Genomic DNA, 114,356 nt, shown 5'->3' with positions numbered 1-114,356 from the left:
GTTCCATCTTCAGATAACGGTGGATCTGCGGCCACTGGGCGGCGACGACCGCCGCCAGCCCGCAGAGCAGGATTAGACTCACCATGCGGCACTTTCGCATCTCACATCACCTCATCACGGGCGGTCTGGCCACGATTTTCCGCAATCATGTCCATGACCAGGGACTTCACGAGGTTCACTGCCTCGTCCACCATCGCGTTCACCGGTTCGCTCAGCTCGAACAGCGCCTCCTCGACCCGGGCCGGCTCGCAGCACACGACCCGCACCCGCTCGGGGATGCGGCCGAGCCGCCTGGCCAGCCCCAGCACCCGGACCGGGTCCATGCCGTGCGTCTCCAGCCCAGGCCCTTCGTCGCCGGGCAGGTCGGGTTCGAGCACGGTGAGGGTGCCGGGCGACTGGCCGCGCGGCCCCGCGTCCACGAAGATCACGGCCGCGTAGTCGTGCTGCAGGGCGTAGGCCAGGTCCATGCCGCGGATGCCGAAGTCGACGACGTCCACGCCGGGGATGCCCGGCTGCTCCGCCAGGCGGCGGACCACCTCGACGCCGAAGCCGTCGTCGCCGAGGAAGACGTTGCCGATGCCGGCGACCAGGAGCCGGTCGGCGACCGGGCGTTCCACGTGCTCTCCGAGCGGCTCGATCTCCTCGGCGGAGTAGAAGAAGCGGTGGCCGGGCAGCCGGGCCTGGCCCAGGTCGCGTCCCGGGTCGTCGTCGAGCGTGACCGCGACGTGCAGCGCGCCCTCGTCGTCCTGCTCGACGCTCTCCACGATCGCCAGGCGGCCGTCGAGGACGAGGTCGAAGACGTCGGACTGACTCCTGGGCCGCAGCCGCACCCGGCTGCCGGGGCCGACCGCGACGCCGTCCACGATCACCTCGCCGGGGCCGTTCTCGGCCATCCGCACCCAGAACCCGTCGCGCGCGTTCACGGCTGCGTCTTTCGCATGATGCCGTGCAGCCGCATCAGCTCGTCGGGCGTCAGGGCCGCGCAGCGGTCGAGGATCTCGCGGGCGCGCGGGTCGCCGTCGCGGATCTCCTGCTGCTCCTGGTCGCTGAGCGCGAGAACGCTGAGCGTGAGCAACTGGTCGATCTCGGTCGCGTCGAACAGGTCGCCGGGGCTCTCGGGCGCGATCCTCGGGTGGTCGTAGAGGATGATCGGCGAGGCGAGCATGGTACGCCGGTCGCCGTCAGGGCCCGCGAGCACCGGCCAGCACCCGACGTTGCGGCACCGCGCCGCGTGCTCCTGGAACTCCGCCGGCGGGTCGGTGAGCGAGACGAAGGCGGCCTCCGGCGCGTGCAGCACGACGTGCGCGGAGACCAGCGTGCGCTGGAGCGCGTCGGTGCGGGCGCCTCCCGGCCACGGCGTGGTGTTGACGACCTCGGCGGTGACCATGAACAGGTCGGGCCGCAGCCGCACCGCGCTCGTCTCGACGCGGCCGTTCAGCGCCTGCCAGCTTCGCAGCACCGCCCCCGACTGCCCGTCCGCCCCGGTGAGCGGCTTGCGCTCGGTGCCGGCGGGCACGTCGATCTCCGTGACGACGGGTCGCTCCAGCAGGTCCTCGACGACCAGCCCGACCAGGGCCAGCTCGCGCTCGCGCGCCTCCTCGCCCGGCAGGTGGCGGGAGCCGTCGATGACCAGTTCGGGGACCCGCTCCAACCGGCCGTCGTCGAAGCGGGCCACCTGGCGGGCGACGGTGTGCAGGAAGCGCACGCACACGTCCACGGTGTCGCGGGGCCCGGCTTGGAGCAGGCATTGCGTCCGCAGCCGCGCCGTGCCGGCGTCGTAGGTCTCGGGGTGGATGCCGCCGATCGTCCAGCGGTGCCGGTTCTTCAGCGACGACTCGCGGTAGGGCCACAGCAGGTAGCCCTCGTAGAGGACGGCCTGCGCGATCTGCCTGACAGGGTCCATGGACGCTCAGCCTCCGCTTGTCCGCAGCAGTGACCGCACCGCGTCGTCCCAGCCGAGCAGCGTGTGCCGGACCTTGTGTGCGTACAGGCGGTCGAAGGTGTCGCGTTCCAGCCTGATCCAGGCGGTACGCGGGAAGTGGCGATCCATGAGCTCCTTCCACACGGTCACCGGCATGCGGAAGGCGGCCTCGGTGTCCCAGGGCAGGCAGGCCGCCTGCAGGCGGTCGCCGTCCTGGTAGAAGACCGTGCCGGTGAACAGGAAGCTCAGCGGGACCTCGCCGTCGGGCAGGCCGTGCAGGTACTTGGTGGCGGCCACGTCGAAGTCGTAGGTGCACGGGACGGTGACGGGCGTGCGCGTGGCGCCGGTGAAGGCGGGCACGTGGGTGACCGTCTGCGTCCACAGCAGGCTCGACAGGTTGCGGTCCCAGCTTTCCGGCGGGCCGAAGAGCTCTTTGAGGCGCTCGCGGGCCTGCTCGTCGTAGCCGCGCCCGGTGGCGTCGATGCGGAGCTGCGTGGCGAGCGTGAGCGCGCGGATGGGCGCGTCCGCGTCGGCGTGCCGCGCGCGCAGGTCCAGGTCGAAGCGGAGTGCGGGTGCGGCGGCGGGCTCGGCGGGCTCGACGCCGCGAACCTCGATCCGCACGGTCGGCGGTGTGGGTGGCATGGCGGATCAGGCGGGCGACAGGTTGGGCATGTCGGGGTCGATCGGGTCGTGCTCGCCGGCGTTGACGCCGGTCGAGCGCTTGGCCGTGGAGCGGCCGTCGGGCAGGTGGCCCTCCTGCTTGAAGTAGTTGCCCGTGGCGTTGCCCTCGTTGACGCCTTTGACGTGGGATGGGGCGTCGGGGCGCACGTCGGGGCGGCCCGTCTTGATGGGGTCTTTCCTGTTCATCCTGGGCTCCTGTCGGTGGCCGGCACGGTGGTCGACCGGTCGGCGAGGTCGGTGAAGAAGCGGGTGATGTGCTCGCGGACGTCCTGGCCGCCCGTCAGGCCCCGCCAGCGGGCGCGGACGCCGCCGACCAGGGCGTAGCAGTCGTCGATCGGGACGATCCAGGCGCCGTGGTCGCGGTCGGCCAGCAGCGCCTCGACGTCCGGCAGGAGGCCGTCGAGCACCGGGTTGTCCAGGCGGAGCCGATCCCAGGCGGCCTGGTCGCCGGGCGCCCGCACGGCTCCGGCCGGGCTCGGGTAGTACGGGCTGGTCTCGCCTGTCGCGGAGTCGTGCACCAGGAACGTCGTGCGCACAGGAGGGCGCAGTCTGGCCCAGCTCGGCGCGTCCATGGTGAAGCCGGCCAGCCGCCGGCGGCGCTGCGGAACCAGCCGGTAGTGGCCGCCGGCCACCGCGGCGTGGTCGAAGAGCACCTGGCAGGCGCGGCACGCGCAGCGCAGCTCGCGGGCCGGCAGCTCCAGCAGGTGCCGGTGGGCGGCGGGCAGGGCCTCGGCACACAGCTCGCACTGCCCGGCCGCCGATTCCGGGGCCGCGCTCCGGTCCCCGGCGGGACCGGCCTCGCGCCCCGCGGGCGGCCGCTTTCCGGCCTGGGCGGCGAGCTGGCGGAGCCGGCCGCTCATGAACCCTCCTTCGTCGGGCCCATGTTTCCCTGCTGACTGATGACCTCGACAAGCTCGCTCATGAACCCTCCTTCGTCGGGCCCATGTTTCCCTGCTTACTGATGACCTCGACAAGCTCGCTCATGGGGCCTCGCTGCCGCGCCGGACGACCAGGCTCTCGACCGGGATCACGGGTGTCTGGTCGATCTCGACCCGGGCGATCTCCGGCGCCGCGTCGAGCACGGCCTCCCGCAGCGCCGTCGTGGCCGCGGCGGCGGAGGAGGCGCAGCCGGTGGGCGGCACGCGCAGGCGTACCAGGTCGTCCTCGATCGCCACCACGGCGGCCGAGGTGCCGGCCAGGGCCGACCGGACGCGGGCGCGGGTGTCCAGCGGGTGCAGGTCGTGCAGCAGGAGCAGCGAGGAGACCAGCTCGTCGGCGGCCAGCCCGGTGGCCTCCGCCTCCCCCACCGTCGCCATGATCCGCCCCAGGCCCTCCCCGTACAGGGCGAGCAGCTCCTGGACGAGTTCGACCGCGGCCGGATCGGCCTCGGCGAGCAGGGCCTCGATCCTGTCGATGCGCGCGTTCACCGCCGCCTAGCCCGCGGCGCCGAACGTGGGCGAGTGGACCTGCTGCAGCACCTTGCCGCCTCCGAGGTACATGTGCACGCCGCACGGCAGGCACGGGTCGAAGCTGCGCACCGTGCGCATGATGTCGATGCCCTTGAACGACTCGGGCCCGTTCTCCTCGAAGATCGGCAGGTCCTGGACCGCGTCCTCGTACGGCCCCGGCGTCCCGTGGACGTCGCGCGGGCTGGCGTTCCATGGCGTCGGCGGGTACGGGTGGTAGTTCGCGATCTTGCCGTCCCTGATCACCATGTGGTGGGACAGCACCCCGCGCACCGCCTCGTGGAAGCCGCAGCCGATCGCCTCTTCCGGCACGTCGAAGTCGCTGAACACCTGCGTGCGGCCGGCCCGCACCTCGCCCATCGCCTGCTCGACGAAGTACACGGCCATCGCCGCCGCGTAGGCCACGAAGTAGGCGCGGGCCCTGTTGCGCTCGATGGTGTTGGCCCAGCGCGGCACCTTCCACTTCAGCCGCGTCTCGGGCAGGGCCGCGCTCTTGGGCAGGTTGATCTCCACGCCGTCGCCGGTGGCGCGCACCGTGCCGGTGTCGACGAGGCCGGCCAGGGCCGTGGACCACAGCCGGGCCAGCGGCCCGCCGCCGGTGTCGAGGGCCAGGTGGTCGCCGGTGCGGGCGTCGTGCCAGCGGGGGCTCATGACCCAGCTGTAGTTGCCGCCCTCCAGGTCGCGCTTCTGCGGGTGCGGCAGCGTGGTCTGGTTCCACGGGTGGCGCTTGTCGACCGGATTGCCGAGCGGGTCGTGGGTGACGAAGGTGCGCTCGTCCTGCCAGTCGTCGTAGTAGGAGCTGCCGAGCAGGATCCTGATACCGAGGTTGATGTCGACCAGGTTCGTCGTCAGCAACTCGCCGTCCAGGACGATGCCGGGCGTGACGAACATCTTCCTGCCCCACTCGTTCATGTGCCGGTAGTCGTAGTCGACCACCGCCGGGTCCTGGAAGGCTCCCCAGCAGCCGAGCATCACGCGCCTGCGGCCGACCTCCTCGTAGCCGGGCAGTGCCTCGTAGAAGAAGTCGAACAGGTCGTCGTTCATCGGGACGGCCTTCTTGACGAAGTCGAGCACCTTCAGCAGCCGCACCAGGTAGTCGGTGAACACCTGCGGGGTCGCCACGGTGCCCACGCCGCCCGGGTAGAGCGTCGAGGGGTGCACGTGGCGGCCCTCCATCAGGCAGCACATCTCCCTGGTGACCCTGCTGACCTGCAGCGCCTCCCGGTAGACCTCCCCGGTGAACGGGTTGAACGCGCGCATGATGTCGGCGATCGTCCGAAAGCCGTGGACCGCGGAGTTGGGCGCCAGGGTGGTCTCCGCCTGGCGCAGCAGGCTGGGGTTGGTCTCCTTGACCATCTGCTCGCAGTAGTCGACGAAGACCAGGTTGTCCTGGAAGAGCGTGTGGTCGAACATGTACTCGGCCGCCTCGCCCAGGTTGATGATCCACTCGGCGAGAGGCGGCGGCTTGACGCCGTAGGCCATGTTCTGGGCGTAGATCGAGCAGACCGCGTGGTTGTCACCGCAGATGCCGCAGATCCGGCTGGTGATGAAGTGCGCGTCGCGCGGATCCTTGCCCTTCATGAACACGCTGTAGCCGCGGAACAGCGACGAGGTGCTCTTGCACTCGGCGACCCTGCGGTTCTTGAAGTCGATCTTGGTGTAGATGCCCAGGTTGCCGATGATCCTGGTGATCGGGTCCCAGGACATCTCGACCAGTTGGCTGGCCTGCTCTGTCCGCTTTCCCTTTGCGGCCGTGCGAGTCGTCATGTCAACCGTTTCCCCAGCGCGGGTCGTACCCGCTGGTCAGCTTGGCGCGGTTGTGGCGCCACTTCGGCTCCCGATTGGCCGCTTTGTTGGTGATCTGGCGAAGTTTGCGGATCAGCGCGCCGTACGAACCGCTGAGCCCCACCGACACCGCCGCACCGGGCGGTTCGTCCATGAACGGCATGAACTTGTCGGGGAAGCCGGGCATCGTGCAGGCGATGCAGACGCCGCCCACGTTGGGGCAGCCGCCGACGCCGTCCATCCAGCCGCGCTTGGTGACGTTGCAGTTGACGACCGGGCCCCAGCAGCCGACCCGCACCAGGCACTTGGGCGAGTTGTAGTCGTGGGCGAAGTCGCCCTGCTCGTAGTAGCCGGCCCGGTCGCAGCCCTCGTGCACGGTCTTGCCGAACAGCCAGGTCGGCCGGAACATCTCGTCGAGCGGGATGGTCGGGGCCGTGCCGGCCGCCTGGTAGAGCAGCCAGGTCAGCGTCTCCATGAAGTTGTCGGGCTGCACGGGGCAGCCGGGCACGTTCACGATGGGCAGGCCGCCGGCCGAGCGGAAGTCGCGGCCCAGGTAGTCCGTCAGGCCCATGCAGCCGGTCGCGTTGCCGGCCATGGCGTGGATGCCGCCGTAGGCCGCGCAGGTGCCGATCGCGACGACGGCCCACGCCTTGTGCGCGAGCCGGTCGATCCACTCGTTGACGGTGATGGGCTCGCCGGTCGCCGGGTCGTTGCCCATCGACGTCCAGTAGCCCTCGCCGTTGATCTGCTCGTTCGGGATCGAACCCTCGACCACCAGGATGAACGGGCCCAGCTCGTCGCGGGCGGCCTGGTGGAAGGCGGCCATGAAGGCGTCGCCGACCTCGGCCGCCAGGACCTTGTTGTGCAGATGCACCTTGGGCAGCCCGGGCACCAGACCGAGCAGGACGTCCTCAAGGCTCGGCAGTGTGGCCGCGGTGATCGAGACGGTGTCGCCGTCGCAACTCATGCCCTCTGAGGTCCACAGAATGTGCACCTCGTCCAGAGCCGTCGCAGTGGTCATCGGCCCAAGCCCCCCTTCTTGGCCCACGTAGAGGATGAGCGCCCCGTATCCAGCTCGTACCTCTACGTAGCGGACATACCGCTCGCACGGCGGTCGCAAACCCTCGCATTGATGAGTCGATTGACTTAAATAGGTGCATCAACTTAACTGTGGGCGTCCGCAACTCGGGAGGCGACATGAGCGTCGAGCAGATTCCGGATTATCCCTTCTCCAACCCCAGCGCCCTGGAGCCGCCGCAGCAGTGGGCGTCGATGCGCGACGGGTGTCCCGTGGCGCCGATCCGGCTGGCCAGCGGCGACCAGGCACTGCTCCTGACCCGGTACGCCGATGTCAAGCAGGTGCTGTCCGACCCCCGCTTCACCCGCAGGCTCGACGCCGACGACGCCGCCAAGGTGACCGCCAACGAGTCCGGGGGCGTCTTCTCCACCTCCAGCCCGAACATGAGCGGCGACAACCACCGGGCCTGGCGGCAGCTCATCGGCAAGTCGTTCACCGCCAAGCGCGTCTCGGCGATGCAGCCGCGGATCGAGGCCATGACCGAACACCTGGTGGAGGAGATGGTCGAGCGGGGCGCGCCCGCCAACCTGGTGAGCAGCGTGGGCTTCCCGCTGCCGGTGTGGGTGATCTGCGATCTGCTCGGCGTGCCCGACTCCGACCGCGACAGGTTCGCCTACTGGTCCGACACCATGCTCAGCATGACCAAGTACACCCAGCGGGAGATCGACGCCGCCCAGGAGGAGTTCGCCGAGTACCTGCGCGGCCACGTCGCGGCCAAACGCGCCGAGCCGGGCGACGACATGATCAGCGAACTGATCGAGATCGTCGGCTCGCTCGACGGGCGGCTGACCGAGGAGATGTTGCTGCTGACGTCCAAGGGCCTGCTGGTCGCCGGTCACGAGACGACCTCCAACATGATCGGCAAGATGGTCGCCATGCTGCTGGCCGACCGCACCCGCTGGGAGCGCCTGCTCGCCGACCGATCCCTCATCCGGCCCGCGGTCGAGGAGTCGCTGCGTTACGACGCCAACCCCGGCTTCGGCATGCCCCGCTACCTGAGCGAAGAGGTCGAGGTCGCCGACACCAAACTGCCCGCGGGCACGACCGTGGTGTGCAGCATGGCCTCGGCCAACCGCGACGAACGCGCCTTCGACCACGCCGCCGACATGGACCTGACCCGCTCCCCCAACACCCACCTGGCCTTCGGCGTCGGCCCCCACTCCTGCATCGGCCAGTCACTGGCCCGCACCGAACTGCAGACCGTGCTCAAGGTCCTGCTCGACCGGCTGCCCACGCTGGAGCTGGCCGTGCCCGCCGGCGAGCTCAAGCAGCGCGAAGGGCTCATCGTCGGCGGCCTCCAGCAGGTCCCCGTAAGGTGGTGACCATGCCCAGCAAGGCCGAACAGGCGCGCGAGACGCGCCAGGCGATCCTCGACGCGGCCGAGCGCCTGTTCGCCGAGCACGGGGTCGGAGAGGTCTCCAACCGGCAGATCAGCGAGGCGGCCGGGCAGGGCAACCACTTCGCCGTCGGCTACCACTTCGGCACCAAGGCCGACCTCGTCCGCGCGATCGTGCGCCGGCACGCCTCCGAGACGGAGCAGCGGCGCACCGAGATGCTGGCGGAGATCGTCGGCTCCCCCGACCTGCGCGAATGGGTGTCGTGCCTGGTGCGCCCCGCCACCGACCGCCTCGCCGCCCAGGGCGGGCCCACCTGGCACGCCCGCTTCCTCGCCCAGGTCAACACCGAACCCGCGCTGCGGCAGACGGTCATCGAAGAGGTCGTGGCGACGCCGTCCATGCGGGCCAACCTCGACGGGATGTTCCGCCTGGTGCCCAGCCTGCCCGAGGAGGTGCGCAAGGAGCGGGGCGCCATGAGCCGCCTGCTCATCGTGCACGTGCTGGCCGAACGCGAGCGAGCCCTGCACGAGGGCGGCGCCACGGCCCGGCCGACCTGGGAGGCCACGGCGGTCGGACTGATCGACGCGATCGTCGGGATCTGGCTCGCCCCGGTCAGCATCGCCCGCTGACCGAAAGAAACGGCCCGTCGTCCCGCTGGAACGGCCCATCGTCCGGCTGGTCGGAACCCGACGGGCTTCGGGGAACGGCTTCGTTTGGGCCGGTTTACGATGGCGGCCGGAGGTGGTCGTGGCGGAGGAGCATCCGGGCCCGCTGTCCGGGATGCGGGTGATCGAGCTGTCGAGTTTCGTCGCCGCGCCCCTCGGCGGGATGACGCTGGCCCAGCTCGGCGCCGACGTCGTCCGCGTGGATCCGGTCGGCGGCGGCCCCGACGCGCGCCGCTGGCCGCTCGCCCCCTCCGGCCGCAGCCTCTACTGGGCCGGCCTGAACAAGGGCAAGCGCTCGGTCACCGTGAACCTGCGCTCCGACCGGGGCCGCGACCTGGTCGCCGCCCTCGTCACGGCGGCGGGCACCGTCGTCACCAACGCGCCACCGCGCCCGGGGCTGACGTACGAGGAGCTGCGGGAGCGGCGAGCCGATCTCGTCTACGCGCGGCTCCTCGGCCACCACGACGGGCGCACCGCCGTCGACTACACGGTCAACGCCGAAGTGGGCTTCCCGCTCGTGACCGGCCCCGCCCATCACGACGGCCCCATCAACCATGTGGTGCCGACATGGGACGTGGCCTGCGGGCTCTACCTGGCGATCGGCCTGCTCGCGGCCGACCGGCAGCGGACCGCGACGGGGCGGGGACGCCGGATGGAGGTGGCGCTGCACGACGTGGCCCTGGCCACCGCGGGCAACCTCGGCTTCCTCGCCGAAGCCCAGCTCAGCACCACAGGACGCCCGCGCATCGGCAACGACCTGTACGGCGATTTCGGCCGCGATTTCGGCACCGCCGACGGCCGGCGCGTCATGGTCGTGGTCCTCGGTGAGCGGCACTGGCGCGACCTGGTGGCGGCGACCGGGCTGGCGCGGGTGGTGTCCGCGCTGGAACAGGCGCTGCCCGCCGACTTCCGCCGCGAGTCCGACCGGTTCGCCCACAGGGAGGCGCTGGGCGGGCTGCTCGTACCGTGGTTCGCCGGGCGGACACTCTCCGACCTGGAGGAGACGTTCGCGGGCACGTCGGTGTTGTGGTCGCCGTACCGCGCCTTCGAGGAACTGGCGGCGGACGGGGCGGCACTCCTGCGGGCCCAGCCCCTGATGGCCGAGCTCAGCCAGCCCGGCGTCGGGCCGCACCTGGCGCCGGGTTCCCCACTGGTGCTCGACGACCTGCGGGTCCCACCCGCGCCCGCGCCCGAACTCGGCGAACACAACGCGGAGGTGCTGGCCGAGCTCCTGTCACTGACGCCCGGCGAGGTCGCCGCCCTGCGAGCGGACGGCGTGGTGGGATGACGACCGAGATCGAGGTGATGTGATGTCGCTGGCCGACCACGTACGCGACTGGCGGCCCGCGCCGGAGGTCCGCGTGGACGACATGGGACCCGCGCCGGTGCGGGCCCTGGCTCGCACGCTGGATCGGCCGGAGGTCGTCGCCGAGCCCGGGGCCGCGCTTGCGCCGCTGTGGCACTGGCTGTACTTCCTGGACTGGCCCGCGCAGTCGGAGCTGGCCGAGGACGGGCACCCGGCGGAGGGCGACTTCCTGCCGCCGGTGCCGGGGCGGCGCAGGATGTTCGCCGGTGGGCGGCTGCGGGTCCACGCCCCGCTGCTTCTCGGACGCCCTGCGGTCAGGACCGCCTCGCTGGCCGGGGCCACGGCCAAGAAGGGCAGGAGCGGCGAGTTGCTGTTCGTCACGGTACGCACCGAGTACCGGCAGGACGACGAGTTGCGCCTGGTGGAGGAGCAGGACCTGGTCTACCGCTCACACCTGACCACCCCGGCCCCCGTCTCCCCGGACGGCCCAGGACAGGCGTCCATCCAAGGCGGCGCCGGTGAATGGCGGATCGACGTGACCGCCGACACGCGGCTGCTGTTCCGCTTCAGCGCCCTGACCGCCAACACCCACCGCATCCACTACGACCAGGACTACGTCAGGGACGTCGAGGGACACCCCGGCCTGATCGTGCACGGCCCGCTGCTCGCCGTCCTGATGGCCGAGCTCCCCCGCCGCCACGCCCCCGGCCGTCCCGTCGTCTCGATGACGTACCGGTTCCGCCGCCCGGTCTTCGCGGGCGAGCCCGTGCTGGTCACCGGCGACCCGCGTACCGGAAGGCTGTCCGTCCAGGACCTCGCGGGCGCGATCCGGGCCGAGGCCGAGGTGGCCCTGCTCACCCAGACCGACTCGGCCTGCTGAGCGCTCACCATTCGGCGAACGAGCCGTCGGCGTGCCGCCAGAGCGGGCTGCGCCACCGGTGGCCGCGTCGCGCCGCCCGCTCCACCTCGGCCTCGTCGATCTCGATGCCGAGCCCCGGACGGGTGGTGCGCGCGGCGTGGCCGCCGGTGAACGTCAGCGGTCCTGGGTCGACGAGGTAGTCGAGCAGGTCGTCCCCCTGGTTGTAGTGGAGGCCGACGCTCTGCTCCTGGATGAGGAAGTTCGGGATCGCGAAGGCCAGTTGCAGGCTGGCGGCCAGGGAGATGGGGCCGAGCGGGCAGTGCGGCGCCATCGTCACGTCGTAGGTCTCGGCCAGCGCGGCGATCCGGCGGACCTCCGAGATCCCGCCGGCGTGGCTGACGTCGGGCTGGGCGACGGCGATGCCGTGCCCGACGACGTCGCGGAAGTCCCAGCGCGAGTACAGGCGTTCGCCGGTGGCCAGGGGGATCGAGGTGGCGGCGGCGAGCGCGGCCAGGTTCGGTGAGTGCTCGGGCAGCACCGCCTCCTCCACGAACAGCGGCAGGTACGGCTCCAGCAGCGGCAGCAGGCGTCTGGCCATGGCCGTGGACATGCGTCCGTGGAAGTCGACCACCAGGTCGTTGTCCTGGCCGACGGCCGCGCGCACGGCTTCGACGCGGTCCACGACCGCCCTGGTCTGGGCCGGGGTGTCGATGGGGGTCAGCTCGGCGGAGCCGTTCATCTTGACGGCCGTGAACCCGGCCTCGATCTGGGCCGTGGCCAGTTCGGCCACCTCGGTGGGCCGGTCGCCGCCGATCCAGGCGTACATGCGCACCCGCTCACGTACCGGACCGCCGAGCATGGCGTGCACGGGCAGCCCCGCGGACTTGCCCGCGATGTCCCACAGCGCCTGGTCGATCCCGGCGACGGCGCTGGACAGCACCGGCCCGCCCCGGTAGAAGCCACCCTTGGTGAGGACCTGCCAGTGGTCCTCGATGCGCAACGGATCGGCGCCGATCAGGTGGTCGCTCAGCTCGGCCACGGCCGCCCTGACGGTCTCCGCCCGCCCTTCGACGACCGGCTCGCCCCAGCCGGTGACGCCCTCGTCGGTGCGCACGCGCAGGAACAGCCAGCGCGGAGGGACGAGAAAGGTGTCCATGGACACGATCTTCATGCGGTTCGCTTCCCTAGGAGGAGGTGGTGGAGACGCTCCAGCCGCCGTCGACGTTCAGGCAGGCCCCGGTGATGAACGAGGCCTCGGGCGCGGCGAGGAAGGCGACGGCGGCGGCCACCTCGTCGGGGGTGCCGAAGCGGCCCGCCGGGGTCTCCCTGACGGTCGCCGCGCGGCCCTCCTGGTCGACGCCGTCCCAGGCGGGGCTCATGATCGGGCCGGGGACGACGGCGTTGACCCGCACCTTCGGGGCGTACTCGACGGCGAGCTGCCTGGTCAGCGACTGCAGTCCGCCCTTGGCGGCGGCGTACGGCGCGCAGCCGGGGATGCCGGTCCGGGCGTGCACCGACGAGGTGATCACCATCGCGCCCGACGTTTCGGCCAGGAGCGGGCAGAACGTGCGCGCGGCCAGGTAGGCCGCCTTGAGGGAGACGTCGACCTGCAGGTCCCAGTCGGCCTCCGGCATCTCGTGCACGGGACGGGCGGGCACGACCCGGCCGGGGCCGTTGGCGTGCAACACGTCGAGGCGGCCGAAGCGCGAGCGGACCTCCTCCTCGACCGCCGCCCAGTCCTCGGCCGAGGCCACGTCGCAGTGCGCGTAGTGGCCGCCGATCGCGCGGGCGGTCTGCAGGCCCCGTTCGTCGGCCACGTCGGCGAGCAGGACGCGGGCGCCCTCGCCGGCCAGCCGCCTGGCGGTGGCCGCGCCGATGCCGGAGGCGGCCCCGGTGACCAGGGCCGTCATGCCGTCGAAGCGTCCCATCAACGCCCCTCGGTGAACAGCGTGTTGGCCCGGCGCTGCAGGTCGAGGTCGGCCCACATCGGGTGTTGCGGGGCGGCGTTCGAGCACACGACCGTGCCCCAGGCGGCCACCCGGCGCGCGTGGCCGACGGCCTCCAGGCAGATCTCCGCGCCGACGGGGCCCTCCTCGAACATGCCGTGCAGCGGCGTGTAGCCGACCCAGCCCTCGCCGAGCACCAGCGGCAGGCCCCGCTCCGCGGCCCAGTCGGCGGCGGTCTCGATCCACAGGCGCAACTTCTCGGCCATGCCGTAGCGGTAGGTGGCGTAGCGGTCGTAGAGCCAGCGGTCGAAGCGGGCCGGATCACACCAGTCGTGGACGTACACCTCGCGCCGCGACACGATCGTGGCCGCCAGCCGCCACTCCTGCTCGGGCGCCCAGTCCTCCAGGTCGGGCGCGTCGGGGCGCAGCAGTTCCAGCCGGGCGCGTTCCTGGGGGAACGGCACGGACGCGTCGCGCAGCGCGAAGCTGTCGACCAGTTCGTCCAGCACCCCGTACACGTAGGGGTGGAACACCGCGACGTCCACGTTGCCGGGGACGCCCCGAAGTTCGCCGACGGGGACACCGGCGTAGTTCGCGGTGACGGGCACGCCGGGGTGGCGCGCCTTGAACGCGGCGATCGCCTCCTCCAGGTACGGGCGCAACCCCAGCACGGGCGACTCGCACGGGGAGAGCATCTCGGTGAGCGCGGTCGTCTGGACCTCGTTGTGCAGTTCGACGAAGGCGATCCGCTCGGCCAGCCCGTGCACGGCCAGGAAGCCGACCAGCTCGGCCAGCGCGTCGGCCAGCGCCATGGCGCGCCGCTGCGCGGGCACCGCGCGCAGCGCCTCGTGCCAGGACGGGTCGGCCAGGAAGGCGGGGCTCTGCTGGTACTCCCAGGAGGAGACGATGACCCGGCAGCCATGCGCCCGGGCGGCCTCGAAGAGCGCGAGCAGATGGGCCCGGCCGTCGATGACGGCCGTCTCGCGCACGTCGTGCCAGCGGGTGCGCAGGCCGTACCCCCGGCCGAACGGGGCGAAGGTGAGCGCGGAGGTGTCCAGGCCCGAGCCGAACAGCAGGTAGGGCATCGCGCAGATCCGCACGGTGTCGTAGCCGCGCTCCACGGCCTCGGCGAAGGCCCGGTCGAGGTCCTCGAACGGCTCCCCGGGACCGGTCCTGGTGTACCAGGAGAAGTCCCACAGCGAAATGGTCAACGTCGTCATGTGATGTCTCCTTTAGGACTTGACGGCCCCTGCCGTCAGGCCGTCGAGCAACTGTTTGCGCAGCAACATGAACATGATCAGGCTTGGCACGGCGGCGAGCACGGACCCGGCCAGCACCAGATCCACCTGGCGGCTCTCGGCGCCGTAGAGCGCCTGGATGCCGAGCGGCAGCGTGTACTGCTCCGGGTCGGAGACCACGATGAGCGGCCAGAAGAAGCTGTTGTAGCTGTTGAGGAAGCTCCACACGGCCAGCGCGCCCAGTGCCGGGCGCAGCAGCGGCAGCACCACGCGCGTGAACAGGCCGAACTCCGAGGCGCCGTCCAGCCTGGCCGCCTCCAGCACCGAGTCGGGCACGGCCTGCTCGGCGTATTGGCGCATCATGAAGATGCCGAACGCGGGCGCCACCCACGGCACGATGAGACTGACGTACACGTTCGTGACCCCCGCTTTGACGAGCATCACGAACAGCGGCACCACGATGACCGCGAACGGCACCGCGAGCGAGCTGAACATGACGTCGAAGAGCAGCTTCTTGCCGCGGAAGCGGTACTTGGCGAAGGCGAAGCCGGCCAGCGCGCACACGAACACCGACGCCGCCGTGGCCACCACGGCCACGACCGTGCTGGTCATGAACCAGCTCAAGAACGGCTGCGTCTCCAGCAGCCGCGCGTAGTTCTCCAGCGTGAACGGCGACGGCAGCGGCTGCGGCGGGTAGGCGAAGATGTCGCCCCTGCGCTTGAAGGAGGAGCTGAGCGCCCACAGCAGCGGCAGCACGAACAGGACGACGAGCGCGCCGAGCAGCGTGTAGAGCAGGCCGCGCCCGGCTCCGCCCGTGGAGGCCCGCGTGGTCATCGTTCCCTCCCCACCCCGAAGACGGCGTTGGCGGTGCGGCCGATCGCGAAGACGATGACGAACATGACGACGCCCGCGGCCGCCGCGTAGCCGAGCTGCTGGCGGGTGAAGGCCTCGCGGTAGATGAACATCGCCACCGACAGGGTGGCCTCCGACGGCCCGCCGCGGGTCAGCAACATCGGCTCCTCGAGGATCTGCGCCGTGCCGACCATGACGGTGACGGCGACGAACGCGGTGACCGGCCGCAACATCGGCACCGTGACGTTGGAGAAGGTACGCAGCCGGCCCGCGCCGTCGATGGCGGCGGCCTCGTAGAACTCGCGCGGGATGTTCTTCAGCCCGGCCAGGAAGAAGATCGTCAGGTAGCCGGTCCAGCGCCAGAGCACCAGGAACATCACGCTGACCTTGGCCCAGCTCGGCTCGCCCAGCCAGTCGATGCCGCCCCAGCCGAACAGGCCGCGCAGGGCCGCGTTCAGCAGCCCGAACTCCCTGTCGTAGATCAGCGTGAACACCAGCGCGATGACGATCGGCGACAGCACGACCGGCACGAAGAACGTTAGGCGGAACAGGTCGCGCCCGCGCAGCCCCCGGGCGTTCAGCGCGGTGGCGATCAGCAGCGCGGCCGGGACGACGACGCAGACCGCGAACAGCACGTAGAGCACGGTGTTGACGACCGCGCGCAGGAAGCTCTCGTCGCCGAAGAGCTTGGCGTAGTTGTCCAGTCCGACCCAGAGCGGGGTGCCGAGCCCGGCCCACTCGGTGAGGCTGAGGTAGCCGCCGATGCCGATCGGCACCACGAGGAACAGCGCGTACAGCAGGTAGAAGGGGGAGATGAACAGGTACGGCGCGTACCGTTGCGAGGTGGCGGCCGCCATGGTCACGCGGCCTTCTGGTACGCGGCCACCGCGGCCTTGATCGCGTCGGCCGCCGTGCGCTTGCCCTGCATGGCCTCCAGCGCGGGGCCGCCGAGTGCCTCGATGAGCACGTTGAGCTTGGCGTTCTGGTAGAAGGTCGGGCTGTCCTTCGAGGCCGGGCCGTACACGTCGAACAGCCGCTGGCCGCCCAGGTAGGCGTCCTCGGTGTCCAGGAACTCCTTGTCGGCGTAGAGCGAGCGCAGCGTCGGCAGGAAGCCGCCCTTCTGGAAGCGCAGGAGCTGGCCCTCCCTGGTCAGGTACGTCTGCTTGAGCAGCTCGGTCGCGGCCTTGGTGCCGGGTTTGTCCTTCAGCACGGCGAAGCCGGTGCCGCCGAGGCTGGAGCTGATGTGGCCGCCCGCGGCGAAGCGGGGCAGGTTACGGATGCGCCAGCTGCCCTTCTGCTCGGGCACGTTGGTCTGCAGGCCGTAGACGTTGTACCAGTTGGGCATGACGGTGGAGATGAGCTTGCCGCTCTTGAGCGCGGCGGTGTTGGGCGCGCCGTAGGGGTCGGGCAGCGCGAGCAGGAAGCCGCTCGCGACGCCCTTGGCCATGAAGTCGAGCACCTCGACGGCCTCGGGCGAGTCGAGGACGAGGGCGCCCTTGTCGTCGAAGAAGGCGCCGCCGCGCTGCAGCAGCAGTTGCAGGAACTGGTCGGTGATGGCGACGTTGTCGCCGGTGCCGACCATGCCGAGCGACTTGCCCGTCTTGTCGTGCAGCTTGGCGCCGAGCCGCGCGAGTTCCTCCCAGGTGTCGACGTCGTCGGGGATGCCGTGCTTGTTGTACTCGTCCTCGCGGTAGTACTGCACGCTGAGGCAGGTGTCGGACTCCAGGGCGTACACCTTGCCGTCGATCGTGTACGGCGCGGTGCGCAGCAGGTCCTGCTTGACCGGCGCCACGATGTCGTCGAGCTCCTGGAGCAGCTGCTTGCCGATGCCGCCGGTCATGACGCGGGGGAAGAAGCTGACGATGATGCCGATCAGGTCGGGCGTGCCCTTGCCCGCCGCGCCCGCGGAGATCATGCGGGTGATGACGGCCTCTCCGTCGGCCTGGGTGACCTTCAGCGTGTAGTCGAACGTCCCGGAGCCGGCGGTCAGCCGGCGGGCCGACTCGGTGAAGGTCTTGACGTACCCGGGGTCGTGCGTCCAGAAGTCGAGCTGGACCTTGCCCGAGGTGACCGCCTGGCCGCCGCCGCTGCCGCCGCACGCGGTGGCCAGGGAGGAGGCGAGCAGGCCGCCTCCGAGCATGACGGTCCGGTTCAGGAAAGCGCGCCGCGATACGCCGGTCATCAGGGACTCCTTTAGATATGTCCGGTTCGAGACCTGACGTGCAGCATGCCGACCGTGGCGGCCCTGTGTCAACGATTAAGTACTATTACTTTTTACATTAGTATGCTTTGCGACAATCTGGAGTGGCTATGGCGGGCGTGCGCGCGTGGGATGATTCCGGCATGGCGGAGAACGGTAGATCCGGCGCCCATGAGCGGGTGGTGGTCAGCCTCGGGGCGGCGATCGTGGGCGGCGAGCTCCTGCCCGACGCCGATCTTGACGTCGCCGAGCTGCAGAACCGCTTCGCGGTCAGCCGGACGGCCGTGCGCGAGGCGCTGCGGGTGCTGTCCGCCAAGGGGCTGGTCGGGGCCCGGCCCAAACGCGGCACGTTCGTCACGCCCCGCGAGGAGTGGTCGCTGCTGGACGCCGACGTGCTGCGCTGGCGCTTCGAGAGCCAGAACGACGAGACGTTCCTCGACGAGCTGGGCGAGGTGCGGCAGACCGTGGAGCCCGCGGTGGCCCGGCTGGCCGCCCTGCGCCGCACCGACCGCGACCTGGCCGACCTGGAGGACGCGCTGGCCGCCATGCGGGCGGCGGCGGGCCACGAAGCCTCCGACCAGGTCGCGGCCGATCTCGCCTTCCACCGGGCCATGCTCAAGGCCGCCCACAACGAGCTCATGGCCCAGATGGCGATCGTGATCGAGATCGGGCTGCGCCTGCGCGACCAGTTCGTGCACGCGAGGCTGACCAGCGAGTCCGCCGACCAGCACGCCGAGGTGCTGCTCGCGGTACGCAGGCAACGACCGAAGGCGGCGGAGAGCGCGATGCGGGCGCTGATCGAGCGCTCGATCGATGACGTGGGCATCGCCAAGGAGCTGCGCGCCCGCTGACGCGCTTACCGCAGGATGGTGCGGGTGACGCGGACGAACCGGGCCGAGCGCAGCTCCAGCGTGCCCTTCGCGGCCCGCACCTCCGGCGAGAGGTGCACCGGGGCGTCCTCGGCCATGGGCAGCAGGCGCAGCTCGATGACGCCGTGCTCCAGCAGCTCGGCGCGGAAGCGGCGCAGGCCGATCTCCCACGGCGGGCCGTACCAGAACTGGTCGGCTACCAGGCGCCCGCCGATGGAGGCGCGGCCCACGTCGCCGGACCAGTCGAGGCGCAGCAGGACCTCGTCGTCTCCGGCCAGGAGCTCGGGCGGCACGGTGACGCGGTGGACGGCGGCGTCGGCGAAGTCGGCGTCCACGGGCGCGGAGGCCCGTCCCGAGGCCGCGTCGACGACCGGGCGCCTGGGCGGGCCCGCCTTGGCCGTCTGCTCCACGACGGCCGGGGCAACGCTCTCCCCCGGCAGCTCCACCTCTTCCTCCAGCGGTGGGAAGGTGCGCAGGCGGCCGGGGGCGCCGCCGTACAGGACGAGCCGGTCGCCGTCCACGACCGCGGGCCAGGGGCTGAGGATCAGCCGGTCGGCGCCGCGCACCCGGCCGCGGGTCGCGGTGAGCGCGCTCTCGGCGTCCAGCACCAGCACCCGCGCCGCGGACCCGTCGGCGGCCGTGACGGTCAGCAGGCAGTCGGGCCCGGGGGTCAGGCCGGTGACCACCACGTCGTCGGCGTCGCGCGTCACGGCGCACGGCCCCTCGACCGTCGCGCCCCCGTCGAAGACCAGCTCGACCGGGATGCCGGGGACCTGGGCGAGCACCACGACCGGCCCGTCGAGCGTGCACACGGGCTGCGCCGTCGCGGTCAGCAAGGTACTCGCGCCGACCGGACGGGCCAGCGGCCAGACGAAGAACGCGCCGGACGGCACCGTGACCGGCGTCCTGGGAACCGTCAGCTCCCGGCCACCGACGGCGACGGAGAAGCGGACGCCGTCGTGCGCCGGCAGCGTCTCGACGGGCTGGTGGTTGTTGACGAACAGGAATCCCGAGCGGCCGTCGGAACGCACCGACCAGCGCAGGGACGTGCGGTCGGCGGTGTCGCGGGGCGCGTCGTCCGGCATGGTCAGCGTCATCGGGGCCAGGTCGGCGCCGTCGGAGTCCAGCCAGAGATGCAGCAGCCGCAGCCGCGCGTAGGACTCGCGGAACTGCCCGAACTCGCCAAGCGGCGCCTGGAAGTCGTAGTTGATCATCGGGCAGTCGTTCGGGTAGCCGGTGGCGTGCGACTCCTGCAGCGTGGTCAGCTCGCCGATCTTCTGCGAGGCGCCGTGGTACATGTAGTAGCCCTGCCACACCGACCCGCTGCCCAGCTTCACCAGCGACAGCGCGGCCACGTCGGCGGCCGTGACGATCGGGCGCCGGTGGTAGGAGGTGTACATGCCGCCGCCCAGCTCGCAGGTGGCGAACGGGTAGCGCGCCAGATGGCTCTCGTCGGCCCCCGCGACCTCGGTGGTGCGCAGATCGGCGCCGATCGAGTCGTCGTCCCTGCCGGGGCCGAAGAAGTAGTGGGCCCGGCTCTGGCTCGGCCAGCCGTCGTGCGCGGTGTCCCAGGCGGCTTCGGCGTACCCGCCGAACAGCGGGATCACCTCATCGGGCGGCAACTGGGCGTGGCCCCAGCCGGTGGCGGTCCACAGCGGGGCGTCGATGCCGGCCTCCTTGGCCATGCGCTTGAGCGTGACGAGGTGGCCGGGCTGGTCATACAGCTCGTTCTCCACCTGGACGGCCACGATCGGGCCGCCGTCGCGCCTGGTCAGCCCGGCGAGCTGGGCGCCGATCCGCTCGAAGTACGGCAGGACGAGGGCCAGGTAGCGGGGGTCGTCGGTGCGCGGCACGCAGTCCTCGGCCAGGAGCCAGTCGGGGAACCCGCCGTTGCGCGACTCGCCGTGCCCCCACGGGCCGATGCGCACCACCGCGTCCAGCCCGGTTTCCGCGCAGGTCATCACGAAGCGGCGCAGGTCGCGGTCGCCGCTCCAGTCGTAGCTGCCGCGGCGCTCTTCGTGCAGGTTCCAGAAGACGTACGTGGCGACGACCGTCACGCCGCCCGCCCGCATCTTCAGCAACTCCTCGCGCCACTCCCGCGCCGGGTAGCGCCCGTAGTGGAACTCGCCCATGACGGGGAACCACGGGCGGCCGCCGCGCCACAGGTTGCGCGAGTCCGCGGCGATGGCGTCGGGGGCCTCCGGAGGCTCGCCGGTGTCGAGGTGTCCGGTCAGGGGCGGCTCGGGCGTTCCAGGTACGACGACTCTCAGCACGGGAGGAGATGATACTACAACTTTTCTAAAAAATACTACTTATTCTAAGGCGATTGCCTTAATTAAGGCAGCCGACTTAGAGTCAGGAGTACTGGTCGGCGACTCGAGGGGACGGCATGACCGAGACCATTCCTGACTACCCGTTTGACCGCGACACGGCGCTTGAACCGCCGAAGGAGTGGGCCGAGCTGCAGGCCCGCTGCCCGGTGGCGCACGTGCGGCTGCCCAGCGGCGACACGGCCCAGCTCGTGACCCGCTACGACGACGTGCGCACCATGCTCACCGACGCACGCTTCCGCAGGGGCGGGCAGGACGCCGCCCGGCTGTCCACGACGGACGACGGCGGCCTGTTCGCGCGCAACGGCGACAACACCACGATGGAGGGCGAGGGCCACCTGCGCTGGCGGCGGCTGCTCACCCGCTCCTTCACCATGCGCAAGATGGAGCTGTGGCGGCCCCGGGTGCAGCAGATGGCCGACGAACTCGTCGACGACCTGGTCAAGTCCGGCCCTCCGGGGAACCTGTCGGCCAAGCTGGGCCTGCCGCTGCCCGTGCGGGTGATCTGCGCGCTGGTCGGCGCCCCTGCCGAGGACCAGGACAAGTTCGCGTACTGGTCGCAGGTCATGCTCACGCTCACCCGCTACACCCAGGAGGAGGTGGAGCGGGCCTACGTGGAGTTCAACGCCTACGTCTCCGACCTGGTCGAGCAGAAGCGGGCCCACCCCGGGGACGACCTGCTCAGCGAGCTGACCCAGATCTCCGACACCCAGGACGGGCGGCTCAGCCACGAAGAGCTGATCACCACCGTACGGTCGCTGCTGCTGGCCGGGCACGAGACCACGTCCAACATGATCGCGATCATGACGGCGATGCTGCTGGCCGACCGCGAGCGCTACGAGGCGGTGATCGACGACCCCGACCTGATCCCCGGCAGCGTCGAGGAGGTGCTGCGGCTCGACACCACGCTCAGCGTGATCGGCTTCCCCCGGGTGGCCACCGAGGACGTGGAGGTATCCGGGACCGTCGTGCCCGCGGGCAGCACGGTCATCCCGGCGCGGCCGGCGGCCAACCGCGACCCGCGCAAGTTCGCCGACCCCGAACGCTTCGACCCGCGCCGCGAGAACGCGGCCCAGCACCTGTCGTTCGGCGTGGGCGCCCACTACTGCCTCGGCCAGCCGCTGGCCCGCCTGGAGCTGCAGGTCGTGCTCGGCACGCTGACCCGCCGCCTGCCGCAACTACGGCTGCGCGACGACGCCGACGACCTGCGCCTGCGTACCGGGCTGCTGTCCGGCGGGCTCCAGGACGTATGGGTCACCTGGTAAGGAGCGGTTGCAGGCGGGCTTCGCCGACGTGTCGATCCGGCAGATCGGCGAAGCCGCCGGGCCTGTTCAGGACGACTGGCCGAGGATGACGGGGAGGCGGTGCACCCCGTAGATCGCCATGTCGGTCCGCAGCCGGATCTCCTCGTCCGGCACCGCGAGCGCCAGCCCGGGAAAGCGGCGGAACAGCGCAGGGTAGGCGATCCGCATCTCGATGCGGGCGAGCTGCTGACCGATGCACTGGTGGACGCCGTGCCCGAACGCCAGATGCCCACCCGCCTCCTTGCCCAGGTCGAGCGTGTCCGGATCGTCGAAGCGGTCGGGGTCGCGGTTGACCATCGGGATCGAGATGGTCACCGTCTGCCCCTTCTTGATCGTGACCCCCTCGATCTCGACGTCCTCCAGGGCCGCCCGCTGGGCCCCGAACTGAATGATCGCGATGTGCCTGAGCAGCTCTTCGACCGCCCCGTCGACCAGGCCGGGATCGGCCTTGAGCGCGGCGAGCTGCTCGGGGTGCCGCAGCAGGGCCCAGGTGCCGATGGCGAGCATGTTGGCGGTCGTCTCGTGGCCGGCGATCAGCAGGAGGAGCCCGATGGAGAACAGCTCCGTGTCGTCCAGCTCGCCGTCGGCGATCAGCCCGCTGAGCAGGTCGTCGCCCGGCTCGGCCCGCTTGGCGGCGATCAGGCCGGTGAAGAACGAGGTCAGGCCGTCCCGCGCCGCGTTCTTGTCCTCCTTGTCCCCGTCCAGCTTCAGCAGTTCGGCGGTGTTGCGCTGGAACTCCTCCCGGTTCTCATACGGGACGCCGAGCAGCTCGCAGATCACCAGGGACGGGATCGGCAGCGCGAAGTGCTCGACCAGGTCGACCGGCGAGCCGGCCTTCTCCATCGCGTCCAGGTGGTCCTCGGTGATGCGCTGGATCCTGGGGATCAGCCGGTTGATCTTGCGTACGGTGAACTGGCCGGTCAGCAGGCGGCGGTAGCGGGTGTGGTCCGGCGGGTCGTGGCGGAGGAACCATCCGGGCGGGGCGGGCCGGCGCAGCAGGTCGGCGCTGACGTGCTCGACCGGCATGTGCCGCAGCTCCTGGCGGGCGCTGAAACGCGGGTCGGCCAGCACGGCACGCGCCACCGCGTGCCCCGTGACCAGCCATCCGAGGTGGCCGCTCGGGTAGGCCATGGGGTGCAACGGCCCTGTGGCGGCCAGTTCCCGCAGTTCGCGGGGCGGGTCGAAGGGGGTGTCGCGCTCTGTCGGAAGCGAGACCGGACGGCTGCCGGATTCCTGGGTCATCACCTGCGCTCCTTTTCCTGGGGGACGGGAGTCAGTAGACACTCTCTCTAAGTAGAGACTCTATACTATTAGTGGCTGCCTACTATGATGCGGCCATGGGAGAACCGACCGGGCTGCGGGAGCGCAAGAAGCAGCGCACGCGGCGCACGCTCATAGAGACGGGGCTACGCCTCTTCGACGAGGCCGGATACGAGGCCACGACAGTCGCCGACATCTGCGCGGCGGCCGAGCTGTCACCCGCGACGTTCTACAAGCACTTCCCCGCCAAGGAGGACCTCGTCTTCCACGAGCAGCTCGAACGGCTGGAGGCGGTCCGCGACCTCATCACCGGCCGCCACCCGGGAGAGTCGCTGGAGTCCCTGCTCCGGCGCTGCATCGCGATGGCCCAGGACCCCGACCGGTGGATCCTCGGCCCCCACGCAGGAGGGCTCATCCAGATCCGCTCGCGCCTCATCACGACAGTGCCGTCGCTGCGCGCCATCACGCTGCGATGGCTGTTCGACACGCAGCACGAGTGGGCGCAGGCCCTGGAACGGGCCTTTCCCGAGGAACTTGACGACATCACCGCACACGCCATCATCGGGGCACTGACGGGCGCCGTCGTCAGCGCCTCACTGGCCAACCTCGCCAAGGGCCCGGACGCCGCCCCCATACGCGACGTCATCGAACGCGCCGCCCAAACAGCCCTGGCGGGCCTCCCCACCCCGGCCAAAACATCCCACCGCTATCAGGAGTGACCTTGCCCGACCAGGAGACGACAGCCGCCATCGACGCGTTCACCTGTTGTCGTCGTCCCACCAGCCGCGCCGGGCCGCGAGCAGGCCCGCCTGGAAGCGGGTGCGTGCCCCGAGCCGATCCATCAGCTCGCTGACCCGCCGATGCACCGTCCGCAGGCTCACGCCGAGCTGGCGGGCCACGGCCTCGTCCTTGAGCCCGGCGGCGAGCAGCGTGAACAGCGCCGGGTCCGGCAGGCTCTCGGCGGCGGACGGCGAGAAGGACTTGGCCGGCAGCGGCAGCGACGATCGCCACAGGACCTCGAAGAGGGTGACGAGGGCGTCGAGCAGTGTCGAGGAGTGCACGATGACCGCGCTGTCGGCGTGGGCGGAAGCGTCGGTGCTCAGCGGCAGGATCGCGCTCTTCCTGTCGGCGATGGCCAGCTTCATCGGTACTTCCGGGCTGATCCTGGCCTGCTCGCCGGCCGTCACCGACTCCTGCGCCAGACGCAGCTTGCCGGGGATCTCCAAGGCCGCGACGTCGTAGATGCCGCGTACGACGAGGCCGTGCGCGAGGCGTTCCATCTCGGCGACGTTCTGCTGTGTGGGGTCCTGGGCGTACGGGGGCCGGTCGAGCACCAGGAGCTCCTGCGTCGCGGTCTGCTGGAGCTGGGTGAACCGCTGCACCACGGCCGCCTGTCCCTGCACCACCTCGACCAGTTCCTCCGGGGCCAGGTTCTCGGTACGGGGCGTCTCGGCCAGCATCGCCAGCGCCGCCAACCGGGCCTGGGCCAGCCCCTCCTCGCGCCGGGAGATGAGGGCGGCCACGGCGACGTCCGGCCTGGTCGGCACGTACCGAACCGGGCGTCCCGCCATGCGGCTCACCAACCCCAGCGCTTCGAGCCTGGAGAAGACGCGGCGCAGCCCCACGGCGGTGCGCCCGGTGTGGGCGGCGAGCTCGGGGAGGGTGGCGCGCGGGCGGCGCAACAGGTCCCGGTAGATCCGTTCGTCCTCGGCGTCGACTCCGACGGCGGAGAGCGCGTTCTCATCCATGGCGGTCACGATCCGCAAGCATGTCAGATTCACGCAATGTCATAAAGCTGCCAAGCCATTGGCTAGCCCGGACGATCCGCTTCCCGATAAGACGGGACACGGGACCTTCCGACGTCCCACCTGGCACAGCCTTTCGGGGAGGCAGTTTTGAAGAAGGTGTTCACCATCGGACTCGTGGCCGTGGTCACGGCCCTGTCCGCCGCACCCGCCGTCGCGGACGGCGTCCCGGCCGCGGCACCCACCGTGAACGACGCCCCATCCGACGCTCCGGCCGACGCGGCCGACGCGCCATCCGACGCACCCGCCGACGCACCCGCCGACGCGCCCGCCGCAGAGGATGGTCCCGCCTCCGCAGAGGGCTTCGGGTGGCAGCCGTCCTGCCGGACGGTGAACGGCGACGGGTCGGTGACGTTCACGCGCAACGAGGGCAAAACGATCATGCCTACCAGCACGTCGCTGCAGCCGGTCGCCTACACCACCGGGCTGGTGGCCCTCGACCGTCCCAACCAGTTGTTGTCGCTGTCGAACAACCTGCTGTCGAAGTCGAACGACTCCGGCTGCACGTGGACGCCGGTGAGCAAGGTGACCGGCTCGCACGTCGAACTGGTCGCCGCCCGCGGCAACCGGGCCTACGCCTGGGACCGCGAGGGCACGCTCGCCCTCGCCACCCCCGAAGGCGTCACCCCCCTCACCTCACCGGCCGACGAGATGGTCGGGCTCGGCACCGACCGGTTCCGCGGCGACCACCTGCGCGTGGCCGACGGGGACGGGCAGCTGTACGACTCCAAGGACGGCGGCCGCACCTGGCGGCGCACCGGGGCGCCCGCCTGGCCGCAGAGCGACCTGCTGATGGTCTACACCGCCGCCTTCGACCCGTACGACATCAACCACGTGATCCTGGGCGGTTCGAACACCGGCGCCCGCGTCACCCACGACGGCGGACGCACGTGGACCGCGCCCAAGGGGCTGAGCGACCGGGTCAACGTGTTCAGCGCCAAGATCTCCCCCGCCGCGCCGAACGTCGTGTACGCGATGGGTCTGAACCTGAAGGAGACCGGCACGGGCGTGCCCTCCGACGGGCGGCACATCTACCGGTCGACCGACGGGGGCCGCCGCTTCACCCCGGTCGTGGTCCAGGGCGACGGGATCACGCTCGCCAACGGCCCGCTCCTCGCTCCCCACCCGACGGATCCCGGGGTGCTCTACTTCGTGTTCGGCACGGGGTGGTCGGGGCTCGGGACGGACATCTACCGATACGACGCCCGCAGGAACCGCGTCACCTCCCAGCACAACTCCTACGACCGGGTCACCTCCATCACGTTCAACGTCATGAACCCGCAGGTGATGTACCTGGGCGTGGCCGAGGAGGTGTAAACCCGCCGCCTGACCCATGCCTCCCACTCCGCCGGGGGGCATGGGCCGGCAGGCGGTGAGCCTTCTGCGGCCAGGAGGTGAGGAGCAGAGGCTTCGCGGCCGCCGAAGTGCGCGGGAGGACCGCGCATCGCCCTTTCGTATGAGCACTGCCCGGACAAACGAACCCCGTGAGGACGGCCGCGCGGCGTGGCAAGCCGTGCGATGATGTTGAGTGTGCCTCATGAAGTGCCCCGATACAGTGGCTGAAACCCGCCATTCGGCAAGGCCTGTTCAGCGGTGCCATGATCCGCTAAGGTGACCCGCATTCACGGGCGGGAGGGAGAGCGCGTTCCCGGGGCGAGGGGTGGGGGCAGGCGTGGTTGACGATGTGCTCCGGGCGATGGCCGAGAAGATCGCGGCGGGTGCGCCGGAGGGGTGGCGGCGGGCCGAGTTGCACGCGTTCGCGGGCGACGACGGCTGGTCTGGGTACCGCGGCGTCACCTTCGAGTCCGACGGGCGATCCAGGCGTCGCTCGTCCGTGTCCGGTGAAGGCTCCAGGCGCCGCTCGCCGAGGTCCGTGCAGCAGGATCCCGAGTCCGCGGGCGACGGACAGGCGTCGGAACACGCTCTCTCGGATGCATCCGACGACGGCATCAACATGCATCAGGAGCTGCGCGAACTGCACGAACTCGTCGGCGCGACGAGCGACCACCTGACGATCGAGCTGGTCGTCGAGGCCAAGGGCCGGTACGAGGCGGTGCTCAGCGAGGCGTTGGAGCGTGACGACGACGGATACGGGTTCCTGTACGTGCTCAGCCCCGACACGCTCCCGGCCGAGCCGGGCACGTTCCAGCGCGAACCAGGAGATCTCCGGCCGACCGGCGACCCCAGGGAAGCGGTCGAGCTGATCGGGGCGTACCTGCGCGAACGCGACCGGGTCCTCGGCAGGGACACCTACGCGCCGCCGCCCGCGCTGCCCTCGGCGCAGCGCTCCTGGCTGGAGGGGCGGTTGCCGTGCCGGCTTCCCGACGACCTGCGTGCCCTGTACGCGCTCGTGGACGGCGACGGCGGCCAGGGCCTGCTCGACCAGCACCCCTGGTTCGGCCTCGAAACGCTGGAGAACCACTCCCGTCCGGAGAACCGGTGGTGGTCGGCCGGCCGCCGCTGGCGTCACCACCTGATGAGCCCGCTCATCACCAGCGTGGGCCCGCCGCAGGCCGTCCGCAGGTTGTCGGACCATCCGCGGTGGATCCCGTTCGCCACCACCACCCTCGGCGACTTCCTCGCCGTGGACATGGCACCGGGCCCCGGCGGGCGGCCCGGCCAGGTCATCCGCATGGGCCTGCACTACGACGACGGCCCGGTCTACGTCGCCGACTCGGTGACCGCCCTGCTGCGGCGGCACGTCGCCGCCCTGCGGGCGGGGGCCTTCCGGGTGGAAGAGGGCGAGCTCCTGATCGACCTCGGCGAGCAGCCGTACGAGGAGTCGCGCTCGCTGAGGGTCGCCGGCGCGGACGCCCGGTCCTTACGGGGCCTGCACCCGGGCATCGAACGACTGTCGGTGACCAACGCCCCCTGGGTGGATTTCGCATCCGCCCGCGGCGCGCCCGCGCTGTTACAGGTGACCGTGGACAACTGCCCGGGGGCCGACCTGGCGCCACTGCGCGACACCCCGCTTGAGCTGCTCGACCTGGCCATGGACGGCATCGATCTGGGCCCCCTCGCGGGCCACACCACGCTGCGGATGTTACGGCTGCGTACCGAGCGTTCCGTGGACCTGACGCCGCTGACGTCGTGCCAGCGCCTGTACGGGCTGGACCTCTCCCAGGCCGCCATCGCCGACATCAGCGTGCTCGGCGAGCTCAAGAACCTGCTCTACCTGCGGCTGCGGCGCGTGCAGTGGGAGGAGCTCTGGGAGCGGGCCGGTCACCCGGCGGGGCTGGCGGCGGCCGGGCTGGCCGACGAGCCACGCCGGGAGAGGGCCTGGTGGTGGTCGGCCGATCGGGCCTACCACGCCCGCGAGCCGTCGTTGCGGACGGCGGCCAAATGGGCGAACGACCTGGCCGGGCAGACCGCGGACGTGCGATTCCACACGGGCAGGTTCACCCGGCCACGGCGCTGATCACATCACCGTCCGGCGCGTCCGGGCCGCCTCGGTTCCGAAGATCGCGGCCGGGACCCCTGGTTTCGACGTTCGCGTCCTGCGGTTCCGCGGTGATCAACCTCGTGTCGAGATGAGGTCCAGGGCGCGCTGGTGCTGTTCCGCGGACGGCCCCCTGGTCCAGGTGATGCCGGGCAGGCCGTCGGCGAGCATGCGCGCCATGACCGCCGACATGACGTCCGACGGCTCGGCGTAGGCCATGTGCGGGCGCATGGCGCGGTATCCGGCCAGGACGCGGCCGTAGTCGTACATCAGGGTGTTGGTGAAGCGGCTGCGTTCGGCGTCGGCGCGCTCCAGGCCCGCCACGAACTCGGGCTCCGGCTCCTCGATCACGGCTTTGTAGACGTCGAGCCGGTTGCGGATCTCGCCGGGCGCGGCGTGGCTGTGGGCCTCGTCGTACATCGCGCGTACGTGCTGCGGCTCCTCGGTGAGGATGGTGAGCATGCCGTAGCCGCCGTCCTCGTCACCGTAGCCGCCGACGTCGCCGTCGACGCCTTGGGCGCGGGCCGCGTTCATCATCGCGCCGGTGAAGCCGTACTTGTCCATGCCGTCGACCGGCTCGTCCATCCACTCGTCGTCGAGGTGCAGCACTCCCCCGGTCTCCGCCGCCGCGGCCCGGTCGATGAGGTGGCGTACGGCGCCCGCCGGGTCCTCGGCCGCCCCCGGCCCCAGCGCGGCGAACTGTTCGGCCAGCAGGAACAGCGAGATGACCATGGACGGGTTGTAGACCCGCAGCACCCCGGCCTCCCGGTGCGGGCAGACGGTGCTCTCGTCGTCGTAGGCCTCGAGCCCGGCCATGAAGGCCTGCTCCTGCTCGTCGGTGAGAATGAGCTCCCAGGCCCACTTGCGTTCGACGTGGAACTTGTAGAAGTCCTCACCCGCGAGCGGGTCCCGGAACTTCCACCACAGGGCGACGCCGACAACAAGGACGACGATGACGCCTAAGGCAATCCACATACGTATCCGACTCCTTTCCTTTTCTAGGAGAAAAGGTGGATCGTAGCGGTGAAGATCCGTTCGCCTCTCGGAAACGGGAGAAACGGTCAGGGTGACCCCCCGGAAGGGCGGCCGGCGTGCCCATGGCATGATCGTCTGAATCCGTCGCATCGGAAGGAGCGGGACGTTGCCCGACGACCAGGAGCGCCGCATGCCCGGTAGTGACAAACCGCTGGAAGCGGTCACGCTGGGCACCTCCGGGCTCGGCGACGAAGCGCTCGCGCGGGCGCTCGTGACCGGCCGCTTCCGCCAGCTCGACACCTCCAACATGTACGCGGAGGGCCGCAGCGAGACGGTGATCGGCCAGGCTCTGAAGCAGGCCGGCGGCGAGGTGACGATCTTCTCGAAGGCGGACCGGGACCTCGCCACGGGGGTGTTCGACGGTGACCGCGTCATGCGCTCCTGGGAGGAGACGACGTCCAGGCTCGGCGTCGAGACGCTGCCGATCTACCACCTGCACGACCCGTTCACGATCACGGTGCGCGAGGCGATGGCGCCCGGCGGGGCGGTGCCCGCGCTGGTGTCGCTGCGCGAGCAGGGGCTGGTCGGCGCGATCGGCATCGCCGTCGGCGGCGGCACGATGGTGCAGGACTACATCCGTACGGACGCCTTCGACGCGGTGCTGACCCACAACCGCTACACGCTGGTGGACCGGCGCGCCGAGGACATCCTGGACCTGGCCGCGGAGCGGAACATGATCGTGTTCAACGCCGCGCCCTTCGGCGGCGGCATCCTGTCCGGCTCGCCCCGGCACGCCGCCACCTACGGCTATCGGCCGGTCTCGCCGGAGTTCGCCGCGCACGTGGAGCGGATGCGGGAGCTGTGCGCGCGCTGGGGGATCGGCCTGGCGGCGGCCGCCCTGCACTTCTCGCTGGCCGAGCCGCGTATCCACAGCACGGTCGTCGGGATCTCCTCGAAGGAGCGGCTCGCCGCGCTGGACGCCCTCGTGGACACCGTGATCCCCGACGGCTTCTGGACGGATTCGGCCTCCCTCGGCACCCCACCGCCGTCCCCGATCGACTGACGCTCCCCGCCGCCGGGCGAGCGGCCGATGAAGGCGAACTGGGTGGTGTCGGTCGGCGGCCTGGACACCGCCGCGGCGAACAACTACCGCAACTGGGTCAGGCTCGGCTACTACGTCTTCGCCGGCGACGGCAGCGTGGTGACGAACTACTGGACCTGGAACCTCGCCGACCAGCCGGAACGCATCGACACCGTGACCGCGGACTGCACCGGCGACGTCCCCGACTGCGCGGTCAAGACCGTCGAGGGCTTCCCCGGCGACACCATGGGCGGCTTCCAGGGCACCTACGGCTACACCTCCGACGGCCGCCTGCGCATCACCTGGACCAAGGACGCCACGGGCGCGGCCCGCGACCCGCTCACCGAATACTGGAACCTGACCACCGGCCTGGCCGGCGACACGGTTGCCCGGATGACCAGCCCCACCTACTACAGCTCGCCGGTGCAGATCCCGCCGCAGGGCGTCTTCTCGGACTATTCAGCCAGCTTCGGCATCGGTTTCGGCAGCAACGCGGGCCTGGGCAGGGAGACCCGCGCGACGATGAGCCGGCTCGTCCGCGACGCCCGCTACAACGCCCGCACCTACACCGGCACGTTCGTGGTGGCGAACCGGGGCGCGGTGACCCGGCAGAGCACCGGCGGGAGCTGGTGGTTCGGCTCAGGCACCCAGACGCCCGGCGACGCCAACTACGGCAACCCCTGGCAGGTCTGCGCCAACCAGCAGTGCATCGGCTGGAACCAGCACAACTCCTCGTGCGACTGCGGCTCGGCGTTCCCGACCAAGAACCGCATCCGCTACATCGCCGAGGTCGGCGGCGGCCGGCGCAACACGGAGTGGTACTGGTGCCAGTGCCTGGCCCAGGGCCGTCCGTGTTACCGGGCGAACTCGCACCCGCGCCCGCTGCTGCAGGTCGTCGGCGACGACGGCGTCTTCCAGGGCTGGGTGGGCGTGGAGGCGTTCACGCACGTGAACGCCTCCACCCTGCGGCCGGACGGGGACCTGGCAAGCGGCTACTTCGGTGTGTTCGACATGGTCCAGCCGAGCCTGCGGCCGTAGCCGGACGCGTTGGGCCGACGCTTCGCAAAACAATGAAGCGTGACGGTACGGCTACCGACACGGACTAACGTGCACCTTCATGACGTACGGCCCGCAACAGCCCTCATACAACACCCCATATCCCCCACAGCAGCCCGCCTCCTACGCGCCACCGCAAGCGCCTGCCGTGGTGATCGACGTCGGCGGCGATGCCAAGGTGAAGGCGCTGATCGGCGGCTCCGTCTCGGGCGTGATCGGGATCTTCGTGATCTTCTCCGCCCTCACCGGCCAGACGACCGGCGGCCTGGGCACCGCGGTCGTGGTCATCGTGCTCGGTCTGATCTTCCTGGGCATCGGCCTGCTGCCGCTCATCGCGTGGAAGAAGGTCGGCAGGCCGCGCCGGCTCGTCTTCGACGCCTCCGGCGTGCGCTGGGACGACCCCGAGGGCAAGCCGTGGTTCGCCCAGTGGACCGAGCTGGCCGGGGTGGGCATCTCGCGGACGAAGCAACGCCGCGTCAAGCCGGCCGACTACCTGTTCCGCAAGACGATGGTCCGCCTCGACCTCTTCCCCGCCGACCAGGGCTTCCGCTCGCGCCACCAGGACATGGAGCACCTGTGGGAGTTCCACACGGTCAAGAACGGCTACCGGCTGCCGCTCGGCTCCAACCCCAAGTACATCCCGGTCATCGAGCGCGCGATGCGGCAGTTCCGCCCCGCGGCCTACCTGGGGGTCAAGGACGAAGGCTTCATGGTCGGCCTGGTCTGAGCCGGTCAGCGCGTGTGGGTGGAGGAACTGCGGTAGTCGGTGTAGGTGTACGGGTTGTCGAGGAGCTTCGCATCAGGGATGTCCGGGTTCATACCGCTCACCCAGGCTTCCTCCCCCATCGCGGCCCGCAGGTACTCCACCGTGCCCTCCACCTGCCGCCGCGCCACCGCGAGATCGACCCCGAGCAGCCGGTGCTCGTGCTTGACGACCCGCCCGTTGACCAGCACGGTGTGCACGTCGCCGCGCTGAGCCTGGAACGCCACGTGCCCGAACGGGTTGAGCAACGGGAACGAGACGGGCGACAGATCATTCTTGATCAGCACGAGGTCGGCCTTCTTGCCGGGCTCGACGACGCCCAGGTCGTCGCGGCCGAGCGCGCGGGCCCCGCCCCGGGTGGCCCACTCGACGACGTGCTCGGCCCGCAGCCCGGCGTGCGTGATCGTGGCGCCCTTGGCGTGCGCCTCCAGGTGCTCGCGGGAACGGTCGGCGCCGAGGGTGGCGCGCATGGCCGAGAACAGGTCGCCGCTCCACCAGACGCTGGTGTCCATGGACATCGACACCGGGATGCCGTGGGCGCGGACGGCCCACGTGGGCGGGTAGCCCTGGCCCGCGCTCTGCTCGCTCTCCGTCGAGACCGAGATCGAGCCGCCGGTGGCCGCGATGCGGTGGTAGGAGTCGGCCGACAGCGAGGCCGCGTGCACGTAGATCGTCTCCGGCGTCATGAAGCCGTGGTCGTACATGAGCCGGATGCCGTCGTCGCCGGTGGCGCCCCACACCCCGGCGTGGGTGGTGACGGCGGCACCGAGTTCCCGCGCCACCTCGAAGGCGGGCCTCTCCGGGAAGGCCGGGTCGCCCAGCACGTCGAAGGCGATCTGGAAGCCGAACAGGTCATCGCCGGTGACGCGCCTGCGGACGAAGTCTCGGAACTCGGGCGCGGCCGTCCATTCGGCGGGCGGCTGCTGGATGTTGCCGTAGGCGAGCACGTACCGCCCGGGGACGGCCTGGAGCGCGTCGGCGGCGGCGTCGGCGTGGTCGACCGTGCGCAGCCCGTGTGACCAGTCGACGACCGTGGTGACGCCGGCGTCGAGGGCCTCGATGGCGGCCAGCGTGTTGCCCGCGTGCACGTCCTCGGGCCGGAACAGCTTGCCGTGCTCCAGGTAGAACCAGACGAAGTACTGGGTGAGCGTCCAGTCGGCGCCGTAGCCGCGCAGCGCCGTCTGCCACATGTGGCGGTGGGTGTCGATCATGCCCGGCATGACGATGCCGTCGGTCGCGTCGATCTCGACGGCGTCCTGCGGCACCGCCAGCTCCGGCCCGACGGCCGCGATCGTGTCCCCCGTGACGAGCACGTCCGTGCGGGGCAACACCCGCCTGCCGTCCATCGGCAGCACCGTGCCGCCGCGTAGCACCACGGGCCGTCCGGTCGCGAACTCGCTCATCGCTGAACTCCGATCTCCCCGAACGACCGTCCGCCCACCGGTCGTCCTCTTCACGTTCCACGCAGACCTGTCAACCGTAGCGCCGAATGTGCCAGAATCGCGAACACGGACACTCGTCCGTACAGCGAACGCAGGGCGCGGAAGGGGAGAGCGTGAACGCAGGTCCGCTGTCCGGGGTGCTGGTGGCCGACTTCTCCAGGGTCCTGGCCGGACCGTACGCCACGATGTTGCTGGCGGACCTCGGCGCCGACGTCGTCAAGGTCGAAGCCCCCAAAGGGGACGACACGCGCGCCTGGACGCCGCCCGTCCGCGGCGAGGCGTCCACCTATTACCTCGGCGTCAACCGTGGCAAACGGTCGATCGTGCTCGACCTGCGCGACGACGGCGACGCCGAGGCGGCCAGGGAACTGGCCCGCCGCGCCGACGTCCTGATCGAGAACTTCCGTGCCGGCGGCCTGACCAGGTACGGGCTCGACTACGCCTCCGCGCGCGCCGGCAACCCCGGCCTCGTATACGCCTCCATCAGCGGTTTCGGCTCGGGGGCAGGGGCGCGGGTGCCCGGATACGACCTGATGGTGCAGGCCATGTCCGGGCTGATGAGCCTCACCGGCGACCCGGACGGGCCCGCGTACCGGGCGGGGATCTCGGTGTTCGACGTGATGGCCGGCAACCACGCCGTCATCGGCATCCTGGCCGCGCTGCGCCACCGCGAGGCCACAGGGCAGGGCCAGCACGTCGAGGTGAACCTGCTGTCGTCGGCGCTGACCGGGCTGGTCAACCACAGCTCCGCCTACGTGGCCGGCGGCGTCGTGCCCTACCGGATGGGCAACGCGCACCCGAGCGTGTTCCCGTACGAGCCGCTGCCGACCGCCGACGACGACCTCATCGTCACCGCCGCCAACGACGGCCAGTTCCGCAAGCTCTGCGAGGTGCTCGGCATCCCCGAGGTCGCCGACGACCCGCGCTTCGCCCGCAACGCCGACCGCACCGCCAACCGCGAGGAACTGCGCCCGATCCTGGTCGCGCGGCTGGCCGCGCGGGGCGCGGTGGAGTGGTTCGAGCTGCTGGTCGAGGCCGGGGTGCCGAGCGGGCCGATCAACACGATCGACGGCGGGTTCGCCATGGCCGAGCGGTTCGGGCTCGACCCCGTCGTGGAGGTCGGCGAGGGCGAGCGGGCCGTGCCGACGACGCGGCACCCGATCCGGTTCTCCGAGACGCCCGCCGGCTACGCGCTGCCGCCACCTGAGCTGGACGAACACGGCGCGGAACTGCGCGCGTGGCTGGCCGGGCCCGCCGAAGGAGAGCGTCCGTGAGCGACGAGCGGGACTATCCGACGGCGCTCGGCGCGTCCTCGCGGGAGTCGATCACGCTGCTCGGGCAGGACCTGGCGCGCGAGGTGATGGGCGAGGTGGGGTTCGGGGAGCTGGCGTTCTGGCTGGCCACGCAGCGCCGTCCCGAGCCGGGCGAGGTACGCGTGTTCGAGGCGGTACTGGCCGCCCTGGCCGACCACGGGTTCACGCCGACCGCGATCGTGACGCGGCTGACGTACCTGTCAGCGCCCGACTCCGTCCAGGGGGCCCTGGCCGCCGGGCTGCTCGGCGGCGGCTCGCGCTTCCTCGGCGTCACCGAGGACTGCGGGCGTTTCCTGCACGACGTGCTCGCCGCGTGCGGCCCGCTCCCGTCCGACGACGCCGGCTGGGACGCCCTCGCGCTGGATGCCGTACGGGAGCGGCGCGCGGCGGGCGGACGGATCCCCGGCCTGGGCCATCACGTGCACAAGGACGTCGACCCGCGCACGCCGCGGCTGTTCGCGATCGCCGCCGAGGAGGGCCTGTACGGGCCGCACCTGTCGCTGTTCGCCGCCATCGGCCGCGTGCACCCGAAGGTACTGGGCAGGACGCTGCCGCTCAACGGCGCCGGCGTCTGCGGGGCGGCCCTGGCCGACCTGGGGCTGCCGCTGGAGCTGCTGCGCGCGTTCGCGCTGCTGGCCAGGACGGCCGGGCTCATCGGCCAACTCGCCGAGGAGCTGCGCAACCCGGTCGCCCACGACATCTTCCTGTCCGTCGACCTGAACAACCGCTCCATCCCGCCCGAGCCCCTCGCCGACGGAGGCACGCATGGCTGAACTCGTCGCGGTCATCGCATCCACCCACCACCCCTTCTACTACCGGGCCAGCACCTCCGCCGGCGAGGACCGGCCGCCGTTCGCCGACGAGTGGGTGCGCAAGGTCGAGTCCTTCCGCGAGACGCTGACCAGGGCCAGGCCCGATGTGCTGGTGATGGTCGGGTCCGACCACTTCCACCAGCTCTGGCTGGACAACATGCCGCAGTTCCTCATCGGCAAGGCGCCCTTCTACGACGCCAACTGGTACAACGAGGAGCGCGAGTTCGGCCTGCCCAGGATGTTGTTCACCGGACAGGAGGACCTGTCGGCCCACATCCTGCGCGAGGGCCTGGACGCCGGGTTCGACCTGGCCTTCTCCAACGAGCTGCGCATCGACCACTCGATCACCTGCCCGATCGTCACCCTGCGCCCGCAGAACGACCTGCCGATCGTGCCCGTCTACACCAACATCTTCGCCCCTCCGCTGCCACGGCCGAAACGGTTCGTGCAACTCGGCAGGACCATCAGGGAGTTGGTGGAGTCGTGGCCGTCGAACCTGCGGGTGGCGGTCATCGGCACCGGGCACCTGTCGCTGGAGCTCGGCGGGCCGCGCCAGTTCGGGCCGCACGGGCCCGACCCGGAGTTCGACCGCAGGGCCGTCGAGTGGATCTCCTCGGGCGACATCGAGGGCTGCCTGGCGGAGGTCACCCTGGACAGCCTGTGGGAGCCGGGCAACGCGACCCACGGCTTCATGGACTTCATGCTCATGATGGGCGTGGCGGGAGAGGGCAGGAAGGCCGACTACGTCGACACCTACGACCTGTTCCACACCATGGAGGCGTACTTCACCTGGTACCCGAACGGAGGCGGACGGGCGTGAGCAAGTATCTGCTGAACAAGTTCCTCTTCACCGTCGACCGCGATCCTGACCTGGTCGAGCGCTACCGCGAGCAGCCGCAGGCCACGGTCGAGTGGTGGGAGGCCGAGATGGCGGGCGCGCTGCTCAACTGCCACAGCGGCGAGGCCACCACCTGGCTCCGCTTCGACGACGACGAACGCGCGGCGCTGACCGGCCACGACTACGTGCGGCTGTTCGAGCTGGGCGCGCACCCGTTCCTGACGCTCACGCTGTTCATCGCCATGTTCGAGCGCGACCACGCCGAGCCGCTGACCTTCCAGAAGGAGTACGCGCGCAAGCTGGGACACTTCGCGCTGCCCTACCCGGACATCGCCACGTGAGCAGGACTCAACACAGACTCAACATCTGGCCGTCTACCTTCCTGCTGGCGCGATGGCCAAGTGGCGGGGCTCCAGCGCGAACTGCAAGAAGTTCACCTTCACCCCCTACTGGCGGGACAAGGTCTCCTCGTTCTGGGCGCGCGGTAGTCGCCGGCCCCGGTCAGGACACCGTGACGTGGGGCACGGCCTCGCGCATCGCCCAGTCGGCGCTGATCGCGCTCGCCGTCTGCAGCAGCAGCGGCAGGTGCTCGCCGGTGAGGCGCTCCACCGAGGTCTCGGCGGCGTGCGCGTTGACGTTGATCGCCGCGATCACGTTGCCGAGGCCGTCTCGCAGCGGCGCGGCCACGCTGCGGATGCCCAGGGCGAGCTCCTCGTCGGTCAGCGCCCACCCCTTGGCCCTGACCTCGCGCAGGGCCGCCTCGCGCGCGGCGCGGTCGGGCCGCCGGCGCGGCTCGACGCCCGAGCGGCTGGGCTCGGCCAGGACCCGGTCGACGTCGGCGGGCGGCAGGGCGGCGAGCAGCACCTTGCCCAGGGAGGTCTGCATGGCGGGAAAACGGGTCCCGATCTGCACCGACAGGGTGACGATCTTGGGTACGGCCACGCGGGCGACGTACACGATGTCGGACCCGTCGAGCTGGGCGATGGACGACGACTCGTGGGTCTGGGCCACCAGCCGCTCCATGTGCGGTCTGGCCATCTCCCACAGCCCCATCGAGCGCACGTACGTCACGCCCAGCTCCAGCACCCTCGGCGTGAGCGCATAGCCGCCCTGCTCGCTCCTGGCGTAGCCGAGCTCCTGGAGCGTGAGCAGGATGCGGCGGGCCGTGGGCCGGGCCAGCCCGGCCGCGGTCGCCACCTCCGTCAGGGTCATAACGGGACGGCCCGGCCGGAACACCTTGATCACGTCGAGGCCGCGCGCCAGCGCCTCGATGAAATCGGGCCCGGTGTCGGCACGTGCCATGGAACGCCTCCCCGCTCGGTCCTCCGCCGATCTGACTTTAGACCGTCGCCGAGATTCGTCCGCACAGCGGCCGGCGGGCCGCCCGGTTGCGGGCGTTTCGAGGCGCAGCGGGAAGCGTTCCGATCGCCAAGCGGACTGATGTCCGTCAGCGCTTGTACTCGGAGACCGGGCCGCAGTAGCTGAGCCCGATCGGGGTGTTGCTGAAGCGGCACACCTGGACGACCACGCGGTCGATGGCGGCGACCCCGGTCGCGTCGGACAGGGACAGGGCCACCGGGACGGTGCCGTCGTCGGCCTTGACCGTCTCGGTGTCGACGAGGGTCGTGCCGTTGTAGGCGCTGAAGGACGCCCTGGAGTACATGTCGTCGATGGCGCACGGCGAGTTGACGCCGCCGTCGGTCAGGTCGCCGGCGACCCGCACAGCAGGCCTGACGACCGGGCCCTCCACCCACTCCAGCGTCCCCTCGGTCACGCCGCGCTGACACTGGTCGCCGGAGTCGGCGTGGAACTTCACCGGCGCCTGCGCCGTCGCGGGCTGGGCCGCCAGCAGGCAGGCCGCGACCACGGCGGGTAACACCGCCCAAGCACGTGAACGCATGACATCGACCTTCCTCGTGAGGGGATGGATCCGGCTCACCATCGTGAACCACGGATGTGAGATGTGCCAGCCCTCACAGGTCGGTGGCGATGATCTTTTCGATGTTCCGTTCGGCGAGCGCGGTGATGGTGACGAACGGGTTGACGGAGGTGTTGCCGGGGATGAGCGCGCCGTCGATGACGTACAGGCCGGGGTAGGCGGTCAGGCGGCCGTAGTTGTCGGTGGCCTTGTTCAGCACGGCGCCGCCGAGCGGGTGGTAGGTGAGGTGGTCGCCCCAGACCTTGTAGACGCCGAACAGGTCCGTCCGGTAGATCGTCCCCTCCTTGGAGTTGATCTTGTCGAAGATGGACTTGGCCATGTCGATCGACGGCTGTTTCCAGGCCGTCTGCCAGCTCAGCTCCGCCTTGCCCGCGGCGGCGTTCCAGGTGAACTGCGCCCTGTTCGGGTTGTTGGTGATCGACAGGTAGAACGAGGCGAACGTCTCGATGCCCGTGGGCAGGGGCGCGACCTCGGCGAACGCGCCTCCGGCCGCCCAGTTGTCGATGCCGCAGCAGGGGATGGCCGACTGGAGGCTGCCCGTGGGGTCCCACAGGTGGTTGGCGCGGCCGCACATGACGTTGCCGTTGTCGCCCCAGCCCTTGCCGATCTCACCGTTCAGGTTGGGCAGCGCGCCGGTCGCCTTCAGCTTGACCAGCAGCTTGCTGGTGCCGACGCTGCCGGCCGCGAAGAAGACCCGGTCCGCCGTCACTGACTTGGTGGCCGTGACGGCGCCGGTGGTGTCGAGTTGTTCGATGACGACGCGGTAGCCGCCTCCCGAGGCGGGTGCGACCGTGGTGACGCGGTGCAGCGGCGAGACGGCGACCCGGCCGGTGGCCTTGGCCCTGGCCAGGTAGGTCTTCTGGAGGGACTTCTTGCCGTGGTTGTTGCCGTAGAGGATCTCGCCGGCCAGCGCCGACTTGGTCACGGTGCCGGCCGCCTCCTGCTCCATGTAGTCCCAGTCGTACACGTCCGGGACGAAGACGAACGGGAACCCCGAGCGCTGGGCGTGTTTGCGGCCGACGCGGGCGTACTGGTAGCAGTCGGTGCCCTCGAACCAGGCCGGGTCGATGGTGCCGACGCCGAGGCCCGCGTTGGCGCGCGGATAGTAGACGTCGTACATCTCGCCGGCGTTCACCGAGGGGAGGATGGCCGGGAAGTTCTCGCGCCGGGGCGTGACGGCCATGCCGCCGTTCACCAGCGAGCCGCCGCCGACGCCGCGGCCCTGGTAGACCGTGATCCCGGCGAACTCCTCCGCGTCGAGCACGCCGGTGTGGCGGGGGATGTCCCGGTCGATCGGGAAGCCGAGGAAGTAGTTGAGCGGGGCCTTGGTCCTGGTGCGCAGCCAGTAGGAGCGGTAGTCGGGCTCGCGGGTATTGCAGAAGATCTTGCCGTCGGAGCCGGGCGTGTCCCAGGCCATGCCCATCTCGACCAGGTGCACGTCCACGCCCGCCTGGGCCAGTCGCAGCGCGGCCACGCTGCCGCCGTACCCGCTGCCGACGATGAGGACGGGCACGCGGGCGCCGTCCGGGATCGGGGCCGTCGGGGCCGCCGTGGCGGGGCCCGCGAGGGCGTGCTGGCCGGCCACGGCCCCGATGACGGAACCGGCTCCGGCGATGAAACCACGGCGCGAGATGTCGTGACCCATGAGCTGCTCCTACGGACGGGCCCGCGCGGCGGCGGGCGATGAGCCGCTGGGCAACCGGCACACGGTGTCCAGGCCCAGCACGTGGTTGAGCCGGCCGAACGCCAGCCAGGAGCCGATGCTCATGCTCAGCTCCACGATCTCGTGCTGACTGTAGACGGCCGTCATCCTGGACCAGAACTCCTCGTCGAGGCCGTGGTGGTCCAGGGCGTAGCGCTCGGCGTACTCGGCGGCCAGGCGGGTGCGCTCGTCGAAGGCGCCGGTGGTGCGCCATTCGGCCACCGCGTCGGCGAAGCCGTCCTCGACCTGCTGCCCGTCGCGTTCCGTGCGCCAGTCGAGGCAGAAGGCGCAGCCGTTGATCTGCGCGATCCGCAGCCGGGCGGCTTCGAACTCGCGCAGCCCGAGCGTCGTGTGGGCGTAGACGGCCATCGAGTACTTCGAGGCGGCGACCCCGATGCCGGGGATCATCTCGCCCCAGACGTACTCGATGGCGTCCTTGCCCTCAGGGATGTCGATGATCATGCGGGTTTCCTTCCGAGCCGGCCGGTCGCGGGGCGCAGGGGGACGTCGAGCGCGTCGTAGAGGCCAGGTTCCGCGTCGGCGAGCCAGTCGATGGCGTTGACGAGGCGTCCCGCCGCGGTGGCGTTCCCGCCGGCGGCGCGGTTGCCGCCCTCGTCGGTGGCCTCGACCGTCACCTCGATGCGCGGGCTGCCCTCGATGATCACCCGGTGGGCTCCGTCGCCGCTGAGCGGGCTGGGCCAGTCCGGCGCGCAGGACGGGTGGATGCGGGTGACGTGCTCGACGACGATGCGGGGCACGCCCTCGACGACACCCAGCACCTCGAACCGCACCGCGCCCTGGGTGCCCGCCGCGAACTCGCCCATGGCCTCGGTGTTCACGGCCGCCTCGAGCGGGCGCCGCTCCACGCTCTCGCGCAACTCGTCGAGGACGACGCCCAGGGCCCTGGCCATCAGGCGCACCTGACCGCCCCAGACCATGGACGGGACCGTCGGGGCGAGCATCGGCGGCTGGTAGTCCATCGGCTGGCCCATGCCGACCAGGTACCGGACGGAGTCGGGCTGGTCGTAGGCCGAGTAGTCGAAGATCTCCTGGCAGCGGACGGCGTCGATGCTCGTGCCGAGGCCGCTGATCAGCAGCGGCAGCACGTCGTTGCCCCAGCCGGGGTCGACGCCGGAGACGAACAGCGACCCGCCGCCGTCCCCGACGGCTTTCAGCACCTGCTCCCGCTGCTCCTGCGGGGCACCGCCCTGGTCGTAGAACGCGTACAGCGAGGGGGTGACGACCACGGCTCCGGCCCTGATCGCCCTGACGACGTCGGCGAGGGCGGCGTCGGGGCGGATGTCGCCGGAGGCGGCGTACACGACGGCGCGGGGGCCGGCCGCGAGGACGGCTTCGACGTCACAGGTGGCCGTGACGCCCAGGTCGCCTCCGAGTCCGGCCAGGTCGCCCGCGTCGCGGCCGGCCTTGGCGGGGTCGTGGACGAGCACGGCCGTGAGCTTGAGCGCCGGATGGGCTTCGACGGCGCGGATGGCGGCACGCCCGACGTTGCCCGTGCCCCAGACGACCGTGGACATCATGGCCGGAGCGTAGCAAGCGCTTGGTTTGGTGTATAGGCCCTATCCCGGACGGCGGGTGAGCGCGTCGGGCGCCCAGCCGAGCGCGGGCGCGACCTCGGTCGCCAGCAGCTCGATCGAACGAAGGACGAGCGGGTGCGGCGGATCCACCGAGTGCACCTGGAAGACCAGATCGGTGACCCGTTCGAGGGTGGGGTCGGCCCGCAGGCTGTCGATGACGTCCTGCGGGGTGCCCACGTGCACGTCGAAGGCGGCGATGCGGGTGTCGAGGTCGCCGTCGGGCAGCTCGAACGGCAACCGCCCTCGTCCGAGGCCCTGTTCGGCGCAGCGCAGCGCCTCGGCCCTGCTGTCGGCCACGAACGCGGTCCGCGAGGCGACGATGCGCGGCGTCGCCCCCGAAGGGAGGTTCGCGTAGTAGGCGTCCACGATCGGGCGCTGGATGTCGGCCAGCGTCGCCTGCGGGTCGTCGGCGGGCCTGGGCTGGGTGCGCGACAACATCAGCCCGTGACCCGCCCGGCCCGCACGTGCGCCGCCCGCCTCCGAGAACGTCGCCTGCCAGATCGCCTCGAGCAGCCGGGGCGCGGGCGGATAGAGCCGGTTCCCGCCGCCGAGGTCCTCCCCCGACCAGGCGCGCACCAGCGTCTCCAGATGGGCGGCGTAGATCGCCGCGCGGTCGGCGCTGTCGTGCCCGAACGGCGCGAACGACGACGGCGTCCCGCCGCTGCCCACGCCGACCTCCAGCCGCCCGCCGGTCAGCAGGTCCAGGACGGCGGCATCCTCGGCCACCCGCACCGGCTGTTCGAGCGGCAGGGTGATGATGCCGGTGCCGAGCCGGATGCGGCTGGTCCTGGCCGCCACATGGGCCAGGAACACCAGCGGCGCCGGCAGACCGCCCTCGGCGCCGTCGAAGTGGTGCTGCGCCACCCACGCCGTGTCGAACCCGTACGCCTCCGCGTGCTCGATCTGCTCGGCGGCCAGCCGGTAACGCTCGCCCGCGGGCACCTCGTCGAGCAGCCTGGTGAAGAAACCGAGCCTCATCGCACCGGCCCCGGATGAGGGTATTGGTGCCGAGGATCGGTGAAGACTCGGCTGGTCGTTCCTGATTCCACGATGAGTCCTTCACTCGTGACGGAGACGGTGCGCAAGCTCCGGCGGGCAGCACGCGGGCGATCACCATCCGCTGCCCGCCGGACGGCTCACGCGGCCTGCGCGCGAGCACATCCTTGCGCAACGCGACCCTATCGAGCAGGTCAGCGCCCCAGTCACGCCGGGCCCCGCAGGCGCCGAGCCCAAAGCCATGCACGATGTCGGCGACCGACCGTGCTGCCGTTGAGTGAGGCACCCTCCCGACGGCCGTTGGGGTCCGTTATGAGCCGGTGGTGGTGACCGGTCCGTTCAGGGTGATGGGGCCGTTGAGGTCCTCCGTGGCGGCGGGGCCCTCCAGGTCGTCGAAGTCGACGACCTGCCGAGCCGGAGGCGCCACGACCTTCACCTTCGTCCCCCACCCCGAATAACGGGTGTCGGTCACCGAGTGCACGGACTCCTTGACCTTCTTGCCGTCCAGGTCGACCCCGACGGTCGTGTACTTGTACTCGGTGACCAGCCGCACGGGCAACTGGTCGCGGTTGAGGAAGAGCCGGTAGGAGATCGTGCGCACCTCGGTGGGGGCGAGCGGGTCAGCGTACAGGTCGCGGGCGGTGAGCGTGCCCCGGTATTCGCCCGCCTTACGGGTGGCGGCCTTCGCGATGGCGGCCTTCAGAACGCGCGGGTCGAGAACGTCCACGAGCTGGCCTCCGCGCTGCCCGTGGCTGCCCCACAACGAGTCGCCCTGGAAGCGCACCCAGCTCTTCCCCTCGGGCATCGTCCCCCATTCGAAGCCGCGCACATAGGTGCGGGGCCCGACCTTGACGGCCCGGAGCGGCTTGATCAGCCTCGCCTCGTCCTTCTTGTCGAGGGTTCCCTTGAGTTCGGGAGAGAGTTTCACCCTGGAGGTGAGATCGTAGTCCGCGGCACTGGACGCGCCGAATCCGATCACACCGGTGGTACGGGTCGGGTAAGCGCCCTTGTACCCCGAGACGACGGTCCGGTTCTCCTCCGAAACCCGCACTCCGAGCCCGGCGGCGAACTGCTTGCGCAGGCTCTTGACCGGGTCAGCAGGGGCCGCCGCGTATGCCGGGCCGCCGCCCGCGAGGACGGCGGCGGTTAACACAGGGACGACGGCGGCTGCGAGATTTTTCATATTCGTTCCTCCGGGTGGTCGTATTTCCCGGGGGAATCATGGCGGCAGGCCGTCACGGATTCATCTCGAACGACTCTCAAGCGCCTTGATCGACCGGCCGTCGCACCCCGGTCTACACCTCTGACCTGCTGATTCAATTGTCCAACGTCCGTTGGAAAATGCTCGGACATTAACCGCTTGGCAGTGACGGCGACGGCGGGCAATGGTGGTCGCAGAACGACCGGCCAAGCCGAACCAGAAACGGGGACAGTTTCATGCGCGTCCGTGCCGAGACAACATCGCTTCCGTGGCCGCCACGATGTTGGTCCGCTCGGCGCTCGCGCCCGCACCTCACGCGGTCACGAATCGCAGCGTCACCGTTACTCCCGGGGGAGCGGTGACCACGGCAGCAAGAAGTTCACGGGGCTTCCACCCCACCCTCCAGTCCATCGACGAAGTGACCCGCTGCGGCTGATCGCAAAAGTCACTCCACGCACCCAGGACCCTGGTAGAGCTGATTTCGCGGTGGCATCCGCTCTGCCTGGGTCCTGACCTCTGCCTGCCCTTTTTGGTAATCTCTATTGAATGGCGGAGACGTCCGGATCGCAGGATGAGGGCACGGGATCGCGACGGGGGCGCAGGCCCATCCGGCCGGCTCCCGAGTCCGGCCCTGTCGCGCTCTTAGCGCATCGTCTCTGGCAACTCAAGGAAGAGGCGGGCGACCCGTCGTTCGCCGACATGGCCTCGCGCCTCGGCGCGGCGGCGTCGAAGTCGTCTCTGGCGGCGGCCGCTCGGGGGAGCACGCTGCCGAGCTGGGAGACGACCTGGGAGTTCGTCCGGGTTCTGGCCGTCGACCAGTTGGGGCAGGACCCAGAAGAGGTCAGGCGGGAGTGGCGGGCGCATTGGCAGCGGGCGGCGAACGCCTCCGACTCCGAGAACGAGACCTCCATGGAGCCCCACCCCCCGGCCGGCTCACAGGCCCGGCCCCCGTCCAACGAGCCCGCGCCCGGTCAGCCTGCTTCCGCCGAGCCCACCTCGGGTCAGCCCACCTCCGTCCAACCATCCTCCGGTCAGGCCGCGTCGGCCGAGTCCGGCGTCCGGCTCACGTCCGTGCGGCGGCTGACCCTGCTCGCGACCGTGTCGGGCGTGGTCGGCGTCGGCGCCGCTCTGCTGGCTTGGCTCGTTCCCATCAGGGGTGAGAGCGAGCCGTCGGCCTCCCCCACGCCGTCCACAACGCTGCACACCACTCCGCACGACAACTCGGTCTTCGAGCGCGACGTGACCTATCCAGACGGCACGCTGGTGGACCGTGGCTCGTCCTTCGACAAGACCTGGCGCATCCGCAACGCTGGCACGGTCCCATGGGAGGGGCGCTACCTCACGCGGATGAACGACACTCCGTGCCAGGCGCCGAAGCGGGTCGAGATCCGGCCGGTGCGGCCGGGTGAGTCGGTCGACATCACGGTACGCGTCCGCGCCGCCGACGACCCGGGCCAATGCAAGATCTTCTGGAAGATGACGGACGCCGACGGCACCCCGTTGCTCGCCGGCAAGAAGCCGATCTTTCTCGACGTCACCGTGAACTGACCTCGCGGTTAACGTCTCTCCAATTTTGACCGGCCCGGCGGGGTCGTCATGACGACCAATGTCAGGAGTCGCTCAACACCCCGGTGACAGCTCGGCAAACCTGGCCATATATGGACCAAAGGGACACTGTCACCGTCGAGGTGCCCGCCTTCCTCGTACCCTGACCGGCCCCCTTCGCCTGTCCGAGGACGGCGGCAGAAGGGCCTATCCCCCATGCACCGCGACCGCGCGATCCCCGCCGCCCTCGGCCTCGTCTGCGCGACAGCCCTCACCCTGGTCGCCACCTCCCAGCCCGCCGCCGCGACCCCGCCCAACATCCCCTCCGCCTCCACCGCGGCCTCCCGGCTCAACTCCCTCACCGTCGCCGCCGAGTCCCACGGCAGCACCTACGACCGCGACCTGTTCCCGCACTGGATCACCGTCAGCGGCTCCTGCAACACCCGCGAGGAGGTGCTCAAGCGGGACGGCACCAACGTGGTGACCGACTCCTCCTGCGCGGCCACCTCCGGCTCCTGGTACAGCCCGTACGACGGCGCCACCTGGACCGCCGCCTCCGACGTCGACATCGACCACATGGTCCCCCTCGCCGAGGCGTGGGCGTCGGGCGCCTGGTCCTGGACCACCTCCCGCCGCCAGCAGTTCGCCAACGACCTGGGCGGGCCGCAGCTCTGGGCGGTGACCGACAACGTCAACCAGTCCAAGTCGGACAAGGACCCGGCCGAGTGGCAGCCGCCGCGCACCGCCGAGCGCTGCCGCTACGCCCGCGCCTGGGTCCAGGTGAAGTGGTACTGGGGCCTGAGCGTGGACAGCGCCGAGAAGAGCTCGCTGAGCAGCATGCTCTCCTCGTGCTGACGACGGCACACAGCTGACGACCCGGCACGGCCGTGCAGCGCCGCACAGCCGCACGGCCGGACGACAGCGTCCGGCTGATGACCGGGCACGGATGACGACCGCGTCGGCTCAGCGGCAGAACGGCGCGGCGCCGAGCACCGACTTGATCCCGCCCAGCAGGTGCCGGATGAAGTACTGGTCGCCCTCCAGCGGCTCGTCGGTCCACGACTTGACGTCGTGTCCGAGGGTCGTCAGCCACGCCTTGCCGCCGTCGTAGTACTGACACCAGCTCACCGGATGGTGATCACCGTGGCCGGGGTGGCCGAGGCTCCCGCGTACCCCATTGGGGAGGGTGCCCTCGTCCACCTCGGCCAGCACGCGGACGCGCGTGGGGTACGGGATGAGGTTGTACCACTCGTCCGTGAACGCCCAGCGGGGCGGCAGGCCCTGTGTGGAGGCGTCGCGCCGGTTGACGGTGACGACGGTGCCGGGCTGGTTGGGGCCGTGGTCGTAGAAGTTGGCGTTACCGAGCAGCCCTTCGTACCAGGGCCAGTTGTACTCCGTGCCGAACGCGTTGTGCACGCCGATGAAGCCGCCTCCCGCGCGGACGTACTGCCGCAGCGAGGTCTGCGCCGCGTCGTCGAGGGCGTCGCGCGTGCTGCTGAGGAACATCACGGCGTTGTACGACAACAGTTTCCCCGCCGTCGCCAACTGGGTGACGTCCTCGGTGTAGTCGACCGCGAAACCGTTCTCCTTGCCCAGCTCGAGCACAGCCTTGATGGCGACGTTGTCGTCCTTGAGCGGCGGGTTCATGCCGGGGCCGAGCGGGGCCCCGAGGTGCGGGTGGCGGAACCCGGCGGTGCGGCTGTAGACGAGCAGGCGCAAACCCTTGGCGGGGTCGAAGTTGCCCCAGTCGTGGTAGCAGCGCGGGTCGGTGCCCCTGCAGACACCGTAGTCGGGGTCGCCGAGGTACTGCGCGCCTTCGCGCGAGGTCGCGGAGCTGGGCGATATGGCGGTGAGCAGGAGTGCCGTCATGCCGGCGACGGACAGGAGCGAACGGTTGACGCGCATGGGCACCTCACGTGGGTCCGCTGCGATGGACCTGATGATCCACTTTTGTGCGAGGGTAACCCGCCCCGCGGCTCTTGCCCACACAACGCCCCCAGACGAAGGACGACGAACGCAAGCGGGACACCCCGACCCAGCGACGGGGGGCCCAAGAGTCGAGGACGGGGCGGCGTGGCGGCCCGCACCACGCCGCCCCGAACGAACCTCCGTTACCGGTAGGCGGTGGCCTGCAGGGTGTACAGCTCGGCGTACAGGCCGTCCAGGGCCATCAGGGTGTCGTGGTCGCCCTGTTCGGTGACCTTGCCGTGGTTGAGGACGTAGATGCGGTCGGCGTAGCGGACGCTGGCCAGGCGGTGGGTGATGAGCAGGACGGTGCGGCCGTCGGCGTGGCCGCGGATGCGTTCGAAGAGGGCGTGTTCCGCGCGGGCGTCGAGGGCGGCGGTGGGTTCGTCGCAGATGAGCAGGTCGGCGTCGCGGTGGAAGCCGCGGGCGACGGCGATGCGCTGCCATTGGCCGCCGGACAGTTCGTGGCCGTCCTTGAAGCGGCGGTCGAGCAGGGTGCGGTAGCCGTGGGGCAGGTCGGCGACGACCTCGTCGGCGCCGGCGACGGCGGCGGCCGACTCCAGGGCCTGCTGTCCTTTGTCGGTGCCCATGGTGATGTTGTAGCGGGCGGTCAGCGGCCAGCGGGTGTGGTCCTGGGCGATGACGGCGGTGCGCAGGCGCAGCTCTTCCGGGCTGACCTGGCGCAGGTCGGTGTCGTCCCAGCGGACGGCGCCGGTGTCGGGCTCGTACAGGCCGGACAGAATCTTGGCCAGGGTGGTCTTGCCGGAGCCGTTCTCGCCGACGAACGCGATGATCTCACCGCGCTTGATCTCGATCGACACCTCACGCAGGGCGGGCTCCTCGGCGCCGGGGTAACTGAACGAGATGGACTCGGCGGTGATGCGCTCGAAGTTCTCTGGAGCGGGGGCGGGACGGGAGCCGACCAGGCGGCGTTCTGCGTCGGCGCAGAACTCCAGGAAGTCGGTGAAGTACAGACCCTGCTCATAGAGGCGGTTGGTGGCGTACATGAGGTTGCTGAGCGACTGCTGGCCCGACCTGATCGCCAGGACCGCGGTGCCCGCGATCGCCAGCGGGATGGCGGCCAGCGCGAGCAGCGCGCCGAGCGCCACGTAGACCAGGCCCGTGCCGATGCCGCCCAGCGCCTCGCCGACCAGCCGGGCCGTCATCTGGCGTTTGGCCAGGCCGAGCATGACGTCCTGCTCGGCCTTGGCCACGGCGTCGTACATGCGCAGCAGGAAGCCCCGCATCGTGAACGAGCGGACCTCGGCCGCGGCCTCGCGCTCGGCCAGCAGGGCAGAGATGATCCACTTGCGGCGGCGGGCCGGGATCAGGCTGTACATCGTCGAGTAGCGCATGCGCGCGCTGCGCACCGCGGCCCACGCGTCGGGCAGGACAGCGAGCAGCAGGAGCGGGAGCAGCACGGGGTGGAGCACCCCCAGGACGCCGGCCGCGGCCGCGATGCCGACGGCGGCGGTCACGACGTCGACGGCCGAGGTGACGACCGACTCCGCCACGACCACCCCCCTGCCGCTGGCACGTTCCAAAGAGTCGTGGAACTCCGGGTCGTCGAAGGCCACGAGCTCCACCCGGCTGGTCAGGCCGTACAGGCGCTCCTCGGTCAGCCGGTCGATCTGCGGGGACAGGCGCGACTGCGCCCAGCCCGCGCCGGCCTGGGTCGCGGTGCGGATGACCGCCGCCGCCCCGACCAGGGCGAGGCTGGGCAGGGCGGCCATCACGCGGTCGGGGGTGGGGCCCTCGCTGAACAGCGCCGTCAGCACGCCGGTCGTGGCCAGCAGGCCGAAGGCGGTGAACACCCCGCCGACGAGGCTGAGCGTGATCGTGGCCAGGGTGTCGCGGGGGCTCGCCTCCCAGGCCATGCGCATCGCCTGGCGCACGAGCGAGGGCAGGCGTCTGGCGATGGTCAGGAAGCCGACCTCCGCCATCCTGTCGTTGTGGACGTTCCACCGGGGGAAGGAGATCTCGCCGAGTTCGAGCGGCTCGTTCTGCATGCTCTGAGTGTGCACGCAGGCACTGACAGTTTCCGCTCGCGACGAAGCGACCTTTGACCCGCGCGCCTCACATGTAAGTTTCACGCGTTGTTGACGCCCGATTTGAACGTTGTAATACTCCCCCCGAATCAGCCACCGGCCCTCCTGCATAACAGCAGTTCAGGCGTTTGAAGGTGAGTGAATCGATTCATCGAAAGGTGGAGGCGGTGGCGCCCCCCACCATCAGGAGCGGAGTATGCGAAGCAGCGGCAACAAGCGTCGGATCGGCCTGACGGCCGCCCTCATCGCGCTGGCGCTCACGGCGTCCGCGCTCTCCGCGCCGGCCTCGGCGCGCAGCCACACCGAGAGCACCGCGAGCGCTCTGGCCTGCGGCGACGGCTCCTTCAACGCGGAGGCGACGCTCAGCGGCAGCACCTGGACCGCCCGCAACGGCAGCAGGACCGTCTACACCGGCACCAGCATGCTCTCGGCCATGCAGGCGGCGGTGGGCAGCCTCACCGCCGGCCGCACCGGCAAACAGCGGGTCGTCGTGCGCGGCTCGGGCTCGATGAGCGCGGGTTCGCGGCTGTCCCTGCCGAGCTACACCACGCTGGACGTCTGCGGCACCGTCAACGTGACCGGCTCCGGCTCGGGCGACCAGGCCGTCGTGTACGCCAGGGGCGTGACGGACGTCGAGGTCCAGCACCTGAACGTCACCGGCGCCCCGCTGTACGGCATCTTCGTGCGCAACGGCGTCAACATCACGCTCGGCCAGATCGACATGCGCCTGTCCGGCGGCCTGGGCATCCGGATCGACAACCACGGCGACCGCAGCGTCCGCACCAGGAACGTCCGCATCGACAACGTCTACGTCTCCGGCACCAGCACGCACGGCGTCGAGACGTACGGACTCGACGGCCTGACGATCGGCACCGTCGTGGCCCGCAACACCGGCGACTCGGGCCTGCTGCTGAACGACACGATCAACGCGACGGTGACCACGGTGGACGCCCAGGGCGCCGGCACCGGCACCGGTTACGCGGCCTTCCGCATGGCCAACAGGAACGGCCGGATCGGCAGCTCGTATCCCACGAACATCCGCGTCGGCCAGGTCATCGCGCGCGGCGGCGGACGGGGCGTCTTCTGTGTCTCCGAGAGCGGCGGCGCGGTCATCGACCGGGTGGACATCGCCCAGACCGGCAACAACGCCATCCTCATCGAGAACTGCTACAACGTGACCATCGCCGCCCAGAGCGGCACGGTGACGGGCCCTGGCGACATCCGGATCGCGGCCCGCTCGGAGTTCCCCAACACCTCCGACATCGTCATCCAGAACCTGAGGGTGACGAACTCCGCCATCACGGAGAACCCGTGCGGCGTCAACACCACGTTCAGAAACAACACGCTCGTCAACAGCAAGCAGACCATCTGCTGATCAACCCGGCCATATCACCGTAGTAGGGGCAATCTGACACGTATCCGGGCGCGGGGGTGCGAATACCGTGACAGCACCCCCCTAACCCTCGGAGGACGCCCCGTGTCAAGACCGCTTCGCCTCGTGCTCTCCCTCGTGCTCAGCCTCGCCTTCCTGCTCGTCACCGCGCCGGCCCAGGCCACCTCCCTGGTCACGGTGCTCAGGTACGACCCCAGCCGGGCGGCGGAGTTCGTGAGCGTGGTGAACCAGGCCGCCCAGGTCTGGAACTCCAGCGTCACGAACGTCCGGCTCGTCCAGGGCACGCCCGCCAACTTCGTCGTGTACGCCGACAACGGCTGGCCCCGGGCCCTGCCCACCGGCCTCGGCCGCGGCACCATCTGGATCGGCAGGGAGGCCACCAGCCAGGGCTACAACCACCTGCGGATCGCCACGCACGAGATCGGCCACATCCTGGGCCTGCCCGACCGGCGCACCGGACTCTGCAGCGACCTCATGTCGGGCTCCAGCGCCCCGGTGAGCTGCGCCAACGCGAACCCCAGCAGCGCGGAACGGGCCGAGGTGAACCGTAACTTCGCCGGTGGCACGCCGGCGGTGGAGTTCGGCCGGCTGCACGTGAACCGCTGACCCCACGGAGCCGGTGGTGCCGCCATCCCCCAGCCGGCGGCTGCCACCGGCTCCGTGGCCGCCCGCCGGGAACCAGGCTGCCTGGTTCCCGGCGGGATGAGCTCAGGCGCCGGTCGGCGGGATGCGGATGACGCGGTCGTCGGCGGTCACCGGGGAGCCCCGTCCGTCGCGGTTGCTCGTCGTCAGCCACAACCAGCCGTCAGGGCCGACCGCCGCCGCGCGCAGCCGTCCGTACGTCCCCCGCAGTTCGGCGACCGGCGTGCCCGCCCCGCCCGCGGACGTCACGGGCACCGTCCACAGCCGTGTGCCGCGCAGCGCGGCGGCGAAGAGGGTGTTGTTGGCGTAGGCCAGTCCGCTCGGCGACGCCTCGGACGTCGCCCACGTCGTGATGGGGTCGCGGAAGGACGGGTTGCCGCAGACGCCCTCGCAGGTGGGCCAGCCGTAGTTGCCGCCCGCCACGATCCGGTTGATCTCGTCGCGGGTGTTCTGCCCGAACTCGCCGGCGAACATCCTGCCCTGCCCGTCCCAGGCCAGCCCCTGCACGTTGCGGTGCCCGTAGCTGTAGACCCGGGAGTTGCCGAACGGGTTGCCCGAGGGAATGCCGCCGTCGGGCGTCACGCGCAGGATCTTGCCCGCGGGGGTGTTCAGGTTCTGGGCGTTGGCGGTGTTGCCGGCGTCGCCGGTGGCCACGTACAGCATGCCGTCAGGGCCGAAGGCGATGCGCCCGCCGTTGTGGATCGAGGACCTGGGCACGCCCGATAACAACACGTTCTGGGTTTGGGGCGCGCTCAGCCGCAGGCGTACGAGCCGGTTGTCGCCGCTGGAGCTGAAGTAGGCGTAGACCCACTGGTCCTGGGCGTACGTCGGCGAGACCGCGATGCCGAGCAGCCCGCCCTCGCCGGACGCGGAGACCCCGTTGACGGTGGCCACGGTCGTGGGCGTCTGGCCGGGGCTCATCCGCAGGATCCTGCCGCCGCGCTCGGAGACCAGCGCGCTGCCGTCGGGCAGGAACGCCAGCCCCCACGGCACCTGCAGGCCGGTGGCGGCGACCTGCGCCCGGGAGTAGTCGAAGCCGCCGATCGCCTGGGCCGGTGCGGGGGCGGCGATGACCAGCCCCACGGCGGCGGCGAGGATCATGATCAGGGACGGTTTGGCGCGCACGCTCATAGCGAGCTCCTTGACCGACTGTCGAGATCATTGTCAATGGGAAGCCTATGCACTTTCCCGCCCGCCAACAACGGCCCCCTTCGGGCACAGACATATCCCTGGCAACCCGACTGCGCGCAAGCGCCGCGCGGCACCGTGGGAAGGGCAACAGCAGCCCTCTCCTGATCATCCATGCCTTTAGCCACCTCGGGGATTACAAGAACGCCAATCCGGAGAAATCGACCCCGTCATCCCAAGTCAGCCAAGGAGTCCACATGCCGTACGCATCCCTTGTCGGCTACGGCGGCGGCGTCGCGGTAGCCGCCCTGGTCGTCGGTCACCTGTGGGTGGCCGTTCTGTGTGCCGTACTCGTGCTCACCACCGCCCTGCTGATCCGCCGCGGATTCCGCCGCGGCCGGGACCCAAAGTGCCGCTAGTCACGGCACGCTACGCGGGCCACAAAGCGTTGGTCCTGTTCGCCGCCCTGCCGCTCGGCGGGTACGCGGCCTGGGGCGTCGCGGATCTGGCGGCCAGGACGGGCAGTCCCTACGCCGTGCCGATCGCCTGGCTGGTGTCGTTCCTGCTGGTGTGGTGGATGCCGCTGGCCTGGCTGGAGCAGCCGATCAGGGCGCCGCTCGCGCGCCGCGCGGAGTTGACCGCCCTGCGGGTGACCGTCCAGGTCCCCGTCTACAACGAGGACCCGGCGGCGCTGCGGGCGTGCCTGCGTTCGGTGCTGGCCCAGAGCCGCCGGGTGGACCGGGTGCGGGTGGTCGACGACGGCTCCGCCGACCGGGTCACCGGGGAGCCCGTCACCTACGACGACGTACGCCGCGAGTTCGAGACCGAGGCGGCCCTGCGGGGCGTGGAGACGACCTGGGATCGCACCGAGAACCGCGGCAAGCGCTTCGCCCAGATGCACGTGCTGGCCGGCGACGACGCTGACGTCTTCGTCACCCTGGACAGCGACTCGGTGCTGGACCGGCACGCCGTCAGGGAGGGCTTGCAGCCGTTCGCCGACCTCCGGGTGCAGTCGGTGGCCGGGAACGTGCTGGTGCTGAACCGCACCGCCAGCCTGCTCACCCGGATGACGTGCGTGCTGTATCTGCCGTTCACACGCGGCCTGCGCAGCGCCCAGTCGGTGCTGCGCCGGGTGACGATCAACTCGGGCACGCTGGCCTTCTACCGGGCGGAGGTGGTGCGGCGCTGCGCGGGCGCCTACGAGAACGAGCGTTTTCGCGGCCGTCCCATGCAGATGAACGACGACTCGATGCTCACCTTCTACGCGCTGCTCGCGGGCGACACCGTCCACCAGCCCTCGTCGATGGTGTTCACGCTGGTGCCCGAGCGGTTGCGCCACTACGCCAACCAGCAGTTGCGCTGGATGCGCGGCACGACCGTGCGCCATCTGTGGTGGTTGCGGTACATGCCGCTGACCGGCGTGGTGTTCTGGGCGACAGTGGCGGAGTACCTGCATCTGCTGCTCGCGCCGGCCATCGGGATCGTGCTGGTCGCCGATCCGGTGTCGCGGGCGCACCTGGGCGAGTTCGCACTGTCCGTCCTGCGGATCGGCGTGGCCATGAACTACCTGATGGCGCTGCGGCTGTTCACCGTGGAGCGCGGGGACGAGCCGATGCGGGCGCGTCTGCTGACGTTCGCGCTGGCGCCGCTGGCCTCGCTGTGGCGGCTGCTCGTTCTGCTCCCGCTGTACCTCTACGCGCTGCTGACCTGCTGGCGCGTCAGCCGCTGGGGCACCCGCGGCCGGGTCGAGGTCGCGGTGTAGATCACCCTCTGGCGCGGCAAGATCCCGCCATGTAGTGTCGATCGAAAGAAAGTTTCACCCATGGAGGAATGGTGGGCAAGAAGCTTCACATGCTGGCGTTCCCTCTCGCCGCCGCGGCCCTGGCCGCCCTGGCGACCCCCGCCCAGGCCGCGGAGGGATACGACCGCTGCCAGGAGGGCTACTACTGCCTGTTCTCCGGCTTCGACGGCACGGGAGACATCGTGCAACTCCAGGGCAACACGCCCAACCTGGCCGCCCTGGGCATGGGCGACCGGGCCAAGTCCGACTGGAACCGCACCGACACGCTCATCTACCTGTTCTCAGAAGCGAACTACGACGGCTGCGCGGCGGTGACCAGCCCGCGCGGCAAGGGCAACTTCTTCATCACCTACCGCGACTTCTTCGACTCGGTCCAATTCGGCGGCCCTGGCGGCATGTCCTGCGGCATCACCGTCAAGAGCGGGACGACCGGCTCGCACGGCTGATCGTCCTCCAGAGACGAGCGACCCCCGACCGGAGGTGACCGGCCGGGGGTTTCTCAGCGGAAGGAGATCAGCTGGTGAAGCCGACCGCCGACCAGTCGTAGTACTTGTAGCCGCGGGCGCCGTAGTTGGCGAGCGTGCTCTTGACGGGCCTGATGTCGGGACGCTGGTACAGCGGGATGGTGTGGACCATGTCCCAGATCAGCTTGTCGGCCTCGTTGGCGAGCTGGATGGCCTTGGCCGGGTCCATCTCGTCCACGGCGGCCTGGATGGCGGCGTCGACGGCCGGGTCGCTGGCCTTGGGGAAGTTGCTCTCGGAGCCGGTCTTGTAGATCTGCGGCATCGAGCCGAGCGGCAGCGGCGTACCGATCCAGGCGAACGGCACCAGGTCGAAGTCGCCCTTGATGATGAAGTCGGTGAAGAACTTGTCATCGGGGACCGGGCGGATCGTGACCTTGATCCCGGCCTCCTTCAGCATGGCCTGGGTGAGCTCACCAATCGTCTTCGACATCGGCGTGGACGCGGGGATGACGAAGTCCAGCGCGAACTCCTTGCCGTCCTTCTTGCGGTACTCGCCCTCCTGCTTCCAGCCGGCCGCGTCGAGCAGCTGCTTGGCCTTGTCCAGGTTGTACTTGCCGAGGTCGCCGGAGTTGTCGACGTAGCCCTTGTGGTTGTTCATGAAGACGTGGTTGCCGAGCGTCTGCTGCGGCCACTCCATGTCCTTCAGGCCGGCCTGGGTGATCACGTCACGGTTGATCGCGTACGCGACGGCGTGACGGACCGACTTGTCCTTCAGGAACTCGCTCTGGTTGTTGACCGTGATGTGGGCCCAGTTCGGGCTGAGCGACTTGCGGATCGCCGCGCCCGGCACCTCCTTGGCCCGCTTGAGGTCGGCCGGGTTGCCCGCCAGGACCTCCATGGAGTCGATCTCGCCGTTGGCGAAGGCGTTCATCTCGGCGGCGGGGTCGGCGATGGCGCGGAAGATGACCTTGTCGAGCTTGGCCTTCTTGCCCCACCACTTGTCGTCACGCACGAGCGTGAGCGTCTTGGTGCCCTCGTCGATCTTCTCGACCTTGAAGGGCCCGGCCGTGGCCGGGATCTTCTGCTTGTAGTCGTTGTCGTACGCCTCGGGCGTCTTCAAGTGCTTGGCCGGGAAGAGGTGGGAGGTCCCCCGGTTGAACATGCCCTGCCACTCGGAGTAAGGCTTGGCGAACGTGATGATCGCGACCTTGTCCGAGTCGCCCTTCTTGACCGACTCGATCTTGTCCCAGCCGTCGGTGGAGGCCGGCTTGAACTTCTTGTCCTTGCCGCTCTGGGCCTTGGCCGTGGCCTCGATGTCCTCCCACGTCATCGGCGTGCCATCGGACCAGACGGCCTTGTCGTTGAACGTGTAGGTGACGACCTGCTTGCCGTCGACCATCTCGTTCTTGACGTCGGTGACGTAGTCCGCGTTCGGCGTGAACTCGGCCTTCTCATCGGACATCATGAGCTGAGGCATGAAGACGTCGAGCATGACGGCCGTGTCGGCCTGGTTGCCGTCGACGTGGTTGCCGTTCCACTGGGTAGGCCACTGCCCGATCGCGAGAGTGAGCGTGCCGCCGTCCTTGACCTGCTCGTAGGGGACGGGGTTGATGTCGATGGCCGGGGTCTCCGCCATCTGCTGCTGGGCCTGCTGCGACTGCTCGGCGTTCGGCTTCTTGCTCTCGCTGCCGCCCCCGCCGCCACAGGCCGCGACGGCCATGGCCAGGACCGCCAGTCCCGCCGTCGCACGGTATCGAACCTTCACTCTTCCTCCTGATTTTCCGAGGCCGTGATGACCTCGATCTCCTCCGCGTAGTGGCAGGCGGCGCCGTGGTCTACGGCGTTCGCGAGCCGGGCAACCGAGGGCTCCTCATCCACACACCGCCGCTGTTCGGCCTCGCCGAGCGTGGCGAACTTGGGGCAGCGGGTGCGGAACCTGCATCCAGACGGCGGGTCGGCCGGGCTGGGCAGGTCGCCTTCGAGCAGGATCCGCTTGCGGGTGCGTTCCATCTCGGGGTCGGGCAGCGGGATCGCCGACAGCAGCGCCTGCGTGTACGGGTGCGCGGGACTGTCGTAGACGTCCTTGACCGTCCCGATCTCGGCGATTCTGCCCAGGTACATGACGGCCACCCGATCGGCCAGGTGCCTGACCACGGCCAGATCGTGGGCCACGAACAGGTACGACAGCCCGAGCCTGTTCTTCAGCTCCTCCAGCAGGTTGATCACGCCCGCCTGGATGGAGACGTCGAGCGCCGAGACCGGCTCGTCCAGCACCAGCAGCTTCGGCTCCAGCGCGAGCGCGCGGGCGATGCCGATGCGCTGCCGCTGGCCGCCGGAGAACTGCTGCGGGTAGCGCTCGGCGTGCTCGGGCGCGAGCCCGACGAGCTGCAGCAGCTCGGTGACCTTGGCCGCCACGTCCTTCTTGCCGTGCGCGCGCAGCGGCTCGGCGATGATGTCGCCGACCGGCATGCGCGGGTCGAGCGCGGCCATCGGGTCCTGGAAGACGATCTGCAGGTCGCCGCGGAGCGCCTTGCGGGCCGCCTTGTCCAGTTTGGCGCTGTCCTTGCCGAGCACCACGACGCGACCGCCCTGCGGCGGCTGGAGCTGCAGGATCTGCTGCAACGTGGTGGTCTTGCCGCAGCCGGACTCGCCGACCAGGGCCAGCGTCTCGCCTTGGGCGACGTCGAAGCTGATGCCGTCGACCGCGTACACGGTGCCGACGCGGCGCTTGAAGACCGCGCCCTTCATCAGCGGGTAGTGCCGGATCATCTGGTCGAGCTCCAGCACCGTCTCGCGCTCGGCGCGCGGCACGCGTACCACGTCGCTCGGCGGGATGACCGGCACGGGGAACACGTCGGCGCCGGTCAGGCCCTTGTGCTCGATCTCGTGCGAGCGGATGCAAGCCACGTGGCGCCCGCTGCCGAAGGGGGTCAGCGGCGGCTCCTCGTCGTCGCACATGTCCACCTTCATCGGGCAGCGCGGCGCGAACGGGCAGCCGGGCGGCAGCGCCGCCGGCGAGGGCGGGTTGCCGTCGATGGGGACGAGGGCCCCCTCCTCGCCGTCGATCCTGGGGATCGAGGCGAGCAGCCCCATCGTGTACGGCATCCGCGGCCGGTAGTAGATGTCGTCCACGGGCCCCTGCTCGACCGGCCGGCCCGCGTACATGACGAGCACCCGGTCGGCCATGCCGGCGATGACGCCGAGGTCGTGGGTGATCATCACGATTCCGGCGCCGGTCTCCTGCTGGGCGGTCTTGAGCACCTCCAGCACCTGCGCCTGGATGGTCACGTCGAGCGCGGTGGTCGGCTCGTCGCAGATCAGCAGGTCGGGGTCGTTGGCGATGGCCATGGCGATCATCGCGCGCTGCCGCATGCCGCCGGAGAACTCGTGCGGGAACGCCTTGGCCCGCAGGCCGGGGTTCGGGATGCCGACCAGGTCGAGCAGTTCGACCGCGCGCTTGCCCGCCTTGTCCTTGCCCATCTTCTGGTGGATGCGCACGGCCTCGGCGATCTGGTCGCCGATGGTGTAGACGGGGGTGAAGGCCGACAGCGGATCCTGGAAGATCATGCTGATGGCCTTGCCACGGATCTTGACCTGCTCGTCCTCCTTCATGCCGAGCAGTTCGCGGCCGTGCAGCTTGACCGAGCCGCCGACCACGGCGTTGCGCGGGAGCAGGCCCATGACGGCCAGCGAGGTGACGGACTTGCCCGAGCCCGACTCGCCGACGATGCCGAGCACCTCGTTGCGCTCGACCTCGTAGCTGACGCCGCGCACGGCCTCGATACCGCCGGGGAAGGTGACGGTGAGGTCCTTGACCTCCAAGATGCTCACGAGTTGCTCCCCGGGTCGAGTGCGTCACGCAGGCCGTCGCCGATGAGGTTGACGGCGAGGACGAGGGCCACCAGCAGGCCGGCGGGGAAGGCGAACAGCCACGGGTAACCGGTGGCGTCGCGCGAGCCCTCCGCAATGAGGGTGCCGAGCGAGACGTCGGGCGGCTGGATGCCGAAGCCGAAGAAGGACAGCGCGGCCTCGCCGATGATCGCGCCGCTGACGTTGAGGGTGGCGTCGATGATCAGCAGTGAGGACAGGTTCGGCACGATGTGCCGAAGGATGATCTTCCAGCGCGGGATGCCCATGTAGACGGCGGCCAGGACGTACTCGCGCTCGCGCAGCGAGAGCGTCATGCTGCGGACCACCCTGGAGGTGATCATCCAGGAGAACAGGGCGAGCAGCACCACGAGCCAGAGCCAGGAGCCGCCGCGCAGCCGCGGCGAGATGATCGCGATGATGAGGAAGCTGGGCAGGACCAGCAGCAGGTCCACGCCCCACATGAGCGCCTTGTCCAGCCAGCCGCCGAAATATCCGGCGAAGGCGCCGACGATCGCGGCCAGGCCGGTGGAGATCAGCGCCACCAGGATGCCGATGATGATCGACTTCTGCATGCCGCGGAGCGTGACCGCGTACACGTCCTGGCCGGTCTTCGTGGTGCCCCACCAGTGGTCGGCGTCGGGCGCGGACATGAAGGCCATGAAGTCCCTCTCTGTCCAGTCGTAGGCGCCGAAGAGCGGGCCCAGGTAGGCCAGGCCCACCAGCAGGATCAGGGCGAGGAAACCGTAGCGGGCCTGGTTGTTGCGCAGCAGGCGCCTGAGGACGACCTTCGATCGCATGTCAGCTCACCCGCACCCGGGGGTCGAGGGCCGCGACCAGCACGTCCGACAGGAAGGCCGCGAACAGGACGCAGACGGCGGTGAAGAAGGTTATCGCGGCGACGGAGTTGACGTCGTTCTGGTTGATCGAGTCGACCAGCCAGGCTCCCATGCCGTGCCAGGCGAAGATCTTCTCGGTGAAGATGGCTCCGGTGAACATCGTTCCGAACGCGAAGGCGAAGTAGGTGGCGGAGGGGATCAGCGCGGTGCGCAGCGCGTGCTTGGTGAGCGCGGTCCTGCGGCGCAGGCCCTTGGCCCTGGCCGTGCGGACGAAGTCCTGGCCGAGCACGTCGAGCATCATGTTGCGCTGGATGCGGCTGTAAAAGACGATCGAGCCGAGGCTGAGGGAGATGGTCGGCAGGATCAGGTGATTCAGCCGGTTGAGGAACTGGTCCCAGCCCGTCAGCCGGGGGTTGTACTCACCGGTGTACTCGATCAGCGTGAACCCCAGCCCCCTGTTCAGGCTGTACGTGGCGATCGCCAGCAGGGTCGCCAGCAAGAACACCGGGATCGCCATGATCACGAATGATCCGACGCCGATCAACCGGTCGCTGATCTTGTACTGCCTCACCGCGGAGAGCGCGCCCAGTGCCACCCCGACGGCGAAGCCCAGAAGGGTGCCGATGAGCAGCAGGCGGAGGCTGACCATGACCCGGCGGCCGACCTCGTCGTTGACGGAGCCGCCGTTCCAGGTCTTGCCGAAGTCTCCGGTGACGACGCCCCCGGCCCACGTCGCGTAACGCTGCAGCACGGGGGTTTTGTCGTTCATGTTCAGGCCGTCGAGTGTGGCGTCGATGACCGACTCGGCGACCGGGGGCTGGCGGCCTTCATAGGCCGCTCGCGGGTTCATCGTGGTGGCCGCGAGCATGTATGCGAGGCTGGCCGCGATAGCGACCAAGATCACATTTGTTACCAACCTGCGAAGCAGGTACTTGCCCATTACTCTCCGTTCGCGCTGACCGGGAGCGCGAACTTCCGACCGGAGAGGCGCTCCCGCAACGAAACCCCACCTCGCACAGACAAAGAAACACTTGACGGCGTGATGGCGATCAACGCGCAGAATATAAGGAAAAATGTAACAGTCAGAAACCGTTCGACATAACGGTCAGGTCACTCGCGGGAGATCGACATGACCTATGTGATACCCCTGTTTATACGGCTCTAGCTGGGCAAACGGGGCGGCGATCAAGGCCGGTGATCATGCTCTTTCAAGGAGTTATGTCACAGAATCCGGACATAAATTACCAGTTACAGAAAGTGATCCTCTTCACTTCGCGCTCGACGTCATGTTAGCCGCGAAAGCACCTCGGCCACGGCGTCATAGGACTCCTCGACGCGGTCGGCCTGACCGTGACGGTGGCGCTCCAGGCGGACGGCGCCGAGGTGGCGGATCTCGTAAACGAGCGAGCGCCAGACGGCCGACGGGCGCAGATCGCGCTCCCCGTACGCCTCCCAGAACGCCACCCGCTCGTCCTGCCTGGACGCCGCCATCCGGATGGGCCAGTCGGCCGCCGGATCGCCCCACGAGGTGCGGTCCAGGTCGAGCACCCCGGTGATCGTCGGCTCGGGGGCGCCCGGGGCGATCATGACGTTCACCGTCCAGAGGTCGCCGGTGAGCAGGCGCGGCTCGGTGATCTCGTCGAGCACGGCGTGGTGCTCTGCGGCCAGGGCGGCCGCCTTACGCAGGTCGGCGGAGTCCAGGCCGGCGTCGTCGAGGTCGGAGGCGATGTCGTGCAGCGACTCGGTCACCGCCCGGCTCCACGTGGCGTGCCTGGGCGCGGCCACGGTGCCGAACCCCGGCCCGCGCACGTCGTGGATGATCCTGGTGATCTCGCCGAGCCGCCGGAAGAAACCCATCCAGGTCGGACGCGGATAGTCACTCAGGCCCTCGGGGGCCGGGACGCCGTCGAGCAGGGTCTGCACCAGGTAGTCGCGGCCGACCAACTCGTGCGACCAGTCGGCCGCGATGATCCGCGGCATCAGCGGGGCGATCGGCGCCAGGTACGGCACGGTGGCGTACTCGTTGCGCATGAACTCCCGCTCCGAGACGCACTGGCGGGCCGGCGCAGGAGCGAACCGCACGACCACCGGCCGGTCGCGCCCCTCGACGGTGACCTTGAACGTGTTGTTGTACATGCCGAGCCCCAGCTCGACGGCGGACGACACCCGGGCGTCCGCGCCGAAGACGCGCTGGCAGACGGCCTGGATCTGGCCCGCGGTCACGGGCTGCTGGAAGGCGTGCGGGGGACGGTCGATCGGCTCGAAACGCATCCGCCCATTCTCCCGGTGGCTGCCCGCAGGAAGTAGGCGTCGTCGCCGACCTGGCCGCCCTTCAGCGCGATCTCAAGCCCGTCGCACGCCGGATCGTCCGAGGCCAGTACGCACACCGGGCCGCCCACCGCCAGGGTGGCGACCACGTCCAGCGAACGCGCGCCGAGCGCCGCCACGACCTGGCCCGAGGTGTCCCCGCCCGCCACCACCAACCGCCCCACGAGCCCAGCCTGGACGGCGGCCGAGGCGACCTGGCCGAGCAGCACACCGATGGCGTCCGGGTCACGGGCCGGGCCGCGCGTCGACTGGACGATCGTGTGACGCCCCTCGCCCAGGCTCTCCAAAACCTCGGGGGGCCTTCCTCCCTCGGGGAGGTCCACCACCCGCCAACCGGCGCGTTCGGCCGTGTCGATCTGGCGGGCGGTGATCGGGGACCGGCTGCCGGACACGACCAGCACCGGCTCGGCAGACCCCAACGGGGCGGCAGGTGTGGCGTCGTGCGGTGGTCCGATGTGCGCTGAGGCCAGGGCGTGGCTGAGGCCGCCGGAGCCGACGCAGTACAGCGGGCCCGTGCGGCTCGCGGCGTCGGCGAGCAGGAGGGCGCCGAGGGCGCGGAGGTGGGCCTCGGTGGTCGCGTCGGCGATGAAGGCCGCGTCCCCGGCGAGTGCCCGGTACGCCTCCTGCGACGGGTCGGCGGGCAACCAGCCGACCCGTCCCGCGCCCTGCTCGGTCAGGCGGACCCGGAGGTCGGCCTCGGTCGCGGGGGTGACCGGGTGGTCGCGCATCGGCGGGTAACGGTCGAGGCGGAGGACGTCGTCCCCAGCCCGTACGAAGTGGTTGGCGAACCACGTGTAACGGCCGAACTCGGGCTGCGCGGCCAGGACCGGCACCGGGCCGCCCCTGGTCAGACCGGATCGGTGGAGGGCGGCGATCACCGCGCCGATGCTCCCGAGGTCCGGCGCGGAGTCGAAGGTCGAGCAGACCTTGTACTGGATGACCAGCGGCTTCAGCTCGGCCATGGCCATGAACGCCGGGAGCACCACCTCGGCCGGGTCCGCCGCCGCCCTGGCCGTGGTGGCCAGGCCGATGACGTCGTCCCCGTCGTGGAGGTGGGCCACGTCCGTGACCAGGGAACCGGTCAGGCCGCAGCGCCTGAACTGCCAGAGCGCGTCCGTGGCGCCGGTGAAGTCGTCGGCGATGAAGGCGAAACGCGTCACGACACCCCCACACCCAAACCGCCCGGCCTCATTTCCGCACCACTCCGCTGAAGTGCTCCAAGGCCCGGGTCAGTTCGGGCGCGTTCACCTCGTGCAGCGGGACTCCTGCCACCGCCGCCTCCCACGCCTGCCGGATGCTGGTGATCCCGGCGGCGGGTCCATCCGGGTGGCCGAGTACCCCGCCCCCGGCCAGCACCAGCAGGTCGGTGGTTCCGGTGCGTTCCAGGGTGAGCGGGGCGGTCCCTGCCCACTGCGCCGAGGAGAGCACGGGCAGGCAGGGGAAGCCGCCGAGCAGCGGTTCGCGCACGGCCGTCACCATGCGCGCGACCTCGTCGTCCGTCACGTAGAACTTGCTGTGGAACCCGCCGCAGTGCAGGTGGTCGATTCCGGTCAGGCGGGCCAGCTTCTGGTAGGCGACGTGCCCGATCCCGAGCCCGGGATGGCGGGCCAGCGCCCCGATGCCGGTGACGTGCGCGTGGATGGGCACTCTGGCGTGCCGTCGCAGCATGGCGACCGCGGGGAAGCCGACGACGTTCAGGTTGACCATGACGCAGGTGCCCCCGGCGGCCACCACCAGATCGTGGTTGCGCAGCATGCGGTCGGGCTCGTCGCTGATGTTGAAGGCGTACATGGGGCGGCGGCCGGTGCGCCGTTCGACCTCGTCGAGGGCCGTCGTCACGGCGCGTACGCGCTGCGGGAGGGGCGCGGGCGGGCAGTCGCCGTTGACCTCGTCGTCCTTGATGAAGTCGGCGCCGGCGAGCCCGAGTTCGCGCACCAGGTCCACGTAGTCGGCGGGGCGCAGCCCGACGTTCGGCTTGACGATGGTGCCGATGAGCACGCCTTCCTGACGTCCGGTCAGCCGCCGGGTGCCTTCGACGGCGAAGCGGGCGGGCAGGTACGCCTGTCCGAACTCCTCGGGCAGTTCCAGGTCCACCAGCTTGAGCCCGGCGAGTTCGCGTAGTTCGTAGAGGTTGCCTGCGACCACGGGGAAGAGGTTCGTGAGCGAGGGGCCGGTGTTCTCCAGCGGGAAGCCGATCCTGACGATCCCGGCGCGGAGCGGCCCGTCACCCGAGGCGCCGGGCAGGGGGCCGGTGTCGGAGACCGAGGTCTCGGTGAGGTCGAGCACCACCGCGCTGTGCCGGGCGCGCAGTTCGTCGGTCTCCCCGCGCACGCTGACGAACGTGCCGGTGCTCTGCTCGCCCGCGATCGCGTGCACGGCCTGCTCCAGGGGGAGCCGGGTGAGGATCCGGTACGTGGCGACGGTCAGCGCACGATCGCTCACTGGTGCACCGCCCGCTCGGAACGCAGCTCCCCGGCCAGGTACTTCATCGCGAGCGGCGGGCTGGCCAGCACGGGCGCCTTCGTCTCGACCGTGCCGGCGACCCGGGCCATCGACGCCTGGGCCAGCACGATCACGTCCACGTCGAGCTCTCGCAGGGCGGCGGCCACGAGCGCGTCGTGGGTCGCGGCGTCGCCGCCCATCAGGGCCTCGAAAGCGCCTTCGCACACCCGCGCGGTCAGCGAGATCTCCTTGCCCGCGGCGGCGGCGCTGCGGCGTACCAGGTCGGCGGTGGGGTCGAGGGTGGTGGTCAGGGTGGCGAGCACGCCGATCCGCGTGCCCAGCGCGACGGCCTCGTCGGCCATGGGGCGGTCGACGCGGGTGACGGGCACGCCGGTGAACGGGGCGGCGGCCTCGACGGCGGCGCCGATCGAGGAGCAGGTCACCAGGATGTGATCGGCTCCTGCGGCCTCGGCGGAGCCGATGTGATCGCCGACCCGCCGCGCGGTCCGCGGCGTCAGGTGGCCGGCGGCGACGGTGTTCTTGATCAGGCTGTCGTCGACGATGTTGAAGGTGTCGACTCCCGGCAGGTGCTCGGCGCACAGCTTGGCGAACACCTCCACGAGGGTCGCCGAGGTGTGGATCAGTCCGAGCGTCTTCGTCATGGCCTCTCCATGCGGGATTCGGTGAACACCTGGAAGTGGTCGTCGCCGACGCGCGGAACAGCACGCCGGTCATGGGCGTCGGCGAAGGAGGTCAGGGCGGCGTTGCCTGCGGCGTGCGGCAGCACCTGGTGGAAGGCGAAGTCGGCGCGGTCGATGTCCTGGCCGGTGGCGGCCCCATGTCGGCTGGTCGTACCACTTCTCGGGAAGCTACTACCAAATGTGCGCATTGTTAAGGGGGTATCACTTCATCGGATGAAATTCTCACTTCATCCGATGAAGGGCTATGAAAAGCCGAACTCGGACGCTAGCGTGCAAGCCGTGGCAACTGATCCTCAGAGGGAACGGCACGTCCACGTCGTGCACGCCCTCGGCGCCCGTATCGTCGGCGGCGACCTGCCCCCGGGCACGTCCATCCCGATCGAGGAAGATCTCGTCGGCGAGCTGGGCGTGGGCCGCTCCGCCGTACGGGAGGGCGTGAAGGTCCTGGCGGGCAAGGGCCTGCTGGAGACCAGGCGGAGCGCGGGCACGATCGTGCGCCCGCGCGAGTCGTGGAACCTGCTCGACGCCGACGTATTGGCCTGGCGTTTCGTGCCCGAGCCCCGGCCCGAGGACATCCGGGGGCTGGCCGACCTGCGGGTCGCGCTGGAGCCCGGGGCGGCCAGGGTCGCGGCCGAGCGCGCGGACGCCGCCGCCGTCCAGCGCATCGACGAGGCGCTGGCCGCGCTCTATGCCACGGCGGACGACCCCGAACCCTTCATCGAGGCCGACCTGGCCTTCCACAAGGCGGTGTTCGCCGCGGCGGACAACGACCTGCTGCTCTACATCTACGACATGATCAGCATCGCCCTGCGGTCGGTGCGCCAGGTGCACACCCGTTCGGTGGCCCACAACAAGGAGACGCTGCCCGGCCACGAGCGGGTGGCGCTGGCGATCAGGCGCCACCACCACCGCAAGGCCGAGGAGGCCATGCGCGAGGTGGTCGAGGTCGCCCGCGCCGACGCCGAGCAACACGTTCGACTCTGCTGCTAGAAATGAGCCCATCTGTGGACGTCCTCCTCGACGTTGACGGCCCCGTGGCCGTCGTCACCCTCAACAGACCCGCCAAGCTCAACGCCATCACCCCCGACATGGCCGCCGCGCTGCGTGCCTGCCTGAGCAGGGTGGACTCCGACCCGGCGATCCGGGTGGCCGTGCTCACCGGCGCGGGCGAGCGCTCGTTCTGCGTCGGCAGCGACATCAGGGAGCTGGACGAGTACGCCACGCCGTGGGAGTTCCGCAACCGCGGCGACTACGGCGACGCGGTCCGCGCCCTGCGCAAGCCGATCATCGCGGCCGTCAACGGCTACGCCTACGGCGGCGGCCTGGAGCTGGCCATGGCCTGCGACATCCGGCTGGCCGCCGAGAACGCCACGTTCGCCGCCCCGGAGATCAAGCTCGGCTGGATCGGCGGCAGCGGCCAGTCCGCGCTGCTGGCCCACGCGGTCGGTCCTGGCAACGCGGCCGTCATGCTGCTGACCGGCGACCCCATCGACGCCGACCGCGCGCGGGCGTGGGGGCTCGTCACCGAGGTGTACCCGCCGGGCGAGCTGGCGAAGGCGGCCAAAGACCTGGCCGCCACGATCGCCAGGCGGCCGCCGATCGCCGCGCAGACGGCCAAGGCCAACCTGAAGGCCGCCTACTCGATGCCGCTCGACCAGGCCATCCAGTACGAACGCGACCTGCAGACCGTCTGCTTCGCCACCGCCGACGCCGCCGAGGGCAGGGCCGCTTTCGCCGAGCGCCGCGAGCCCGTCTTCGAGGGGCGCTGATGGGCGTACTCGACGGCTACCGCGTGGTCGACCTGTCCATCGCGATGGCGGGCCCGCTGGCCGCCATGCGGCTGGGCGACCTGGGCGCGGACGTGGTCAAGGTGGAGCCGGTGGCCGGCGAGTGGCAGCGGCACGCCCCGGCGGGCGGGGCGACGGGCAACCGGGTCAACGCCTCGTTCCTGTCGCTCAACCGCAACAAGCGCAGCCTCGCGGTGAACCTCAAGTCGGACGCGGGCCGCGAGATCGTGCACAGGCTGGCCGCGACGGCGGACGTGTTCCTGCAGAACTACCGTCCCGGCGTGGCCGAGCGGCTCGGCATGGACTACGACACGATCAGCGCGCTCAACCCGGCCATCGTGTACGTCTCCATGTCCGGGTACGGCGAGAGCGGCCCCTACCTGTCGCGTCCCGGCCAGGACCTGCTGTTACAGGCCATGAGCGGCGCCATGCTGAGCACCGGCAGGGACGGCGACCCGCCCGCGCCCGCCGGCACGTACGCGATCGACGCCATCACCGCCTACAGCGCCTTCGAGGGCGCGCTGGCCGCGCTGCTGCACCGCGAGCGCACCGGCGAGGGCCAGCGTGTGAGCGTGAACATGCTGGACGCGGCCATCGCCGTGCAGATGCAGGAGCTGTCGGTCTTCACAGTCGGCAAGGTGCCGCAGCGACGCGGCACCGAGCCGCACGGCCACACCTACATCCGCGCCCCGTACGGCGTGTTCGCCACCAAGGACGGCTACCTGGCGCTCGGCATGCCCAGGCTCGACGGGCTGGCGGTCGCGCTGGACCTGCCGGAGCTGGCCGCCATGGACGGCGACGCCGACGGCCACACCAGGCGCGACGAGATCACCGCCCTGGTGGCCCGCCGCCTGCCGGAGCGCACCACCGCGGAATGGCTGGAGATCTGCGCCCGCCACGACCTGTGGGCGGGCCCGGTGTACGGCTACGCCGACCTGGTGGCCGATCCGCAGGTCAAGCACAACGGCTCGTTCGTCACCTACGACCACCCCACCGAGGGCACGGTCACCACACCCGGCTTCCCCTACGGCCTCAGCGCCAGCCCTCCGGGGGTGCGCATGGGCGCGCCGCTGGTCGGCGAGCACACGCGCGAGTTGCTCGACGAGCTCGGCTACCCGGCCGAGCGCACGGCGGAGCTGGTGGCGGAGGGTGTGCTGGCATGCGAGGGCTGACCTGGGACCATCCCCGGGGGTACGCGCCGCTGGACGAGCTGACGCGGCTCGACCTGGCGGGCGCGAACCCGTACGGACAGGTGCCCGAGCCGATCGAGTGGGACCGCCAGCCGCTCGAAGGGTTCGAGTCGGAGCCGATCGCGAAGTTGTGCCAGACCTACGACGTGCTGGTGATCGACCATCCGGGGCTGGGCGCGGCCGTGGACGCGCTGGTGCCGATGGAGGAGTTGTTCGAGCCGGACGAACTGGAGCGCTTGCGGACCGGGACGGTCGGCCGCACCTGGGACAGCTACCACCTGGACGGACGCCAGTGGGCGCTGCCGCTCGACGCGGCCACCCAGGTGGCGGCAGCCCGGCCCGGCGTGGCGGTCCCCAGGACGTGGCCGAAGGCGGTGGAGCTCGCCCGAAGCACATCGATGGCGCTCTGCCTGGGCGGGCCGCACGCGTTCCTCATGTTCTACGCGCTGTGCTCGGGCGACCTCCTCGTGCCCGAGACCCGCGAGGACGGCTTCCTCGACGAGGGGGCCGGGCTGCGGGCACTGGAGCTGATGGCCGAACTGCTCGCCCTGGCCGACCCCGAGGTGTCGCGGCTCAACCCGATCGGTGTGCTGGACGCCATCGCGGCGGGCGGCCCGCAGTGGTGCCCGCTCCTGTACGGCTACGTGACCTACCCGCTGACCTTCTCCGACGCGCCCGCCTGGCCGGGCCGCGCGCCGGGCAGCGTGCTCGGCGGCACGGGCCTGGCGCTCTCGCGCAGGCGGATCGGCGAGATCCGGGACGCCGTCCGCGCCCACCTGCTCCGGCTGACGTCCGAGCCGGTGCAGACCGGGCTGTTCCCGGCCGTCGGCGGGCAACCGGCCGCCCGCTCCGCCTGGGATGACAAGGGCTTCTACCGCGACACCCGGGCCACGATGGAGGCCGCCTGGATCCGGCCGCGCTTCCCCGGCTACATCGCCCTGCAGGACAGGTCGTCCGCGCTGATCCGCGACGGGCTGCTTGCCGGCACCCCCGCCCGCACCCTGCTCGACGACCTGCACAGCGGTCCGCTCGCGAACCTGCCCGGCGGCCCGCACCAGGAATGGAGGAACACATGACCACGGCGCTCGTCACCGGCGCCGCCGGAGCGCTCGGCAGGGCGATCGTCCGCCGCCTGACGGCCGACGGCCACCAGGTCGCGGCGCTCGACGTCGACGCGGGCTCGCTCGAAGGCGCGCTCAATCTGAAGACCGACCTGCGCGACCCGGCCGCCATCGAGGAGGCGTTCTCCGAGACGGCCGCGCGGCTCGGTCCCGTCGGCATCCTCGTCAACAACGCGGCGATCTACCCCGCCCGGCCGTTCCTTGAGGTGCCGCTGACGGAGTACGACGACGTCCACGCGGTCAACCAGCGCGCCTACTGGCTGGCGGCCCAGCACGCCGCCCGGCAGATGGGCGAGGGCGGAGGCGCGATCGTCAACATCGCCTCGATCACCATGCACGGCGGCTGGTCCGACCTGGCCGCCTACGTCGCGACCAAGGGCGCCGCCGCCGCGCTTACCAGGGCGCTGGCCCGCGAGCTCGGGCCGCGCGAGATCCGCGTCAACTGCGTCTCGCCGGGCGCGTTCCCGACGGCGGCCGAGGAGATCCATCCGGATCCCGAGGCCTACAACCGGCACGTCCTGGAGCGGCAGGCGCTCCAGCGGCGCGGCACGCCCGAGGAACTGGCCGCCGTGGTGTCGTTCCTCACCGGCTCGGACGCCTCGTTCGTCACGGGCCAGACCATCGAAGTCAACGGAGGGTGGGTGATGGCGTGATTCCCGACCGCAGGCGGCTGGCCGAGCTGACGGGCGACCTGAGCGCGGCCGGCGGGGTCAGGCTGGTGACGCTGGGCGACGGCGTCGAGCGCGGCATCAGGACGCTGGAGTTCCGCACCGGCTCGGGGCTGGCCTTCGACGTGCTGGTCGACCGGTGCATGGACATCGGGCACGCCGAGCACGCCGGGCGCTCGTTCGGCTGGCGCTCCCCCACCGGTTTCCGCCATCCGGGGCTGCACGAGCACGCCGACGAGGACGGGCTGTCGTGGCTGCGCTCGTTCTCCGGGCTCATCGTCACGGCGGGCCTTGACCACACGCTGTTCGGCGGCGACGTGCCCGCCGACGCCTACCGGTATCCGCCGCGCCAGTCCGTCCGCCACGGGCTGCACGGCCGGGTCGGCAACCTGCCCGCCCGGCTGACCGGCTACGGCGAGCAGTGGGACGGCGAGCGGTGCGTGCTCTGGGCCGAGGGCGAGGTGCGCCAGAGCGCGGTGTTCGCCGAGAACCTGCGGCTGAACCGGCGCATCGAGGCCGACCTGGGCGGCGACGAGATCAGGCTGATCGACAAGGTGACGAACGCCGGGTTCGAGCCGACGCCGCACATGTACCTCTACCACATCAACCTGGGCTGGCCGCTGCTCGACGAGGGCGCCAGGTTCGAGGCCGACATCCGGGAGACGCTGTGGCAGAGCGACAGCGTGGCCGAGCAGAAGGCCGACCACATCACCTTCCCCGGGCCCGTGCCGGGGTTCGTGGAGCAGGTGTACGAGCACGCGCTCAACCCCGGCCAGGACGGGCTGCACCGGGTCGCGGTGGTCAACGACCGGCTCGGGATGACGGTGAGCGTGGAGTGGCGGGCCGAGGAGTTCCCGTACTTCTTCGAGTGGCTGAACCTGCGTTCGGGCAACTACGCGGTCGGGCTGGAGCCGTCCACCCACCACGTGTCGGGCGACGCGGCGGCCAGGCAGGACGGCAGCATGATCTGGCTCGGTCCGCAGGAGTCGCGGACCTACCACACGACCTTCCGTGTCACGCCCGGCTGAGCTTGTAGGCGCGGCGGGCGGTGCCGGCGAAGACGTCGGCCCGCTCGCCGGCCGACAGGCCCGCGCACAGCTCGTCCGCGGCGGCGCAGACCTGCTCGTACTCGGCCGCGAGCAGGCAGACCGGCCAGTCGGAGCCGAACATCACCCGTTCGGGGCCGAACGTCTCCAGGATGAGCTCGGCGTACGGCCGCAGGTCGGACACCTGCCAGGACGCCCAGTCCGCCTCGGTCACCATCCCGGACAGTTTGCAGTACACGTTCGGGTGCGTGGCCAGCTCGCGGATCCTGGCGCGCCACGGCTCCAGCTCGCCCGTGGCGATCGGCGGCTTGGACAGGTGGTCCAGCACGAACGTCAGCTCCGGCAGGGCGGCCACCGTGTCGATGGCGGCGGGGAGCTGGTGGGGCAGCGTGAGCAGGTCGTAGGCCAGCCCGGCGGCGGCCACGGCGGCCAGCCCTCTGCGCGCGTCGGGGCGGTTCAGCCAGGCCGGGTCGGGCTCGGACTGCACGCCGTGGCGCACGCCCACCAGTCCGGCCGGCAGCTCCGCGAGGGTGTCGGCGGCGTCGGGCGCGGTCAGGTCGATCCAGCCCACGACGCCCGCGACCAGCTCGGAGCCGGCGGCCAGCGCCAGGAACTCGCGGGTCTCGCCGAGGTCGGGCAGCACCTGGACGAGGACGGTGCGGGTCACGTTCGCGGCGGCGGCGTGGGGCGCGAGGTCGTCGAGGGTGAACGTGCGGCGGACGGGCGCCATGGCGTCGGAGTCGAGCCAGGCGTGCGGGCGGGAGGACAGGTCCCAAACGTGGTGGTGCGCGTCGATACGGGTCATGGCTTCCAGACTCTCCGACAGGAGATCATTTGCAGATCGCAACCTAGCAGACATCCCATGTCCAGACCAGCATCTCCCGAGCTCTAGACATAATCGTTCCGCTTTGCGTAGATATACATCCTACGTTTTTAGGCAACCCCTCCCCCGCAGCCGAGCGGGCTAATCGCGATCATCCTTCATCGCTCCCTTTGCTTGCCCTGTGTACAGGAACAGGAGTAACGATGACCAACGACGGCTACACCCGACGCGGCGTGCTCGCCACCGGATTAGGCGCGGCGGCCGGATCCCTGCTGGCGGGCGGCGCGGCCCCCGCGTCCGCCACGGCCGAGGGCGGCAACCCGCTGACCCTCTGGTACACCCGTCCCGCCTCGGTCTGGCTGGAGGCGCTGCCGGTCGGCTGCGGACGCCTCGGCGCCATGGTCTTCGGCGGCGTGGCCACGGAACGGCTGCAGCTCAACGAGGACAGCGTCTGGGCCGGCGGGCCGCACGTCTACGACAACCCCGAGGCGCTGGACGCGCTCCCCGAGATCAGGCGGCTGGTCTGGGAGGACAAGTGGCAGGCCGCCCAGAACCTGGCCGACCAGAAGTTCCTCGGCAAGCCGAGCGAGCAGGCGCCGTACCAGGTGCTCGGCGATCTGACGCTGACCTATCCCGGCCCCGAGGAGTTCACCGAGTACCGCCGCGAACTGGACCTGACGCGGGCGCTCACCACCGTGACGTTCGTCCGGGACGGCGTGCGGCACACCCGCGAGGTCTTCGCCAGCAACCCCGACCAGGTCATCGTGGTCCGGCACACGGCCGACAAAGCAGGAGCGGTGACGTTCCGTGCAGCCTTCTCCAGCCCGCAGACGTCCGCGTCGTCGGGCGCCGGGCGGGCCACGATCGCGCTCGACGGGGTCAGCTCCGACACCCAGGGCCTCAAGGGCGAGGTGCGCTTCCGCGCGCTGGCCAAGGCCGAGGCGAAGGGCGGCACGGTCCGCACCGACGGCGGCACGCTGGTCGTCGAGGGCGCGGACGAGGTCACCCTGCTGATCTCCATGGGCACCGGCTACCGCAGTTACAAGGACGTCGGCGGCGACCCGGCCGAGGTGGCGGTCAAACACCTGAAGCGGGCGAGCGGGCAGCCGTACGAGGTGCTGCGGCGGGGGCACGTACGGGACTACCAGCGGCTCTTCGGCCGCGTCGAGATCGACCTGGGCACCTCCGAGGCGGTCGCGCTGCCCACCGACGAGCGCATCGCCCGCAAACAGCTCGACACCGACCCGCAGCTCGCCGCCCTGTACTTCCAGTTCGGCCGCTACCTGCTGATCTCCTGCTCCCGCGCCCCCGGCCACGCCGCCAACCTGCAGGGCGTCTGGAACGACTCGCTCACGCCCGCGTGGGAGTCGAAGTACACCATCAACATCAACTGCCAGATGAACTACTGGCCGGCCGCGCCCGGCAACCTCATCGAGTGCATGGACCCGCTCTTCGACCTCATCAAGGACCTGTCGGAGACCGGGGCGCTCACGGCCAAGAACCAGTACGGCGCGCGCGGCTGGGTCGCCCACCACAACACCGACGGCTGGCGCGGAACCGCGCCCGTGGACTGGGCCTTCTACGGCGTGTGGCCCAGCGGCGGGGCGTGGTTGTGCCTGACGCTGTGGGAGCACTACCTCTACACCGGGGACGAGCGGCGGCTGCGCGAACACTTCCCGCTGATCAAGGGGTCGGTGGAGTTCTTCCTCGACACCATGCAGACCGACCCCAGGACCGGCTACCTGGTGACCAACCCGTCGCACTCCCCCGAGGTCGGGCACCACGAGGACGGCGACGAGAACGTCAGCATCTGCGCGGGGCCCACCATGGACATGCAGATCCTGCGCGACCTGTTCGCGGCCTTCGCGGAGGCGTCGGAAGCGCTCGGGGTGGAGGAGGACCTGCGGGCCAAGGTGCGTGAGGCGCGCTCGCGGCTCGTGCCGAACCAGGTGGGGCACCTGGGGCAGATCCAGGAGTGGCAGGAGGACTACCGGGGCGACGCGGCGCTGTCGCGCAGCCGGCACATCTCGCACCTGTGGGGGCTCTTCCCCGGTCACCAGATCGACCCGCGCCTCACCCCCGACCTGGCCGCCGCCGCCCGGCGAACCCTGGAACTGCGCGGGGAGGCGGGGGCGGGGTGGTCGCTCGCCTGGAAGATCAACTTCTGGGCGCGGCTGCTGGACGCCCCGGAAGCCTACAAGCGGCTGGGGAACCTGCTGGTTCCCGCGCGGACGGCGCCGAACATGTTCGACCTGCATCCGCCGTTCCAGATCGACGGCAACTTCGGCGGGACCTCGGGGATCACCGAGATGCTGCTGCAGAGCCACGCGGACCAGGTGCACCTGCTGCCCGCCCTGCCCGCCGCCTGGCCCGCCGGGTCCTTCCGCGGGCTGCTGGCCAGGGGCGGGTTCGAGGTGGACCTGGAGTGGGGCGGCGGAGCGCTGGCACGCGGACGGGTCCGCTCCTCCCTGGGGCGCCGGCTCACGCTGCGGACCCGGACGGAGGTGACCGTCACCGAACGCGGACGCCCGGTCAAGGGCGAACGCCCCGAACCGGGCGTCATCACCTTCGACACCCGCCGAGGCGCCACCTACGACATCGCCCCGGCCTGACCCATGAACGGCGAGGGCTACCTCGTCGCGTCGGGAGCCCCGAGCGGTGCGGGATCCGCACCGTCCGGGCGGCGGCGGGGGCGGGTGCGGGAGGCTTCGCCGCGGGCGTGGGCGGCGAAAAGGCGGGCCGCCTCGTCCGGGTCGCCCGACGCCAGCGCCGCCACCAGGTCGTCATGATGCCCCGCCATAGCCGTCCAGTCCCCGTCGTAGAGCGGGTTGCCCACCACGTGCAGGCTCCAGAGGTTGGACTCGATGGTGCGCCACAACCGCAGCAGGAAGGAGTTGCCGCAGGCGGCGCAGACCCGCCGGTGGAAGGCGAGGTCGGCGTCGCGGAAGGCGCCGATGTCACCGTCGCGGGCCGCCCGGCGCATGGCCAGGACGTCGGCGGAGAGCTGCCGCAGCGTCTCGGGCTGGATGCGGATGGCCGCGCCCCGTGCGGCATACTCCTCCAGCAGCACCCTGATGTCGCGGACCTCGCGGGCCTGCTCGTCCGAGATCTCGGCGACGTAGCTTCCCCGGTTGGGATAGGAGATGACCAGCCCCTCGTGCGCCAACCGCTTGATCGCCTCTCTGGCCGGGGCCTGGCTCGTGCCGACCCGCCGGGCGATCTCCGCCTCCACCAGCCGCTGGCCCGCCACCAGTTCCCCCGACACGATCCAGCCGCGCAGCAGCGCGTAGACGCGGTCGGACAGCAGTTCCCTGGGCAGCAGCGGGGAGGCGGGCGGCGCGACCTGCTGCTCCTGCCAGATGCGCGCCACCGTCGACTGCGACAGCCCGAGCCGGCGCGCCATCGTCCGGGTGGAGGGCACGGCGGCGCCTCCCGCGCCGGCCGCGATGACCCGTTCCGCCTCCTGTCGTTCCTGGCTGCGCGGCCGCCCGGGTCTGGGCGCGTCCGACAGCCCGTCGAGTCCTCGTTCCACGAACCGGGCCCGCCACTTGGCCACGGTCGCCGGGCTCACCGCCAGCCGGTCGGCGATCTCCTTGCGGGACAGCCCGTCGGCGCAGGCCAGCACGATGCGGCTGCGTAGCGCCGGCGCTCCGCCCGGCTGCTCCGCCCATGTCCGCAGCGCGGCGATCTCCTCCGCGCCCAATACCAGCCGCTTGTCGTCATCGCGTCCAGCCACACGCCCACCTTAACGTATTTATGACTCAGTCACCCACTCGAAACATATTTGTCGCGGCACGTAGGCCCTTGACGGGCCCATATGACCAACGTATTAAATAATCGCTAATCGAGTATCGACCCATTAAAAGGCGTCGCAGATCTCGCCCCCTTGGAGGTGCGATGCGTTCCCCCCATCCATTCCTCGCCCCCACGGCCATCGGCTGCCTGCTCCTGCTCACCGGCTGCGGCGGGGGCGGCTTCGCCGGCGACACCCAGGCACAGCAGGGTGAGGGTGGCCAGGTCACGGTCCGGATGCTGGTCAACATCACCCCGAACCTCACGCAGGCGTACTGGGATGGCCTGGTCAAGCCGTTCGAGCAGGCCAACCCCGGCATCGACGTCAAGGTCGAGGCTCCGACCGGCAAGGGCGTGGCCGACACGCTGCCGCAGCAGCTCGCGGCGGGCAACGCTCCCGACGTGGTCGAGACGCTGACGGCGGACGAGACGCTCTCCAAGCAGATGCTCGACCTGACCGACCAGCCGTGGGTGAAGGACACGCCGCTGGCCAAGGAGGCGAGCCTGGGCGGCAGGATCTACACGGTCGGCGTCGGCGTGCAGGCGCAGTCGCTGGTCTTCTACAACAAGAGCGCCTTCGACAAGGCCGGCATCGACAAGCCGCCGGCGACGTTCGAGGAGTTCGACGCGGCCATGGGCAAGCTGAAGGCGTCCGGGTTGCTGCCGTTGCAGACCGGCGGCGAGTTCCTGACCGGGCTGCAGTTGCTGCAGTTCTCCAGCCCGTCACGCGCCCAGCTGCACCCGGCCTGGCAGCAGGACATCAAGGCGGGCAAGATCAAGGCCGGCGAGTCGATGCTGCCCGTCCTGGAGCGCTACCGCACCTGGATCGACAAGGGGTACGTCGACAAGAACGCCCTGGGCATGAAGTACGCCGACGCCGAGACCGCCTTCCTGTCGGGCAAGTCGGCCATGTACGTCATGGGAAGCTGGTTCACCGCCGCCGAGGCCAAGGCCCAGAAGGACTTCGAGGTCGGCGTCTTCCCCGCCCCCGTCGACAAGGGCCAGCAGTACCCCGGCCCGCAGGGCGCCACGATGGCGGCCCCGTACATGGTCCTGAAGTCCACCCCGAACAAGGACGCGGCGCTCAAGCTGGTCCAGTGGCTGGTCACCGACCCCGAGGCGGTCAAGAGCCAGCTCAAGCAGGACGGCAACTACCGCACCGGCGTGGATCGCGAGTTCACCCCGCTGGAGAAGCAGGTGCAGCAGATCCTCGACACCGCCCCGTCGGGGACCCCGCAGGGCGAGGGCTACGGTGACGCGACCCTGCCCAAGGGCTTCAACGCCGCGTGGAACACCGAGGTCCAGGGCCTGTATGTGGGCAAGTCGCCCAAGGAAGTGGCCGAGGGCGTGGACCGCTGGCTGGCCGGACGCTCATGACCGAGCTTGTCGAGGTCATCAATAAACAAGGAAACATGAGCCCGACGAAGGAGGGCTCATGACGCTGACCCAGGAGGCGGCACCCGTCGCCACCGCGCGGGCCGTCCCCCGGAAGGCACGCGGACGCGACGGGCTGGCCACCACGATCATGGTGGCCCCGGCCACGATCCTCTACGTCGTGATGCTGATCGTCCCGGTCGGCCTGGCGCTCTACCTGAGCCTGACCGACTGGGACGGCTTCAGCGCCAACCCCGCCTTCGTCGGCGCGGCCAACTACGCCCGCCTGTTCGAGGACCCCGAGCTGCGCCGCGCCGCCCTGGTGACGCTGCTGGTCGCCGCGGCGGGCACGGCCGGGCTCAACCTGCTCGGCCTCGGCTTCGCCCTGCTGGTGAACGGCGCGTCGAAGGCGAACACGTTCTTCCGGATCGTGCTGTTCTACCCGCACGTGCTCAGCGCCCTGGTGGTCGGCTTCCTCTGGTCGGCCATCCTCGGCACCACCGGCGCGGTCAACAACCTCCTCACCAAGTGGGGCGGGCAGGTGATCCCGTTCCTGTCCGACCCGGCGTGGGCCACGGTCACGATGATCGCGGTGCTGGTGTGGGCCGGGTTCGGCGTCAACGTGGTGCTCTACCTGGCCGGGCTGCAGGCGGTGCCGCACTCGCTGATCGAGGCGGCGCGCATCGACGGGGCGACGCGCTGGCAGGTGTTCAGGAACGTGACGCTCCCCGCGCTGGGCCCGTCCGTGACGGTCAACATCGTGTTGTCGCTGGTGACGCTGCTCAAGACCTACGACCTGGTCGTGTCGCTGACCGCGGGCGGCCCGGCCGGTCAGACGCAGACCGTCGCCTACCTCATCCTGTGGAACTCCTTCCACGACGCCCGCCTCGGCTTCGGCTCGGCCCAGTCGGTGATCCTCATGCTGGTGACCGCGGCGCTGGCGTTCGTGGTGACCAGGCTGCGCAGGCGCGGCGAACTGGCGGTGCACCAATGACGAAGAAGACGTTCCTGTGGGCGACCGTCGCCTTCATGCTCATCCCCCTGTACGTGCTGACCGTCAACGCGTTCAAGGGCCAGCAGGACATCCTGTCCAACCCGTTCGGCCTGGGCGGCCTGACCCTCGAACCGCTGGGCAGGGCGCTGACGAACCCGCAGTTCAACGTGGTCAAGGGTTACGCGGTGACGCTGCTGTTCGTGGTGGCGGTCAACGTGTTGTCGGTGGGGCTGGCGGCGCCCGCCGCGTACGTGATCGCCCGCAGCTCCAAGCGCAGGTTCCGGGTGCTGATGCTGTTCTTCCTGGCCGGGACGTTCATCCCGGGCCAAGTGCTGGTCATCCCGGTCGTGTACGTGCTCAAGACCCTCGGCCTGATGGGCACGATCCGCGGGTTCGTGCTGTTCGAGACCACGCTCACGCTGCCCTTCTCGATCTTCCTGTACGCCGGCTACATCGCCACCGTCCCCGCCGTCCTGGACCAGGCGGCGGCCGTGGACGGGGCGGGCAGGCTGCGCACGTTCTGGCAGATCGTCTTCCCGCTGATGCGGCCCGCGGTCGCCACGATGGTCATCCTCAACACCTTCTCGGTGTGGAACGACTTCGTGAACCCGCAGATCATCCTGGGCCCCGGCAGCGGCCTGTACACCGTCACCACCGGCGTCTACGCGGCGGTCAGCCAGTACTCCACCGACTACACGGTGGTCTTCCCCACGCTCCTGCTGGCCATCGCCCCGTTGCTGGTCTTCTTCGTCTTCATGCAACGGCACATCATCAGCGGTCTGACCGCCGGAGCAACGAAAGGTTGAAGATGCGGGCGCAATCCTCGGGACCCGCAAGCGGTCCCCATGTCATCGCGACCGTCCCGCTCGGCGTGCCGCCGATGTGGGCGGTGCTGGAGCGCAGACTGTTCGACGCCCTGGACGAGGCCTGGCGGGCCTTCGCGGCCCGCTACTGCGGCCCCGACGGACGGCTCATCTACCACGGCCCGGCCGCCGACAGGGACGGCGCCGACGACTTCTACGAGGCGTTCTTCAACTGGCCGACGCTCTACCAGCTCGGCGGCGCCGACGACCTGCTCGACCAGGCCAAGCTCCACTGGGAGGGCGTGACCGCGCAGCTCACGGAGCTGGGCTACCTGGTGGAGGAGTTCGAGCGCGGCTACGACTGGTTCCACCAGGGCGAGTCCATGCTGCTGTTCTACGGCATCTGCGCCGCCGACCCGCGCGACGAGCGCTTCCGCGAGCGCGCCCGCCGCTTCGCCGACCTCTACCTGCCCGGCTCCGCCAACTACGACGAAGCGCACGACATCATCCGCGCCCCGCACAACGGCGCCGGCGGCCCCCGCTACGGCCTGCAGTGGGAGTGGGCCTCCTACCACACCGACCTGACCAGCATGCGGCCGTTCGGCCTGCCGCTGCGTGACCTGCCGGGCATCTCGCAGTGGGCGGACCTGGGCGATCCGAACAACGCCGCCCGCATGGGCGCGGCCATGAGCGAGCGCATCGGCCGCGGCGACGTGGCCGTCAACCTGGCCGCGACCAGCTTGGCCGTCAACGCCTGGCTGTACGACGGCGACGACCGCTACCGCGACTGGGCCCTGCGTTACATCGAGGCCTGGCGGCGGCGGGCAGAGGCGAACGACGGCGTCATACCGGACAATGTGGGCCCGTCGGGCCAGGTCGGCGAGTTGCACGGCGGCCGCTGGTACGGCGGCAACTACGGCTGGCAGTGGCCGCACGGCCTCTACAGCGTGGGCGCCGCCGCCGCGATCGCCGCCGTCAACGCCCACCTGCTGACCGGCGACGACGACGCGCTCGCCATCGGCCGCGACCCGCTGGAGGCCGTGTACCGCCAGGCGATCCAGGCCGCCGTGACCGAGACGGACATGAGCATCAGCGACCGCTGGCTGGCCGAGCTGGGCGACGAGGCCGGCAAGCCCACGATGCTGGTGCCCAACCGGTACGACGACGCGGGCTGGTTCGACTTCCAGCCGCCGCAGCTCGGCCTGCCGGTCTGGCTCTGGCACACCTCGTTCGGCCACGAGGACGCCGAGCGGCTCGACCGGCTGCACAAGGCCTCGGGCTACGACTGGGAGACGGTCCGGCCGTTCCGCAACAAGGAGGAGGCCGGGCACGAGGCGCCCTGGCTGGCGTACCTGCGCGGCGTCAACCCCGGCTTCCCCGAGGCCATGTTGTCGACCGCGCTCGGCCAGGTGCAGCGGCGGATGGCGCTCATCGACGCCGACCGCGCCGACCTGGCCACCATTCACGTCCACCACTGGCAGCGGCTCAACCCGGTGCTCACCGAGGCGCTGCTGCAGCTCGTCACCGGCACGCCGCAGGTGCTCTACAACGGCGGGCTGCTGCCGACCAGGCTGGCCTACTTCGACGCCGACCGTCACCGGCCGGGGCTGCCGCAGGACGTGGCCGCGCTGGTCGACTCGGTACGCCCGGACGGCACCTGCGTCGAGCTGGTGAACCTGAGTCTCAGCCGCACCCGCACGGTCGTGGTGCAGGCGGGAGCGTTCGGCGAGCACCGCATCGACCGCGCGACGCTCACCACGTCCGGCGAGGGATATCCGGGCGACCCGCGCGGCTACACCTCTCCCCCGATCAGCGAGTCCGAGCAGGAGGTGACGGTCGGCGGGCCGCGTCTGCTCGTGGAGCTGCCTCCCGGCCGCCGCATCCGGCTCGACCTGCACACGACCGCACGCGTCCGCGCGCCGTCACACCAGCACTACTGAGGAGTTACATGGACGACGCCATCTGGGATCTCCCTGTTCGCGGGGCGCTGCCCGCCGGACCCGATCCCACCCTCGTGGAGGGGCTGGCGCGGATCAGTTCGGCCACCGCCTGCGCCAAGCTGCACGCCCAGGGCATCCGGCGGACCTTCATCGAGGGACCGCGTCCCATAGCGCCGGGGCAGAAGATCGCCGGCCGGGTCCGCACGCTGCAGTTCATGCCGCAGCGTGAGGACATCGCCTCCGGTCTCGGTCAGGAGTACGTCGAGCGGCACACGGCGCTGTGGCACGTGCTGGAGGCGGTCGAGCCCGGCGACGTGCTCGTGGTGCAGGCCTACGGCAGCGCGTACACCGGCTGCTTCGGCGACATGCTGGTGCGCTACTTCAAGCGCAAGGGCGGCGCGGCCATCGTGGTGGACGGCCGGATCAGGGACCTGCCCAGGGTGAGCGGCCTCGGCGTGCCGATCTGGTGCACGGGCGCGACCCCGCACTACGCCTCGCAGGCCGAGCTGTTCCCGTGGGCCTACGACGTGCCGGTGGCCGTCGGCGGGGCGCTCGCGCTGCCCGGCGACCTGTGCGTGGCCGACGACGACGGCGCCGTGGTCGTGCCGCGCCGACGCGCCGCCTCGGTGCTGGAGGCCGCCGCCGACCACGAGCAGTGGGAGCTCTACAGCCGCGCCCGCATCGAAGAGGGCGGGGCGCTTTCCGACTACTACCCCCTCACCCCCGAGACCCGCGCCGAGTACGAGCGGTGGCGGAAAGTGAAGGAGAACCAGTGATCCTCAGGTCCCTGGGCGCGATCGTCTTACTCCTGGGCGGAGTGACGGCCCCGACGCCGACGGCGGCACGACCCTCGTGTGACTACTACGTCTCCACCACCGGCAACGATCGGGGCGACGGCACCGCCCAGCGCCCGTGGAAGTCCATCGAGCAGGCCCGCGACCAGCTTCGGGCCAAGAAGCGGCAGCAGAAGTGCGACATCGTGGTCAACGTCAAGGCCGGTGACTACGTCGTCGACAAGACCATCGAGTTCACCGAGGCCGACTCCGGCGAGAACGGCCACAAGATCACCTACCGCAGCGCCGACGGCCCCGGCAAGGCCCGCCTGCTCGGCGCCAGGCCGCTGACCGGCTGGCAGAAGTACAACGACAACATCTACAAGACCAAGGTCGACAGGAACTTCTACACGCTGTTCGAGGACGGCAAGCGCGCCACCACCGCCCGCTACCCGAACAGGAAGAGCGACGACCTGTGGTCGCCGTACCTGTTCTCGGTGCTCGGCGAGCCGGAGAAGGAGGCGGTGCGCCAATGGCTGTACTTCAAGCCGGAGGACGTGCCCCAGGAGTGGGACGCCGACTTCGACAAGAACGCCCAGGTCGTGGTCTGGTCGGGCGGTTCGTGGAGCTGGTTCACCGACACGGTGCCGCTGGGCGGCGCCGACTTCCGCAAGAACTTCTTCACGCTCAACCACTGGGCCCGCTACGCCTTCGTCAACAGCCGCAGCGGCTCGCGTTACTTCCTGCAGAACACGCTGCGTTTCCTGGACCAGCCGGGCGAGTACTACTTCGACTTCGCCAACAGCGAGGTCTACTACTGGCCGAAGGGCTCGATCGACAAGGTCGTGGCCCCGACGGTCAAGACGATCCTGTCGCTCAAGGGCAGCAGCCCCGACCGGCGCGTGCAGAACCTCGGCTTCGACGGGCTGGCCCTGCAGTACAGCGACTTCGTCGACTGGTACAGGGCCGGGTGGATCAGCGAGGGTGACTCGGGTTACGAGCACAAGTACCCCGTCTACGACCGGCAGATCGAGATGCCGCGCAACCGGTTCGGCATGATCACGGTGACCAACTCCCGCGACATCGACCTGACCAGGCTGAAGCTGTCCGACACCGGATTCATGGGCATCTACATGCTGTTCGACAACGAGCGGGTCAAGGTGGCCGACAGCCTGCTGGAGAACATCGGCGCCGACGGCATCAAGGTCGAGGGCGGTTACCCCGGCGAAGGCGATATTTCCGGACATCACACGATAAGCAATAACTACATCTACCACGTCGGCGAGCTGGTGCCCGGCGACGCGGCCGGCATCGAGCTGATGAGCACGGGCAACAACACCGTCAGCAACATCGTCGTCAAGCACAGCGCCCGCTACGGCATCAGCCTCGAAGTGCGTCCCGAGGTCAAGAACGAGGACAACTACGCCCGCAACAACTCCTTCTCCTACATCCGCCTGGAAGAGACCGGCCTGGACAGCGGCGACATGGGCGCCTTCTACACCTACGGCGTCAGCAACACCGAACCGCACCTGAAGGACAACCAGGTCAAGCAGATGGTGATCGGCGACGTCATCAACGACCCCGGCGGCGCCATGCCGGACAGCGGGACGCGCGGCGTGCACATGGACGCCGGCGGCTGCGGCTTCACCTTCGAGAACATCGAGGTCGGCAAGGTCAGCGACGACAAGTACCAGAGCTACAAGTGCAACGACGTCACGAACGCCAACTGGGCCGACGGCTTCGACGCCTCGAAGATGGAGTACGACAAGATCGGCGTCACGAGCGCGTTCCCGTACCCGATCCCCGAATAACCCACTGACGGGGGGCGCCGGGACCGCACACCCGGCGCCCCATCGGGCCAACCTCGGGCGCGCCCGCCCGCCCAACCTCGGGCGCGCCTGCCGGACCGACAACGGCGGGCGCCCGTGGGACCCACCTCAGGCGGCCCGCCCAGCTTTGCGCGCCCCCGCACGACCAGCATCCGGCGACCCCCTGGAGCGCATCGTGACCGACCTGACGCGCCGTGGCTTCCTCGCCCTCGGCGCCACCGCCACGCTCGCCACCGCCGCCTCCCCTGCCTCCGCCTCCTCCACGCCCATATCCGCTTCCCTCACTTCCGTTTCCGCCTCCGGCCGTCGTCCCGGGGCCGAGTGGTTCGCCAGGCCGAGGCGTGCCGTGCGGCCGATGGTGCGCTGGTGGTGGCCCGACGCCCATGTCGACCCCGCCGAGATCAGGCGCGAGATCGACCAGCTCGCCGACGCCGGCTTCGGCGGCGCGGAGATCGCGGCCGTGCACCACAGCATCCGCGACAAGTCCGTGCTCGACCCGGCCGGGCACGGCTGGGGAGGCCGGGCGTGGAACGCCGCCGTCGAGGCCGCGCTCGATCAGGCGGCCAAGCGCGGGCTCACCATCGACCTGACCATCGGCCCTTCCTGGCCGGCCGCGGTCCCCACGATCACGCCGGAGAGCGAGGCGGCCGTCAAGGAGCTGGCCCACGGGGCGGTGACGGTGGCCGCGGGCGCCACGTACGCGGGCGAGGTGCCGCCGCCCGCCGTGGAAGGCCGTCCCGAGCGCCGGCTGCTGCTCGTCCAGGCCGCCAGGATCGATCCCGCGCACTCCACCAGGGACGAGACCGGCCTGGATCCCGGCTCCGTACGCGACGTGACCGCCCAGGTGAACGACGGGCGCATCACCTGGACCGCGCCCGCCGAGGGCGAGTGGGTGCTGATCTCCTACTGGGAGCGCGGCTCGGGCCAGAAGCCCGAGTCGGGGCCGCACACGACGCCCGAGGCGTACGTGGTGGACCACTTCAGCAGGGCGGGAACCCGGGCGGTGATCGACTACTGGGAGTCCGCGCTGCTCACCCCCGCCATCAGGCGGCTGCTGAAACGGGCGGGCGGGGCGCTGTTCGAGGACTCCATCGAGATCGAGTCGGACGCGCTGCCGTGGACGCCAGGGTTGCTCGCCGAGTTCGAGCGGCGACGCGGCTACTCCCTGGCGCCGTTCCTGCCGGTGATCGTGCTGGCGGAGGAGGACCAGGTCTACGCGTACGAGGCCGTGCTGACCAGGCATGCGCGCAAGGACTACTGGGACACGATCTCCGAGCTGTTCAACGAGCACCACTTCACCGTGCTGCGCGACTGGGCGCACTCGCTGGGGCTGGAGTTGCGGGCGCAGCCGTACGGGCTGCGTACGGACGCCATCGCCAGCGCGGCCATCCTGGACGTGGCCGAGGGCGAGTCGCTCGGCTTCAAGAACCTCGACGACTACCGCTGCCTGGCCGGCGGCCGGGATCTGGCCGGACGGGAGGTGTTGTCGTGCGAGGCCGGGGCCTACCAGGGCGGGGCGTACACGACGACCTGGGACAAACTCCTGCGCACGATGGGCGGGGCGTACGCGGCCGGGCTCAACCAGACCGTCCTGCACGGTTTCTCCTACGCCAGTGCACCCGGCGCGGCCTGGCCCGGCTTCGCGGCCTTCACGCCGTACGACGGAAAGGCCGGGTACGCGGAATCGTGGGGCCCGCGCCAGCCGACCTGGCACCACATCACCGATATTTCTGGATATTTCGCCCGCGTCCACCAGGTCCTCCGCGAAGGCGCGCCCCGCGCCGACGTGGCCGTGCTGCGCCAGACCGGCTACACCAAGACCGGGATCGGCGCCGGCTGGTTCACCGCCTCCGGGGTGCCCATCGGCTGGACCCACCAGTTCGTCACCGAGCCGCTGCTCGACCTGCCGGCCGCCAGGGTCGCTCGCGGACGGCTGGCGCCGGACGGGCCCGCGTACAAGGCGCTGTTCGTGGAGGGCGACAAGTTCTCCTCCGGGGAGTGCACGATGACGGTCGCGGTGGCGCGGCGGCTGCTGGAGTACGCCGGGGCGGGGCTGCCCATCGTGCTGCTCGGCGACTGGAGCGCCGCCTCGGTGCCGGGCGTCGGGGACAACACGCGGCTGCGGGCCCTGGTGGCCGAACTGCTGTCACGTCCGACCGTACGGGCGGTCGCGGCGGCGGCCGACGTCCCCGCCGCGCTGGACGCCCTCGGCGTACGCCCCGACGTGCGCTACGCCACCGCCTCCACGCTGCTCACGGCGCGGCGGGTGGCCGGGGACGTCGACTACTACTACCTGTGCAACGGCAAGCACGTCGAGAACCCCAAGCCGCCCATCGCGTCCATCGACCACGAGGTCACGCTGGCGCGCACGTCAGGGGACGGGGTGCCGTACCTGCTCGACCCGTGGACGGGACGCGTCGAGCGGGCGGCGCGCTACACGGTGGACGACGGCGGGATCCGGCTTCGGGTGACGCTGCGGCCCGGCGAGTCGGCGATCGTGGCGATCGGGCCGCCCGGCCTGTTCGGAACGAGGGCCGGGCGACTGCCGCACGTCACCGCGACGGACGCCGACGTCGTCCGCTACGACGGAAGATCGCTGGTGGTCCGCGCCTCACGCGCGGGAACGTACACGACCACGCTCTCCGACGGCCGGACCATCACCTCCGTGATCGGGGACGTGCCGCAGCCGTCGGAGTTGTCGTCATGGCGGCTGCGCGTGGAGGACTGGCGGCCGGGAACCATCCCCGGGGAGACCGCCAAGACGATCCACGAGCTGCTCCTGGACCGCCTCGCCCCCTGGTCGGACATCCCGGACTTAGCTGACGTATCAGGCGTCGGAACATACACCTGCGAGATCACGCTGAACTCCCCTGCCATCCTGGACCTCGGCGAGATCACCGACACCTGCCGGGTACGCGTCAACGGGCGGCGGCTCGACCCCGTCGATCCACTCAACCCGGTCGTGGAGCTCGGACGCGGCGACAACGTCATCGAGGTCGAGGTGGCGACCCCGCTCGGCAACCGGCTCAGGATTTCGGACCCTGCGGTCTACGGCGGACTGGCGCGCCAGCCGTACGGACTCATCGGCCCCGCGCGGCTACTGCCATACCTGGAGACACCACTCCGCCCATAACCATCACGAGCCTTCCCGTACCCTGCCCCCAAATCCAACGGGAATCCTCCGCACCAGGGCGAAGCACCAGCGTACGGGGGCGCTTCGAGGCCCCGCCCACGCGTCCGGCCTCAACGTGTCAGGCGGTCCCGGCCATCTCCGCGAGGCGGCGGGCGAGCAGGGCGGCGGCCTCGCGCAGCTCCGCAGGCTCCAGCACCTCCGCCTCGAAGCCCAGCCTGGCCACGTGCATCGCGAGCCAGTCCAGGTTCTCCCCGCCGGCGACGAGCACGCACCACCCGTCGCGATCGTCCTCGACCCGCCCCACCTGGGGCGGCACCAGCTCCCGCACCTGGTCGGGCCGGGCGTGCACCCGCACCCGGGCGAGATACCGGTACGGCGCCTCGGTCACCGAGCGCTGCACGTAGGCGACCGGGTCCGGATGTTCCCTCGGCCGGAAGCGCCAGGTCGTCGCCGCCGCCTCGCGCATCCGGTCCAGCCGGAAGGTACGCCAGTCGTCGCGGTCGACGTCCCAGGCCATCAGGTACCAGCGGCGGCCGGTGGCGACCATCCGCACCGGCTCGACCGTGCGCTCACTCTCCCCGCCTTCACGGGCGGCGTACCGGAAGCGCACCCGCACGGCGTCGCGGCAGGCCCGCGCGAGCGTCACCAGCAGCTCCTGGTCGATCTCCACCCCGGGGCCGACCAGGGTATCGGTGGCGCCGTGCACCGCCCGAACCTCGGAGCGCAGGCGGGGCGGCATCACCTGGTCGAGCTTCGCCAGCGCCCGCAGCGCAGCCTCGCCCGCCCCGGCGACCGTGCCTCCCGACGCCAGCCGCAACGACACCGCCGTCGCGATCGCCTCCTCGTCGTCGAAGAGCAGCGGCGGCAGCCGGGTGCCGGCGCCGAGCTGGTAGCCGCCGCCGACGCCCGCCATCGCGTGCACGGGGTAGCCGAGCGTGCGCAGCCGCTCCACGTCGCGGCGCACCGAACGATCGGTGACCCCAAGCTCGGCGGCGAGCTCGGCAGCGGTCCAGGACGGCCGGTGCTGCAGCAGCGCCAGCAGCCGCAGCACGCGTTCGGTCGTGGCCTCGACGGTCATACGCTCATCGTTTCACAGATCTAGGAACGAATCTGTCCGCTATCTGCGGGAAGGTGACCTGCATGACGGACCAAACCTGGAACCCTTTGCTCCGTGACCAGCTCACCTGGCACTGGACCCATCAATTGCGCGAACGCCTCGACGGACTCACCGACGAGGAGTACTTCTGGGAACCCGCGCCCGACTGCTGGAGCGTGCGCCCGCGCGGCACCGGTACCGTACCGGCGCAGTTCGGGTCCGGGGCGATGACCATCGACTACGCGGTGCCGGTAACCGACCCGCAGCCGTTCACGACGATCGCCTGGCGACTCGGGCACGTCATCGTCGGGGTGCTCGCGCTGCGCAACGCCTCCCACTTCGGCCGCGCGCCCGCCGACTACGACTCGTTCGAGTACGCCGCGACCGCGACCGAGGCCCTGGCCCAACTCGACGCGGAGTACGCCACGTGGCTGGCCGGAGTCGAGTCCCTCGGCGAAACCGGCCTCGCCCGCCCATGCGGCGAGGCGGAGGGAACCTTCGCCGAGTATCCGCTGGCAGCACTGGTGCTGCACATCCACCGCGAACTGATCCACCACCTGGCCGAGGTATGCCTGCTCCGCGACCTCTACCTGCACACCCACCGGGAGGCGAGCTGACATGGCCCGCGACGTTCAGATCACCTTCGACTGCGCCGACCCTGCCGCCCTGGCGGCATTCTGGGCCGAAACCCTCGGCTACCGACTGCAGGCCCCACCTGCGGGCTTCGAGTCGTGGGAGCAAGCCCTGGAGACGATGGGCGTACCGCCCGAGCGCCGCAACGACGCCTCGGCGGTCATCGACCCCGACGGCTCAGGACCTCGGCTGTTCTTCCAGCGGGTACCGGAACACAAGCAGGCCAAGAACCGCGTCCACCTCGACGTGCGGGCCGCCCCCGGACTCGACGGCGACGCACGGATGGCCGCCCTGGAGGCGGAGGCCGAACGCCTCATCTCCCACGGCGCCGTCCGACTCCAGCGCCACGAGCCCGCTCCCCCACTCGACGCCGGCCACATCCTGATGGCCGACCCGGAGGGCAACGAGTTCTGCCTCGACTGACCAGCCGTGCGGCGGGCCGGGCGACGTGACCAGTCGGGGGCTGGTCCGCGCCGGTTCTTGAACCCCAGCGAAGAGAACAACCGCCAACCCGCCCACACGGTGCACTTGGACGTGAAGAACGAAGGACGCTAACGGTCCTGTCCGCCCGGTTCGCTGAACAGGTCTTGGATGGTCTCGGCAGTGAGCGCGCAGGCGCCCCAGGCGTGGAGCTGGGCGAGGTCGGTACAGGCGGTGATGCGGGCGAGGACGTCAGCTGTGACATCGAGGCCGCGGGCGACCAGCACGAGCAGCAGAACTTCGACCGCGTTCTCTATCCTGCCTACGGCGTTGTCCTCTTCGTAGCCGCACGCAAAGAGGTGTTCACCGGCATGATGGTCCAGGTCGGAGGCTCCTTCCATGCGATGAGAGCGTACGTGGGGGCAGGCGGTTGCCCAATAGGGATGAACAGGTCGATCTGGAGGTCGCCGACCTTGCGGGGGAAACCGGGGCCGCTCACCTGCCGAACCGGTTCAGTGGCGAGCCGCCGCACACGCATGACGGCATTGTAGATTTCCGGTGCCAAGTGAGGCTGCTCGGTGAGAACCTCGATGACCGGGGCTTTCAGGGGGGTTAGCATGACACTTATTGTCACACATTGAAGACGGAGAGTGATTGCGATTCGCTCGAACAGATTCGAAAGGATCTGGTGCTCGACGCTCAGACTCTCACTGCTGGCCGACAACCATGCCTGGAGTGCAGATCCCGGTCAGCTCACCAGGATGCGCATGGCCACCGGCGCTACCACGCGCCGCCTTCAAGCAGGACGTTCCACAGCCGCTTCGCTTCCGCATCTCGCAGCCAAGGGCTCTCGCTGACCCGATTGCCCTTGGCCGTCCGCTCCGTCCTGCGGATATGACCCAGACCGCCCGCCACGCACAGCTCGTACACCGTCGGCGAGCAGTCGCACGTATGGGTTCGGACTCGGATGGCGCAGGTTCTGGCCACCGACGCGGACCAGTCGATCGCGGCGCATCCCTCCTTCGGGGGCTTGGGGTGCGGGCCGTGATATTCCTCAGCGAGGCCGCCGTCGTACAGATCCGTCATCTGCTCTCCCCTTCACCTTGAGGGACCGACGCAAGCACGCGGCTCGCCGATGTCGCAGCAACCATAGCGAAGCCTATCCCAACCTGTACATGCCTAGTCAGGGATCGTCTTGAACTACTTGGTCTATGTATGGAAGTTAGTGACGGTTTAAGGTCCGCCCTGTGATACTGCCTGACACACCTTGGACCGCCGACGACTGGAATCCGGAGTTCTACCGGTACGAGCAGATCGCCGACTGGATCGGAGAACGGATCGAAGCCGGTGACTACCCACCGCGCACCGTGTTGTCCGAGGTGGGACTCCAGAACTACTTCAGCGTCGGCCGCGCGACCATTCGCAAGGCGTTCGAGATTCTCCGCGAACGCAGGCTGATCATCACCAAGCCGGGAAGAGGATCCGTCGTCCTCCGTCGTGAGAGCGACGACGGATCATAAGAGGTGAGGCGATAGCAACATCTGTCAGGCGATCCGCAGCACCGCCCGCCGGGCCGTCTCCGCGTCGAAACGCGCGGGGTCGAAGTCGGCGGCGCTCGGCAAGCCCGCCCAGCGGACGAGATGCTCGTGCTCTTCATGACCGGGATCGGCCAGCGCCTTCCTGAACTCGCGGTAGCCCCACGTCCCGCCGCAGTCCTCCGGCGGGCACGCGCCCTCCCCCGCCACGACCACCGGGTACGCGACGCCGTCCTCGGCCTCCATCGTCCGCTCGACGACGAGCTCATGCTCCCAGCTGTCGCCGAAGTCGTACTCCCAGCCGATCCGCGCCCCCGCAACCTCGGCCAGCGTGACCGCCGTCTCGTCCAGCAGGCCGTCGTCCCATTCCCGTGAGGGCTGGCCATAACGTTGCCCGCCTGCGGTGAAGACGTGCAGGTGGTAATCGGCCCACCCCATGGTCGCGGCCAGAATGCGGTGCAGCCGGGACAGCGGGACCCCGGCCGACACGCGCAGCCTCCGCCAGACCACCGGGTCGTCGGTGTCCAGCAACGTGACCTTCAGCTCGTACACCGGCTCTCCCGGGCCCGCCTCGCCGAGGCCACACCGTACCGCCTCATGTCCGGGTGGGGTCAGGACGACCTCCTCGCCGGTGAGCTCGATGGCGCCGAGTTGCCGCAGCACGTCCAGCATCCGTTCGGTGTCCCGGTCATTGGCTCTTCGCACGAACTCCGGTCTGGCGATGACGTACGGTGCCGACGCGCGTTCCCAGGACAGCTCGTACAACTCCGTCAGCGGCGCCGGGCCGCCGTACAACCGGGTCAGCAGCGCACGTGACACCGGCGCGAACTCCCAATAGAGCATCGACTCGCTCGCCGGGCAGACGGCCTCCACCAGCTGTGAGAACGTCTCGAATGCCGCCTGCCACAACGCATCCGAGCGAGCGAGCAGCGGCGCGGCCTTCTTCACCGGAACCAGCCGCCCCTTCACCACCCGCACCAGGCCGATGGCCTTGGCCCAGAGAAAGACCTGCAGCACCCCAGACAGTTCGGCGCTGGACCTGGTCTTGAACACCCGCCCCCCGATGTCGGGGTCGACCACGTCGCCTGTCTCCAGCAGGGTCACCAGGGCCCGGGCGTCGGCCAGCGTGATCTGGCCGGTGGCGGTCAGTTTCCGCCCCGCACCGACCCACTCGGTGAACGCCCGCAACCGCCGCAGCGCAGGAGGCCCCTCTGTCTCACGCATGCGCCCAGTCAACTACACCCCGCTCGGCAACCGGCTCAGGGTCCCGGATCCGGCGGGGCGTTCGCGGCAGCCGTACGGGTTCGCCGGATCGGTGCGGAGGCCGTTCGCGGCAGGCGTGCGAGCTTGCCGGATTCGTACGGGCTGATGCCTTGCCGGGAGGGCCCGGATCGGCTGGGCCGTAAGCTGGGTGCGTGGCTGCCGGGGTGAGACGCGCGTGGTGACGCGCAACGACGTGGCGAAGCTGGCGGGCACCTCGCCGGCCGTCGTCAGCTACGTCATCAACAACGGGCCCAGGCCCGTCTCCGAGTCGGCCAGGCAGCGCGTCCTGGCCGCGGTCGCGGAGCTCGGCTACCGCCCCAACGCCGTAGCCAGGTCGCTGCGCGCCCGGCGGTCCTGGACCATCGGCGTGATCGCCTCTGACAGCGCGGGCGGCACGAGCCCGTTCTTCGGCCAGTTCACCCGCGCGTGCGAGGAGGTGGCCTGGCAGCGGGGCTACTCCGTGCTGCTCGGCAACTCCGCCGAGGACCCGGCGCGCGCCGAGAGCTACCTCAGGAGCTTCCTGGAACGGCAGGTCGACGGGCTGGTGCTGATGCGGGTGCCGGTCGCGGCCGAGCGGGCCGAGGAGATGCGGCGCGTCCCCGTGGTCACCATCGACCACCAGGCCCCGCCGTTCTTCTCCCGGCTCGCGGTGGACGACGAGGAGGGCGGCTACCAGGCCACCCGCCACCTGCTCGAACACGGCCACCGCCGCATCGGCTACGTGGCGGGGCCGCTGGACGTCACGCCCGTCGAGCTGCGGGCGGCCGGCTGGCGCAGGGCGTTGCGCGAGGCGGGGGCGGAGCCGGGTCCCCTCGCGGAGGGCGCGTTGAGCTTGGAGGGCGGCTATGACGTCGCCTACCGGCTGCTGTCGTCCGGCCCGCGCCCGACGGCGCTGTTCGCCTCCATCGACGACCAGGCCATCGGCGCCATGCGCGCCGCCGCCGACCTCGGACTGCGGGTGCCGCAGGACGTGGCGGTGGCCGGGTTCGACGGAGCCAGGGAGGCCGCCTACACCGTCCCGGGGCTGACCACGATCAGCCAGCCGATCGAGGCGATAGCCAGGCACGCGACCGAGACCCTGGTGGGCGCCATCGAGTCCGACGCCGGCGACCCGCTCACCAAGATCTTCTCCGCCACCCTGGTGACCCGCGGCTCCTGCGGCTGCCCCGAGCCCCGCCTGCGCCAGGGCTGAAACTCCCGCTTGCTCTGAGCTGAGGACGTCGCCCCGCCCTCAGGGCCGGCAGCCGGGCTCGCGATGGCCCCCGCGATGAATGTAGAACTAGACTTATTATAAGTACACTTCTACATTGTTCCCTGTGGACATCGTGAAGCCCTCAGAGATCTTCGACCGTGAGGCGGAGTGGGCCGAACTGCTCGACTTCATCGGCGATGAGTCTCCGTTCCCGACGCTCGGCGTGGTGTCGGGCAGACGACGCCGGGGAAAGACGCTGCTGCTCGGCTCCATCTGCGACGCGGCAGGGGGCATCTACATCGAAGGCACCGAGGCGGTTCCCGCAGAGCACTTTCACGTGATCGGCGAGCAACTGGCCGCCCGGCTCGGCAGTCCCGCCCCGCTCCACTTCACCTCCTGGCGCGCGGTCATCGATGCCATTCTCGACATGGAGACGTCATCACCGCTTCCCGTGGTGATCGACGAGTTCCCCTACCTGGTCAAGGTCTCCCCCGAGCTGCCATCCGTCCTTCAGGCGGCCCTGGACCTGCGGCGACGCAAGGGGGGAGCGCCGATCCGGCTGATCCTCTGCGGCTCCGCTCTCACGTTCATGGGCGGACTGCTGGCCGGGAACGCGCCGCTTCGGGGCAGAGCGGGGCTGGAGCTCGTCGTTCCCACGCTGGACTACCAGCTGGCCGCAGAGTTCTGGCAGATCAGCGATCCCCGGCTCGCCCTGCTGACGCATGCCGTCGTGGGCGGCACACCCGCCTACCGACGCGAATACGTGCGCGACGACGCCCCGCGATCGCTCGCCGACTTCGACGCCTGGGTCAAGCGCGCGGTGCTGAATCCCGCCCGGCCGCTCTTCCGGGAGGCGCGCTACCTTCTCGCCGAGGAGCCTGACCTGCGTGATCCCGCCCTGTATCACTCTGTCCTGGCAGCGGTGGCGGAGGGAAACGCCTCGCGCGGCGGCATCGCCAATTATCTCGGACGCAAGGCCACGGACATCAATCACCCCCTCGCCGTCCTGGAAGACGCGGGGCTGCTGGCCAAATCCCCCGACATGCTGCGTGCGGCCCGCCCGCTGTACCGGATCACGGAACCATTGATCACCTTCTACCACTCCGTGATGCGCCCCGCGTGGCGAGAACTCGAACGCCGACGGGCCGACCAGGTGTGGAAGCGCAGCCGTGACCGATTCCTGGGCGGAGTGGTGGGGCCGCACTTCGAGGAGGTCTGCCGTGCGTGGGCCGCGGACTTCGCCGGAGCCGAGGCGTTCGGGGACGTTCCCGCGGAGGTCGGTCGCGGTGTCGTCAACGATCCCGAACGCCGGACCAGCCACAAGATCGACGTCGTCGTCCTGGCCGAGCCCGACGGCGGGCCGCGCAAGGTGCTCTCACTGGGAGAGGTCAAGTGGGGGGACGTCATGTGCGAGGGGCATGTCGAGCGTCTGCGCCGCGTTCGCGACCTGCTCGCGGGCCGAGGCTATGACATGAGCTCGACCCGGCTCGCCTGCTACAGCGCCGCCGGGTTCGATGCTGATCTGCTCGCCGCGGCAGACGGCGAGGTCATGCTGGTCGATCCTGAGCGCCTCTACTCCTGAAGGTGGAGTCGCCGCTCTGGCCCAGGCTGCGGGACCCTACTTACGGGGTGCCTTGGGTATCGGCCCCGGCCGGTTCGTCAAACAGGTCTTCGATGGTCCGGGCCGTCGCCGCACGATCACCCCACGCTTCGAGCTGGGCAAGGTCGGTGCAGGCCGCGATCCGGCTACGGGCGTCGTCCGGGACGTCGAGACCGCGGGCAGCCAACATGCGCAACAGCATCCTGGCCGCACCCGCCGCGGCCCCCTCCGCCCTGCCTTCTTCGCGGCCGCGGCCGAAGTGTTCGCGCGCGAAGGGACTGTGGACCAGCCAAGTAGTGGATGCCATGATCTCCTCCAAGAGAAGCCGAGCCGCGGGCGCGGACGCGCTGTAAGCCAATTCATAGTACTTCGCAGCTTCTTCGGCAGGGACGCCTTGCAGCGCTGCGTGAAATGTCTCGATGACCTTCCGATCGAGGCCATGAACCATGACGGACATGACCGCAAGCCCCAGGTCGCCGGCGGCCTCCTGGGGGTCGGTGATGGCCGGAATGTCGGCCGGCCCCAGCACCTGAGCCTGCAGGCGGTAACCGGTCAGCCCGGAATCGATCGGCTTGGCGTAGTGGGTGGCGGTGGCCTGGTCGGGGCAGACGACCAGGACCGTGACGTCGCAACGCAGCATCAGCCACAGCGCGGCGGCGTAGCGGGCGAGCTGCCGGGGATCTTTGGACTTGTCCTGCTGGATCTCCACGATGACGGCGTGCGCGGGAGATTGCGGTGGCCCCAGACTGAAGACCAGATCGGACTCGATGTCGTCGGAGGTCCGCGTGTTGAAGGTACGCTCCTCTATCTGAATCAGTGGCGTGTTGGGCAGCTCCACTCCCATGAGGTCACGCAGGATCTCCACTACCAACCGGGGCTGGTCGGTGAACATCTGGACGAGAGCGTCGTGTCGGGGGGACGGCATGGCACTCATTGTCACACATCAAACACGCAAGGTGACGAAGATTTGATCGAATGAGGCCGAGTACTGCGTCTAAGCGGCGGCGGCGGCGATGCGGCGGACGATCTCCTGGGCGACCTGCAGGGGTGGGGCGGAGGTGGTGACCCGGGTGCGGCCGTCGCCGGGTTCGAAGGTGCTGGACCCGTCCGGTCCCACGCTCACCCGTCCCTCCGGGCTGAAGGTGAACAGGTCGGGGGCCACCATGGTCAGCACGGTGATCGGGTCGTGCGGGCAGTTCCACTCCTCGTTCCAGAAGCGCCACCACTGCTCGATCTCCGCCTTCAGCGCCTCCCCCAGCGGCCCGGCCCCCGCGATGGCGCTCACGTCGCCAGCGTCCATGCGCACCGTCGTGGTGATCTCCAGGCCGGTCACCGTGATCGGCGCGCCGGAGGCGAAGACGACGGCCGCCGCCTCCGGGTCGGACTTGAGGTTGTGCTCGGGCTCGGGGTCGTCGAAGCGCCCGCCCATGATCCACAGGTGCCGGACGTCGCGGGCGAAGGACGGGGCGGCGGTGATGGCGTGGGCGATGTTGGTGAGCGGCCCCACCGCGACCACGTCCACCTCGCCGGGCGCGGACGTCACCCGATCGACCAGGTACGCCACGGCGTCTCCCGGGTCCACCCGCTCGGTGTCCAGGTCGGGGAAGAGCTTGCCTTCGTGCCCGGCCCACCAGACGTTCCTGTCGGTCAGCGTCTTGACGGCCCCCGGGATGACGGGGAGCGCGGCCCTGCCGCCCAGCTTGGCCAGGCGCTTGGCCAGCCGGGCCCGCAGCAGCGTGTCGCCGTAGACGGTGGTGCAGCCGGCCAGGTCCACCTCGGGCGAGCCGAGCAGGACGGCGAGCGCGAGCGCGTCGTCCACGTCGGTGCCGATGTCGGTGTCGAAGATGACGCGCATGGTCGGGGAAGCCATGGTGACCTTTCGTCTGGGCTACTTGAGCCCGGTGGTGGCGATGGACTGCGTGAAGTGCCGCTGGAAACGCAGGATGATCAGCAGGGGGATGATCGTCAGGACGATCGAGCCGGCGAAGAGCTGGCCGTAGTCGATGGCGAACTGGCCGCGCATGTTCGCCAGCGCGATGGGGCCGAGTTGGTGGGCGGTGTCGGTGCCGATGAGCAGCGGCCAGACGTACGACTGCCACTGGAAGATGAACAGCGTCAGCCCCGCGCTCACCAGAGCCGGCCGGGAGAGCGGCAGGTAGATCCTGGTGAACACCCCGAACCACCCCAGGCCGTCGATGCGCGCGGCCTCGACCAGGTCGCCGGGGACGGCCAGGAAGAACTGCCGCAGCAGGAAGATGGCCAGGCCGTGGCCGAGTCCCGGCAGGATCAGGCCGGCGTAGGTGTTGCTCAGGTCCCAGTCGCGGAACAGCGTGGCCAGCGGGATCGCGATCGCGTCGAAGGGGATGAGGAAGCTGAGCACCACGATCGCGAACAGCGCCCCCTGGCCCTTGAAGCGCAGCGCCGACAGCCCGAACGCGGCCGCCGCCGAGATCAGCAGCCCCGCCGCCACGGTGACCAGCGCCACGATCAGGGAGTTGAGGATGGCGCGGCCGAAGTCGCCGGTGGCCAGGCTCGCGTAGTTGCCGAGCGTGGGGTTGACGGGGACGAGCGTCTCCCATGACAGCCGCGAGATGTGCTGGAAGATCTCCGAGCCGCCGCGCAGCGAGCTGGACAGAGCCCACAGCAACGGCAGGGCGAAGGCCAGCCCGATCAGCGTGGCGAGCAGCGTGTACAGGCGTCTGGACACGGTCAGTCCCTCCCGCGCAGGAGCCGGAACTGGACGATCACCACGGCCAGCACGAGCAGCACCAGCAGCATGACCTCGGCCTGCGCCAGGCTCAGGTCGCCCACGCTGTAGGCGCGGGTGAAGATGTCGAACATGGTGACGTTCGTCGATCCCTGCGGGCCGCCGTTGGTGAGCATCTGGACGGGGGCGAAGACGAGGAAGTTGGAGACGGTGTCGGCCACCAGCACGAACGCCAACGGTCTGCGCAGCAGGGGCAGCGTGACGTGCCAGAACCGCGCCCAGGCCGAGGCCCCGTCGATGGCGGCGGCCTCGTACAGGGAGCTGGGGATGTCCTGCAGGCCCGCGATGAGGAACATCATCCAGTAGCCGACGCCGATCCACGACAGCAGCACGATCAGCGACCACAGGGCCTGGCCCGGCGAGGTCAGGAACGGCTGCGGCGGGATGCCGAGCACGCTCAGCACCGAGTTCAGCAGGCCGTCGGGACGGTAGGCGACGCTCCAGATGGCCGCGGAGACCGCGGGCGGGACGGCGATGGGCAGGATCACCAGCACGCGCAGGAAGCGGACGCCGGCGAAGCGGCGGGTGAACAGCACCGCCAGCGCCAGGGCGGCGGCTATCTGGAGCGGGTTGACGATCACGCTGAACAGCAGTGTGACGCGGACGCTCTGCAGGAACGTCGGATCGGAGAAAAGCGTGGCGTAGTTGCCCAGGCCCACGAACGAGGTCTCGCCGGTGACGAGGCTGGTGTGGCTCAGGCTGCTCGCGAACGCCATGACGGCGGGGACCAGCCGGAGCACGACCAGCGCGATCAGGGCCGGGGCCAGGAACGCCAGCGACACGAGCACGGGTCTGCCGGCGAACCGGCCCCGGCGCGCCCCTCGGTGTGGGCCTGTCATCGGAGCTGGGCCCAGGCGGTGGTGATCTCCTGTGTGGCCTGCTGGAGCCGGCTCCTGGGATCGGCGCCGTTGCGGATGTCGGCGAACGCCTTGGTCATGACGTCCTCGAACTGGATGTAGCCGACCGAACGGGGCCGCGCGACGGCGGTGTGCTCGGCGTCGTAGGTCATGATGGCGCCCACGCCCTTGCTCTTGTCGCCGGCGAGCGCGTCGAGGGTCGGCACGTATTTCTCGAAGGCGGCCCGGTTCGACGGGATGATGGTAGTCGCCTTCGTGGTCAGCAGGTTGCCCTCGGGGTCGAGGGCGGCGTACTCGAGGAACTTCCGCGCGAGCTGCTGGTTCTCCGAGGCCGGGTTGATGCCCCACGACCACGAGCCGGTCGGCGTGACCTGCTTGCCGCCCGCGAAGTACGGGTAGGGCGCGACGCCCCAGTCGAGGTCCTTGGCCGCGGCGAAGCCGCCGACGTCCCACGGGCCGCCGGCGAAGAAGGCCGCCTTGCCCTCGGTGAACAGCGGCGAGGTCTGGAACGAGCCCACCCCGCGCGGCGCCAGCTTGCCGTCGAACAGGGAGTGGTACCAGGTCATCGCCTTGACCCAGCCGTCGGTGGTCAGCGCGGGCGTGAGCATGTCCTGCCCGGTGATCCCGGATCCACCGCCGAGCGACTCGGCCAGGCTCTGCAACTGGTAGTACTGCTCGATCTGCTCGGGGATGAAGGCCCACTGGGCGCCGCCCTCGCCCTGGGCCTTCTTGCCGGCCTCGATCGTCTGCTCCCACGTCCAGCGCTTGGCGGGATCGCTGGACGGCGGGCTCACCCCGGCCTTCTTCAAGAGGGTCTTGTTGTAGAAGAGGAACTGGTCGGAGGTCCAGATCGGGACGGACCAGAGCTTGCCGTTGTGCTCGTTGACGTCGTACTGGGCGGGCAGGACGGCCTGCTTGACGCGGTCTTTCCAGTCGCTCAGGTCGGCGAGGAAGCCGCGGGTGGCCAGCGCCGCGACGCGCGGCTGATCGACGGTGTAGACGTCGATGGTGTCGTCCTTGGCGGCCAGCCGCTGCTGGAGCGTGGCGTTGAGCTGGTCGAAGGGGATCTGCGTGTAGGCGACCTTGGCGCCGGGGTTCTTGGCCTGGAAGCCGTCGATCACGGGCTGGAACGTCTTGGGGTCCTCGGGACCGACGAACCGCAGCGTGTTCGAGGCCGTGTCACCTCCGCCGCCTCCACCGGATCCGCAGCCGGCCGCCAGGACGGTCAGGAGGCTCGCGAGGGCCAGGCACTTTTTCATGGCTTTGCTCCTTCTGGCCGCTGACCAGGTCATTCGAGTGGGTCTACACGTGTCAACAGCCGGGGTGCCCGTCAGCTTGCCACGAACCCGAGCACACAGACAAGACCTCACACTCTTGACCGATCACCGTGAGACGCCTACATATATATTCACACCTCAATATCCATTCGGCTCGCAGAGAGGTGAATGTGAAGGCATCACTCACGGCGCTCATGGCGGCCACTACCCTCGTCTTAGGTCTGGCTCCACCGGCGACGGCCGAGGCGGGCGCGCGGTTCTCCGTTCCCGGGCGGGCGAAGAGCACCTGCGCGGACGCGCCGTTGACGATCCGTTTCCCGTCCCCGCCGACGCTCGGCTCCTCCGGGGCGATCGAGGTGCGGCGCGCCGACGGCACCCTGGCCGACCGCATCGAGGCCGCGTCGGCCAAGACCGACAGGAAGAACATCGGCGGCGCCCTGTCCGACACGGGCCTGCCGCACGAGTTCTCGTACGAGTCGATCATGATCGACGGCGACACCGCCCGCGTCTACCCGCACCGGCAGTTCGAGTACGGCCAGGAGTACTACGTCACCGTCGACCCGGGCGTCTTCACGGGGTTCGACGGCGTCCAGGACCCGCGGGCCTGGCGCTTCACCACCAGGAAGCACGCGCCCCAGGGCCGCCGCCTGACGGTCTCCGCCTCGGGCGCCGGCGACTTCTGCACCGTCCAGGGCGCCGTCGACGCCGTCCCGACCGGCAACACGACCCCGGTGACCATCGACGTGCGCCCCGGCGTCTACACCGAGATCGTCTACGTCCGCGAGGACCGCCCGCACATCACCGTGCGCGGCGCGGGCGCGCGGCGGACCACGATCCAGTACGCCAACAACGACCTGCGCAACGGCGACAAGGCGCTGAGCGACGGCGGCCCCGCCGACGTGTGCCCGCGTCGCGTCCTGGAGACCTCCGACCTGCACAACTGCTGGCGGGCGTCGTTCGGCGTGGACGCGGCCGACTTCCGGATCAGCGACGTCACGCTGCGCAACACGACGCCGGACGGCGGCTCGCAGGCCGAGGCGTTCCGCGGCAACAACGAGCGCATCGTGCTGGAACGCGTGGACCTGCGCAGCCACCAGGACACCCTGCGCCTGCAGGGCAAGGGCTTCGTCACCGACAGCCGCATCAGCGGCGACACCGACTTCGTGTGGGGCACCGGCACGGTGTTCATCCAGGACTCGGTGCTGGAGTCGACGGACTCCGGCTACATCTCGCAGAGCCGCAACGACGCGACCCGGCCGGGCGCGGTGTTCGTCCGCACCAGGCTGACGCGGGCGGCGGGCGTGCAGGACGCCTCGGTGGTGCTCAGCCGCAGCGCCGTGTGGCGCTTCACGCACAGCCAGGCGGTCTTCATCGACACCGCGATGGACGCGCACGTGGCGCCCGTCGGCTGGCAGATCGATCCGAACGACTGCGCGCAGGCCCAGTCGGCCTCCTTCTGGGAGTACCGCAGCACCGACCTGTCGGGCGGCGCGATCGACACCTCGCGACGGCTGCCCTGCTCGCGCCAGCTCACGGCCGAGGAGGCCGAGCAGTGGAGCGAGCCCTCGTTCGTCCTGGGCGGCTGGGATCCCGAGCCGGACCACCGTTGAGAGCATGGGAGCCGAAGGCAATGAACGCAGCGCGTATGGAGGACGGCATGGGCAGGCGCGCCATTTTGGGCGGGATGCTCGGCGGGATCGGCGCGGCCGTGGCCGGAGGCACGGCGGCGGCCGCCCCCGCCAACGCGGCGGCGGCCGGGCATGGGGGCAGGGCGGCGCCGCGTCCGGTCGCCCCGGTGAACCAGGAGGTCGCGGCCAGGTTCGGCCCTGAGTACAAGACGCTGCCCACCGCCTCGGCCGGCGTCGACATCGAGCCGCTGATCGGCATGACGTCGGCCGAGGACGTCGCGGCCAGGCGCAAGGCCATGATCGACTACATCTGGAAGGGCGCGGGCCTGCCTTCGGCGCGGCCGACGGTGGAGACCGGGGTGACGGCGCCCGAGTTCGCCTCGCTGACCGGCGTGCGCAGGATCGACCGGCTGACGGTCCCGCTGCGTTTCCAGGTCTCGGCCAAGGTCTACGACCTCGTGCCGCACCGCCCGTGGAACCGGAGGCTGGCCCTCTACCACAACGGGCACAGCGAGCCGTTCGACACCATGCTCCGCACGATCCAGCCGCTGCTCGAGCGCGGTTACCGGGTGATGGCCTACGCGATGCCGTTCCACCACTGGAACCAGCAGCAGATCGCCGACCCGGCCGACCCGGCGAAGCTGCTGCCCAACCCCTCGCACCGCGAGCTGCCCCCGTGGGAGAGCGCGGACTTCTCCGCGCTGACGTTCTTCCTCGAACCGCTCACCGTCACCCTGAACCACGCGCAGGCCGCCTACCGCCCCGTCTCGATCGAGATGATCGGCCTGTCCGGCGGCGGCTGGACGACCACGGTCTACTCAGCGCTCGACCCGCGCATCACCCGCAGTTATCCGGTGGCCGGGTCGCTGCCGTTCTTCCTGCGTCCGGCCGCGCCCAAGCCCCGCCCGACGATCGGCGACTGGGAGCAGACCAAGGAGGCGCTGCCCGGCTTCTACGCCGCCACCTCGGACGACTTCCTCGACATGTACGTGATGGCGTCGCTCGGCCCCGGGCGCGGCCAGCTCCAGATCCTCAACAGGTTCGACGAGTGCTGTTTCAACGGGGTCGGACACCGCGTCTACCAGAGCCCGGTGCGCGACCGGGTGACGCTGCTGGCCGGCGGGCGGCCCGAGCGGGGGCGCTGGGACTTCCTGGAGGACGCCACGCACGACGACCACACGATCTCGCCGCACGCCGTGTCCGTCATCCTCTGGGATCTTGACAGCACAAATGTCACAACATAATATCGGAATATAGATACGTTCTTGAATGCATATTCAAGCGGAGGCTCCGCATGGCGGGCAGGGCTTTTTCCCACCGGCGTAGAGTGATCATCGACACCGATGCCAAGAATGAGGCCGACGATCAATTCGCCATCGTGCACGCCCTCCTCTCCCCGAGCCTCGACATTCGCGGGCTGGTCGCCGCACATTTCGGCAACCGGCGCACCCGCAACAGCCTGGAGGAAAGCCGCGAGGAAATCGACCTGCTGCTGCGGCTGATGAAGCTCGACGGCCAGGTGCCGGTGGCGGACGGCGTCCCGTACGCGCTGCCCGACGTCGGCACGCCGGTCCGCACGCCGGGCGTGGAGCTGATCATCGACGAGGCCATGCGCGACGTGCCGGAACCGCTGTACGTGGCCTTCCTCGGGCCGCTGACCGACATGGCCTCGGCGCTGCTGCTGGAACCCCGCATCGCCGAGCGGGACGTCACCGTCGTCTGGATCGGGGGCGGCGGCTACGACGGACGCGGCCCGCAGGGCGGACGCCCCGAGTTCAACCTGTCCAACGACATCGTGGCGGCCAACATCGTCTTCTCGTCGCAGGTGCGGGTCTGGCAGGTCCCCGCGCCGACGTACCGGATGACGGCCGTCGGCTACGCCGAACTCGACGCCAAGGTGGCGCCGTGCGGCGAGATCGGCGAGTACCTGGTCCGCCAGCTCGTCGAGTGGAACGAGGGCCTGCCAGGACCGTCGATCGAGTTCCGTGCCCTGGGCGACTCCCCCGCCGTCGGGCTGATGCTCCATCCGAACTGCGGGACCTGGGTCGAGCGGCCCGCGCCGAACTTCCGCCACGACGGCTCGCACGACTTCTCCGTCCAGAACCGGCCGATCCGTGCCTACGACTCGATCGACGCACGGTTCATCCACGAGGACTTTTTCGCAAAGCTACGGGCGTTCGCCGCGAGCTAGGCGCGGGGTGGCAAGAGCGGAGGCCAGCGATCGTGGGAGCTGACAGTCAGTTCGAGAAGGGCCGCGAACCCGTGAGGTTCGGCGGACGCCGGCTCAGCCAGGAGTCCGAGCGCATGCGGCTGCTGGTGCGGGTCGCCCGCCTGTACCACGAGCACGGCGTCCGGCAGCCGCAGATCGCCGCCCAACTGCGCATCTCGCAGCCGCGCGTGTCACGGCTGCTGAAAGAGGCGGCGGAGATCGGCATCGTGCGCACGGTCGTCGTGGTGCCCAGCGGCGTGCACGCGCTGCTGGAGGAGGACCTCGAGCGCAAGTACGGCGTCGAGCAGGTCATCGTCGTGGACGCCGCCGGCGACAACCACGACGTCGTGGCCGCGCTCGGCTCCGCCGGGGCCACCTACCTCGACGCCACGCTCATCGGCGGCGAGCACCTCGGCATCTCGTCCTGGTCGGCGAGCCTGCTGGCCACCGTCGAGGCCATGCAGCGCCGTCCGGTGCGGGTGGCGGAGGAGGTCGTGCAGCTCATCGGCGGGGTGGGCAAGGGATCGGCGCAGGTCCAGGCCACCCGGCTCGCCGCCCATCTGGCCGACCTCACCGGTGCCGAGCCCGTCTTCCTGCCCGCGCCCGGCCTGGTGAGCACGCCGGGCGCCCGTCAGGCGCTGTCGGACGATCACGTCGTCCGGCAGGTGGTGGACGCGTGGTCGCGGCTGACCACCGTGCTCGTGGGGATCGGCAGCCTGGATCCGTCGCCGTTGCTGCGCGACAGCGGGAACGCCATCACCGAGTCGGACTTCGAGACGTTGCGGGAACTGGGGGCCGTGGGCGACGTCTGCCTGCGCTTCTTCGACGCCCAGGGGCGGCTGGTCGACTCGCCGCTGGAGCAGCGCATCCTCGGGATCCCGGCCGCCGACCTGCTGCGGGTGCCTCGGCGGATCGCGATCGCCGGGGGGCGGCGGAAGACGGCCGCGATTCGGGCGGCGTTGCGGGGTGGGTGGGTTAACACGCTGGTCACGGACGTCGGGGTGGCCGAACAACTCCTCAAGGACTGACCCTCCCAGGTCGACGAACGACGCCTCCGCACACCCCGAGCGACCTCGCCGGAGCACCGCACGCCGACGAACATCGTCTCCAGGCACGGACGCCCCGGCCGGCCGCCGCGCACGTTGCGCCGGACTCCACCAACCCACACCCCACCGACCCGGCGCCGAAACCCAGGAAACCTGTCCGCGGCCAGCCGAAGGGTGCACACCGACGAACCGCGTCCCCGGAACCCGTTCCGGTCGGTGGCCACGCACGTTGCACCGAACCGGAGGGTGGACGTAGCGGGTTGTCGTGTGACGCCCCGCCGTGCGTTCCCAGGGGGCGGTTTACGGTTCAGTCTATCGCCGCGAGAAAGCGCCCTTGACAGTCACAACGGTGTCGTTCACGATGTGATGAATCCACTCCATTCATGCCTGAATAAAAATTCTCACCCCACCAGCAGCGTGGCCCGGAGTCGTGCCGAATGACGGCACAGCCCTGTCTATTCGGGGCGGAAAGAGAGCGTTTCGCATGACCGAGGCCCTTGGCTTCGATCGCCACCAATCAGAATTCAGCCGCCGCGCTTTCGTGCGCTCGGCGGCCCTGGTCACCCCCGCCGTGGCCTGGACCGGCATGTCGGGGGAAGCGGCCGCGTCGATCCACCTCCAGCAGCAGGGCATGACCGGCAGCCTGGCCAACCAGGTCCCCGCCTTCCCCGGAGCCGAAGGGGCGGGCAAGTACGTCACCGGCGGCCGGGGCGGCGCCGTCTACGAGGTGACGACCCTCGACGACGACGGCCCCGGCTCGCTCAGGGAGGCGGTGGCCAAGTCCGACGGGACGGTCGTCTTCCGCGTCTCCGGGAACATCAAGATCAAGGGCGGGCTCGACATCACGGGCTCGAACCTCACCATCGCCGGTCAGACCGCCCCGGGCCACGGCATCACCGTCATCGGCAACGAGACGCAGATCAAGGGCGACAACATCATCCTGCGCCACCTGCGTTTCCGTGGCGGCGACGAGCTGGGCACCCCGATCGACACGTTCGGCGCCCGGAACGTGCGGGACATCATCATCGACCACTGCTCGTTCAGCTGGGGCGTGGACGAGTGCTTCTCCGTCTACGGCAACACCAACGTGACCGTCCAGTGGTGCGTCATCTCCGAGGGCCTGGTGAACTCGGTGCACCCCAAGGGCCGGCACGGCATGGGCGGCCTGTGGGGCGGCGACAACATCACCTACCACCACAACCTGCTCATCCACGAGAACGGCCGCAACCCGCGCTTCAGCTTCACCGAGGGCATGAGCCTGGTGGTGGACCACCGCAACAACGTGATCTACAACCCCGGGATCACGTCCTGCTACGGCGGCGAGTGGTCCAACGGCATCAACATCATCGGCAACTACTACAAGCCGGGCCCGAACACGCTGCCCCCGATCGCCAGGACGATCGTGGCCCCCGGCCGGTTCGGCCAGTGGCACGTCAGCGGCAACACGGTCGAGGGCCACGACGACCTCACTGCCGACAACACGCGTGGCATCACCTACCCGATCGGCGGCATCACGCTGTTACCCAGGCCGGTGGAGTTCGAGAACGGCATCACCGAGCAGACCCCGGCGCAGGCGTTCGCGACGGTCCTGGAGCAGGCCGGAGCCATCCTGCCGCGGCGGGACGCCATCGACGCCCGGCTGGTCAACGAGGCGCGCACCGGCACGGGACGGCACATCAACTCGCAGAAGGACGTGGGCGGCTGGCTGCCGTTGCCGACGGAGGTGCCGGCTCCCGCCGACAGCGATCACGACGGCATGCCGGACGAGTGGGAGACCGCCCAGGGGCTGAACCCGGACAGCGCCGACGACGCCAACACGGTGGACGGCAGCGGGTACACGAACCTGGAGCGCTACCTGAACTCCATCCAGCGAGCCGGGGCCCGCAACCCCGAGGTGGCGATCCTCTCCCCCAAGACCGACCAGGTGTTCGCGGCGGACACGGACAAACAGTCCATCGTCATCCAGGCCGACGCCAAGGCCCTCGACGGCGCGTCCATCGCCAAGGTCGAGTTCTTCCACGGTGACAAGAAGATCGGCGAGGCCACCGCGGCGCCGTACCAGGCGACCTGGGCGGACGCGAGCGACGGCAGCTACTGCCTGACGGCCCGCGCGACCGACAGCACCGGGTCGGCGACCACCTCGTCGCTGGTGCGGATCCACCTCACCCGCACCAGAACCCACAAGCCGTGGACGGCGCAGGACATCGGCGAGGTGCCCATCCCCGGGAGCACGGCGCTGAACAACGGTGTGTTCACGCTGAAGGGATCCGGCAAGATCGCCGGCTGGAAGGACTCCTTCCACTTCGCCCACCAGGCCGTCGGGTTCAGCAAGCGGGGCGAGGTCATGGAGATCACCGCCCGGGTGGACAACATCAGCGCGGGACACGTCGGGGCGGTGGCGGGCATCATGGTGCGCCAGGACCTCGCGCCGAACTCGCCGTTCATGCTGGCCGGCCTCGGTTACTCCGCGAGCGGCGACGACGGTTCCGGCCTGCGCGCCCTGGCCGTCAGGGTCGCCTCGAACGGCACCCAGCCCAGCGTCGGCATCTGGCCCGCCGCCGGCGAGGATCCGCTTGACGCGAAGAAGCCGTACTGGCTGCGCCTGGTCTGCCGGAGCCTTCCGACCGGAGACAACGAGTTCGAGGCCTTCTTCTCGAAGAACTCGCTGAACTGGGACCGCATCGGCTACGAGCGCATCGCGATGCGGACCGGCCGGTTCTACGTCGGCCTGGCGGTCGACGGGAACCAGGAGGCGAACGCCGTCCACCCCTACACCACGGCCACGTTCAGCCTCGTCAAGGTCAATCGATAGACCAACTGGAGCACGTCATGACACAGCAACCTTTGACGAGGAGGAACCTGCTCCGCGGAGGCGGAGTCCTCCTGCTGGCCACCGCTTCGGGGTGCAGCTTCTTCGACACCAGCCCGAACACCGGCGGCGGGACCGCGCAGGCCGTGGACCCGTCGGCCAAGGAGGCGCCCGCGCTCGCCGAACTGGTCAAGAACGGCAAACTCCCGCCGCTGGAGCAGCGCCTGCCGAAGAACCCGCTCCTCGTCACGCCGCTGAAGGAGCCCGGCACGTACGGCGGCACCTGGGCCTCGGCCATGGTCGGCGAGGACGACCTGGAATGGCTGATCTACACCCTGGGGTACGAGCCGCTGGTCCGGCTCAAGCCGGGGACGACGGGGCAGAAGGGCATCGAGGACATCGTCGCGAACGTGGCGGAGTTCGAGGTCAAGAACGACGGCCGGGAGTACGTCTTCCGGCTGCGCGAAGGGCTCAAGTGGTCCGACGGCCAGCCGTGCACGGCCGACGACCTGATGTTCGCCTTCGAGGACGTCGCCACCTACAAGGACCTGCACACCACCGGCATCTACGACCTGTACCTGGAGACGGGCAGCACCACGGAGCGGGTGAAGGTCGAGAAAATGGACGACCGCACGGTCCGCTACGTCTACAAGGAGCCGAAGGCGGGTTTCCTGACCCAGATCGCCGTGGCGACGTTCGAGCGGGGGGGCGCGGCCGGGTTCCTGGCGCCCAAGCACTACCTCAAGCAGTTCCACAAGAAGTACAACCCGGACGCCGACAAGCTGGCCAAGGACGAGCAACTGGAGGACTGGACCCAGCTGTTCATGCAGAAGAACGACCCCTGGCACAACGCCGACCAGCCCACGCTGCACGCCTGGAAGGTGACCAACGCGATCGGCAGCGGAACGGCGCTGGTGGCCGAGCGGAACCCGTACTACTGGAAGGTCGACCAGCAGGGGCGCCAGCTCCCGTACATCGACCGGTTCAGGGCGGAGATCCTCGGCGACGTCGAGGTCGAGCTGCTGAAGATCATGAACGGCGAGCTCGGCATGCAGCTGCGCAACTTCAACACGCCGGAGAACAAGCCGGTCGTCGCGCAGAACGCCGCCAAGGGCAAGTACCGGCTGTTCAACGTGCCGAACCGGCTGAGCAACACGATGATCATCCAGTTCAACCAGACGATCGCCGACGAGGGCCTGCGCAAGCTGTTCAGAGACAGGGACTTCAGGATCGGGCTGTCGTACGCGATCAACCGCAGGGAGATCATCGACGGCGTGTACGCGGGCCAGGGCGAGCTGTGGCAGGCCGCGCCCTCCAAGCGCAACCCGGTCTACGACCAGGAGTTCGCCACGCAGTACACCGAGTTCGACGCGGCCAAGGCGAACGAGCACCTGGACAAGGCGGGACTGACCCGCAAGGACGCCTCCGGCCTGCGGCTCGGCCCCGACGGCAAGCCGCTGACGATCAACATCATGGCGAGCACCGACTTCCCGCACCACGTCCAGGCGCTGGAGTTCGTCAAGAAGGGCTGGGAGGCGGTCGGCGTCGGGCTGCGCGTGGAGCCGGTGGCGGCCACGCTGTACCTCGAGCGCACGATGGCGAACCAGCCGCAGGCGTCGACGTACACGTGCAGCGACTTCGACCTGATCACGGGCACCGGCGGCGACCACTACTACGTACCGAGCAACTCCGGCAGTGCCCGGTACGCCATCCGCTGGGCGCAGTGGTACGGCAGTGTCGGCAAGTCGGGGGACGAGCCGCCGGAGGAGGTACGCAAGCAGCTCGAGGCGTTCACGAAGATGCGCACCGAGCCCGACTTCGCCAAGGCGCTTGAGCACGCCAAGGAGGTCGTGCGGATCTCGAAGGAGCAGTTCTACGCCATCGGGATCAGTTCGTTCCCGGACGAGTACGGCATCGTCTCCAACAGCTTCAAGAACGTCCCTGACTCGATGGCCGCCGCCCCCGCGAACCCCGGGCCGACGCAGCCCGAGCAGTACTCCCTCTGAGGAGCCTGACGTGCTGGGTTATTTCGGCCGCCGCCTGGTGTACGTGGTGGTGACGCTGTGGGCGATCTCGATCGTCACGTTCGTCATCATCAACCTGCCGCCGGGCGACTACGTCTCGACGCTGGTCGCGAACGCGCAGGCGGGCGGCGAGGGCATCACCCCGGCGGAGATCGCCAACCTCAGGCAGCGCTACGGGCTGGACGACCCCATCATCGTCCAGTACTGGCGCTGGATCTCCGCCATCATCCTCCACGGCGATTTCGGTCAATCGTTTGCCTGGAATCAGTCGGTCGCCACGCTCATCGGCGAACGGGTAGCCCTGTCGGCGATCCTGTCGATCAGTTCGCTGATCATGGTCTGGGCGATCGCGTTCCCGATCGGCATCTACAGCGCCGTCAAGCAGTACTCGTGGGGCGACTACGGCTTCTCCTTCCTCGGCTTCATCGGCATGGCGATCCCGGAGTTCATGCTGGCGCTGGTGCTGATGTACATCGGCTTCCGTTACTTCGGGCAGAGCGTCGGCGGCCTGTTCTCCCCCGAGTTCCAGGACGCGGCCTGGAACCTGGGCAAGGTGCTGGACCTGCTCGGCCACCTGTGGGTCCCGATCGTGGTGATCGGCGTGTCGGGCACCGCGGGCATGATCCGCATCACCCGGGCGAACCTGCTGGACGAGCTCTACCGGCCCTACGTGCACACGGCCAGGGCCAAGGGCCTGCCGGAGTGGAAGCTGCTGCTGAAGTACCCGGTCCGGATGTCGCTGAGCCCGTTCTTCAGCACGGTCGGCTGGCTGCTGCCGGGGCTGATCGGCGGGGAGACGATCGTGTCGGTGGTCATGAGCCTGCCGACGGGCGGCCCGCTGCTGCTGAGCGGCGTCATGAACCAGGACATGTACCTGGTGGGCAGCTTCATCATGATCCTCAGCACGCTGACCGTGATCGGGACCGTGCTGAGCGATCTGGCGCTGGCGTGGTGGGACCCGCGAATCCGCAAAAGGTACAAGAGAGAGTAGCGCCGCATGTTCCTCAGGCGACCGACCAAGGAAGTAGGGACGCTGCCGCAGTGGCGGCTGATGTGGCGGCAGTTCCGCCGGCACCGGCTGGCTCTGGTGGGCGGGGCGATCCTGGTGCCGGTGTATTTCGTGGCGATCTTCGCCGAGTTCTTCGCGCCGATGTCCGCCTCGACGGCCGACACGTCCATGACGTACGCGCCGCCGCAGGTGCTGCGTTTCTCGGGCGACCTCGGCCTGTACGTCAACGGCTACACCTCCGAGCGCGATCCCGTGACCTACGAGCAGCGCTACACCGAGGACCCGGGCAAACGGATCGACGTGGGCCTGTTCACGCACGGCGACGAGTACAAGCTGCTGGGCCTGATCCCGTCCGACGTCCACCTGATCGGCCCGGTGACCAAGGGCGAGCCGGTCTTCCTGCTGGGCTCTGACCAGAACGGGCGGGACCTGCTGTCCAGGCTGATCCACGGGGCGCGGGTGTCGTTGTCGATCGGGCTGGTCGGGGTCGCGGCCAGCTTCTTACTCGGCATGCTCATAGGCGGCATATCCGGATATCTGGGTGGCGGCGTGGACAACGTCGTGCAGCGGATCATCGAGTTCATCATCGCGATCCCGACGCTGCCGCTGTGGATGGCGCTGTCGGCGGCGCTGCCGAACGACTGGGGGCCGCTGACCCGATATTTCGCCATCACCGTGATCCTGTCGCTGATCGGGTGGACCGGGCTGGCGAGAGACGTCCGCGGGCGTTTCCTGTCGCTGCGCGAGGAGGACTTCGTCATGGCCGCCCGGCTGGACGGCGTGGGCCGCCTGCCCATCATCTTCCGGCACATGATCCCGTCGTTCGCCAGCCACATCATCGCCTCGCTGTCGCTGGCCATCCCGAGCATGATCCTCGGCGAGACCAGCCTGAGCTTCCTCGGCCTGGGGCTGCAGGCGCCCGCGGTGAGCTGGGGTGTGCTGCTGGAGGGCGCGCAGAACGTCCGCGTGGTCGCCAACGCCCCCTGGCTGCTGGCGCCCGGCGTCGCGGTGGTGATCGTCGTGGTCGCCATGAACTTCTTCGGTGACGGCCTGCGCGACGCCGCCGATCCTTACGGGAACAGGAGGATCCGGCGTGTCCGCAGACGACGTGCTGCTTGAGATCGAGGACCTGCGTACCCACTTCCTGCTGGACGACGGCGTCGTCCAGGCGGTGGACGGTGTGGACCTGCGGGTGCGCAGGGGCGAGACGCTGGCCATCGTCGGCGAGTCCGGCTGCGGCAAGAGCGTCATGGCCCGCTCGGTCCTGCGCCTGGTGGACCCGCCGGGCCGGATCGAGGGCGGGCGGATCACGCTGCGCCGCGAGGACGGCCCGGTCGAGCTGGTCGGCGCGGACCGCAAGCTGCTGCGGCAGGTCAGGTGGCGCGACATCGCGATGGTCTTCCAGGAGCCGATGGCCTCGCTGAGCCTGGTGCACACGATCGGCAGCCAGATCGTCGAGGCGGTCCGGCTGCACGAGAACGTCGGCAAGGCCACCGCCCGCAAACGCGCGATCGACATGCTCGACCGGGTCGGCATCCCCATGCCGCAGCGCCGCGTCGACGCCTACCCGTTCGAGCTGAGCGGCGGGATGCGGCAGCGGGCGATGATCGCGATGGCGCTGTCGTGCCGGCCGAGCCTGCTCATCGCCGACGAGCCGACGACCGCGCTGGACGTGACCACGCAGGCGCAGATCCTGGAACTGCTGCGGGACCTGCAGGCCGAGTTCGGCATGGCGATCATGCTGATCACGCACGACCTCGGCGTGGCCGCGCAGGTGGCCGACTCCATGGCGGTCATGTACCTGGGCCGGGTCGTCGAGTACGGCACGGCCGAACAGGTGCTGGCCGCGCCCCGGCACCCGTACGCGCAGGCGCTGCTGCGCTCGATGCCGAGGCTCGGGCGCGCCTCGCGGACGCGGCTGACGGCGATCAAGGGCATGGTGCCGCCGCCGTACGCGCGGCCGGACGGGTGCACCTTCCACCCGCGCTGCGAGCGCGTCATGGAAGGGCGGTGCGACACGGTGACGCCGCGCCGGATCCCGGTGGACGACCGCGAGGTCTCTTGCCTGCTGTACGAGGAGGAATCGTGAGCACGGAACCCCTGCTGCGGATCGAAGGGCTGACCAAGCACTTCCCGATCCGCAGCGGCCTGCTCGGCCGGCAGGTGGGCGCGGTCAAGGCCGTGGACGAGGTCGATCTGACCATCGAGGCGGGCACCACGCTCGGCCTGGTCGGCGAGTCCGGCTGCGGCAAGACGACGCTGGGCCGCTGCATCGTGCGGGCGCACGACCCGACCGGCGGGCGCATGCTCTACCGGCGGCGGGACGAGTCGGTCATCGACGTGGCGGCGCTGAAGGAGAAGGAGCTCAAGCCGTACCGGGGCGAGGTGCGGATGATCTTCCAGGACCCGCACTCGTCGCTCAACCCGCGCAAGACGCTGCGCGAGATCATCGGCGAGCCGATGCGGGCGCACGGATACGGGACCAAGGAGGAGATCGCCGATCGGGTCGGCGAGCTGCTGGAACGGGTGGGCCTGCGCCCCGAGTACGCCGGCCGCTACCCCCACGCCTTCAGCGGCGGCGAGCGGCAGCGGGTCGGGATCGCGCGGGCGCTGGCCCTGTCGCCCCGGCTGGTGGTCGCCGACGAGGCCGTCAGCGCGCTGGATGTGTCGGTGCGCGCGCAGATCCTGAACCTGCTGATGGACCTGCGCGAGGAGTCGGGCCTGGCCTACCTGTTCGTCAGCCACGACCTGGGCATCATCGAGCACGTCGCCGACGTCGTCGCGGTCATGTACCTGGGCAAGGTCGTCGAGCAGGGCCCCACCGAGGAGCTCTACGGCCGGCCGCTGCACCCCTACACCGAGGCGCTGCTGTCCGCGGTGCCCGACCCCGACCCGGCGGCCAAGAAGCAGCGGGAGCGGATCAAGCTGCTCGGCGACATCGCCGACCCGGCGCACGTGCCGCCCGGCTGCCCGTTCCATCCGCGCTGCGTGTACGCCAAGGACGTCTGCCGCACAGAGCCGCCGCCGCTGCGCGAGGTCCAGGGGCGGCGGGTGGCCTGCCACTTCGCCGAGGAGCTTGAGCTACGCGGCGTGCCCGACCCGGATGTACGGGAGGTGAGCGCATGAATGATCCGCGTTTCGATGGAGTCGTCCGCCCGTCCTCGGTGTTGCCGGGCGCGCGGGAGGCGCTGCTGCCCGTACCACACGGCCCGGACAACCACGCCGCCAACCTGCTGCGCACACGCGACGGCGAGGTGCTGTGCGCCTGGTTCAGCGGCCCGAACGAGGGCGATCCCGGCACGAACGTGGTGGTGGCGCGGCTGTCCGGCGACCGCTGGGAGCGGCCGGGGCTCGTCGCCGCCGACCCGGAGCGCAGCGAGCAGAACCCGGTGCTGTTCGAGGACGGCGACGGGCTGGTCTGGCTGCTGCACACCTCCAGCGAGCCGCACGACCAGACCAGCGCCCACGTCGTGGCCAGGACGTCGGCGGACGCGGGACGCATCTGGAGCGCGCCGCGCGTGCTGTTCACCGAGCCGGGCGTCTTCGTCCGGCACCCGCCGCTGATCCTGGACGACGGGACCTGGCTGCTGCCCGTGTACCACTGCGGGGCCTCCGGCGACCGTTCGGCGGTCAAGGCAAGCGCGGACGGCGGGCGCACCTGGCACGAGCACTTGGTGCCCGGCAGCGACGCGCTGGTGCAGATGACGATCGCCCGGCGCCCCGACGGGCGGCTGCTGGCGCTGTTCCGCGACCGGCGGGCCCGCCGCGTGTACGCATCCACCTCGGCGGACGGCCGCGCCTGGAGCACTCCTGAGCGGACCGACCTGCCGAACAACGACTCCTCCGTCCAGCTCACGAGGCTCGGCGACGGACGGCTCGCGCTCGTCTACAACGACGCGAGCCTGGAGCGCGACCAGTTCAGATGGGTGACCAAGAACGGGCAGCGGCGCAAAAAGGCGCTGCGCACCCCGCTCGTGGTGGCCGTGTCGGAGGACGGCGGGGAGAGCTGGCCGTACCGGCGGGTCCTGCAGGACTCCGACACCGAGTACTGGCAGTCCGAGCTCGGCTACTCCTACCCGAGCGTCATTGACGGCGGCGACGGGCGGTTGGCCGTCGCCTTCTCCTACCTGCGGAAAACCATCAAATACCTGGAGATTGGCCAGTCATGAAATTTCGGCAGAGCATGTTATACGGGGCTCTGGCGGTGGCCGTGGGCGTGCCTTCGTACGTCACCGGCAGCTCCATCGGCGGCGGCGAGGTGCGGGTGGAGCCGACGGGCTCGTACGCCTGCCGCCAGGACGTCGCCGCCCCCGACCCGAACGTGCCCAAGGTGCACGCGGCCGCGCTGGCGCAGGCGCCGCAGGGCGACATGCTGACCGTCTACTACGGCGGCACCTCGGAGGGCTCGGCGAACCAGGCGCTCTACCTGTCGCGGCTGGCGGTGGGCAAGCGCACCTGGTCCAAGCCCGAGGTGGTGTTCGACGAGCCGGGCAAGGCCGAC

At 70.2% G+C, this 114,356-nt stretch carries 104 protein-coding genes (2 of these 104 cut by a window edge); 54 read left to right on the top strand and 50 right to left on the bottom strand.

The window, feature by feature from the left end:
* From ACFOY2_RS03390 to ACFOY2_RS03350, 9 genes are all read right to left on the bottom strand, one after another.
* Window positions 1–85 carry the 5' portion of a DUF6893 family small protein gene (locus ACFOY2_RS03390; protein ID WP_379526405.1) on the bottom strand. It extends 8 nt beyond the left edge of the window, so the window shows 85 of its 93 coding nt (coding positions 1–85); its start codon is at window positions 83–85; its stop codon lies off the left edge, out of view.
* 16 nt (window positions 86–101) lie between these two features.
* Window positions 102–923 carry a hydrogenase maturation protease gene (locus tag ACFOY2_RS03385; protein WP_379526404.1) on the bottom strand — a complete coding sequence of 274 codons (822 nt, stop codon included), beginning with the start codon at window positions 921–923 and terminating at the stop codon, window positions 102–104.
* On the bottom strand, window positions 920–1,903 hold the full coding sequence (locus ACFOY2_RS03380; protein ID WP_379526403.1) for a hypothetical protein: 984 nt from the start codon (window positions 1,901–1,903) through the stop codon (window positions 920–922). The genes ACFOY2_RS03385 and ACFOY2_RS03380 overlap by 4 nt, the downstream gene beginning before the upstream one ends.
* Before the next feature lie 6 nt (window positions 1,904–1,909).
* A complete protein-coding gene (locus tag ACFOY2_RS03375) occupies window positions 1,910–2,542 on the bottom strand; it encodes a DUF6084 family protein (protein ID WP_379526402.1) in 633 nt (210 codons plus the stop codon).
* Window positions 2,543–2,569: 27 nt separating this feature from the next.
* Window positions 2,570–2,788 (bottom strand): hypothetical protein, encoded by a 219-nt coding sequence (locus ACFOY2_RS03370; protein WP_379526401.1) that lies wholly within the window; start codon window positions 2,786–2,788, stop codon window positions 2,570–2,572.
* The gene (locus ACFOY2_RS03365; protein ID WP_379526400.1) at window positions 2,785–3,462 is read right to left on the bottom strand and encodes a DUF5947 family protein; all 678 of its coding nucleotides are present in this window, start codon (window positions 3,460–3,462) and stop codon (window positions 2,785–2,787) included. Before ACFOY2_RS03365 ends, ACFOY2_RS03370 begins: the two co-directional genes overlap by 4 nt.
* Before the next feature lie 120 nt (window positions 3,463–3,582).
* Window positions 3,583–4,029 carry a hypothetical protein gene (locus tag ACFOY2_RS03360; RefSeq protein WP_379526399.1) on the bottom strand — a complete coding sequence of 149 codons (447 nt, stop codon included), beginning with the start codon at window positions 4,027–4,029 and terminating at the stop codon, window positions 3,583–3,585.
* A gap of 6 nt (window positions 4,030–4,035) precedes the next feature.
* The gene (locus tag ACFOY2_RS03355) at window positions 4,036–5,835 is read right to left on the bottom strand and encodes a nickel-dependent hydrogenase large subunit (protein WP_379526398.1); all 1,800 of its coding nucleotides are present in this window, start codon (window positions 5,833–5,835) and stop codon (window positions 4,036–4,038) included.
* A gap of 1 nt (window position 5,836) precedes the next feature.
* Window positions 5,837–6,874 carry an NADH-quinone oxidoreductase subunit B family protein gene (locus tag ACFOY2_RS03350; RefSeq protein ID WP_379526397.1) on the bottom strand — a complete coding sequence of 346 codons (1,038 nt, stop codon included), beginning with the start codon at window positions 6,872–6,874 and terminating at the stop codon, window positions 5,837–5,839.
* A 176-nt stretch (window positions 6,875–7,050) separates the two neighbouring features.
* Between ACFOY2_RS03350 and ACFOY2_RS03345 the strand changes: the two genes are divergently transcribed.
* The 4 genes from ACFOY2_RS03345 to ACFOY2_RS03330 all read left to right on the top strand — a co-directional run bounded on the left by ACFOY2_RS03345 (window position 7,051) and on the right by ACFOY2_RS03330 (window position 11,119).
* Window positions 7,051–8,253 (top strand): cytochrome P450, encoded by a 1,203-nt coding sequence (locus tag ACFOY2_RS03345; protein ID WP_379526396.1) that lies wholly within the window; start codon window positions 7,051–7,053, stop codon window positions 8,251–8,253.
* Between the two features lie 2 nt (window positions 8,254–8,255).
* Window positions 8,256–8,897 (top strand): TetR family transcriptional regulator, encoded by a 642-nt coding sequence (locus tag ACFOY2_RS03340; RefSeq protein WP_379526395.1) that lies wholly within the window; start codon window positions 8,256–8,258, stop codon window positions 8,895–8,897.
* 118 nt (window positions 8,898–9,015) lie between these two features.
* The gene (locus tag ACFOY2_RS03335) at window positions 9,016–10,221 is read left to right on the top strand and encodes a CoA transferase (protein WP_379526394.1); all 1,206 of its coding nucleotides are present in this window, start codon (window positions 9,016–9,018) and stop codon (window positions 10,219–10,221) included.
* A 22-nt stretch (window positions 10,222–10,243) separates the two neighbouring features.
* A complete protein-coding gene (locus ACFOY2_RS03330; protein ID WP_379526393.1) occupies window positions 10,244–11,119 on the top strand; it encodes a hypothetical protein in 876 nt (291 codons plus the stop codon).
* 4 nt (window positions 11,120–11,123) lie between these two features.
* On the opposite strand, the gene dgoD is transcribed toward ACFOY2_RS03330, so the two are convergent.
* From dgoD to ACFOY2_RS03300, 6 genes are read right to left on the bottom strand one after another with little or no spacing between them, the layout of a single operon-like run.
* On the bottom strand, window positions 11,124–12,269 hold the full coding sequence (dgoD, locus tag ACFOY2_RS03325; RefSeq protein WP_379526392.1) for a galactonate dehydratase: 1,146 nt from the start codon (window positions 12,267–12,269) through the stop codon (window positions 11,124–11,126).
* 13 nt (window positions 12,270–12,282) lie between these two features.
* Window positions 12,283–13,026 (bottom strand): SDR family NAD(P)-dependent oxidoreductase, encoded by a 744-nt coding sequence (locus ACFOY2_RS03320; protein ID WP_379526391.1) that lies wholly within the window; start codon window positions 13,024–13,026, stop codon window positions 12,283–12,285.
* A complete protein-coding gene (locus ACFOY2_RS03315; protein ID WP_379526390.1) occupies window positions 13,026–14,264 on the bottom strand; it encodes a cellulase-like family protein in 1,239 nt (412 codons plus the stop codon). Before ACFOY2_RS03315 ends, ACFOY2_RS03320 begins: the two co-directional genes overlap by 1 nt.
* Window positions 14,265–14,276: 12 nt before the next feature.
* Window positions 14,277–15,116, bottom strand: coding sequence for a carbohydrate ABC transporter permease (locus ACFOY2_RS03310; RefSeq protein WP_379526389.1), 840 nt, complete (start codon window positions 15,114–15,116; stop codon window positions 14,277–14,279).
* Window positions 15,113–15,991, bottom strand: coding sequence for a carbohydrate ABC transporter permease (locus ACFOY2_RS03305; RefSeq protein WP_379526448.1), 879 nt, complete (start codon window positions 15,989–15,991; stop codon window positions 15,113–15,115). The genes ACFOY2_RS03310 and ACFOY2_RS03305 overlap by 4 nt, the downstream gene beginning before the upstream one ends.
* Before the next feature lie 2 nt (window positions 15,992–15,993).
* Window positions 15,994–17,316: an ABC transporter substrate-binding protein gene (locus ACFOY2_RS03300; protein WP_379526388.1), complete on the bottom strand. Its 1,323-nt coding sequence runs from the start codon at window positions 17,314–17,316 to the stop codon at window positions 15,994–15,996.
* Window positions 17,317–17,477: 161 nt separating this feature from the next.
* On the opposite strand from ACFOY2_RS03300, the gene ACFOY2_RS03295 reads away from it, so the two are divergent.
* A complete protein-coding gene (locus ACFOY2_RS03295) occupies window positions 17,478–18,185 on the top strand; it encodes a FadR/GntR family transcriptional regulator (RefSeq protein WP_379526387.1) in 708 nt (235 codons plus the stop codon).
* Window positions 18,186–18,190: 5 nt separating this feature from the next.
* On the opposite strand, the gene ACFOY2_RS03290 is transcribed toward ACFOY2_RS03295, so the two are convergent.
* Window positions 18,191–20,476, bottom strand: coding sequence for a beta-galactosidase (locus tag ACFOY2_RS03290; RefSeq protein ID WP_379526386.1), 2,286 nt, complete (start codon window positions 20,474–20,476; stop codon window positions 18,191–18,193).
* 116 nt (window positions 20,477–20,592) lie between these two features.
* On the opposite strand from ACFOY2_RS03290, the gene ACFOY2_RS03285 reads away from it, so the two are divergent.
* Entirely contained in the window at window positions 20,593–21,798 is a 1,206-nt protein-coding gene (locus tag ACFOY2_RS03285; RefSeq protein ID WP_379526385.1) for a cytochrome P450, read from the top strand.
* Window positions 21,799–21,864: 66 nt separating this feature from the next.
* Here the strand turns inward: ACFOY2_RS03285 and ACFOY2_RS03280 are convergent, their stop codons facing one another.
* Complete coding sequence (locus ACFOY2_RS03280; protein WP_379526384.1) at window positions 21,865–23,079, bottom strand: cytochrome P450; 1,215 nt, start codon at window positions 23,077–23,079, stop codon at window positions 21,865–21,867.
* Window positions 23,080–23,174: 95 nt separating this feature from the next.
* On the opposite strand from ACFOY2_RS03280, the gene ACFOY2_RS03275 reads away from it, so the two are divergent.
* Window positions 23,175–23,816 carry a TetR/AcrR family transcriptional regulator gene (locus ACFOY2_RS03275; RefSeq protein ID WP_379526383.1) on the top strand — a complete coding sequence of 214 codons (642 nt, stop codon included), beginning with the start codon at window positions 23,175–23,177 and terminating at the stop codon, window positions 23,814–23,816.
* 39 nt (window positions 23,817–23,855) lie between these two features.
* Here the strand turns inward: ACFOY2_RS03275 and ACFOY2_RS03270 are convergent, their stop codons facing one another.
* Entirely contained in the window at window positions 23,856–24,845 is a 990-nt protein-coding gene (locus ACFOY2_RS03270; RefSeq protein ID WP_379526447.1) for a helix-turn-helix transcriptional regulator, read from the bottom strand.
* Between the two features lie 147 nt (window positions 24,846–24,992).
* Between ACFOY2_RS03270 and ACFOY2_RS03265 the strand changes: the two genes are divergently transcribed.
* Window positions 24,993–26,219, top strand: a complete 1,227-nt coding sequence (locus tag ACFOY2_RS03265) for a WD40/YVTN/BNR-like repeat-containing protein (RefSeq protein ID WP_379526382.1) — start codon at window positions 24,993–24,995, stop codon at window positions 26,217–26,219.
* A gap of 355 nt (window positions 26,220–26,574) precedes the next feature.
* Complete coding sequence (locus ACFOY2_RS03260; RefSeq protein WP_379526381.1) at window positions 26,575–28,320, top strand: SMI1/KNR4 family protein; 1,746 nt, start codon at window positions 26,575–26,577, stop codon at window positions 28,318–28,320.
* A gap of 96 nt (window positions 28,321–28,416) precedes the next feature.
* Here the strand turns inward: ACFOY2_RS03260 and ACFOY2_RS03255 are convergent, their stop codons facing one another.
* Entirely contained in the window at window positions 28,417–29,316 is a 900-nt protein-coding gene (locus ACFOY2_RS03255; RefSeq protein WP_379526380.1) for a hypothetical protein, read from the bottom strand.
* A gap of 166 nt (window positions 29,317–29,482) precedes the next feature.
* On the opposite strand from ACFOY2_RS03255, the gene ACFOY2_RS03250 reads away from it, so the two are divergent.
* From ACFOY2_RS03250 to ACFOY2_RS03240, 3 genes are all read left to right on the top strand, one after another.
* Window positions 29,483–30,379 (top strand): aldo/keto reductase, encoded by an 897-nt coding sequence (locus ACFOY2_RS03250; protein ID WP_379526379.1) that lies wholly within the window; start codon window positions 29,483–29,485, stop codon window positions 30,377–30,379.
* A gap of 27 nt (window positions 30,380–30,406) precedes the next feature.
* A complete protein-coding gene (locus ACFOY2_RS03245; RefSeq protein WP_379526378.1) occupies window positions 30,407–31,435 on the top strand; it encodes a hypothetical protein in 1,029 nt (342 codons plus the stop codon).
* A 79-nt stretch (window positions 31,436–31,514) separates the two neighbouring features.
* The gene (locus tag ACFOY2_RS03240) at window positions 31,515–32,180 is read left to right on the top strand and encodes a hypothetical protein (protein ID WP_379526377.1); all 666 of its coding nucleotides are present in this window, start codon (window positions 31,515–31,517) and stop codon (window positions 32,178–32,180) included.
* Between the two features lie 5 nt (window positions 32,181–32,185).
* Here the strand turns inward: ACFOY2_RS03240 and ACFOY2_RS03235 are convergent, their stop codons facing one another.
* Window positions 32,186–33,619 (bottom strand): amidohydrolase family protein, encoded by a 1,434-nt coding sequence (locus tag ACFOY2_RS03235; protein ID WP_379526376.1) that lies wholly within the window; start codon window positions 33,617–33,619, stop codon window positions 32,186–32,188.
* A gap of 152 nt (window positions 33,620–33,771) precedes the next feature.
* Between ACFOY2_RS03235 and ACFOY2_RS03230 the strand changes: the two genes are divergently transcribed.
* The 4 genes from ACFOY2_RS03230 to ACFOY2_RS03215 are packed head-to-tail and all read left to right on the top strand — an operon-like array spanning window position 33,772 to window position 36,962.
* Window positions 33,772–34,932: a CaiB/BaiF CoA transferase family protein gene (locus tag ACFOY2_RS03230; RefSeq protein ID WP_379526375.1), complete on the top strand. Its 1,161-nt coding sequence runs from the start codon at window positions 33,772–33,774 to the stop codon at window positions 34,930–34,932.
* On the top strand, window positions 34,929–35,744 hold the full coding sequence (locus ACFOY2_RS03225) for a citryl-CoA lyase (RefSeq protein WP_379526374.1): 816 nt from the start codon (window positions 34,929–34,931) through the stop codon (window positions 35,742–35,744). Before ACFOY2_RS03230 ends, ACFOY2_RS03225 begins: the two co-directional genes overlap by 4 nt.
* On the top strand, window positions 35,737–36,603 hold the full coding sequence (locus ACFOY2_RS03220; RefSeq protein ID WP_379526373.1) for a DODA-type extradiol aromatic ring-opening family dioxygenase: 867 nt from the start codon (window positions 35,737–35,739) through the stop codon (window positions 36,601–36,603). The genes ACFOY2_RS03225 and ACFOY2_RS03220 overlap by 8 nt, the downstream gene beginning before the upstream one ends.
* Window positions 36,600–36,962: a hypothetical protein gene (locus tag ACFOY2_RS03215; protein WP_379526372.1), complete on the top strand. Its 363-nt coding sequence runs from the start codon at window positions 36,600–36,602 to the stop codon at window positions 36,960–36,962. The genes ACFOY2_RS03220 and ACFOY2_RS03215 overlap by 4 nt, the downstream gene beginning before the upstream one ends.
* A gap of 160 nt (window positions 36,963–37,122) precedes the next feature.
* On the opposite strand, the gene ACFOY2_RS03210 is transcribed toward ACFOY2_RS03215, so the two are convergent.
* The 7 genes from ACFOY2_RS03210 to ACFOY2_RS03180 all read right to left on the bottom strand — a co-directional run bounded on the left by ACFOY2_RS03210 (window position 37,123) and on the right by ACFOY2_RS03180 (window position 44,036).
* The gene (locus ACFOY2_RS03210) at window positions 37,123–37,923 is read right to left on the bottom strand and encodes an IclR family transcriptional regulator domain-containing protein (RefSeq protein ID WP_379526371.1); all 801 of its coding nucleotides are present in this window, start codon (window positions 37,921–37,923) and stop codon (window positions 37,123–37,125) included.
* Window positions 37,924–38,068: 145 nt separating this feature from the next.
* Window positions 38,069–38,521, bottom strand: a complete 453-nt coding sequence (locus tag ACFOY2_RS03205) for a hypothetical protein (RefSeq protein WP_379526370.1) — start codon at window positions 38,519–38,521, stop codon at window positions 38,069–38,071.
* Window positions 38,522–38,594: 73 nt separating this feature from the next.
* On the bottom strand, window positions 38,595–40,205 hold the full coding sequence (locus ACFOY2_RS03200) for a GMC oxidoreductase (RefSeq protein ID WP_379526369.1): 1,611 nt from the start codon (window positions 40,203–40,205) through the stop codon (window positions 38,595–38,597).
* Between the two features lie 9 nt (window positions 40,206–40,214).
* On the bottom strand, window positions 40,215–40,724 hold the full coding sequence (locus tag ACFOY2_RS03195; protein ID WP_379526368.1) for a carboxymuconolactone decarboxylase family protein: 510 nt from the start codon (window positions 40,722–40,724) through the stop codon (window positions 40,215–40,217).
* Window positions 40,721–41,800 carry an NAD(P)H-dependent amine dehydrogenase family protein gene (locus tag ACFOY2_RS03190; RefSeq protein WP_379526367.1) on the bottom strand — a complete coding sequence of 360 codons (1,080 nt, stop codon included), beginning with the start codon at window positions 41,798–41,800 and terminating at the stop codon, window positions 40,721–40,723. Before ACFOY2_RS03190 ends, ACFOY2_RS03195 begins: the two co-directional genes overlap by 4 nt.
* Before the next feature lie 39 nt (window positions 41,801–41,839).
* A complete protein-coding gene (locus ACFOY2_RS03185) occupies window positions 41,840–42,835 on the bottom strand; it encodes a putative FMN-dependent luciferase-like monooxygenase (protein WP_379526366.1) in 996 nt (331 codons plus the stop codon).
* A 328-nt stretch (window positions 42,836–43,163) separates the two neighbouring features.
* A complete protein-coding gene (locus ACFOY2_RS03180; RefSeq protein WP_379526365.1) occupies window positions 43,164–44,036 on the bottom strand; it encodes a hypothetical protein in 873 nt (290 codons plus the stop codon).
* A gap of 564 nt (window positions 44,037–44,600) precedes the next feature.
* On the opposite strand from ACFOY2_RS03180, the gene ACFOY2_RS03175 reads away from it, so the two are divergent.
* Together ACFOY2_RS03175 and ACFOY2_RS03170 are read left to right on the top strand one after the other, a co-directional pair.
* Window positions 44,601–45,602 (top strand): NBR1-Ig-like domain-containing protein, encoded by a 1,002-nt coding sequence (locus ACFOY2_RS03175; protein WP_379526364.1) that lies wholly within the window; start codon window positions 44,601–44,603, stop codon window positions 45,600–45,602.
* A 213-nt stretch (window positions 45,603–45,815) separates the two neighbouring features.
* Window positions 45,816–46,454 carry an HNH endonuclease family protein gene (locus ACFOY2_RS03170; protein ID WP_379526363.1) on the top strand — a complete coding sequence of 213 codons (639 nt, stop codon included), beginning with the start codon at window positions 45,816–45,818 and terminating at the stop codon, window positions 46,452–46,454.
* Window positions 46,455–46,562: 108 nt separating this feature from the next.
* Here the strand turns inward: ACFOY2_RS03170 and ACFOY2_RS03165 are convergent, their stop codons facing one another.
* Together ACFOY2_RS03165 and ACFOY2_RS03160 are read right to left on the bottom strand one after the other, a co-directional pair.
* Complete coding sequence (locus tag ACFOY2_RS03165; protein ID WP_379526362.1) at window positions 46,563–47,504, bottom strand: ThuA domain-containing protein; 942 nt, start codon at window positions 47,502–47,504, stop codon at window positions 46,563–46,565.
* A 206-nt stretch (window positions 47,505–47,710) separates the two neighbouring features.
* Entirely contained in the window at window positions 47,711–49,573 is a 1,863-nt protein-coding gene (locus ACFOY2_RS03160) for an ABC transporter ATP-binding protein (protein WP_379526361.1), read from the bottom strand.
* 235 nt (window positions 49,574–49,808) lie between these two features.
* On the opposite strand from ACFOY2_RS03160, the gene ACFOY2_RS03155 reads away from it, so the two are divergent.
* A complete protein-coding gene (locus ACFOY2_RS03155) occupies window positions 49,809–50,987 on the top strand; it encodes a hypothetical protein (RefSeq protein WP_379526360.1) in 1,179 nt (392 codons plus the stop codon).
* Window positions 50,988–51,089: 102 nt separating this feature from the next.
* Entirely contained in the window at window positions 51,090–51,611 is a 522-nt protein-coding gene (locus ACFOY2_RS03150; RefSeq protein WP_379526359.1) for a snapalysin family zinc-dependent metalloprotease, read from the top strand.
* 102 nt (window positions 51,612–51,713) lie between these two features.
* Here ACFOY2_RS03150 and ACFOY2_RS03145 read toward each other — a convergent pair whose 3' ends face one another.
* On the bottom strand, window positions 51,714–52,778 hold the full coding sequence (locus tag ACFOY2_RS03145; protein ID WP_379526358.1) for a PQQ-dependent sugar dehydrogenase: 1,065 nt from the start codon (window positions 52,776–52,778) through the stop codon (window positions 51,714–51,716).
* A gap of 254 nt (window positions 52,779–53,032) precedes the next feature.
* Here ACFOY2_RS03145 and ACFOY2_RS03140 point away from each other — a divergent pair, with 254 nt between their 5' ends.
* The 3 genes from ACFOY2_RS03140 to ACFOY2_RS03130 all read left to right on the top strand — a co-directional run bounded on the left by ACFOY2_RS03140 (window position 53,033) and on the right by ACFOY2_RS03130 (window position 55,022).
* Entirely contained in the window at window positions 53,033–53,194 is a 162-nt protein-coding gene (locus ACFOY2_RS03140; RefSeq protein ID WP_379526357.1) for a hypothetical protein, read from the top strand.
* Window positions 53,185–54,537 carry a glycosyltransferase gene (locus ACFOY2_RS03135; RefSeq protein WP_379526356.1) on the top strand — a complete coding sequence of 451 codons (1,353 nt, stop codon included), beginning with the start codon at window positions 53,185–53,187 and terminating at the stop codon, window positions 54,535–54,537. Before ACFOY2_RS03140 ends, ACFOY2_RS03135 begins: the two co-directional genes overlap by 10 nt.
* A gap of 89 nt (window positions 54,538–54,626) precedes the next feature.
* Window positions 54,627–55,022 (top strand): peptidase inhibitor family I36 protein, encoded by a 396-nt coding sequence (locus tag ACFOY2_RS03130; protein WP_379526355.1) that lies wholly within the window; start codon window positions 54,627–54,629, stop codon window positions 55,020–55,022.
* A 67-nt stretch (window positions 55,023–55,089) separates the two neighbouring features.
* On the opposite strand, the gene ACFOY2_RS03125 is transcribed toward ACFOY2_RS03130, so the two are convergent.
* The 9 genes from ACFOY2_RS03125 to ACFOY2_RS03085 all read right to left on the bottom strand — a co-directional run bounded on the left by ACFOY2_RS03125 (window position 55,090) and on the right by ACFOY2_RS03085 (window position 65,405).
* Window positions 55,090–56,805, bottom strand: a complete 1,716-nt coding sequence (locus ACFOY2_RS03125) for an ABC transporter family substrate-binding protein (RefSeq protein ID WP_379526354.1) — start codon at window positions 56,803–56,805, stop codon at window positions 55,090–55,092.
* Window positions 56,802–58,871: a dipeptide ABC transporter ATP-binding protein gene (locus ACFOY2_RS03120; protein ID WP_379526353.1), complete on the bottom strand. Its 2,070-nt coding sequence runs from the start codon at window positions 58,869–58,871 to the stop codon at window positions 56,802–56,804. Before ACFOY2_RS03120 ends, ACFOY2_RS03125 begins: the two co-directional genes overlap by 4 nt.
* Window positions 58,868–59,707, bottom strand: coding sequence for an ABC transporter permease (locus ACFOY2_RS03115; RefSeq protein ID WP_379526352.1), 840 nt, complete (start codon window positions 59,705–59,707; stop codon window positions 58,868–58,870). Before ACFOY2_RS03115 ends, ACFOY2_RS03120 begins: the two co-directional genes overlap by 4 nt.
* A 1-nt stretch (window position 59,708) precedes the next feature.
* Entirely contained in the window at window positions 59,709–60,686 is a 978-nt protein-coding gene (locus tag ACFOY2_RS03110) for an ABC transporter permease (protein ID WP_379526351.1), read from the bottom strand.
* Window positions 60,687–61,030: 344 nt separating this feature from the next.
* Complete coding sequence (locus tag ACFOY2_RS03105) at window positions 61,031–62,017, bottom strand: phosphotransferase family protein (RefSeq protein ID WP_379526350.1); 987 nt, start codon at window positions 62,015–62,017, stop codon at window positions 61,031–61,033.
* Window positions 61,966–63,234, bottom strand: coding sequence for a four-carbon acid sugar kinase family protein (locus ACFOY2_RS03100; protein ID WP_379526349.1), 1,269 nt, complete (start codon window positions 63,232–63,234; stop codon window positions 61,966–61,968). The genes ACFOY2_RS03105 and ACFOY2_RS03100 overlap by 52 nt, the downstream gene beginning before the upstream one ends.
* 28 nt (window positions 63,235–63,262) lie before the next feature.
* Window positions 63,263–64,516 carry a RuBisCO large subunit C-terminal-like domain-containing protein gene (locus ACFOY2_RS03095; protein WP_379526348.1) on the bottom strand — a complete coding sequence of 418 codons (1,254 nt, stop codon included), beginning with the start codon at window positions 64,514–64,516 and terminating at the stop codon, window positions 63,263–63,265.
* Complete coding sequence (locus ACFOY2_RS03090; protein ID WP_379526347.1) at window positions 64,513–65,178, bottom strand: aspartate/glutamate racemase family protein; 666 nt, start codon at window positions 65,176–65,178, stop codon at window positions 64,513–64,515. Before ACFOY2_RS03090 ends, ACFOY2_RS03095 begins: the two co-directional genes overlap by 4 nt.
* The gene (locus ACFOY2_RS03085; protein WP_379526346.1) at window positions 65,175–65,405 is read right to left on the bottom strand and encodes a hypothetical protein; all 231 of its coding nucleotides are present in this window, start codon (window positions 65,403–65,405) and stop codon (window positions 65,175–65,177) included. Before ACFOY2_RS03085 ends, ACFOY2_RS03090 begins: the two co-directional genes overlap by 4 nt.
* A gap of 91 nt (window positions 65,406–65,496) precedes the next feature.
* Here ACFOY2_RS03085 and ACFOY2_RS03080 point away from each other — a divergent pair, with 91 nt between their 5' ends.
* From ACFOY2_RS03080 to ACFOY2_RS03055, 6 genes are read left to right on the top strand one after another with little or no spacing between them, the layout of a single operon-like run.
* Entirely contained in the window at window positions 65,497–66,207 is a 711-nt protein-coding gene (locus tag ACFOY2_RS03080; RefSeq protein ID WP_379526345.1) for a FadR/GntR family transcriptional regulator, read from the top strand.
* 2 nt (window positions 66,208–66,209) lie between these two features.
* Window positions 66,210–66,986 (top strand): enoyl-CoA hydratase/isomerase family protein, encoded by a 777-nt coding sequence (locus ACFOY2_RS03075; protein ID WP_379526344.1) that lies wholly within the window; start codon window positions 66,210–66,212, stop codon window positions 66,984–66,986.
* Window positions 66,986–68,176: a CaiB/BaiF CoA transferase family protein gene (locus tag ACFOY2_RS03070; protein ID WP_379526343.1), complete on the top strand. Its 1,191-nt coding sequence runs from the start codon at window positions 66,986–66,988 to the stop codon at window positions 68,174–68,176. The genes ACFOY2_RS03075 and ACFOY2_RS03070 overlap by 1 nt, the downstream gene beginning before the upstream one ends.
* A complete protein-coding gene (locus ACFOY2_RS03065) occupies window positions 68,164–69,270 on the top strand; it encodes a hypothetical protein (protein ID WP_379526342.1) in 1,107 nt (368 codons plus the stop codon). Before ACFOY2_RS03070 ends, ACFOY2_RS03065 begins: the two co-directional genes overlap by 13 nt.
* Window positions 69,267–69,968, top strand: coding sequence for an SDR family NAD(P)-dependent oxidoreductase (locus ACFOY2_RS03060; RefSeq protein ID WP_379526341.1), 702 nt, complete (start codon window positions 69,267–69,269; stop codon window positions 69,966–69,968). Before ACFOY2_RS03065 ends, ACFOY2_RS03060 begins: the two co-directional genes overlap by 4 nt.
* Complete coding sequence (locus ACFOY2_RS03055) at window positions 69,965–71,011, top strand: aldose 1-epimerase family protein (protein ID WP_379526340.1); 1,047 nt, start codon at window positions 69,965–69,967, stop codon at window positions 71,009–71,011. The genes ACFOY2_RS03060 and ACFOY2_RS03055 overlap by 4 nt, the downstream gene beginning before the upstream one ends.
* Here ACFOY2_RS03055 and ACFOY2_RS03050 read toward each other — a convergent pair.
* Window positions 70,998–71,834, bottom strand: a complete 837-nt coding sequence (locus ACFOY2_RS03050; RefSeq protein ID WP_379526339.1) for an amidohydrolase family protein — start codon at window positions 71,832–71,834, stop codon at window positions 70,998–71,000. The two genes, ACFOY2_RS03055 and ACFOY2_RS03050, sit on opposite strands and share 14 nt — an antisense overlap.
* A gap of 221 nt (window positions 71,835–72,055) precedes the next feature.
* Between ACFOY2_RS03050 and ACFOY2_RS03045 the strand changes: the two genes are divergently transcribed.
* Entirely contained in the window at window positions 72,056–74,464 is a 2,409-nt protein-coding gene (locus ACFOY2_RS03045) for a glycoside hydrolase family 95 protein (RefSeq protein WP_379526338.1), read from the top strand.
* Window positions 74,465–74,481: 17 nt separating this feature from the next.
* Here the strand turns inward: ACFOY2_RS03045 and ACFOY2_RS03040 are convergent, their stop codons facing one another.
* Window positions 74,482–75,588 carry an FCD domain-containing protein gene (locus ACFOY2_RS03040; RefSeq protein ID WP_379526337.1) on the bottom strand — a complete coding sequence of 369 codons (1,107 nt, stop codon included), beginning with the start codon at window positions 75,586–75,588 and terminating at the stop codon, window positions 74,482–74,484.
* 161 nt (window positions 75,589–75,749) lie between these two features.
* Here ACFOY2_RS03040 and ACFOY2_RS03035 point away from each other — a divergent pair, with 161 nt between their 5' ends.
* From ACFOY2_RS03035 to ACFOY2_RS03005, 7 genes are all read left to right on the top strand, one after another.
* Entirely contained in the window at window positions 75,750–77,021 is a 1,272-nt protein-coding gene (locus tag ACFOY2_RS03035; protein WP_379526336.1) for an ABC transporter substrate-binding protein, read from the top strand.
* A 58-nt stretch (window positions 77,022–77,079) separates the two neighbouring features.
* Window positions 77,080–78,012: a carbohydrate ABC transporter permease gene (locus ACFOY2_RS03030; RefSeq protein ID WP_379526335.1), complete on the top strand. Its 933-nt coding sequence runs from the start codon at window positions 77,080–77,082 to the stop codon at window positions 78,010–78,012.
* Window positions 78,009–78,818 carry a carbohydrate ABC transporter permease gene (locus ACFOY2_RS03025; RefSeq protein WP_379526334.1) on the top strand — a complete coding sequence of 270 codons (810 nt, stop codon included), beginning with the start codon at window positions 78,009–78,011 and terminating at the stop codon, window positions 78,816–78,818. Before ACFOY2_RS03030 ends, ACFOY2_RS03025 begins: the two co-directional genes overlap by 4 nt.
* Window positions 78,819–78,820: 2 nt before the next feature.
* Window positions 78,821–80,755 (top strand): hypothetical protein, encoded by a 1,935-nt coding sequence (locus ACFOY2_RS03020; RefSeq protein WP_379526333.1) that lies wholly within the window; start codon window positions 78,821–78,823, stop codon window positions 80,753–80,755.
* A gap of 8 nt (window positions 80,756–80,763) precedes the next feature.
* Entirely contained in the window at window positions 80,764–81,531 is a 768-nt protein-coding gene (locus ACFOY2_RS03015; protein ID WP_357815227.1) for an RraA family protein, read from the top strand.
* Window positions 81,528–83,339, top strand: coding sequence for a right-handed parallel beta-helix repeat-containing protein (locus ACFOY2_RS03010; RefSeq protein WP_379526332.1), 1,812 nt, complete (start codon window positions 81,528–81,530; stop codon window positions 83,337–83,339). The genes ACFOY2_RS03015 and ACFOY2_RS03010 overlap by 4 nt, the downstream gene beginning before the upstream one ends.
* 193 nt (window positions 83,340–83,532) lie before the next feature.
* Window positions 83,533–86,490 carry a glycosyl hydrolase gene (locus tag ACFOY2_RS03005; protein WP_379526331.1) on the top strand — a complete coding sequence of 986 codons (2,958 nt, stop codon included), beginning with the start codon at window positions 83,533–83,535 and terminating at the stop codon, window positions 86,488–86,490.
* Between the two features lie 118 nt (window positions 86,491–86,608).
* Here ACFOY2_RS03005 and ACFOY2_RS03000 read toward each other — a convergent pair whose 3' ends face one another.
* On the bottom strand, window positions 86,609–87,568 hold the full coding sequence (locus ACFOY2_RS03000) for a helix-turn-helix transcriptional regulator (protein WP_379526330.1): 960 nt from the start codon (window positions 87,566–87,568) through the stop codon (window positions 86,609–86,611).
* 62 nt (window positions 87,569–87,630) lie between these two features.
* Here ACFOY2_RS03000 and ACFOY2_RS02995 point away from each other — a divergent pair, with 62 nt between their 5' ends.
* On the top strand, window positions 87,631–88,203 hold the full coding sequence (locus ACFOY2_RS02995) for a DinB family protein (protein WP_379526329.1): 573 nt from the start codon (window positions 87,631–87,633) through the stop codon (window positions 88,201–88,203).
* A gap of 1 nt (window position 88,204) precedes the next feature.
* Window positions 88,205–88,642 carry a VOC family protein gene (locus ACFOY2_RS02990; RefSeq protein WP_379526328.1) on the top strand — a complete coding sequence of 146 codons (438 nt, stop codon included), beginning with the start codon at window positions 88,205–88,207 and terminating at the stop codon, window positions 88,640–88,642.
* Window positions 88,643–88,770: 128 nt separating this feature from the next.
* On the opposite strand, the gene ACFOY2_RS02985 is transcribed toward ACFOY2_RS02990, so the two are convergent.
* Together ACFOY2_RS02985 and ACFOY2_RS02980 are read right to left on the bottom strand one after the other, a co-directional pair.
* Complete coding sequence (locus ACFOY2_RS02985) at window positions 88,771–89,040, bottom strand: hypothetical protein (RefSeq protein WP_379526327.1); 270 nt, start codon at window positions 89,038–89,040, stop codon at window positions 88,771–88,773.
* A gap of 379 nt (window positions 89,041–89,419) precedes the next feature.
* On the bottom strand, window positions 89,420–89,725 hold the full coding sequence (locus tag ACFOY2_RS02980) for a hypothetical protein (RefSeq protein WP_379526326.1): 306 nt from the start codon (window positions 89,723–89,725) through the stop codon (window positions 89,420–89,422).
* A 161-nt stretch (window positions 89,726–89,886) separates the two neighbouring features.
* Between ACFOY2_RS02980 and ACFOY2_RS02975 the strand changes: the two genes are divergently transcribed.
* The gene (locus tag ACFOY2_RS02975) at window positions 89,887–90,159 is read left to right on the top strand and encodes a winged helix-turn-helix domain-containing protein (RefSeq protein WP_379526325.1); all 273 of its coding nucleotides are present in this window, start codon (window positions 89,887–89,889) and stop codon (window positions 90,157–90,159) included.
* 24 nt (window positions 90,160–90,183) lie between these two features.
* Here the strand turns inward: ACFOY2_RS02975 and ACFOY2_RS02970 are convergent, their stop codons facing one another.
* A complete protein-coding gene (locus ACFOY2_RS02970; RefSeq protein WP_379526324.1) occupies window positions 90,184–91,398 on the bottom strand; it encodes a plasmid pRiA4b ORF-3 family protein in 1,215 nt (404 codons plus the stop codon).
* A 214-nt stretch (window positions 91,399–91,612) separates the two neighbouring features.
* On the opposite strand from ACFOY2_RS02970, the gene ACFOY2_RS02965 reads away from it, so the two are divergent.
* Both ACFOY2_RS02965 and ACFOY2_RS02960 read left to right on the top strand, forming a co-directional pair.
* Window positions 91,613–92,629, top strand: a complete 1,017-nt coding sequence (locus ACFOY2_RS02965) for a LacI family DNA-binding transcriptional regulator (protein ID WP_379526323.1) — start codon at window positions 91,613–91,615, stop codon at window positions 92,627–92,629.
* Window positions 92,630–92,753: 124 nt separating this feature from the next.
* Window positions 92,754–94,211, top strand: a complete 1,458-nt coding sequence (locus ACFOY2_RS02960) for an ATP-binding protein (protein ID WP_379526322.1) — start codon at window positions 92,754–92,756, stop codon at window positions 94,209–94,211.
* Window positions 94,212–94,251: 40 nt separating this feature from the next.
* Here ACFOY2_RS02960 and ACFOY2_RS02955 read toward each other — a convergent pair whose 3' ends face one another.
* From ACFOY2_RS02955 to ACFOY2_RS02935, 5 genes are all read right to left on the bottom strand, one after another.
* The gene (locus ACFOY2_RS02955; RefSeq protein WP_379526321.1) at window positions 94,252–95,121 is read right to left on the bottom strand and encodes a hypothetical protein; all 870 of its coding nucleotides are present in this window, start codon (window positions 95,119–95,121) and stop codon (window positions 94,252–94,254) included.
* A gap of 102 nt (window positions 95,122–95,223) precedes the next feature.
* Window positions 95,224–96,099, bottom strand: coding sequence for a nucleoside hydrolase (locus tag ACFOY2_RS02950; RefSeq protein WP_379526320.1), 876 nt, complete (start codon window positions 96,097–96,099; stop codon window positions 95,224–95,226).
* An 18-nt stretch (window positions 96,100–96,117) separates the two neighbouring features.
* Window positions 96,118–96,936 carry a carbohydrate ABC transporter permease gene (locus ACFOY2_RS02945; RefSeq protein ID WP_379526319.1) on the bottom strand — a complete coding sequence of 273 codons (819 nt, stop codon included), beginning with the start codon at window positions 96,934–96,936 and terminating at the stop codon, window positions 96,118–96,120.
* A gap of 2 nt (window positions 96,937–96,938) precedes the next feature.
* Window positions 96,939–97,778 (bottom strand): carbohydrate ABC transporter permease, encoded by an 840-nt coding sequence (locus ACFOY2_RS02940; protein ID WP_379526318.1) that lies wholly within the window; start codon window positions 97,776–97,778, stop codon window positions 96,939–96,941.
* A gap of 53 nt (window positions 97,779–97,831) precedes the next feature.
* Window positions 97,832–99,112 carry an ABC transporter substrate-binding protein gene (locus ACFOY2_RS02935; RefSeq protein ID WP_379526317.1) on the bottom strand — a complete coding sequence of 427 codons (1,281 nt, stop codon included), beginning with the start codon at window positions 99,110–99,112 and terminating at the stop codon, window positions 97,832–97,834.
* Between the two features lie 188 nt (window positions 99,113–99,300).
* Between ACFOY2_RS02935 and ACFOY2_RS02930 the strand changes: the two genes are divergently transcribed.
* The 12 genes from ACFOY2_RS02930 to ACFOY2_RS02875 form a co-directional block, all read left to right on the top strand.
* Window positions 99,301–100,740 (top strand): pectinesterase family protein, encoded by a 1,440-nt coding sequence (locus ACFOY2_RS02930; protein ID WP_379526316.1) that lies wholly within the window; start codon window positions 99,301–99,303, stop codon window positions 100,738–100,740.
* A 20-nt stretch (window positions 100,741–100,760) separates the two neighbouring features.
* A complete protein-coding gene (locus tag ACFOY2_RS02925) occupies window positions 100,761–102,002 on the top strand; it encodes a hypothetical protein (RefSeq protein WP_379526315.1) in 1,242 nt (413 codons plus the stop codon).
* Window positions 102,003–102,085: 83 nt separating this feature from the next.
* Entirely contained in the window at window positions 102,086–102,949 is an 864-nt protein-coding gene (locus ACFOY2_RS02920; RefSeq protein ID WP_379526314.1) for a nucleoside hydrolase, read from the top strand.
* A 32-nt stretch (window positions 102,950–102,981) separates the two neighbouring features.
* The gene (locus ACFOY2_RS02915) at window positions 102,982–103,995 is read left to right on the top strand and encodes a sugar-binding transcriptional regulator (RefSeq protein WP_379526313.1); all 1,014 of its coding nucleotides are present in this window, start codon (window positions 102,982–102,984) and stop codon (window positions 103,993–103,995) included.
* A 502-nt stretch (window positions 103,996–104,497) separates the two neighbouring features.
* Entirely contained in the window at window positions 104,498–106,825 is a 2,328-nt protein-coding gene (locus ACFOY2_RS02910; RefSeq protein WP_379526312.1) for an Ig-like domain-containing protein, read from the top strand.
* Between the two features lie 17 nt (window positions 106,826–106,842).
* On the top strand, window positions 106,843–108,828 hold the full coding sequence (locus tag ACFOY2_RS02905; RefSeq protein ID WP_379526311.1) for an ABC transporter substrate-binding protein: 1,986 nt from the start codon (window positions 106,843–106,845) through the stop codon (window positions 108,826–108,828).
* Window positions 108,829–108,838: 10 nt separating this feature from the next.
* Window positions 108,839–109,837 carry an ABC transporter permease gene (locus ACFOY2_RS02900; RefSeq protein WP_379526310.1) on the top strand — a complete coding sequence of 333 codons (999 nt, stop codon included), beginning with the start codon at window positions 108,839–108,841 and terminating at the stop codon, window positions 109,835–109,837.
* A gap of 6 nt (window positions 109,838–109,843) precedes the next feature.
* Window positions 109,844–110,974, top strand: a complete 1,131-nt coding sequence (locus tag ACFOY2_RS02895) for an ABC transporter permease (RefSeq protein ID WP_379526309.1) — start codon at window positions 109,844–109,846, stop codon at window positions 110,972–110,974.
* Entirely contained in the window at window positions 110,949–111,944 is a 996-nt protein-coding gene (locus ACFOY2_RS02890; RefSeq protein ID WP_379526308.1) for an ABC transporter ATP-binding protein, read from the top strand. Before ACFOY2_RS02895 ends, ACFOY2_RS02890 begins: the two co-directional genes overlap by 26 nt.
* Window positions 111,941–112,981 carry an ABC transporter ATP-binding protein gene (locus ACFOY2_RS02885; RefSeq protein WP_379526307.1) on the top strand — a complete coding sequence of 347 codons (1,041 nt, stop codon included), beginning with the start codon at window positions 111,941–111,943 and terminating at the stop codon, window positions 112,979–112,981. The genes ACFOY2_RS02890 and ACFOY2_RS02885 overlap by 4 nt, the downstream gene beginning before the upstream one ends.
* Window positions 112,978–114,024, top strand: a complete 1,047-nt coding sequence (locus tag ACFOY2_RS02880) for a sialidase family protein (protein ID WP_379526306.1) — start codon at window positions 112,978–112,980, stop codon at window positions 114,022–114,024. The genes ACFOY2_RS02885 and ACFOY2_RS02880 overlap by 4 nt, the downstream gene beginning before the upstream one ends.
* A protein-coding gene (locus ACFOY2_RS02875) for a sialidase family protein (RefSeq protein WP_379526305.1) crosses the window boundary here: on the top strand, window positions 114,021–114,356 show its beginning. Its footprint extends 852 nt past the window's final position; only the first 336 of its 1,188 coding nucleotides appear in the window; it begins with the start codon at window positions 114,021–114,023; its stop codon lies beyond the right edge, outside the window. Before ACFOY2_RS02880 ends, ACFOY2_RS02875 begins: the two co-directional genes overlap by 4 nt.

The sequence above is a fragment of the Nonomuraea purpurea genome, from assembly GCF_042650645.1.
Taxonomy (GTDB): domain Bacteria; phylum Actinomycetota; class Actinomycetes; order Streptosporangiales; family Streptosporangiaceae; genus Nonomuraea; species Nonomuraea purpurea.
Note: the sequence above shows the minus strand (reverse complement) of the source record. Positions and strands in the feature narration are given on the sequence as shown.

Coding starts and splice junctions, on each gene's coding strand:
- ACFOY2_RS03380 (WP_379526403.1), bottom strand. CDS start 1,903: ATGGACCCTGTCAGGCAGATCGCGCAGGCCGTCCTCTACGAGGGCTAC.
- ACFOY2_RS03370 (WP_379526401.1), bottom strand. CDS start 2,788: ATGAACAGGAAAGACCCCATCAAGACGGGCCGCCCCGACGTGCGCCCC.
- ACFOY2_RS03365 (WP_379526400.1), bottom strand. CDS start 3,462: ATGAGCGGCCGGCTCCGCCAGCTCGCCGCCCAGGCCGGAAAGCGGCCG.
- ACFOY2_RS03355 (WP_379526398.1), bottom strand. CDS start 5,835: ATGACGACTCGCACGGCCGCAAAGGGAAAGCGGACAGAGCAGGCCAGC.
- ACFOY2_RS03350 (WP_379526397.1), bottom strand. CDS start 6,874: ATGACCACTGCGACGGCTCTGGACGAGGTGCACATTCTGTGGACCTCA.
- ACFOY2_RS03345 (WP_379526396.1), top strand. CDS start 7,051: ATGAGCGTCGAGCAGATTCCGGATTATCCCTTCTCCAACCCCAGCGCC.
- ACFOY2_RS03340 (WP_379526395.1), top strand. CDS start 8,256: ATGCCCAGCAAGGCCGAACAGGCGCGCGAGACGCGCCAGGCGATCCTC.
- ACFOY2_RS03330 (WP_379526393.1), top strand. CDS start 10,244: ATGTCGCTGGCCGACCACGTACGCGACTGGCGGCCCGCGCCGGAGGTC.
- dgoD (WP_379526392.1), bottom strand. CDS start 12,269: ATGAAGATCGTGTCCATGGACACCTTTCTCGTCCCTCCGCGCTGGCTG.
- ACFOY2_RS03320 (WP_379526391.1), bottom strand. CDS start 13,026: ATGGGACGCTTCGACGGCATGACGGCCCTGGTCACCGGGGCCGCCTCC.
- ACFOY2_RS03315 (WP_379526390.1), bottom strand. CDS start 14,264: ATGACGACGTTGACCATTTCGCTGTGGGACTTCTCCTGGTACACCAGG.
- ACFOY2_RS03310 (WP_379526389.1), bottom strand. CDS start 15,116: ATGACCACGCGGGCCTCCACGGGCGGAGCCGGGCGCGGCCTGCTCTAC.
- ACFOY2_RS03305 (WP_379526448.1), bottom strand. CDS start 15,991: ATGGCGGCCGCCACCTCGCAACGGTACGCGCCGTACCTGTTCATCTCC.
- ACFOY2_RS03300 (WP_379526388.1), bottom strand. CDS start 17,316: ATGACCGGCGTATCGCGGCGCGCTTTCCTGAACCGGACCGTCATGCTC.
- ACFOY2_RS03295 (WP_379526387.1), top strand. CDS start 17,478: ATGGCGGAGAACGGTAGATCCGGCGCCCATGAGCGGGTGGTGGTCAGC.
- ACFOY2_RS03285 (WP_379526385.1), top strand. CDS start 20,593: ATGACCGAGACCATTCCTGACTACCCGTTTGACCGCGACACGGCGCTT.
- ACFOY2_RS03280 (WP_379526384.1), bottom strand. CDS start 23,079: ATGACCCAGGAATCCGGCAGCCGTCCGGTCTCGCTTCCGACAGAGCGC.
- ACFOY2_RS03275 (WP_379526383.1), top strand. CDS start 23,175: ATGGGAGAACCGACCGGGCTGCGGGAGCGCAAGAAGCAGCGCACGCGG.
- ACFOY2_RS03270 (WP_379526447.1), bottom strand. CDS start 24,845: ATGGATGAGAACGCGCTCTCCGCCGTCGGAGTCGACGCCGAGGACGAA.
- ACFOY2_RS03255 (WP_379526380.1), bottom strand. CDS start 29,316: ATGTGGATTGCCTTAGGCGTCATCGTCGTCCTTGTTGTCGGCGTCGCC.
- ACFOY2_RS03245 (WP_379526378.1), top strand. CDS start 30,407: ATGAAGGCGAACTGGGTGGTGTCGGTCGGCGGCCTGGACACCGCCGCG.
- ACFOY2_RS03240 (WP_379526377.1), top strand. CDS start 31,515: ATGACGTACGGCCCGCAACAGCCCTCATACAACACCCCATATCCCCCA.
- ACFOY2_RS03235 (WP_379526376.1), bottom strand. CDS start 33,619: ATGAGCGAGTTCGCGACCGGACGGCCCGTGGTGCTACGCGGCGGCACG.
- ACFOY2_RS03220 (WP_379526373.1), top strand. CDS start 35,737: ATGGCTGAACTCGTCGCGGTCATCGCATCCACCCACCACCCCTTCTAC.
- ACFOY2_RS03210 (WP_379526371.1), bottom strand. CDS start 37,923: ATGGCACGTGCCGACACCGGGCCCGATTTCATCGAGGCGCTGGCGCGC.
- ACFOY2_RS03205 (WP_379526370.1), bottom strand. CDS start 38,521: ATGCGTTCACGTGCTTGGGCGGTGTTACCCGCCGTGGTCGCGGCCTGC.
- ACFOY2_RS03200 (WP_379526369.1), bottom strand. CDS start 40,205: ATGGGTCACGACATCTCGCGCCGTGGTTTCATCGCCGGAGCCGGTTCC.
- ACFOY2_RS03195 (WP_379526368.1), bottom strand. CDS start 40,724: ATGATCATCGACATCCCTGAGGGCAAGGACGCCATCGAGTACGTCTGG.
- ACFOY2_RS03190 (WP_379526367.1), bottom strand. CDS start 41,800: ATGATGTCCACGGTCGTCTGGGGCACGGGCAACGTCGGGCGTGCCGCC.
- ACFOY2_RS03185 (WP_379526366.1), bottom strand. CDS start 42,835: ATGAGGCTCGGTTTCTTCACCAGGCTGCTCGACGAGGTGCCCGCGGGC.
- ACFOY2_RS03180 (WP_379526365.1), bottom strand. CDS start 44,036: ATGAAAAATCTCGCAGCCGCCGTCGTCCCTGTGTTAACCGCCGCCGTC.
- ACFOY2_RS03175 (WP_379526364.1), top strand. CDS start 44,601: ATGGCGGAGACGTCCGGATCGCAGGATGAGGGCACGGGATCGCGACGG.
- ACFOY2_RS03170 (WP_379526363.1), top strand. CDS start 45,816: ATGCACCGCGACCGCGCGATCCCCGCCGCCCTCGGCCTCGTCTGCGCG.
- ACFOY2_RS03165 (WP_379526362.1), bottom strand. CDS start 47,504: ATGCGCGTCAACCGTTCGCTCCTGTCCGTCGCCGGCATGACGGCACTC.
- ACFOY2_RS03160 (WP_379526361.1), bottom strand. CDS start 49,573: ATGCAGAACGAGCCGCTCGAACTCGGCGAGATCTCCTTCCCCCGGTGG.
- ACFOY2_RS03155 (WP_379526360.1), top strand. CDS start 49,809: ATGCGAAGCAGCGGCAACAAGCGTCGGATCGGCCTGACGGCCGCCCTC.
- ACFOY2_RS03145 (WP_379526358.1), bottom strand. CDS start 52,778: ATGAGCGTGCGCGCCAAACCGTCCCTGATCATGATCCTCGCCGCCGCC.
- ACFOY2_RS03140 (WP_379526357.1), top strand. CDS start 53,033: ATGCCGTACGCATCCCTTGTCGGCTACGGCGGCGGCGTCGCGGTAGCC.
- ACFOY2_RS03130 (WP_379526355.1), top strand. CDS start 54,627: ATGCTGGCGTTCCCTCTCGCCGCCGCGGCCCTGGCCGCCCTGGCGACC.
- ACFOY2_RS03115 (WP_379526352.1), bottom strand. CDS start 59,707: ATGCGATCGAAGGTCGTCCTCAGGCGCCTGCTGCGCAACAACCAGGCC.
- ACFOY2_RS03110 (WP_379526351.1), bottom strand. CDS start 60,686: ATGGGCAAGTACCTGCTTCGCAGGTTGGTAACAAATGTGATCTTGGTC.
- ACFOY2_RS03105 (WP_379526350.1), bottom strand. CDS start 62,017: ATGCGTTTCGAGCCGATCGACCGTCCCCCGCACGCCTTCCAGCAGCCC.
- ACFOY2_RS03090 (WP_379526347.1), bottom strand. CDS start 65,178: ATGACGAAGACGCTCGGACTGATCCACACCTCGGCGACCCTCGTGGAG.
- ACFOY2_RS03085 (WP_379526346.1), bottom strand. CDS start 65,405: ATGCGCACATTTGGTAGTAGCTTCCCGAGAAGTGGTACGACCAGCCGA.
- ACFOY2_RS03075 (WP_379526344.1), top strand. CDS start 66,210: ATGAGCCCATCTGTGGACGTCCTCCTCGACGTTGACGGCCCCGTGGCC.
- ACFOY2_RS03070 (WP_379526343.1), top strand. CDS start 66,986: ATGGGCGTACTCGACGGCTACCGCGTGGTCGACCTGTCCATCGCGATG.
- ACFOY2_RS03065 (WP_379526342.1), top strand. CDS start 68,164: ATGCGAGGGCTGACCTGGGACCATCCCCGGGGGTACGCGCCGCTGGAC.
- ACFOY2_RS03060 (WP_379526341.1), top strand. CDS start 69,267: ATGACCACGGCGCTCGTCACCGGCGCCGCCGGAGCGCTCGGCAGGGCG.
- ACFOY2_RS03050 (WP_379526339.1), bottom strand. CDS start 71,834: ATGACCCGTATCGACGCGCACCACCACGTTTGGGACCTGTCCTCCCGC.
- ACFOY2_RS03045 (WP_379526338.1), top strand. CDS start 72,056: ATGACCAACGACGGCTACACCCGACGCGGCGTGCTCGCCACCGGATTA.
- ACFOY2_RS03035 (WP_379526336.1), top strand. CDS start 75,750: ATGCGTTCCCCCCATCCATTCCTCGCCCCCACGGCCATCGGCTGCCTG.
- ACFOY2_RS03030 (WP_379526335.1), top strand. CDS start 77,080: ATGACGCTGACCCAGGAGGCGGCACCCGTCGCCACCGCGCGGGCCGTC.
- ACFOY2_RS03025 (WP_379526334.1), top strand. CDS start 78,009: ATGACGAAGAAGACGTTCCTGTGGGCGACCGTCGCCTTCATGCTCATC.
- ACFOY2_RS03020 (WP_379526333.1), top strand. CDS start 78,821: ATGCGGGCGCAATCCTCGGGACCCGCAAGCGGTCCCCATGTCATCGCG.
- ACFOY2_RS03015 (WP_357815227.1), top strand. CDS start 80,764: ATGGACGACGCCATCTGGGATCTCCCTGTTCGCGGGGCGCTGCCCGCC.
- ACFOY2_RS03000 (WP_379526330.1), bottom strand. CDS start 87,568: ATGACCGTCGAGGCCACGACCGAACGCGTGCTGCGGCTGCTGGCGCTG.
- ACFOY2_RS02995 (WP_379526329.1), top strand. CDS start 87,631: ATGACGGACCAAACCTGGAACCCTTTGCTCCGTGACCAGCTCACCTGG.
- ACFOY2_RS02990 (WP_379526328.1), top strand. CDS start 88,205: ATGGCCCGCGACGTTCAGATCACCTTCGACTGCGCCGACCCTGCCGCC.
- ACFOY2_RS02985 (WP_379526327.1), bottom strand. CDS start 89,040: ATGGAAGGAGCCTCCGACCTGGACCATCATGCCGGTGAACACCTCTTT.
- ACFOY2_RS02980 (WP_379526326.1), bottom strand. CDS start 89,725: ATGACGGATCTGTACGACGGCGGCCTCGCTGAGGAATATCACGGCCCG.
- ACFOY2_RS02970 (WP_379526324.1), bottom strand. CDS start 91,398: ATGCGTGAGACAGAGGGGCCTCCTGCGCTGCGGCGGTTGCGGGCGTTC.
- ACFOY2_RS02955 (WP_379526321.1), bottom strand. CDS start 95,121: ATGTTCACCGACCAGCCCCGGTTGGTAGTGGAGATCCTGCGTGACCTC.
- ACFOY2_RS02950 (WP_379526320.1), bottom strand. CDS start 96,099: ATGGCTTCCCCGACCATGCGCGTCATCTTCGACACCGACATCGGCACC.
- ACFOY2_RS02935 (WP_379526317.1), bottom strand. CDS start 99,112: ATGAAAAAGTGCCTGGCCCTCGCGAGCCTCCTGACCGTCCTGGCGGCC.
- ACFOY2_RS02925 (WP_379526315.1), top strand. CDS start 100,761: ATGAACGCAGCGCGTATGGAGGACGGCATGGGCAGGCGCGCCATTTTG.
- ACFOY2_RS02910 (WP_379526312.1), top strand. CDS start 104,498: ATGACCGAGGCCCTTGGCTTCGATCGCCACCAATCAGAATTCAGCCGC.
- ACFOY2_RS02905 (WP_379526311.1), top strand. CDS start 106,843: ATGACACAGCAACCTTTGACGAGGAGGAACCTGCTCCGCGGAGGCGGA.
- ACFOY2_RS02895 (WP_379526309.1), top strand. CDS start 109,844: ATGTTCCTCAGGCGACCGACCAAGGAAGTAGGGACGCTGCCGCAGTGG.
- ACFOY2_RS02880 (WP_379526306.1), top strand. CDS start 112,978: ATGAATGATCCGCGTTTCGATGGAGTCGTCCGCCCGTCCTCGGTGTTG.